Annotated in this window: 108 protein-coding genes and 2 pseudogenes (2 of these 110 cut by a window edge); 64 read left to right on the forward strand and 46 right to left on the reverse strand. The window is 53.7% G+C overall.

Going from position 1 to position 115,343, the window contains the following annotated elements; all coding sequences use genetic code 11:
- Positions 1–475, reverse strand: the beginning of a protein-coding gene (locus ACO0U8_RS16065; protein WP_421671226.1) for an MFS transporter. Its footprint begins 947 nt before the window's first position; the window shows 475 of its 1,422 coding nt (coding positions 1–475); the start codon lies at positions 473–475; its stop codon lies off the left edge, out of view.
- A 132-nt stretch (positions 476–607) separates the two neighbouring features.
- On the opposite strand from ACO0U8_RS16065, the gene ACO0U8_RS16070 reads away from it, so the two are divergent.
- From ACO0U8_RS16070 to ACO0U8_RS16080, 3 genes are all read left to right on the forward strand, one after another.
- Positions 608–1,525 carry a LysR family transcriptional regulator gene (locus tag ACO0U8_RS16070; RefSeq protein WP_421671227.1) on the forward strand — a complete coding sequence of 306 codons (918 nt, stop codon included), beginning with the start codon at positions 608–610 and terminating at the stop codon, positions 1,523–1,525.
- A gap of 327 nt (positions 1,526–1,852) precedes the next feature.
- Complete coding sequence (locus ACO0U8_RS16075) at positions 1,853–2,293, forward strand: winged helix-turn-helix domain-containing protein (RefSeq protein WP_421671228.1); 441 nt, start codon at positions 1,853–1,855, stop codon at positions 2,291–2,293.
- Positions 2,294–2,453: 160 nt separating this feature from the next.
- Entirely contained in the window at positions 2,454–3,359 is a 906-nt protein-coding gene (locus ACO0U8_RS16080) for a LysR family transcriptional regulator (RefSeq protein ID WP_421671229.1), read from the forward strand.
- A 196-nt stretch (positions 3,360–3,555) separates the two neighbouring features.
- On the opposite strand, the gene ACO0U8_RS16085 is transcribed toward ACO0U8_RS16080, so the two are convergent.
- The 4 genes and pseudogenes from ACO0U8_RS16085 to ACO0U8_RS16100 form a co-directional block, all read right to left on the reverse strand.
- Positions 3,556–3,891, reverse strand: coding sequence for a phage holin family protein (locus ACO0U8_RS16085; RefSeq protein ID WP_217203153.1), 336 nt, complete (start codon positions 3,889–3,891; stop codon positions 3,556–3,558).
- 755 nt (positions 3,892–4,646) lie between these two features.
- Positions 4,647–4,842: pseudogene (locus ACO0U8_RS16090) on the reverse strand (RHS repeat-associated core domain-containing protein); the annotation flags it as partial.
- Between the two features lie 203 nt (positions 4,843–5,045).
- Positions 5,046–6,257 (reverse strand): RHS repeat-associated core domain-containing protein, encoded by a 1,212-nt coding sequence (locus tag ACO0U8_RS16095; protein WP_421671230.1) that lies wholly within the window; start codon positions 6,255–6,257, stop codon positions 5,046–5,048.
- Between the two features lie 99 nt (positions 6,258–6,356).
- Positions 6,357–10,106 carry a hypothetical protein gene (locus tag ACO0U8_RS16100; RefSeq protein ID WP_421671231.1) on the reverse strand — a complete coding sequence of 1,250 codons (3,750 nt, stop codon included), beginning with the start codon at positions 10,104–10,106 and terminating at the stop codon, positions 6,357–6,359.
- A 350-nt stretch (positions 10,107–10,456) separates the two neighbouring features.
- Here ACO0U8_RS16100 and ACO0U8_RS16105 point away from each other — a divergent pair, with 350 nt between their 5' ends.
- The 7 genes from ACO0U8_RS16105 (at position 10,457) to ACO0U8_RS16135 (ending at position 19,054) form a co-directional block, all read left to right on the forward strand.
- A complete protein-coding gene (locus ACO0U8_RS16105) occupies positions 10,457–12,271 on the forward strand; it encodes a hypothetical protein (RefSeq protein ID WP_421671232.1) in 1,815 nt (604 codons plus the stop codon).
- A 340-nt stretch (positions 12,272–12,611) separates the two neighbouring features.
- Positions 12,612–13,766: a mandelate racemase family protein gene (locus tag ACO0U8_RS16110; RefSeq protein WP_056780159.1), complete on the forward strand. Its 1,155-nt coding sequence runs from the start codon at positions 12,612–12,614 to the stop codon at positions 13,764–13,766.
- A 51-nt stretch (positions 13,767–13,817) separates the two neighbouring features.
- Positions 13,818–15,461: an ABC transporter substrate-binding protein gene (locus ACO0U8_RS16115; protein ID WP_056779847.1), complete on the forward strand. Its 1,644-nt coding sequence runs from the start codon at positions 13,818–13,820 to the stop codon at positions 15,459–15,461.
- Between the two features lie 41 nt (positions 15,462–15,502).
- Positions 15,503–16,519 (forward strand): ABC transporter permease, encoded by a 1,017-nt coding sequence (locus ACO0U8_RS16120; RefSeq protein WP_122096808.1) that lies wholly within the window; start codon positions 15,503–15,505, stop codon positions 16,517–16,519.
- A complete protein-coding gene (locus tag ACO0U8_RS16125; protein ID WP_056779852.1) occupies positions 16,516–17,421 on the forward strand; it encodes an ABC transporter permease in 906 nt (301 codons plus the stop codon). The genes ACO0U8_RS16120 and ACO0U8_RS16125 overlap by 4 nt, the downstream gene beginning before the upstream one ends.
- Positions 17,393–18,259 (forward strand): ABC transporter ATP-binding protein, encoded by an 867-nt coding sequence (locus tag ACO0U8_RS16130; protein ID WP_122096951.1) that lies wholly within the window; start codon positions 17,393–17,395, stop codon positions 18,257–18,259. The genes ACO0U8_RS16125 and ACO0U8_RS16130 overlap by 29 nt, the downstream gene beginning before the upstream one ends.
- Before the next feature lie 24 nt (positions 18,260–18,283).
- The gene (locus ACO0U8_RS16135) at positions 18,284–19,054 is read left to right on the forward strand and encodes an ABC transporter ATP-binding protein (protein ID WP_056780164.1); all 771 of its coding nucleotides are present in this window, start codon (positions 18,284–18,286) and stop codon (positions 19,052–19,054) included.
- A 57-nt stretch (positions 19,055–19,111) separates the two neighbouring features.
- Here ACO0U8_RS16135 and ACO0U8_RS16140 read toward each other — a convergent pair whose 3' ends face one another.
- The 6 genes from ACO0U8_RS16140 to ACO0U8_RS16165 form a co-directional block, all read right to left on the reverse strand.
- The gene (locus ACO0U8_RS16140) at positions 19,112–19,591 is read right to left on the reverse strand and encodes a tellurium resistance protein TerW (protein ID WP_183849468.1); all 480 of its coding nucleotides are present in this window, start codon (positions 19,589–19,591) and stop codon (positions 19,112–19,114) included.
- Positions 19,592–19,757: 166 nt separating this feature from the next.
- Positions 19,758–20,714, reverse strand: coding sequence for an HpcH/HpaI aldolase/citrate lyase family protein (locus ACO0U8_RS16145; RefSeq protein WP_421671233.1), 957 nt, complete (start codon positions 20,712–20,714; stop codon positions 19,758–19,760).
- Positions 20,714–21,793, reverse strand: coding sequence for a cysteine protease StiP family protein (locus ACO0U8_RS16150; RefSeq protein ID WP_421671234.1), 1,080 nt, complete (start codon positions 21,791–21,793; stop codon positions 20,714–20,716). Before ACO0U8_RS16150 ends, ACO0U8_RS16145 begins: the two co-directional genes overlap by 1 nt.
- Position 21,794: 1 nt before the next feature.
- A complete protein-coding gene (locus ACO0U8_RS16155; RefSeq protein WP_056779865.1) occupies positions 21,795–22,568 on the reverse strand; it encodes a hypothetical protein in 774 nt (257 codons plus the stop codon).
- Entirely contained in the window at positions 22,561–23,703 is a 1,143-nt protein-coding gene (locus ACO0U8_RS16160; protein ID WP_390976124.1) for a phosphoribosyltransferase domain-containing protein, read from the reverse strand. Before ACO0U8_RS16160 ends, ACO0U8_RS16155 begins: the two co-directional genes overlap by 8 nt.
- Positions 23,700–24,788: an ATP-grasp domain-containing protein gene (locus tag ACO0U8_RS16165; RefSeq protein WP_056779871.1), complete on the reverse strand. Its 1,089-nt coding sequence runs from the start codon at positions 24,786–24,788 to the stop codon at positions 23,700–23,702. Before ACO0U8_RS16165 ends, ACO0U8_RS16160 begins: the two co-directional genes overlap by 4 nt.
- A 322-nt stretch (positions 24,789–25,110) precedes the next feature.
- Between ACO0U8_RS16165 and ACO0U8_RS16170 the strand changes: the two genes are divergently transcribed.
- The 9 genes from ACO0U8_RS16170 to ACO0U8_RS16210 all read left to right on the forward strand — a co-directional run bounded on the left by ACO0U8_RS16170 (position 25,111) and on the right by ACO0U8_RS16210 (position 32,078).
- Positions 25,111–25,698, forward strand: a complete 588-nt coding sequence (locus tag ACO0U8_RS16170) for a TerD family protein (RefSeq protein WP_056779874.1) — start codon at positions 25,111–25,113, stop codon at positions 25,696–25,698.
- Positions 25,698–26,870, forward strand: coding sequence for a TerD family protein (locus ACO0U8_RS16175; RefSeq protein ID WP_136375038.1), 1,173 nt, complete (start codon positions 25,698–25,700; stop codon positions 26,868–26,870). Before ACO0U8_RS16170 ends, ACO0U8_RS16175 begins: the two co-directional genes overlap by 1 nt.
- Before the next feature lie 43 nt (positions 26,871–26,913).
- On the forward strand, positions 26,914–27,369 hold the full coding sequence (locus ACO0U8_RS16180; RefSeq protein WP_056779881.1) for a tellurite resistance TerB family protein: 456 nt from the start codon (positions 26,914–26,916) through the stop codon (positions 27,367–27,369).
- Between the two features lie 28 nt (positions 27,370–27,397).
- Complete coding sequence (locus tag ACO0U8_RS16185) at positions 27,398–28,441, forward strand: TerC/Alx family metal homeostasis membrane protein (protein WP_056779884.1); 1,044 nt, start codon at positions 27,398–27,400, stop codon at positions 28,439–28,441.
- Positions 28,442–28,491: 50 nt separating this feature from the next.
- Positions 28,492–29,070: a TerD family protein gene (locus ACO0U8_RS16190; RefSeq protein ID WP_056779886.1), complete on the forward strand. Its 579-nt coding sequence runs from the start codon at positions 28,492–28,494 to the stop codon at positions 29,068–29,070.
- Positions 29,071–29,150: 80 nt separating this feature from the next.
- Positions 29,151–29,726 carry a TerD family protein gene (locus ACO0U8_RS16195; RefSeq protein ID WP_056779888.1) on the forward strand — a complete coding sequence of 192 codons (576 nt, stop codon included), beginning with the start codon at positions 29,151–29,153 and terminating at the stop codon, positions 29,724–29,726.
- Between the two features lie 107 nt (positions 29,727–29,833).
- Entirely contained in the window at positions 29,834–31,087 is a 1,254-nt protein-coding gene (locus ACO0U8_RS16200; RefSeq protein ID WP_421671235.1) for a VWA domain-containing protein, read from the forward strand.
- A gap of 162 nt (positions 31,088–31,249) precedes the next feature.
- Entirely contained in the window at positions 31,250–31,561 is a 312-nt protein-coding gene (locus tag ACO0U8_RS16205; RefSeq protein WP_390976463.1) for a DUF1778 domain-containing protein, read from the forward strand.
- Entirely contained in the window at positions 31,542–32,078 is a 537-nt protein-coding gene (locus tag ACO0U8_RS16210) for a GNAT family N-acetyltransferase (RefSeq protein WP_056779897.1), read from the forward strand. The genes ACO0U8_RS16205 and ACO0U8_RS16210 overlap by 20 nt, the downstream gene beginning before the upstream one ends.
- A gap of 205 nt (positions 32,079–32,283) precedes the next feature.
- Here the strand turns inward: ACO0U8_RS16210 and ACO0U8_RS16215 are convergent, their stop codons facing one another.
- From ACO0U8_RS16215 to ACO0U8_RS16230, 4 genes are all read right to left on the reverse strand, one after another.
- Entirely contained in the window at positions 32,284–32,955 is a 672-nt protein-coding gene (locus ACO0U8_RS16215) for an oligogalacturonate-specific porin KdgM family protein (RefSeq protein ID WP_122096802.1), read from the reverse strand.
- A 352-nt stretch (positions 32,956–33,307) separates the two neighbouring features.
- Positions 33,308–33,979 carry an HAD family hydrolase gene (locus ACO0U8_RS16220; protein WP_056779902.1) on the reverse strand — a complete coding sequence of 224 codons (672 nt, stop codon included), beginning with the start codon at positions 33,977–33,979 and terminating at the stop codon, positions 33,308–33,310.
- A 190-nt stretch (positions 33,980–34,169) separates the two neighbouring features.
- The gene (locus ACO0U8_RS16225; protein ID WP_421671236.1) at positions 34,170–36,644 is read right to left on the reverse strand and encodes a membrane-bound PQQ-dependent dehydrogenase, glucose/quinate/shikimate family; all 2,475 of its coding nucleotides are present in this window, start codon (positions 36,642–36,644) and stop codon (positions 34,170–34,172) included.
- A gap of 379 nt (positions 36,645–37,023) precedes the next feature.
- Positions 37,024–37,911 (reverse strand): LysR family transcriptional regulator, encoded by an 888-nt coding sequence (locus tag ACO0U8_RS16230; RefSeq protein WP_056779909.1) that lies wholly within the window; start codon positions 37,909–37,911, stop codon positions 37,024–37,026.
- Between the two features lie 141 nt (positions 37,912–38,052).
- Between ACO0U8_RS16230 and ACO0U8_RS16235 the strand changes: the two genes are divergently transcribed.
- From ACO0U8_RS16235 to ACO0U8_RS16315, 17 genes are all read left to right on the forward strand, one after another.
- Positions 38,053–39,618 (forward strand): ABC transporter substrate-binding protein, encoded by a 1,566-nt coding sequence (locus ACO0U8_RS16235; RefSeq protein WP_183849486.1) that lies wholly within the window; start codon positions 38,053–38,055, stop codon positions 39,616–39,618.
- A gap of 80 nt (positions 39,619–39,698) precedes the next feature.
- The gene (locus ACO0U8_RS16240) at positions 39,699–40,583 is read left to right on the forward strand and encodes a dihydrodipicolinate synthase family protein (RefSeq protein ID WP_056779914.1); all 885 of its coding nucleotides are present in this window, start codon (positions 39,699–39,701) and stop codon (positions 40,581–40,583) included.
- On the forward strand, positions 40,580–41,530 hold the full coding sequence (locus ACO0U8_RS16245; protein ID WP_056779918.1) for a nucleoside hydrolase: 951 nt from the start codon (positions 40,580–40,582) through the stop codon (positions 41,528–41,530). Before ACO0U8_RS16240 ends, ACO0U8_RS16245 begins: the two co-directional genes overlap by 4 nt.
- 4 nt (positions 41,531–41,534) lie before the next feature.
- Positions 41,535–42,497 carry a nucleoside hydrolase gene (locus ACO0U8_RS16250; protein WP_421671237.1) on the forward strand — a complete coding sequence of 321 codons (963 nt, stop codon included), beginning with the start codon at positions 41,535–41,537 and terminating at the stop codon, positions 42,495–42,497.
- Positions 42,494–43,468: an ABC transporter permease gene (locus tag ACO0U8_RS16255; RefSeq protein ID WP_421671238.1), complete on the forward strand. Its 975-nt coding sequence runs from the start codon at positions 42,494–42,496 to the stop codon at positions 43,466–43,468. The genes ACO0U8_RS16250 and ACO0U8_RS16255 overlap by 4 nt, the downstream gene beginning before the upstream one ends.
- Entirely contained in the window at positions 43,468–44,385 is a 918-nt protein-coding gene (locus ACO0U8_RS16260) for an ABC transporter permease (protein ID WP_414072226.1), read from the forward strand. Before ACO0U8_RS16255 ends, ACO0U8_RS16260 begins: the two co-directional genes overlap by 1 nt.
- Positions 44,386–44,387: 2 nt before the next feature.
- Entirely contained in the window at positions 44,388–46,190 is a 1,803-nt protein-coding gene (locus ACO0U8_RS16265; RefSeq protein ID WP_421671288.1) for an ABC transporter ATP-binding protein, read from the forward strand.
- A 277-nt stretch (positions 46,191–46,467) separates the two neighbouring features.
- Positions 46,468–47,679 carry an MFS transporter gene (locus ACO0U8_RS16270; RefSeq protein WP_390976138.1) on the forward strand — a complete coding sequence of 404 codons (1,212 nt, stop codon included), beginning with the start codon at positions 46,468–46,470 and terminating at the stop codon, positions 47,677–47,679.
- Between the two features lie 181 nt (positions 47,680–47,860).
- Positions 47,861–48,109 carry a hypothetical protein gene (locus tag ACO0U8_RS16275; RefSeq protein ID WP_056779932.1) on the forward strand — a complete coding sequence of 83 codons (249 nt, stop codon included), beginning with the start codon at positions 47,861–47,863 and terminating at the stop codon, positions 48,107–48,109.
- 356 nt (positions 48,110–48,465) lie between these two features.
- Positions 48,466–48,897 carry an OsmC family protein gene (locus ACO0U8_RS16280; protein ID WP_122096795.1) on the forward strand — a complete coding sequence of 144 codons (432 nt, stop codon included), beginning with the start codon at positions 48,466–48,468 and terminating at the stop codon, positions 48,895–48,897.
- Between the two features lie 198 nt (positions 48,898–49,095).
- Complete coding sequence (locus ACO0U8_RS16285; RefSeq protein WP_056779938.1) at positions 49,096–50,001, forward strand: LysR substrate-binding domain-containing protein; 906 nt, start codon at positions 49,096–49,098, stop codon at positions 49,999–50,001.
- A 149-nt stretch (positions 50,002–50,150) separates the two neighbouring features.
- Positions 50,151–51,614: a gamma-aminobutyraldehyde dehydrogenase gene (locus tag ACO0U8_RS16290; protein ID WP_421671239.1), complete on the forward strand. Its 1,464-nt coding sequence runs from the start codon at positions 50,151–50,153 to the stop codon at positions 51,612–51,614.
- Between the two features lie 36 nt (positions 51,615–51,650).
- Positions 51,651–52,826 carry a putative ABC transporter substrate-binding protein YdcS gene (ydcS, locus tag ACO0U8_RS16295; RefSeq protein ID WP_421671240.1) on the forward strand — a complete coding sequence of 392 codons (1,176 nt, stop codon included), beginning with the start codon at positions 51,651–51,653 and terminating at the stop codon, positions 52,824–52,826.
- 58 nt (positions 52,827–52,884) lie between these two features.
- Positions 52,885–53,907, forward strand: a complete 1,023-nt coding sequence (locus ACO0U8_RS16300; protein ID WP_421671241.1) for an ABC transporter ATP-binding protein — start codon at positions 52,885–52,887, stop codon at positions 53,905–53,907.
- 15 nt (positions 53,908–53,922) lie between these two features.
- On the forward strand, positions 53,923–54,855 hold the full coding sequence (locus ACO0U8_RS16305) for an ABC transporter permease (RefSeq protein WP_390976467.1): 933 nt from the start codon (positions 53,923–53,925) through the stop codon (positions 54,853–54,855).
- Positions 54,845–55,651, forward strand: a complete 807-nt coding sequence (locus ACO0U8_RS16310; protein WP_056779951.1) for an ABC transporter permease — start codon at positions 54,845–54,847, stop codon at positions 55,649–55,651. The genes ACO0U8_RS16305 and ACO0U8_RS16310 overlap by 11 nt, the downstream gene beginning before the upstream one ends.
- Before the next feature lie 13 nt (positions 55,652–55,664).
- Complete coding sequence (locus ACO0U8_RS16315) at positions 55,665–57,083, forward strand: gamma-aminobutyraldehyde dehydrogenase (protein ID WP_414072223.1); 1,419 nt, start codon at positions 55,665–55,667, stop codon at positions 57,081–57,083.
- A 446-nt stretch (positions 57,084–57,529) separates the two neighbouring features.
- Here ACO0U8_RS16315 and ACO0U8_RS16320 read toward each other — a convergent pair.
- Positions 57,530–57,668, reverse strand: a pseudogene (locus ACO0U8_RS16320) (DNA polymerase III subunit theta).
- A 35-nt stretch (positions 57,669–57,703) separates the two neighbouring features.
- The gene (locus tag ACO0U8_RS16325) at positions 57,704–58,072 is read right to left on the reverse strand and encodes a hypothetical protein (protein WP_122096789.1); all 369 of its coding nucleotides are present in this window, start codon (positions 58,070–58,072) and stop codon (positions 57,704–57,706) included.
- Between the two features lie 111 nt (positions 58,073–58,183).
- Here ACO0U8_RS16325 and ACO0U8_RS16330 point away from each other — a divergent pair, with 111 nt between their 5' ends.
- Positions 58,184–59,482 carry a DUF1176 domain-containing protein gene (locus ACO0U8_RS16330; RefSeq protein WP_421671242.1) on the forward strand — a complete coding sequence of 433 codons (1,299 nt, stop codon included), beginning with the start codon at positions 58,184–58,186 and terminating at the stop codon, positions 59,480–59,482.
- A gap of 63 nt (positions 59,483–59,545) precedes the next feature.
- Here the strand turns inward: ACO0U8_RS16330 and ACO0U8_RS16335 are convergent, their stop codons facing one another.
- The 3 genes from ACO0U8_RS16335 to ACO0U8_RS16345 form a co-directional block, all read right to left on the reverse strand.
- Positions 59,546–59,908 carry a hypothetical protein gene (locus ACO0U8_RS16335; protein WP_056779967.1) on the reverse strand — a complete coding sequence of 121 codons (363 nt, stop codon included), beginning with the start codon at positions 59,906–59,908 and terminating at the stop codon, positions 59,546–59,548.
- 249 nt (positions 59,909–60,157) lie between these two features.
- Entirely contained in the window at positions 60,158–60,757 is a 600-nt protein-coding gene (gene tehB / locus ACO0U8_RS16340; RefSeq protein ID WP_421671243.1) for a tellurite resistance methyltransferase TehB, read from the reverse strand.
- Between the two features lie 77 nt (positions 60,758–60,834).
- A complete protein-coding gene (locus ACO0U8_RS16345) occupies positions 60,835–61,362 on the reverse strand; it encodes a GNAT family N-acetyltransferase (RefSeq protein ID WP_183849517.1) in 528 nt (175 codons plus the stop codon).
- A 375-nt stretch (positions 61,363–61,737) separates the two neighbouring features.
- Here ACO0U8_RS16345 and ACO0U8_RS16350 point away from each other — a divergent pair, with 375 nt between their 5' ends.
- The 6 genes from ACO0U8_RS16350 (at position 61,738) to chbG (ending at position 67,015) form a co-directional block, all read left to right on the forward strand.
- On the forward strand, positions 61,738–62,061 hold the full coding sequence (locus ACO0U8_RS16350) for a PTS sugar transporter subunit IIB (protein WP_056779975.1): 324 nt from the start codon (positions 61,738–61,740) through the stop codon (positions 62,059–62,061).
- Between the two features lie 123 nt (positions 62,062–62,184).
- Positions 62,185–63,543, forward strand: coding sequence for a PTS N,N'-diacetylchitobiose transporter subunit IIC (gene chbC / locus ACO0U8_RS16355; protein WP_217203114.1), 1,359 nt, complete (start codon positions 62,185–62,187; stop codon positions 63,541–63,543).
- Positions 63,544–63,606: 63 nt separating this feature from the next.
- Positions 63,607–63,954 (forward strand): PTS N,N'-diacetylchitobiose transporter subunit IIA, encoded by a 348-nt coding sequence (chbA, locus tag ACO0U8_RS16360; protein ID WP_056779981.1) that lies wholly within the window; start codon positions 63,607–63,609, stop codon positions 63,952–63,954.
- Positions 63,955–63,968: 14 nt separating this feature from the next.
- Positions 63,969–64,805 (forward strand): transcriptional regulator ChbR, encoded by an 837-nt coding sequence (chbR, locus tag ACO0U8_RS16365; protein ID WP_056779985.1) that lies wholly within the window; start codon positions 63,969–63,971, stop codon positions 64,803–64,805.
- A gap of 63 nt (positions 64,806–64,868) precedes the next feature.
- Positions 64,869–66,212, forward strand: coding sequence for a 6-phospho-beta-glucosidase (locus tag ACO0U8_RS16370; protein WP_136376122.1), 1,344 nt, complete (start codon positions 64,869–64,871; stop codon positions 66,210–66,212).
- 44 nt (positions 66,213–66,256) lie between these two features.
- Positions 66,257–67,015 (forward strand): chitin disaccharide deacetylase, encoded by a 759-nt coding sequence (gene chbG, locus ACO0U8_RS16375; protein ID WP_421671244.1) that lies wholly within the window; start codon positions 66,257–66,259, stop codon positions 67,013–67,015.
- A gap of 73 nt (positions 67,016–67,088) precedes the next feature.
- Here the strand turns inward: chbG and ACO0U8_RS16380 are convergent, their stop codons facing one another.
- The 4 genes from ACO0U8_RS16380 to ACO0U8_RS16395 all read right to left on the reverse strand — a co-directional run bounded on the left by ACO0U8_RS16380 (position 67,089) and on the right by ACO0U8_RS16395 (position 70,631).
- Positions 67,089–67,379, reverse strand: a complete 291-nt coding sequence (locus ACO0U8_RS16380; protein WP_414072217.1) for a DUF1471 domain-containing protein — start codon at positions 67,377–67,379, stop codon at positions 67,089–67,091.
- 276 nt (positions 67,380–67,655) lie between these two features.
- A complete protein-coding gene (locus tag ACO0U8_RS16385; RefSeq protein WP_421671245.1) occupies positions 67,656–69,527 on the reverse strand; it encodes an amidohydrolase in 1,872 nt (623 codons plus the stop codon).
- A gap of 14 nt (positions 69,528–69,541) precedes the next feature.
- Positions 69,542–70,102: an antibiotic biosynthesis monooxygenase gene (locus ACO0U8_RS16390; RefSeq protein WP_421671246.1), complete on the reverse strand. Its 561-nt coding sequence runs from the start codon at positions 70,100–70,102 to the stop codon at positions 69,542–69,544.
- 112 nt (positions 70,103–70,214) lie between these two features.
- Positions 70,215–70,631 carry a winged helix-turn-helix transcriptional regulator gene (locus ACO0U8_RS16395; RefSeq protein ID WP_122096769.1) on the reverse strand — a complete coding sequence of 139 codons (417 nt, stop codon included), beginning with the start codon at positions 70,629–70,631 and terminating at the stop codon, positions 70,215–70,217.
- A 119-nt stretch (positions 70,632–70,750) separates the two neighbouring features.
- On the opposite strand from ACO0U8_RS16395, the gene ACO0U8_RS16400 reads away from it, so the two are divergent.
- The gene (locus ACO0U8_RS16400; protein WP_136375470.1) at positions 70,751–71,608 is read left to right on the forward strand and encodes an SDR family oxidoreductase; all 858 of its coding nucleotides are present in this window, start codon (positions 70,751–70,753) and stop codon (positions 71,606–71,608) included.
- 69 nt (positions 71,609–71,677) lie between these two features.
- On the opposite strand, the gene ACO0U8_RS16405 is transcribed toward ACO0U8_RS16400, so the two are convergent.
- Positions 71,678–71,935: a biofilm development regulator YmgB/AriR family protein gene (locus ACO0U8_RS16405; RefSeq protein WP_056780009.1), complete on the reverse strand. Its 258-nt coding sequence runs from the start codon at positions 71,933–71,935 to the stop codon at positions 71,678–71,680.
- Between the two features lie 953 nt (positions 71,936–72,888).
- On the opposite strand from ACO0U8_RS16405, the gene ACO0U8_RS16410 reads away from it, so the two are divergent.
- The 4 genes from ACO0U8_RS16410 (at position 72,889) to msrA (ending at position 77,802) form a co-directional block, all read left to right on the forward strand.
- The gene (locus tag ACO0U8_RS16410; protein ID WP_056780012.1) at positions 72,889–74,268 is read left to right on the forward strand and encodes a glycoside-pentoside-hexuronide (GPH):cation symporter; all 1,380 of its coding nucleotides are present in this window, start codon (positions 72,889–72,891) and stop codon (positions 74,266–74,268) included.
- Positions 74,265–76,304 (forward strand): TIM-barrel domain-containing protein, encoded by a 2,040-nt coding sequence (locus ACO0U8_RS16415; RefSeq protein WP_421671247.1) that lies wholly within the window; start codon positions 74,265–74,267, stop codon positions 76,302–76,304. Before ACO0U8_RS16410 ends, ACO0U8_RS16415 begins: the two co-directional genes overlap by 4 nt.
- Before the next feature lie 232 nt (positions 76,305–76,536).
- Positions 76,537–77,043, forward strand: coding sequence for a peptide-methionine (R)-S-oxide reductase MsrB (msrB, locus tag ACO0U8_RS16420; RefSeq protein ID WP_056780016.1), 507 nt, complete (start codon positions 76,537–76,539; stop codon positions 77,041–77,043).
- Between the two features lie 18 nt (positions 77,044–77,061).
- On the forward strand, positions 77,062–77,802 hold the full coding sequence (msrA, locus tag ACO0U8_RS16425) for a peptide-methionine (S)-S-oxide reductase MsrA (RefSeq protein ID WP_421671248.1): 741 nt from the start codon (positions 77,062–77,064) through the stop codon (positions 77,800–77,802).
- A 144-nt stretch (positions 77,803–77,946) separates the two neighbouring features.
- On the opposite strand, the gene ACO0U8_RS16430 is transcribed toward msrA, so the two are convergent.
- The 3 genes from ACO0U8_RS16430 to ACO0U8_RS16440 form a co-directional block, all read right to left on the reverse strand.
- On the reverse strand, positions 77,947–78,513 hold the full coding sequence (locus ACO0U8_RS16430) for a YfaZ family outer membrane protein (RefSeq protein ID WP_056780020.1): 567 nt from the start codon (positions 78,511–78,513) through the stop codon (positions 77,947–77,949).
- Between the two features lie 197 nt (positions 78,514–78,710).
- A complete protein-coding gene (locus ACO0U8_RS16435; RefSeq protein WP_421671249.1) occupies positions 78,711–79,202 on the reverse strand; it encodes a FidL-like protein in 492 nt (163 codons plus the stop codon).
- Entirely contained in the window at positions 79,199–79,975 is a 777-nt protein-coding gene (locus ACO0U8_RS16440; RefSeq protein WP_421671250.1) for a winged helix-turn-helix domain-containing protein, read from the reverse strand. The genes ACO0U8_RS16435 and ACO0U8_RS16440 overlap by 4 nt, the downstream gene beginning before the upstream one ends.
- 311 nt (positions 79,976–80,286) lie before the next feature.
- On the opposite strand from ACO0U8_RS16440, the gene ACO0U8_RS16445 reads away from it, so the two are divergent.
- From ACO0U8_RS16445 to ACO0U8_RS16475, 7 genes are all read left to right on the forward strand, one after another.
- A complete protein-coding gene (locus ACO0U8_RS16445; protein ID WP_421671251.1) occupies positions 80,287–81,396 on the forward strand; it encodes an HD-GYP domain-containing protein in 1,110 nt (369 codons plus the stop codon).
- 279 nt (positions 81,397–81,675) lie between these two features.
- Complete coding sequence (locus ACO0U8_RS16450; protein ID WP_421671252.1) at positions 81,676–82,323, forward strand: LuxR C-terminal-related transcriptional regulator; 648 nt, start codon at positions 81,676–81,678, stop codon at positions 82,321–82,323.
- A 693-nt stretch (positions 82,324–83,016) separates the two neighbouring features.
- Positions 83,017–83,631, forward strand: coding sequence for a fimbrial protein (locus tag ACO0U8_RS16455; RefSeq protein ID WP_421671253.1), 615 nt, complete (start codon positions 83,017–83,019; stop codon positions 83,629–83,631).
- A gap of 61 nt (positions 83,632–83,692) precedes the next feature.
- On the forward strand, positions 83,693–84,424 hold the full coding sequence (locus ACO0U8_RS16460; RefSeq protein ID WP_421671254.1) for a molecular chaperone: 732 nt from the start codon (positions 83,693–83,695) through the stop codon (positions 84,422–84,424).
- A 17-nt stretch (positions 84,425–84,441) separates the two neighbouring features.
- Positions 84,442–86,934 (forward strand): fimbria/pilus outer membrane usher protein, encoded by a 2,493-nt coding sequence (locus tag ACO0U8_RS16465; RefSeq protein WP_414072208.1) that lies wholly within the window; start codon positions 84,442–84,444, stop codon positions 86,932–86,934.
- A 116-nt stretch (positions 86,935–87,050) separates the two neighbouring features.
- Positions 87,051–87,983, forward strand: a complete 933-nt coding sequence (locus ACO0U8_RS16470; RefSeq protein WP_056780038.1) for a fimbrial protein — start codon at positions 87,051–87,053, stop codon at positions 87,981–87,983.
- A 91-nt stretch (positions 87,984–88,074) separates the two neighbouring features.
- Positions 88,075–88,680, forward strand: a complete 606-nt coding sequence (locus tag ACO0U8_RS16475; protein WP_136375461.1) for a helix-turn-helix domain-containing protein — start codon at positions 88,075–88,077, stop codon at positions 88,678–88,680.
- 164 nt (positions 88,681–88,844) lie between these two features.
- Here ACO0U8_RS16475 and ACO0U8_RS16480 read toward each other — a convergent pair whose 3' ends face one another.
- From ACO0U8_RS16480 to ACO0U8_RS16490, 3 genes are all read right to left on the reverse strand, one after another.
- Positions 88,845–89,723, reverse strand: a complete 879-nt coding sequence (locus ACO0U8_RS16480) for a PhzF family phenazine biosynthesis protein (protein WP_421671255.1) — start codon at positions 89,721–89,723, stop codon at positions 88,845–88,847.
- A 46-nt stretch (positions 89,724–89,769) separates the two neighbouring features.
- Complete coding sequence (locus ACO0U8_RS16485; protein WP_217203086.1) at positions 89,770–90,072, reverse strand: hypothetical protein; 303 nt, start codon at positions 90,070–90,072, stop codon at positions 89,770–89,772.
- Positions 90,073–90,175: 103 nt separating this feature from the next.
- Positions 90,176–90,868, reverse strand: a complete 693-nt coding sequence (locus ACO0U8_RS16490) for a DJ-1/PfpI family protein (RefSeq protein WP_072158165.1) — start codon at positions 90,866–90,868, stop codon at positions 90,176–90,178.
- A gap of 201 nt (positions 90,869–91,069) precedes the next feature.
- Here ACO0U8_RS16490 and ACO0U8_RS16495 point away from each other — a divergent pair, with 201 nt between their 5' ends.
- Positions 91,070–92,488, forward strand: coding sequence for a PLP-dependent aminotransferase family protein (locus ACO0U8_RS16495; RefSeq protein ID WP_421671256.1), 1,419 nt, complete (start codon positions 91,070–91,072; stop codon positions 92,486–92,488).
- 17 nt (positions 92,489–92,505) lie between these two features.
- On the opposite strand, the gene ACO0U8_RS16500 is transcribed toward ACO0U8_RS16495, so the two are convergent.
- The 6 genes from ACO0U8_RS16500 to ACO0U8_RS16525 all read right to left on the reverse strand — a co-directional run bounded on the left by ACO0U8_RS16500 (position 92,506) and on the right by ACO0U8_RS16525 (position 99,278).
- The gene (locus ACO0U8_RS16500) at positions 92,506–93,381 is read right to left on the reverse strand and encodes a hypothetical protein (protein WP_122096753.1); all 876 of its coding nucleotides are present in this window, start codon (positions 93,379–93,381) and stop codon (positions 92,506–92,508) included.
- Entirely contained in the window at positions 93,372–95,717 is a 2,346-nt protein-coding gene (locus ACO0U8_RS16505) for a fimbria/pilus outer membrane usher protein (protein ID WP_421671257.1), read from the reverse strand. The genes ACO0U8_RS16500 and ACO0U8_RS16505 overlap by 10 nt, the downstream gene beginning before the upstream one ends.
- 166 nt (positions 95,718–95,883) lie before the next feature.
- Complete coding sequence (locus ACO0U8_RS16510) at positions 95,884–96,465, reverse strand: fimbrial protein (RefSeq protein ID WP_183849568.1); 582 nt, start codon at positions 96,463–96,465, stop codon at positions 95,884–95,886.
- Positions 96,466–96,556: 91 nt separating this feature from the next.
- Positions 96,557–97,255 carry a molecular chaperone gene (locus ACO0U8_RS16515; RefSeq protein ID WP_421671258.1) on the reverse strand — a complete coding sequence of 233 codons (699 nt, stop codon included), beginning with the start codon at positions 97,253–97,255 and terminating at the stop codon, positions 96,557–96,559.
- A 284-nt stretch (positions 97,256–97,539) separates the two neighbouring features.
- Positions 97,540–98,433, reverse strand: a complete 894-nt coding sequence (locus ACO0U8_RS16520) for a proline iminopeptidase-family hydrolase (protein ID WP_421671259.1) — start codon at positions 98,431–98,433, stop codon at positions 97,540–97,542.
- Between the two features lie 89 nt (positions 98,434–98,522).
- Complete coding sequence (locus tag ACO0U8_RS16525) at positions 98,523–99,278, reverse strand: LuxR family transcriptional regulator (protein WP_421671260.1); 756 nt, start codon at positions 99,276–99,278, stop codon at positions 98,523–98,525.
- 315 nt (positions 99,279–99,593) lie between these two features.
- Here ACO0U8_RS16525 and ACO0U8_RS16530 point away from each other — a divergent pair, with 315 nt between their 5' ends.
- The 7 genes from ACO0U8_RS16530 (at position 99,594) to ACO0U8_RS16560 (ending at position 107,234) form a co-directional block, all read left to right on the forward strand.
- A complete protein-coding gene (locus tag ACO0U8_RS16530) occupies positions 99,594–100,532 on the forward strand; it encodes an ABC transporter permease (protein ID WP_056780070.1) in 939 nt (312 codons plus the stop codon).
- Positions 100,529–101,389, forward strand: a complete 861-nt coding sequence (locus ACO0U8_RS16535; RefSeq protein WP_122096747.1) for an ABC transporter permease — start codon at positions 100,529–100,531, stop codon at positions 101,387–101,389. The genes ACO0U8_RS16530 and ACO0U8_RS16535 overlap by 4 nt, the downstream gene beginning before the upstream one ends.
- A complete protein-coding gene (locus ACO0U8_RS16540; RefSeq protein WP_421671261.1) occupies positions 101,386–102,363 on the forward strand; it encodes an ABC transporter ATP-binding protein in 978 nt (325 codons plus the stop codon). The genes ACO0U8_RS16535 and ACO0U8_RS16540 overlap by 4 nt, the downstream gene beginning before the upstream one ends.
- The gene (locus ACO0U8_RS16545) at positions 102,347–103,375 is read left to right on the forward strand and encodes an ABC transporter ATP-binding protein (protein ID WP_421671262.1); all 1,029 of its coding nucleotides are present in this window, start codon (positions 102,347–102,349) and stop codon (positions 103,373–103,375) included. Before ACO0U8_RS16540 ends, ACO0U8_RS16545 begins: the two co-directional genes overlap by 17 nt.
- 1 nt (position 103,376) lies before the next feature.
- Positions 103,377–104,891: an ABC transporter substrate-binding protein gene (locus ACO0U8_RS16550; protein WP_421671263.1), complete on the forward strand. Its 1,515-nt coding sequence runs from the start codon at positions 103,377–103,379 to the stop codon at positions 104,889–104,891.
- 220 nt (positions 104,892–105,111) lie between these two features.
- Positions 105,112–106,608, forward strand: a complete 1,497-nt coding sequence (locus ACO0U8_RS16555) for an MFS transporter (protein ID WP_056780081.1) — start codon at positions 105,112–105,114, stop codon at positions 106,606–106,608.
- Positions 106,609–106,655: 47 nt separating this feature from the next.
- On the forward strand, positions 106,656–107,234 hold the full coding sequence (locus ACO0U8_RS16560; RefSeq protein ID WP_122096743.1) for a TetR/AcrR family transcriptional regulator: 579 nt from the start codon (positions 106,656–106,658) through the stop codon (positions 107,232–107,234).
- 61 nt (positions 107,235–107,295) lie between these two features.
- Here the strand turns inward: ACO0U8_RS16560 and ACO0U8_RS16565 are convergent, their stop codons facing one another.
- The gene (locus ACO0U8_RS16565) at positions 107,296–107,952 is read right to left on the reverse strand and encodes a GntR family transcriptional regulator (RefSeq protein WP_421671264.1); all 657 of its coding nucleotides are present in this window, start codon (positions 107,950–107,952) and stop codon (positions 107,296–107,298) included.
- 113 nt (positions 107,953–108,065) lie between these two features.
- On the opposite strand from ACO0U8_RS16565, the gene ACO0U8_RS16570 reads away from it, so the two are divergent.
- Entirely contained in the window at positions 108,066–108,542 is a 477-nt protein-coding gene (locus tag ACO0U8_RS16570; protein ID WP_421671265.1) for an OsmC family protein, read from the forward strand.
- A gap of 57 nt (positions 108,543–108,599) precedes the next feature.
- Here ACO0U8_RS16570 and ACO0U8_RS16575 read toward each other — a convergent pair whose 3' ends face one another.
- The 8 genes from ACO0U8_RS16575 to tssG form a co-directional block, all read right to left on the reverse strand.
- Complete coding sequence (locus ACO0U8_RS16575; protein WP_082465766.1) at positions 108,600–108,764, reverse strand: DUF2474 domain-containing protein; 165 nt, start codon at positions 108,762–108,764, stop codon at positions 108,600–108,602.
- Between the two features lie 11 nt (positions 108,765–108,775).
- The gene (gene cydB, locus ACO0U8_RS16580; RefSeq protein WP_421671266.1) at positions 108,776–109,783 is read right to left on the reverse strand and encodes a cytochrome d ubiquinol oxidase subunit II; all 1,008 of its coding nucleotides are present in this window, start codon (positions 109,781–109,783) and stop codon (positions 108,776–108,778) included.
- 2 nt (positions 109,784–109,785) lie between these two features.
- Positions 109,786–111,210 (reverse strand): cytochrome ubiquinol oxidase subunit I, encoded by a 1,425-nt coding sequence (locus tag ACO0U8_RS16585; RefSeq protein WP_056780090.1) that lies wholly within the window; start codon positions 111,208–111,210, stop codon positions 109,786–109,788.
- A gap of 549 nt (positions 111,211–111,759) precedes the next feature.
- Positions 111,760–112,230: a hypothetical protein gene (locus ACO0U8_RS16590; protein WP_421671267.1), complete on the reverse strand. Its 471-nt coding sequence runs from the start codon at positions 112,228–112,230 to the stop codon at positions 111,760–111,762.
- Between the two features lie 64 nt (positions 112,231–112,294).
- On the reverse strand, positions 112,295–113,677 hold the full coding sequence (locus ACO0U8_RS16595; RefSeq protein WP_421671268.1) for a VasL domain-containing protein: 1,383 nt from the start codon (positions 113,675–113,677) through the stop codon (positions 112,295–112,297).
- An 11-nt stretch (positions 113,678–113,688) separates the two neighbouring features.
- Positions 113,689–114,126, reverse strand: a complete 438-nt coding sequence (tssE, locus tag ACO0U8_RS16600; protein WP_217203067.1) for a type VI secretion system baseplate subunit TssE — start codon at positions 114,124–114,126, stop codon at positions 113,689–113,691.
- Positions 114,126–114,704: a type VI secretion system lipoprotein TssJ gene (gene tssJ / locus ACO0U8_RS16605; protein ID WP_217203066.1), complete on the reverse strand. Its 579-nt coding sequence runs from the start codon at positions 114,702–114,704 to the stop codon at positions 114,126–114,128. Before tssJ ends, tssE begins: the two co-directional genes overlap by 1 nt.
- A protein-coding gene (tssG, locus tag ACO0U8_RS16610) for a type VI secretion system baseplate subunit TssG (protein WP_217203065.1) crosses the window boundary here: on the reverse strand, positions 114,637–115,343 show its 3' portion. It continues 379 nt past the right edge of the window; the window shows 707 of its 1,086 coding nt (coding positions 380–1,086); the start codon falls outside the window, past its right edge — the gene reads right to left on this strand; the stop codon is at positions 114,637–114,639. Before tssG ends, tssJ begins: the two co-directional genes overlap by 68 nt.

The following is a 115,343-nucleotide window of genomic DNA, read 5'->3' on the forward strand; positions in this document are numbered from 1 at the left end:
CGGTACTGGTGGCGATCATCAGGGCGTTCAGCCCGAGAACCCGCCCGAGCAGGCGATTAGGAAAAACAGAGCGTAAAATCGCCGGGCCGATACTCAGCGTGGCCGCCGCGCCGATACCCTGAAGCACGCGCATGATAATCAGCATATCCAGAGAGCCGGAGAGCGCACAGCCCGCCGACGCCAGCGTAAATACGCTCAGGCCCGCGGCAAACAGCGACCGGTAACCTATGTGGCTGGCGAGTGCGGCGAAAATCGCCAGCGTCATGGACGCCGACAACAGATAACCGTTCGACACCCACACCGCCGCCCCCGCTGAGATGCCCATCTCTCTGGCAATCTGCGGCAGTGCGATATTCACCATTGAGCCGTCAAACACCGCCATGGTCGCCATGGTCATCACGGCGGCCATCGCCAGCCCGCGTTCGCGGCCTGGTAATCCTTCGTCGCCCGGTTTGTCGGAGAATAATTCCATCATGCTTGTGCTCTCAGTTATGTGTAGTCGGGTCACTATAGCCACCGGCGACAGCGTGCGGAAGACGCAGCATCTGCACTTAATACCTGCACCAAACGCCTTCTCTCCTTTTTACGGCTGCGTTAGTATGGCGGAATGAATGAACCCGATCTGAACTTACTCATTGCGCTTGATGTGCTTCTGGCTGAAGAAAGTGTAGCCGGTGCTGCCCGACGTCTGGGATTAAGTGCATCGGCGATGAGCCGCACGCTCAGCCGGTTGCGCGCCACCACCGGCGATCCGCTGCTGGTGCGCGCCGGGCGAATTATGGTACTGACACCCTACGCCCAGGAGATACGCCAGCGGGCCCAAAACGCCAGCTTTGAAGCACGCGCCTTGTTGCGACCTTCCTCCGCAGACTTCAACATCGCCAGACTTGAACGCACGTTTCTGATCCGTTCCAACGATGGTTTTGTGGTGGCGTTTGGTGCCGCGATGATTGCCGCCGCGGCGAGCGCTGCGCCTGACGTGTGTTTGCGGTTTATGCCAAAACCCGAAAAAACCTCAAGCGCGTTGCGCGAAGGGCGGGTTGATCTTGAGATTGGTGTGCCAGGCGACATGGGGCCGGAGATCCGCTTACAGACCTTGTTCCGCGACAGGTTTATGGGGGTGGTGAGAAAAGATCATCCGCTGGCGCTCAGGCAGATCAGCGCGGAAGATTATGTGTCGTTCGGGCACGTTGTGGTTTCACGCCGTAACAACACCTATGGCCCGGTGGATGACGCGCTGGCGGAAGTCGGGCTGAAACGGAAAATCGCAGCCGTCGTGCCAGGCTTTTCCGCCGCGCTGGCGATTGCACAACACTCCGACCTGGTGGCGCTTATCCCGGCGTCATTCCTGATCGCCGGACCTGACCCGCTGTATACCTTTGAGTTACCGGTGAAAACCCGCGAAATCACCATTTCCCAAATGTGGCATCCGCGTTCAGAAGTGGATCCGGCACACCGCTGGCTGCGACAGCTGGCGCTGAGTGTTTGCCGGGAGAAGGTAAAGAATGCGGGGTATTGTTCATGAAGGGCCGTGTTGATTATTTCGGCAATTAATATTAAGTCTGTAATGTATTAATGCCTTATTTATAAATATGCGATATATTTAAATTTATAATATATATGTACTTATCGTTCTTTTATTTGTATAGGTGAATATCTCTAAGTGATATGCTTATTTAGATGAAAGTGAAGATCACTTCCTGTCAGATTTAAATACCTCGTATTTAGAGTGGGCAGTTCACATGTTATATAATAATAAATAAATTTATATAGTAATGAAAACAGGTAATGTAATAGCATCGCGGATGTGGAAATTATTCACTACGCATAAATACACAAGGAGGGAAACTCAATGGCCAATTACAGGATCGATAATAAATACATATTCAATGAGTCAGCAAAAGAAATAAGAAAATTATATACCAATAAAAAACTGAAACTGACGTGTATGCGTTCACAATGCCTCGCCTATATACTCTTACATGCTAATGATGAGGTTATTACTAAGATTGAAATGTCTCAGGCGATTTGGGGGGACAGAAGTCAGTTTACCAGTGAAGCCAGTTTGACCCAGGCCTTGTATCTGATCAGGCGAGATCTTAAAACTATCGGCATCGATGATTTATTTATTACTGTGCCAAAAAAAGGTGTGGCCTTTAACAAGACGCTGATCATCGAAGATTTAGGGAACGGTTCAATGAAAATGAGTGTAGTGAAAGAAAAGCGTGTTCTTCTTTTTGTTTCTGCGTGTATTTTGATGTTAGCGGCACTTGTTGCATTTAATTTTTCCTGAATGGTCTTACCGAAGGGGTAATTTAACCTGCGGGTTTTGTAATAGTGTAAGTTATGACGCTGCTTTAAGGATTTCCGTAAAAATAGGGCATTGAATTTATGAGGATCATGATGCATTTTTTCTAATTATACTGAGGTTGATTTGTATAATGAGGTAAGAAATGGTGAGCGGTAAAACAGATGAATTTGATTATAATCTGATCAAAACAATGAACGAAGTGATTGTCTCAGGAAATTTATCCAGGGCAGCGACTAATCTGAATCTTTCGGTTTCTGCGGTAAGTTCATCGCTAAAAAAACTACGACAGCATTTTGGTGGAGAACTTTTCTATCGTACTGTCAATGGCCTTAAACCGACCCGCGCAGCGCTGGAGATAAATGATTCCTTTTCGAAGGCGATTTTCATTATTGAAAGTGCGGTAAAGAATAAAGAATTGATACAGTCCGGCTATTCGACGTTGAAGGTGATATGCCCGGATGTGCTGGAAAATTACTTTGGGGCTGACAAAAATGACAACATTGAATTCGCAGATCATGGGTATAGCGATCATGATGATGTGATTCAACATTTCTTGCATAAAAATATCGATATCCTTGCGGGAAATATTGTTCTACACCATGAAAGAGTGATCACGCAAAAACTGGCAGTATTTGACGATTTTGTCATTGTGTGCAGCGCAAGCAGTATTTTAGCCAGCCAGGATAATTTCACCCTGACACAGTATTATACGCTGCCACATGTATGTTATTGCCACAGATTGCTGGGGCCTGAGAAAGCCCCGTTTGGCGGTAAAGTGTATATTGATGCACCTTATTCCGGAAACATCAGAACAGCCTATATGTCGTCCTCTATTAGCGGGGTCATTCATGCGCTGGAACACAGCAATATGCTGGCTGTCTTGCCCCGGAAAATTGCACGTCATTTTATCCATGATCGCCAGTGCCCTCTTGTTGAATTTAATCTTCCAGACGAAGTGAAGATTATTTGCCCTCCTCTTTATGTGAACTATTTGTTCGATGAAGACAGGGGGGTGGATATCAGTGAACTCATTAAATATCCTGTCTGATGCTATCAAAGTAAACCCGATGGTTAACGTTTTTAATAGACATCATTAGCCTTGCCGAGTGCGTGATTATCTGTAACTCCTGGAATATGACATACTAGCAGGATTTCTGGTTCTTCTGATATGTCATATCTTTATTGTTCGATGAAGACTATTGTTCGATGAAGACACAAGCGTGTCATTTAATCTGTTGAGGAGGTTATTTTGACCCTGGCGGGAAGTGATCAACCCAGTCCGCAATTTTCTTTCCTAAAATATTCAGAATAGGGCCAGAGAACACACCGCCTAATCCGGCAAATACTAATACCCGGTTATCGCTGATATTTTTGTTAATCAGGATAATACTCAGCATCGCCCCGCAAAAGCATGAAACGATAATCTGCAACAAACAGTTAATAATGTCCTGCATTAAACCACGATTCACCCTTAACATGATGTACCGAACAATACCGCCCCAGCCAGACATCAGCAGAATGGCGAATATGATTTCATGGTTCATCTGCAATATATTATTAGCACCTTCAGCTACGCTCATACTGCATTTCCTTATGAGTGATGTCGGCTTTCATAAATGAAAGCCGATGCGAAAATATTACTGAATGAAATCCATGGCATCATAAGGGGCACGTTGCCATATAGGGAATGTTGTTCGGTCAAGAATGGGCAGGAACAGGGTGCTGCCGGCCAGATTAATGGCCGAACCGGCCGCCGTGATGCTGGCATTCTTGACGTCTCCTGCCCTGAGATAGTCCACTGTGTCTTTGGCAAAGCCTCTGAATTCACGAAGCGACGCCGCTGACTGGGTTCTTTCACCCGCATACACCCGTGCGAGATTATCCGAAATACTTTCCAGTGAGTGTTCACTCAGCCCGATATTGTGGTTTTGCAGGAACGTGTTCACGAATTCCACGCCCTTAGGATAAATGGAATCCTCGCTATAGTTTTTCGGGATACGTGACCCTAAAAGCTTTCTGCGCACCATGCCCGGATTTTCAGCCATCGCCGGATCAGGAAGAGGCATAATCTCCTGAGCGCCAGAGGGGAGTTGAATTTCAGGCGGTGCGATGCTTTGTGCAGAACCCGCTTCCGGCGCTGCTTCGTGCAAGAACCGCAGGGCTGAGGACTTGGTTTTCTTAAGTATACTTTCCGAAACCTGAGTGGCACTGGTACTGGCAGATTCCGCCTCCAGGGCACTCATGCTGGCTTCCTGGCGGACGACTTTAGGGACGGCGTTGAGTTCCTCTACGGAATCGAGAACCGTATTCACAGCCGTGAGTATTTTCCTGAAGAGTGCATGCCCGCTCGGATCCACGTTATTGACCGGATCCGCTTCGCAATAGACATAGGCATTGATCCCGCCTTTACCAAAGGGGCTGAGGCTGTCGGGGCAGGAAAAGCGCATTAATACCGGGCTGTAGGCGCGATAACCATTCCCTAAATGACTGCTGCCGGTCAGCGGGTCATGACGTTCACCATTAAAGCCTGGCGTAGTCTCGTGCAGATTATTCGTGCTGCCTGAAGGGCCATAATGCAAAGTCTGTCGGGCTTTTCCGTCAGTCGTTAATAACGTGCATCCGGTCGGGCTGGTGCCTGTAAGTTTTAATGACATGTCGATATTCCTTTAAAGAAAATGAACGGGCTACTCCTCCTGCCACCAGGCTGGCGTCATAGCCCAGGGGTGACGCAGGATCATTGCGCCTGCGGTGCATTTTTAAAGTGAGCTGATTTGTAGGATTTCTGATGCAGGTCGCGGTTATTCATGCCAAAAATTCCCGCCGCCTTAATCATCCCGTTTTGGCTGTCATTTTCGGCTGAACTTTCAGATGACGCCGTCTGATTAATTCCCTGTGCGTCAGTCTTTGTTTGCAACCGGGAAGGGTGGTATCCCATAGACTGAAGATAAGTGTTCCGCGCAGGCGTGCCCTGTATACCGGTCGATTTACGTACATCGGGTGTCTGAACTGAACGGGAGGCCCGGTTAGTGTTGAGCATCAGTCGTGAACCACTCACATTCATGTCCGTGAGATAAAGCGAAGGCTCCACGGCTGGCGAATAGGCGTTCTGCGCAGCCATGGCTTGTTCCAGCGCATAATGGGTAGAGACGGACATTTCCGCCGTGACGGTTTTGGCATTTTCGGCCAGTTTTCTGCCTAGTTTGGTGTAGAAAGAGGCGGCGATGCCTCCGTATTCCACACCCAGCCCTATCGCCACTTCGGCCACCGTAACCGACGATGTTTGAATTGCCGTACCTATCGCGGCATTGACAACCCCCAGCGTTGCCGCGCCCTGCAATCCTGATAATCCCGCGGTGCTTCCGGCTACGGCGACTGCGCTGGCCACTTCTGCACCTGCTCCTACGGCAGTACCCACTCCCGCGAAAGCCGCTGAGGTTGAGGCCGTCGCCGTGGCGGCTGCGAATTCTGCTGTCGTCATGGCCGCACCCGTCCCGACGGCTGCACCCGCCGCCGCACCCGCTTCAGCACCGGCCGTCAATCCCGCTGCCGCGCCTGTGATGGCAGCGCCTACGGTTTGAATGGCAGAGGCAGCAAGCGAGGAGAATAAAGACGCGAAGAAGGTGATCAGGAAAAAGTGCCCTGACGGGTCAGTGTGGTTAATGGGATCGGATCCGCAATACACATAAGGGTTGATCCCGCCTTTCCCAAAGGGGCTCAGACTGTCCGGGCAGGTAAAACGCATCAGCACAGGACTGTACGCGCGGTAGCCGTTTCCCAGATGATTCACGGCGGTGAGGGGATCATGACGCTGACCGTTAAAACCCGGCAGCTCTGCGTCTTTTTCGCTGGCCGTGCCCCAGGGTGAATAATTAAAGCGGGTGGTTTTCCCCTGCTGTAACGCGCATAAGGGCGTACCGCTGAGGAAATTACCTGTTAATTTCAACATTGTGTTCTTCCTTAATAAAATCTGTGTGGCGCACCCGTCATGTGCCGGGTGCGTGAGAAACACTCAGAAAAGCCTGCGGGAGCCCCGCTGGCCGTGCTCTTAACTGGCGAAGCCGTCTTCGCTGACTGCCGCACTGCCGCTGTTTCCCGGAATAAATCGGGTGATTTTCTGGGTTTTGCTGCATGCCTCATTGACCAGACGTTCGCCGGTATAGAACAACTGGCGGTCATCACCGGTCAGCGACTGCATGACCAGCTTATTCAGCGCATCGTAGTGGTAAGTGCTGAGCGGCTTGTTACTGGCATCACAGATGCGGGTCAGACGCCCAAGGGCGTCGTAACTGAGCATCCGGCCCGCTTCGTCCCGGGTCATGCGGCCGTTGGCGTCGTATTGCAGAACAATGTGCGCCGGATAACAGGCCGTCAGTGAATGCTTCACTTCTGTCAGTTGGGTAGGATCCTGAGAATTGGTAAAGAGGAAGGTGGCAGTATCGGTACCGCCGCCCGCAATCACCGTCACGCACCGGGTGATGTTGCTCAGTGCATCGAGGGTGAAGGTCTGTGATTTTACCGGCTGGCCATAGCCGTCAACCGTCGGCTCACTGCCACTGCATTCGTATTTAATCAACCGGTTACGGACATCATAAGTGAACGTCTCCGAGCGGATGACGGTGCTGGCGTCAGAAACCTGACGCGTCGCGATCAGATCACTGGCGGTAAAGGTTTGCACGATGCTCAGCGCACTGGCACCGGAAGGCGAAATCACCCGTTTTATTTCACGGTTAAAATCATCCCAGGTCAGCGTGGTCAGCAGACGGGTGCCGTCTTTCGCGAGTGCATTCTGCGAACTGACGCGGCCAGCGGCGTCATAAGCGATACTCACGGTCACTTGCGGATCGCTGATGGTGATCACCCGGCCATAATCGTCGTAATCCAGCGTTTGTTCGTTGCCTGCCACATCAATGTATTTGAGCGGCTGACCTTGCAGGGTCCAGGCGTAGCCTGCCGTGCGGGTCTGTTTGCCCGGCATAAAGAACGTTTCCTGCTGCAATTCACCGGTTGGCCACCAGCTCATGGTTTTGCTGCGGCCATTGGCTTCATGCGCTTCGAGCATTTTTCCCGTCTGTGTGGCGTAAATAAAGCGCTGATCGATATCGCCGCTGCTGCTTTTCACCGACGCCACGGCATCATCAAGCTCGGCAATGTAGGCATAATTGAGCTGATTTTTCATGTTGTCGCGCACGGTCGCAGGGGAGGCGCATGCCCCTGAGTAGGTGTAAGTTTGGGTGCGGCCACCGCTGACACTGGTGGTCAGACGGCCCAGGCCATCAAAGGTTTGGGTGCCCAGCAGCAGGGCATTGCCACCTTTTGGTGTGACGCTAACCGAGGTGATCAGTGTGTCGGTCGAGTTCGGATCGTAGGTTTTTGTCACCACGGTGCCATCCGGCAATGTCTGGGTGAGCATGCGGCCAAAGACGTCCCAGGTGTAATGCGTCACATTATTCTGCGGATCAACGTGTTCACGCACGCGTCCAAGCCCGTCGTGGCGCAGTTGCTGTGTGGACATCTGCACGCCAGCGGCAGTCACTTTGGTGATTTTGTCAGCCAGGTTCTGCTTGTTATACAGCGTGTTCTGAGAAGCCAGTTTCAGCGTACTGCCACGGGTGACCTGTAGCTGTTCGATTTTTTCACGGGTAATCGGGTCAAATTGTTGCTGTTGCTGCTGGCCGGAACTCAGCACTTTCATGTAGTTCTGGCCCCAGCTGTCAAACAGGACATTTTGCGCAATCAGCATTTTGGAACTGGTGTCGCCTGGGGTTTTGTAATCTGTGTCCTGCGTTTTAATCAGACGGCTGGAGGCATCATAAAGATGCTCTTTGATCTGATAGAAGGTACCGGCGCTCTTGTCTTTGTCGTTCAGCCATTCGGTAAGAACACGGCCCATGCGGTCAAAATGTTTGCGGTGCGCGTTCCCTTCATTATCGGTGTAGGTGGTGGTGATTTCGCTGGCCTGGCCGCCGCTGGTTTTCATCGCATAAGCGATTTTCAACTCATTACTAAAGCCGTTATCCGGATTGATGACGCGGCGGACGAGGCGTCCGAGTGAATCGTAGTTCAGCGCGGTTTTTACGCCTTGTGAATTGATAAATGCCCGCAATTTATTGGTGAAACGTGAATGCTCGCGCTGAGTGGTTTGCGTGGTGGCGTCATGGCCGGTAAAGGTGCGGGTGTGGATCAGTGATTCGCCGGATTTCACATAGGTGAACGCGTTTTCAGACGTCGTTTGCACCCTGTTACCCACGCGTACCCGGGCCTTTTGAATTCGGCCATAGCTGACTTTATCCGACGCGGTGGCGTGATAGCTTATCTCGCGCACCAGTTGGCTCACGCCGTCGTTCAGGCGGGTCATTTTCACCGGGACAATATGGAAAGCCGCGCTGGTGCGATCGAGGGTCGCCAGCTTGTCGAATTTGCTATAGGTCAGTTCAACCGGCGCGTCAAAGCTAGTAGGGGCGGGCGTGACCTTGCGGCTTTTCTCAAAGCGCACAAAACCGTGCGGACAGGCAGGGCAGCCGGTATCCGCCGTGGTTTGCGATTCGCCCGAAGCAGGGTAATAAACGATTTCGGTCAGCGCGCCGCCGGGATCAACCTGTCTGGTCAGATTGCCGCTGGTGTCATATTCGGTGGTGGTGGTTTCCGAATATTTTTTGGAGCCGCTGTTAATCCAGGTAATGGCCTGTTTTTTCAAACACTGCAGTTGCACGGGCTGCATGTCGAACGATTTGCCGGCGTCTTCGTAGTAGGTCATGGCGGTTTGCTTGTTGTCGTCGCCCTGTTTTTCCTCTGATAACGTCATCAGGTGGTAGTGGTTGTAGACGCGGCGGGTGGAAAGTGCGTTCGGTGAGGTGTTATCCACGACCTTTTCAGTACTTTCGTACACATAACTGCCCGGCAATGAATAGGTGTAATCGCTGTCTGCATTCCAGGCGGTGCTGCCGCCATAGCCAAGATAGTTATTGCTGCTGTAGGTATAGGTACGCACCAGATCTGGCTGGCCCATACCCGGTTGGATCGTGTAACTGACCACGGCGGGTAGCGCTTTCTGGCCGGAAGAGGCCGGGAATTTCATCAGATCCTTCTGGTACACCACCGATTTTTTCAGCCCCAGCGGCGTGGTCATGCCGGTCAGGATCTGGCTGTTAATCAGTCCTGCGGTATAAGCAAGGCTCCAGGTTAAGGTGATGTCGGCACTGGAATGGCTGAGGGCGGTGAGGAAATTATTCTGTGTGGTCAGCGTGATGTCATATTTTTCGCTGTTGTTTGGCGTGAAATGGAAAACCGTGTTGGCCAGATAGTCAACGGCGCAGTGAACGTCATTGTCCATATCCACGACTTTTGTCAGGCGTGGCGTGCCGTGTGTGCCATCCCAGGTAAGCGTAAGATAATGTCCAAAAGCACCAATGATTTTTACCGGCAAATAGAGATTCTGGCACACCAGCCCCAGCACTTCGGTAACACCACTTTTATGCACCACCTGATAACCAGAAGACGTTTTCGTCATGACAAAGGTTTTCAGTTTCATCTGGCGCACGCTTAACCTATTGCCATTTTCATTGATCACATAATGTTCACCGGTATTCAGCGTCACGCGTTTCTTCTGACTGTCATACATCGTCATGCCGGTCGTAAAACCCAGACCAAAACCGATATTGGTTTCTGATGTGGGGGAATAGCTGATGGTAAAGGGAATTTCAGGTCCGTTGCCGTTATTACCGACAATGTTTCCCAGGCTCAGGCTTGCACTGTAAAGGCCTGTGCGTGGATCCACTTCATCATTCACTGAACTCATAAAGTTCTTCGTCTGTGTATAATAATTTTCACTCATGATTCATTCCTTTTTTTCATATAACGTCATTGTAAAAACAGCTATCCGTCAGGAACTCGCCCTGTTTCTAGAAATTAAACTGCGTTGTGACTAAATGGCAGAGTAATAGTTTCGGCGTATAAATCATGTCATTGCGTCTCATTTTGTTTTTAATCCGTTTCGACAATAATTGTGAAGCGTGAAGTGATATAAAAAAATATCAGAAAGAAGGGCTTTGATACGCAATGAGTTGTTCATCCCTGCTGTTTCGCTATTGTTTTTCCCGTCGCCACTCCTATCGGTGGTGCGTCATTTAATTAATAAGGATAATGATTATGTCTGACACAGAGAGCAACAATGAGTTTAGCAACGACGTACTGGATAATAGCAACCGCGTATTGGATGGCTATGACTTGGCCAGCAGTGTGTGGGCCAACTTTGATCACTTCGAAAAACTGGAGCTTTTCTTAAAATATAACGATGAACAAAACGGGCTCATCAATTATAATCTGAAAAATAAGACACAACTGACGGTTAAAGTCAGAGCTCGTGCTGTTGATAAAAAAGGGAAAACCTTACCCCTCACGGTCGCTGATTTAAAAAGCGTTGCCTGTCTGTGTGTGTATGAATCAGACAGTAGTTTCTATCAGAATAATGGTTCGTGGAAGCTTTACCAGAAAAGCGATGGCTCTGATTACCAGCCAGTATTAACAGAGAAATTATCGAATCAAAATACCTATGATATTTACGGGGTAGGTAAAGAAACCGGCGATGCAGAATGCGATCTCTATATTGCACCTAATGGCACCGCCTTTGACCTGGTGAATATTGCCGTCCATCTGGATATCCCGGGGCACGGACGTTCGGGCACGGCGAAAGGCAAAGCCACTGGCGCTTATCCCGAGTGTTATATCTCTGTCAGAGGGATAACCAGCGTATGGGATGTCTGCGAGAGTATCTCGAGCCTCGCAATTTCCTATGCGGAAAGCACCAATTCAAAATCTACGCTGTATGCCAACGGCCGTAACCAGGCTCCGGCGAAAATTTCAGTCTCTGCGGTGGATGCCCAGGGGCATTACCTTAATCTGATGGTCAGTGATTTTATTACCGAGTATAAGAAACAGTATTCAACTCCACGCCTCGAACTGATTAACACCCACAATAATGATGATGTGCTGGTTTTTAATGGGACAAAAGGTGCGTGCTATACCTTTACCGCCAATGAATGGAATAACCCGGTTAATTATGCTTCCGGACCCCGTGTCATTGCGTCAGCGGATAACGGCATTTGTGATATACCGGTTTATATTTACAGCCATACTGCCAGCGCAGGAAAAGATATTTCTGTACGCCTGAATATTCCGGATGTTGCCTGTATCACTACCGCGCTGACCTCGACAGGGCAATGGTCATCTTATGCTTCGTCTAAAGTGACATTGACATTTTTAGCAAAAATTGATTATTCAGATGTTTCAAAACTGACGATTGTCGAGAAAGGCTGGAGTACGCTCTGTGACACCGTGCATATTACTTATCATGCCAATAACTGGGGTGGGTCAAGTCATTCGCAAAGTAATGCGGTTGTCAGGAGTAAACAGGTTTTAATTAAGCCTGATGTCGGAAATTCTGAGGTTAAACTTCTGAATGAAAAAACCGCTGTTCTTAACCGAACGCATTGTGCGCCATACAACACAAAAGAGAAAATCGGGATGTACGGTTATAGCTCAGCACATTCAGCAGATACTTATGTACAGTCACTTCTTGATTATACGCCAGAGCACGGCGGGCATATTGTTGCCTGGGCCGTGGAAGTTCCGCCTGACATGAAGAAATTCGGTTTTCTGTTTACTTCAGGGCATGATTGTCAGGATGAAACCAATTATGAGCCGTATGCATACCACTACATGCTGGATATAAACGAAAACTGCGGGAAAAGATCCTGGATCGTTTCACCGGCACGTGTCGAAGGCGTGGTCACGCTTCATGCATTGGAAGCGTCTCACAGTATCGACAATTATTGTCACCATTTGCCGGCATGGACACCCAAAATCAATCCGGTAAAAGTCACGGTCTGGGATAATTTCGGTAATACCGGTACCTTCCAAATCTCCTGGGATCAGCGCACTTATACGCCGACGATTTCCGGTTAATCAGGCACTTTATTCCTTCTTCAAATTGCCCTGGCACATTGTGTCAGGGTTTTTTATCCCTACATTCCCTCCGCCTACTTCCTGTACAGATCACACTTCTTCCTGCTTTCGTGAAAATGCTCACATTCCCCCGTGCGGATGCACAAACATACGGCAAAATTTTCGGCTTTTAGCCGTGGAAATGTGCAAAAAAAGTGGCTAACTTCAATTATGAAACGCTATTTTATTAATGTTGGATTGCGGTTTTAACGAAGTGTGAGTGCGCTCACAAAGCCGATGGAACGCGCAATTTGGAGCACCCTGACGGGTGTTAACTCTCTCAGTAATGGCAGGTATCGCTGTGAAAATACGTTCTGTTGAAGTTTCTGTTTTTACTTATCCGACTCGCCGTGTTTCCGACAGCGCGGGTCATTCGCATCCGGGTGAAGAAAGTCTGGCAAAAATGGCGATGTTAACCATCACCACCGATGAAGGCGATTGCGGGTATTCATTCGCGCCGCCGGAAGTGGTGCGTCCGCACGTCGTCAACGCCTTTTTCAGAAAAGTGCTGATCGGTCAGAACCCGTTTGACCGTGAACGCCTGTGGCAGGATCTGGTGCACTGGCAGCGCGGCAGTGCGCATCAGCTGACCGAACGGGCGCTGTCGTTTGTCGAGCAGGCGCTGTGGGACCTGATTGGCCGCAAACTGAAGATGCCGGTGCACAAACTGCTGGGCGGCTTTCGCGAGAAAGTGCCGGCGTACGGCAGCACCATGTGCGGCGATGAGCTGAAGGGCGGGTTATCGACGCCGGATGAATTCGGCCAGTTTGCTGAAAAACTGGTGGCGCGCGGTTATCAGGCCATCAAGCTGCACACCTGGATGCCGCCGGTGGCGTTTGCGCCAGACCCGAAAATGGACATCAAAGCCTGCGCCGCCGTGCGTGAAGCGGTCGGGCCGGATATCGAGCTGATGCTCGACGGTTATCACTGGTACAGCCGCAGTCAGGCGCTGACCATCGGCAAGGCGCTGGAAAAACTCAACTTCGCGTGGTTCGAAGAACCGATGGAAGAAGAGAGCATGGCGTCTTACGCGTGGCTGGCGGAAAACCTTTCTATTGATGTGATCGGGCCGGAAAGTCTCGGCGGCAAACATCACAGCCGTGCGGACTGGGTGAAAGCCGGCGCCTGCGACATTTTACGCGCCGGAGCCAACGGTGTGGGCGGCATCTCGCCGTGCATGAAAGTCGCCAGCCTGGCCGAAGCCTTCGGTATGGACTGCGAAGTGCACGGCAACGGCGCGGCCAGCCTGGCCGTGGTCGGCGCTATCCGCAACTGTCGCTGGTACGAACGCGGCCTGCTGCACCCGTTCCTTGAATATGACGAACCTGCTGCGTACCTCAACAGCATCGTTGACCCGATGGATGAACAGGGTTTTGTTCATCTTTCTGACCGCCCTGGCCTCGGAGAGGACATCAATTTTGATTACATAGAAACCCATACCGTCAGCCGAGACTGACCTGCGGGCAGAAAAAATAATAAACCTCTGACTCTACCCGGAAGGTACATCATGAACACAGGCACACCCTTCGGGGCGTGGATCCTCGCGCTCCTGCTTACGGTGAGTGGCGGGGCGGTGCAGGCGAAAACGCCGCCCGACCAGCTGCTTATCGGTATGAACATGAACAACCTGCTGACGCTCGATCCGGCCGCGATGACCGGCAACGATATCGTCGGCATTGTGGTGAATCTCTATGACCCCCTCATTGAGCTCGATCCGCAGGAACTGACGAATGTCCGCCCGGCGCTGGCGACCTCATGGGAGGTCAACGACGCCCGTAATCTGATCACATTCCATCTGCGCGAAGGCGTGACATTCCACTCGGGCAATCCGGTCACCGCAGACGATGTGGTGTGGTCGATGCGCCGGATCCTGCATCTGAATCTGGCGCAGGCATCGGTGTGGAAATCTTACGGCTTCACCAAAAAGAATGTCGATGAGATGGTGCGCACGCCGTCACCGGGTATTGTCGAAATCCAACTGCCAAAACCTAACGATCCGAAACTGGTGATTTACTCGCTGGCCGCACTCGGCAGCGTGGTGGCGTTAGACCGCAAAACCGTGCAGGCGCATGAAGTGAATGGCGACTGGGGTAACCGCTGGCTGACCACCAACGAAGCCGGTTCAGGGCCGTTCCGCCTCGACAGCTGGCAGGCAAAAGACGTGCTGAACATGAGCCGTAATCCGCAGTACTGGCGCGGTGAACCTAAATTGTCGCGCGTGGTGTTTCGTCACTTTCAGGAATCCCAGACCCTGCGTCTGATGATTGAAAAAGGCGATCTGGATATTGCCAATAATATGGCGGTGTCCGATGTGACGGCCCTGAGCCACGATCCGGCAATGACCGTCGATACGGTGAAAAAAGGCACCATTTATTACGTGGCGATGAGCATGAAAGAGCCGCATTTCGCTAACCCGAAAGTGCGCGAAGCGGTGCGCTATCTGATTGATTATCAGGGTATCGGCAAGGCGCTGATGAACGGTTATGGCATTGTGCATCAGCGTCCGATTCAGGTCGGTATGCCTGCCACGCTGCCGGACCCCGGTTATACGCTGGACATTCCGCGCGCCAAAACCCTGCTGGCAGAGGCCGGTTATCCTGACGGTTTTGATACCACGCTGCGGGTGCTGGCCGATCAGCCGTTCCTTAATATCGCGATTGCGGTGCAGTCCACGCTGATGCAGGCGGGCATTCGCGCCAAAATCGTCACCGGTACCGGCAACCAGATTTACGGTGCGATGCGTGAACGCAAATTCGACATGCTGGTCGGTCGCGGCGGCAGCGGCGTGGAACCGCATCCGCACTCCAGCCTGCGCGCACTGGTGTATAACCCGGACAACAACGATGCGGCGCGGCTGACCAATTTTCAGGGCTGGCGCACCGGTTTTTATGACAAACAGCTCAACACGGATATCGATCAGGCGCTGCTTGAGCGGGATCCGGAAAAGCAGAAACAGGATTACTTCGCCATTCAGGAACGCTACGACGCGCTGATCCCGGCGCTGGTGCCGCTCTCACAAATGGTCGATTCCATCGTGGTGCGCAAGGACGTCAAAAACTATCTGCCGCATCCTTCTGCCACCACGTTCCTGCGTGACGTCTACAAAGACGATACCGCCGACGCTCAGCCAACCGGAGGTAAAGGGTTATGACCATGCAAATTCCGGCTCCTGCTACTAAGCAAACTGCACGGATGTCATTCCCCGCCGGGCGAATTGGCAAACGTCTGGTGCAGGTAGCGGTGACGCTGTTTGGCCTGCTGCTGCTGACGTTTTTTATTGGCCGCGTCATGCCGGTGGATCCGGTGCTGGCGATTGTCGGCCCGGATGCCGACCACAGCACCTATCAGCAGGTTTACCATCAGCTCGGCTTTGATAAACCGCTGTGGACACAGTTCGGCATCTACCTTTCCGGGCTGGCGCACGGTGATTTTGGTAACGCGCTGCTGACCGGTAAACCGGTGACGCAGGACATTCTGCGGGTGTTCCCTGCCACCATGGAGCTGGCGACGCTGGCGATCATTCTCGGCGCAGGCGTCGGCATTCCGTTAGGCGTGCTGGCGGCGGCGAAGCGCAACAGCGTGGCGGATTACGTGGTGCGTATCATCAGTCTGGCCGGTTATTCCACCCCGATCTTCTGGGTAGGGATGATGGGATTGCTGGTGTTCTATGCCTGGCTCGGTTGGGTGGGCGGCGCAGGGCGTCTGGATTTCAGTCTCGACGGCCAGGTGACGCGTCACAGCGGTTTTATGCTGATCGACTCAGTGATTGCCGGAAACTGGGAAGTATTTCGCAACGCGCTTAATCACCTGATCCTGCCTGCCTCGCTGCTCGGTTTCCACTCGCTGGCGTACATCAGCCGCATGACCCGCAGCTTTATGCTGGCGCAGCTTTCACAGGAATTCATCATTACCGCCCGGGTCAAGGGGCTGAGCGAATGGGATGTGCTGTGGAACCACGCATTCCGCAACATTCTGGTTCAGCTTCTGACCGTGGTGGCACTGGCGTACGGCTCACTCCTGGAAGGCGCGGTGCTGATCGAAACGGTATTTTCCTGGCCGGGCTTCGGTTCGTATCTCACCAGCAGCCTGATGCTCGGCGACATGAACGCGGTGATGGGCTGCGTGCTGGTGGTTGGCATGATTTTTGTGGTGCTGAATCTGCTGTCTGACCTGCTGTATCAGGTCTTTGACCCGAGGACAAAAGTATGACCCTTTCCCTCGATTCTGTAACGCTCAGCGCGGGCGATGAAAAACGTCAGCGCGTGAAACGGGCGTTTGGCCGGGTAGGCCATTTTCTGTGGCAGATGGCGTGCAATCCGCTGACAGCCATTGGTGGCGCGATTGTGCTGGTGCTGATGATTGTGGCGATTTTCGCCCCGTGGATCGCCCCGTTCCACCCGCTGGTGCAGGATTTAAATAACGCGCTCAGCCCGCCGTCGGCGGCGCACTGGTTCGGCACCGACGAGTTTGGCCGCGATATTTTCAGCCGTCTGGTGTATGGCTCGCGCATCACGCTGTACATCGTTCTGCTGGTGTCGGTGACCGTTGGCCCGCTCGGGTTGCTGCTCGGTGTCACTGCCGGTTATTTCGGCGGTAAAACCGACATGGTGCTGATGCGCGTCACCGACATTTTCATCTCCTTCCCGAGTCTGGTGCTGGCGCTGGCATTTGTTGCCGCGCTCGGGCCGGGGCTGGAGCATGTGGTGATCGCCATTACGCTCACTGCCTGGCCGCCGATTGCGCGTCTGGCGCGTGCCGAAACGCTCTCATTACGCCAGGCCGATTTCATTTCAGCCGTGCGCCTGCAAGGGGCAAGTCCGGTGCGGGTGCTGTGGCGTCACATCGTGCCGCTGTGCCTGCCGTCGGTGATCATCCGAATCACCATGAATATGGCCGGGATTATCCTGACCGCCGCCGGGCTGGGCTTTCTCGGCCTCGGCGCGCAGCCGCCGGACCCGGAGTGGGGCGCGATGATTTCCAGCGGCCGTACGTACATGATGGAGTGCTGGTGGGTGGCGACCATCCCCGGTCTTGCGATCCTGATTAACAGCCTGGCGTTCAACTTTTTAGGAGATGGCCTACGTGACATCCTTGATCCCCGGAATGACTGACGCTCCGGCGTTACTCGACGTGCGCGATCTGCACGTCAGCTTTGTGAATGGTCGTCAGGTGACGCAGGCGGTGCGCGGCGTTTCTTTCCAGCTCGGGCGGGAAAAACTGGCTATCGTCGGTGAGTCGGGCTCCGGGAAATCCACCGTCGGGCGCGCTTTGCTGCAACTGCACCCCGCGAAAGCGCGGATCACCGCGGAGCGGATGCAGTTCGGTGATGTTGATTTGCTTAACGCCACGCCGAAGCAAATGCGTCAGGTGCGCGGAAAACGCATTTCGATGATTATGCAGGATCCGAAATACTCGCTGAACCCGGTGCTGTGCGTCGGCGACCAGATTGCCGAAGCATGGCGTTCGCACCACACATGTTCCTATCAGGAGGCCAAAAGCAAAGTGCTGAACATGCTCGATGTGGTGCGCATCCGTGAACCCGAACGGGTGTACGGCCTCTATCCGCACGAGATTTCCGGCGGGCAGGGGCAGCGCATCATGATCGCCATGATGCTGATTACCGACCCGGAAATGGTGATAGCCGATGAACCTACCTCAGCGCTGGATGTGTCCGTGCGTTTACAGGTGCTGGCGCTGCTCGACGATCTGGTGAAAACGCGCGGTCTGGGGCTGATATTTATCAGTCACGACATCAATCTGGTGCGCAGCTTCTGCGACCGGGTGCTGGTGATGTATGCCGGACGCGTGGTCGAATCTATTGCTGCCACCGATCTGGATAACGCGCAGCATCCTTACACGCGCGGCCTGCTCAATGCGTTGCCGGACATGGATAACCGCCGTTATCCGCTGCCTGTGATGCAACGTCAGGCCAGCTGGCTGACCGACTAAGGAGCCAATATGACAGCGAAAACCATGATTGACGTGCGTAACCTGAACCTGACGTTTGGCGAAGGGGCGAAAACCACGCAGGTGCTGACAGAGGTGAATATTGCCGTGCGCGAAGGCGAGATTTTCGGGCTGGTGGGGGAATCCGGATCGGGTAAAACCACGGTGCTGAAATGTCTGGCAGGGCTGTTTACCCACTGGAAGGGTGAACTGGAAATCGACGGCCAGCAGCTTGAACACCGGATTGGCCGTGACCGCTGCCGGCTGGTGCAGATGGTGTTTCAGGATCCCTACGGTTCGCTGCATCCGCGCCACACCATCGGCGATATTCTGGAGGAGCCGTTGCAAATCCACCGTATTGACCAGCGGGATCAGCGGATCAATACCATTCTGGAGAAAGTCGGCCTGAACCGGGCGTTTCGCAGCCGGTATCCGCATCAGCTTTCCGGCGGCCAGCGCCAGCGTGTGGCCATTGCGCGTGCGCTGATCCTCAAACCGCGCGTGCTGTTGCTCGACGAACCGACGTCTGCGCTGGATGTGTCAGTGCAGGCAGAAATTCTCAATTTGCTGTTCGATCTTCAAAAAGAGGAAGGGCTGACGTATCTGATGGTGACGCACGATTTGGGCGTTATCGCCCATCTGTGCCAGCGTGTCGCGGTGATGAAATTCGGCAGGATCCTCGAGACGCTGGAAACCGATGCACTGCTGCGCGGGGATATTCGTGATGATTACACCCGCGTGCTGGTGGATGCCAGCCGGGATTACAGCCGGGAAATGGCGGCGAAAGTGATGTTGTAAGGGCGCGTGTTCTGTCGTTCCGGTCTGAATGCCGGAACGACAGAGAAAGTCATGAGGTTATTTTTGCAGTGATTTTTCAGGCTGGCGCAGTGCGGTCATCACGTCAGCCATACAGCGGTCAACCAGCATTTCTACGGCATCACTGCGCGACGTCTCCACCAGCATCGCCAGGCGGTCGATTTTTCTCACCACCGACATGCGCAATGACAGCGACACTGTCTTTTTCTTTTCTTTATCCAGCGAGACGTGGCTGACCTGCTCTTCGGTTTTGAGATCGCCACTGGAATGTAAAGCCTGAGCCATCTGACGCAAGGTCTTTTTATCCAGCGAGCCCGCGTCGGTCATCTGATAAGAGTGCGTGGCTTTGCTGTATTTGATCTCAGCAGAATAGGTTTCGCGTAATTCCTTTAACGCCCGCGTCAATGTGGGTTCTGAACAGGCAAGCCGGGTGATGACTTTTGTCGCCGACACCGGTTGCCCGGTACCGAGCAATTGCGCCAGTCGGAAAATACGTGCTTGTCGTGTGCTGAGTTGCATGGTTAGTCGTTGCCTGTCGTCGTGTTATGGGCGATGGTGCATAGAAAATGTCAGTACACATCCTGTATCTCCTTCCCGTGGTACTTCCTTTCCTTGGCGCCTGCAGGGCCAAAAATCCTATCAGGTCTTTCCTCAACATCAGCTAAATCAATCTGTCGCAATGGTGTTAGTTCAGCTGGTTGGCCGTGAAAAATCTGACGCCGTCCTGTGTCTCTTCTTGCGCAATGCCGTAAATCTGTGCCTGTTCAAGCACGCGTGCGGCCCAGCGACGGTGAGTTGCGGGTTCACACATTGCGCCCTGGGATTTAAACACGGCCTGACTGGAGTTGAGAATCCGCAAAGCATCGGCGTGATCGGCGGATGTCACCATCAGCGCACGCTCAATTTTGGCGATCTGATTCGGATGAATGGCCGTTTTTCCCACCAGACCGTGCGCCATGTCCAGCGCCAGTTCTTTTTCCATCACGTCGTGATCGTCAATATGTTCGCAAACCGGCGACGTCAGGGCGAAATCCCGTGAGCCGAACACGGCAACCAGCATCTTGATCACGTAACCCATCGGGCTGTCGTACAGCGTCAGGTTGCGGGGACGGCGCAGCGAAATAACGTTCATCAGGTCATTGCCGCCAATACGCAGGGCGATAATGCGTGAGTGACACGGATGGGCGAGCAGTTCGACGGCGAGTTTGCGCATTTCAGTGACGTCAAAAACTTCTTCCGTTTCCAGCGTTGGCATCATGCACAGGTGAGTCTCTTTCATGATGTCCCACCATACCGGCAGAGACTCCAGCGTGAACTTCGGCAACACCAGCCCGTCAACCGGCGTGAGATCTTCCGTTGCGGTCAGGAACTTGCCCATTCCGGGATGACGCGGACGGATAAACACCAGCGGCCAGTCAGCGCCCGAACCCGCATCCTTGGCGGCTTTCAGCGCGTTCAGCACCTGCTTCAGATTTTGCAGCGCGGCGGGAACGTCGGCGTCGCTGACCGCATCTTCCAGACAGATGACGATCGAGCGCAGCCCGTCAATTTCGTTGTGCAGAATACTGCCCGCGATGTCGTTGCGGGTGGCGGGCATGTAAAGCGTGGCGCCCAGCCGGTATGGCGATAGTCTCTTTGTCATCAGTGAACCTTTTTAATAATGGTGACGGCACGGTATTGGCCGATGCGGTCACCGACTTCAGTGATGGTGATGTTTTTTTCACGGGCGAGATAGACCAGCAGGGCGACGTCCGGATCGTTCACCGAACGCACCAGAACGTGTTCCGGTACGCGACGCAAAACGGCGCGGGTGGCCTCGGCAATGCCCGGTTTAATCCGGTTAATGCTGGAAATGTCATATTCGGCGGCCAGTGAGGAAATCACCTGCTCGCTGCGTATTTTCAGATGCACATACTCCTGCGGCACCCACGGGCTGGCCGAAATGGTTGCGAGATCCAGCGAGCGGCGACACCCGGCCACGGTATCCACCAGCAGGCGACTGCACTCAAATTCGCTCAGGTGATCGCACTTTACACAGCCGTGCAATCCTTCTGAAGACCAGATCGATCGTGAAATCAGACCGGAAACCGGCGCACCCATGATGCCAAACGGGATCAGCCAGTCGTCGTCGCTGGCGGCCAGCCAGGAAACGCCGCACGGGTCGGCGAGCACCACGAGACGCGGATCCTGAGGATAGCCCGCCCGATTTTCCAGCGAACGTCGCAACTGGCCGGTGATCGCGCCTTTTCCGGTCCAGCCATCGACAAATACGATGCCTTCGGTGCCGTGTTGCGCTTCGATCCAGTCCATTGCCGTGTCGTCAATGCCACGGTCACGGATGATACTCACGCCGTAGTGGTGAGATGTTTTACCCATCTCCCGCAACGCCTGATGCAGCATCACGCCCAATGGCACACCGGCGCGCACCAGGCTGACGAGGATGACCGGCGTATCGCCGAAGCGGTCGGCCAGCGCCTTCGCCAGCATCACCACTTCTTTCGCCAGACGTTCTGCGCCTTGTTCCAGCGCACGGGCAAACAAGTCCAGATGCCAGGCGGTCGGCTCAGGTTCCTGACTCAGCATCTCGGAATAATGCTTTTCACCGGACTGGATCAGCTGCTCTTTTTGCTCGACAGGCGTCATTTCCATTTCCACCGGCTTTAACAGAAAGTGCACGTCCTCTGGCAAATATGAGCCGGAAAAAGGGATAAAAGGCTGCATGTTATTTCTCTCCGAAAATGTGCTGGCTGATGTGTTCAGCAAACTGACTCTGCTGTGGCATGCCAAACCAGTTACACAGTTTCATAAAACGGTGATCGCTCAGGCTATCGCCCAGACCGATGACCGGGAACACGCCGCGCTCCGCCCGCAATTTTTTCAGTAAGTATTGCGTGGCGAGGCCTTTTTCAACCGGCAGCGGCAGCCAGGCAATGTTGTTGCTGTTGCGATGAATATAAAAACCTTCGGCAGGGAACAGGGCTTCGATCTCTTCACCGAGGGTATAGAGTTCGTCGAGGCGGGTGCTGTCGGTGTGCTTCATCACCAGATAGATCGGGGTGTCGCCGTATTCATAATTAATACGCGCCCAGCCGTTGATCTTGCGCTCCGCCATCAGCGCCGTGATGCCCTGCTGCATGTTCAGCAGACGCTCACGAAAAGGTGCCAGGCTGTCGAGAATATGGGCTTTCCACTCTGCATCCGGTTCGCCCTGGGGCGTCAGAATGACCGCGCCGTGGGTGGCGATCGCCCAGGAGTTGAAAGGAATGGTCACGCGGCTTATCTCTTCGGTACCGCGGGCGGTGACCGGAATAAAGTCAGCGTTTTCAAGCAGCCAGTCCACCAGCATAGATTGTTCTTCGGTCATAAAGCTGCGCGCAGACATCGAGCGGTCTAAGGCCCCCGGACGGAAAGGCTCGAGGTCCAGTTCATCGACCATCTTACGGCGCGTCTGAAACAGAGTATCGTCCAGATCGGAAAGAATGACCGGCTTATTCATACACAACAACCTCAACAGTATTCGCCACGTTTTTCAGGGCATCGAGCAGGGAAGGATCAACGCTGTCGGCAGGGGTTTCAATGCACAGCAGAATGCGATCAAAATGCTGATGCGCGACGTTATACACGAAATTCGGAATGCCCAGACCGTAGTTGTCGGTGAACGCAATGGCGGATTTGATGGCGTAACCGGTAGAAATCGGTGAGCGGGTGGTGCAGCTGAATTTCACGTCAGCCCCGGTTTTCTCCAGGCGTTCCGCCAGCAGAAGAGGTTCCCAGACAAATTCCCCCGAACCTAACACCAGCACTTTTTCGCCCACGGCTGCCGTGAGGTGCTTACCCAGGTCGCGCGCCGGGATCGCCATGCCCAGACGCCCCCAGCTCTGTTTGCCGGTGATGGCGACGCTGCCGGTGGCGGTCACGTTCACCGCTGGCATTACCGGCACTGGCGCATCGGGTTTCATTTCCCAATGCCAGTCGCCCTGAACCAGCGACACGGGCGTGACCGGCAGCGGGCAATTGGCTTCAATCGCGTTACCGCTCCAGTCTGTCAGTGTGACCGTGACCACACGTTCGAGTTGTGAAAGCCCGGCATCAGCGCGCAGCGCTTCCAGCAGATTAATAAAGGTATTGCCGGTGGTCGCTTCGTCATCGATCAGCACCAGACTGCGGGCATCCCGTACGCGGTCGCGCAACACCGGGTCCGCCGGATGGTAGATCAGGTGGTCTGTGGCATGGCTGTGATTTTCTTTGAATTCACACAGCAGATCGCCCTCAACCGGATGACGTGTTGATGTCAGATACACTGAATTCGCATAGCGGCCTGACGCCTCATCATAAACCCCCGCGCCCAGTCCTACGGCCGTCTCGGCCATGCCGATAAACAGCACCGGCTCTGGCAAATCGGTGGGGATTTGCACGGCCAGCTGGCGGTAAGCGGAACGCATAACCGAAGGGGCAATCGGAATATGACGGCCGAGCACTTTGCTGACGAACAAAAACGCGCGCTTCGGATTGCGGCGTTCAGCGATATCAAATAATGCATCCAGCGAATGTGTGCCGCCGGTCGGGGTCACGGTCAGCGTACCGCCGGAAAGCTCACGGCGATAAACAGAAGTGGCGTGGGACATACTCATGCGTTTCCTTGGCCTGAAGACAGGTTGTCGAGCGAAGTGGTGTAAGGGATGACATCCGTCATAGAACGTACAACCGCAGGAGAGAAGCTCTCCGTAGCCGCGTTCATGGCCTGCGTTTCGTTGAGCAAACCCAGTTTGCGGGCGGCGAACAGGCCGGGCAGATTGACGCCGCTGTGGCGGGTATAACCGATACCGCCGGAGGGCCGCATATTAATTTCCAGCAAAACTGGCTCGCCGTGATCGTTGTTGCGGGTCTGAACATTCACCAGACCGTCGGCCTGCATGACTTCAGCGCAACGCTTGCCCAGTTCATAGGCTGCACCCGATTGTTCGAGATATTGCAGCGCACCTTCTTTGCGGCGCGCAACGGCCGCGATGACTTTACCGCGTTCCACCAGCATATCGACCGAATATTCGGGGCCGGGCAGGTAAGGCATTAACACCAGCGGCTCGAAGATTTCCTGCTGTTCCAGGGCGTGCAGATACATATCCGGACGCACTTTGCGGCTGTCAGGATGGGTGAAAGCGGCCATATGGCCCACATTGTCATCAAAACGCCAGAATCCCATGCCATAAATACCGACAACGGGTTTCACGCACAGCATGGTCGCACCGGACCAGGATTCGGCGCTGGTATTGTCAGCCAGATGCCCGCGTAATTCCTCTGCCGATTCTATGCGGATCGACGGCACAACCGGCAGTCCGTGTTGTTGCATGGCGAGGGCGAAATCCACTTTATCGTCGGCCAGTTCAAACATGGCATTGCTGACAGCGCCGGTGGTCAGCGTGACGCCCGACGCAACAATGTCTGCCCGGTGGGTTTCAAACCACTGGCAATTACGGCCAGTGTGGATGGCATTGACACCGTACTGCGCCACGGTTGCGGTGATAAAGGCCAGGCGTTCTTCATCTTCTGCCGGTTCGATGAGCGCGATGTCCGCCAGAGAAAGAATTTCATTTCTGTGATGGCGATGGGAGGCAATGACGGTGACATCTTGATTTGAAGATTTAAAAAAGTCTTTGATGCCCAAAATAATGTCGCGCTGTGACGACAGACCTTCCATTAACCAAATTACGTGACTCATCGGCGTATATATTCCAGAAATGAAGAGGGGAAAAAGAATTATTTGAGAGTCTATGCAGGGATTTTAACCATGTCAATCATAACATGATTCATATCTGGATGTTATCAATTTGTCTTTTATCATACGTTTGGCAACGTCTGTTTTCGTCAAAAAACGTAAATTATCAAAAAATAAATATTTAATATCAAAGAATTAACTTTTGTTAAGGAAATTAGTGTCAAAATGTAGCTTGTGCAACTACTTCGTCATGATATGATTTTTCAGCACATGGATTTCTGATTCGAAAAAATAATGATTTAACCTATCTCTGAAGGAATAACTAATGGTTTCATTAAGCAAGAACCAAACTGTTTCACTCAGCAAACAAACGTCTTCGTTGAATCAACTCCAATTCGGTTTGGGTTGGGATCCTTTGAAAAAGAAAAAAGGGTTCCTGGGTGGTCTTTTAGGCGGCGGCAGCGATTCAATTGATTTAGACGCGGGATGCGTTCTGTTAGACCGCACTGGCCAGACCATCGACACCATCTGGTTCCGCAAGCTGAAGTCAAGCTGTGGTTCCGTTGTCCATTTGGGTGACAACCTGACCGGTGAAGGCGATGGCGACGACGAAGTGATCACCGTTGACCTGACCCGCCTGCCTTCTCAGGTAGAGTATCTGGCCTTCACGGTGAACAGCTTCCGTGGTCAGACATTTAATGAAGTCGATAACGCATTTTGCCGCGTCGTCGATCAGTCCCGTAAGGAACTGGCCCGTTATCAGCTGACGGAGCAGGGTTCTCACACCGGTATCATTATTGCCTCATTGTCCCGTAACAACGGCGAATGGGACTTCACCGCACACGGTAAAGCTTCCACCGGCCGCACTATTGACGATATGCACGCAGATATCGTGGCAACGGTGGTGCGCTAATGACGATGACGCCGGGGGGCAACGCCTCCATTCCTTCACAGGTATTGACGGTACGCGTGCTCTCTGGCGTCGCGGTCGATGCCTCATCGTTTCGTCTCTATGCTTCAGGCAAAGTGCAGGGCGATCCTGACATGGTGTTTTACGGCCAACCCGTCAATGACGATGCGTCCGTAAAACTGAGCGGCGCAGGCACGGACACCGCCTTTACGGTGGATATCAACCGCCTGCGGCCTGAAGTGCAGAAGCTGGCCTTTACCGCCACCTGCGACGGCAATATGACGCTTTCAGGCCTGAAGCGCCTGACCATTCAGGTGGAGCAAAACGGCAATGTCCTGCTGACCGGTGACGTTGATGTCACAGGGCGTCAGGAAGCCGCGCTGATTTTGGGCGAAATTTACCGCCGCAATGCGGAGTGGAAATTCCGCTTCATTGCTCAGGGCTTTAACGGCGGTCTGAAACCGCTGGCAGAGCACTTCGGGGTAGATATTTCGGATGCTCCGGCACCTGCTCCAACGCCTGCGCCAGCACCGGCACCGACCCCTGAACCTGCTAAAATTAGCCTGAGCAAAGTGTCGCTGACCAAAGAAAAACCGACGATCAGCCTGGCGAAGCGGGATAACTTTGGCGAAATCAAAATTAACCTTAACTGGAATCAGCAAAGCAGCACCGGTTCTGGCGGCGGGATGTTCGGCGGCATGTTTAACAAATCCAAAGGTATCGATCTGGATTTGGGGGCATTTGTCGAATTGCAGGACGGCACTAAAGGCGTGATTCAGGCACTGGGGAATACCTTTGGTCGTCTGAATGCAGAACCCTATGTTCAGTTGCAAGGCGATGACCGCACCGGTCAGGTGCGTGACGGCGAGTGGCTGCACATTAATGGCCGCGAGTGGAAGAAAATCCGCGAAGTGCTGATCTACGCGTTCATCTATGAAGGCGCAGCGAGCTGGGATAAAACGGACGGAGTGGTCACGATGCACATTCCTGAGCAACCGCCGATCGAAACGCGCTTAACCGAAGGGTCGAACCGCCACAACATGTGTGCGATCGCCCGTCTGGTCAATGACAACGGTGCGATCAAGGTGGAACGTCTGAACCAGTTCTTCAGCGGTCACAAAGATATGGATAACGCGCTCGGCTGGGGCTTTCGCTGGTCTGCTGGCTCTAAGTGACAGTGATTCACCACATAATTTTAATTATCTGAGGGCAGAGAAAATGAGTTTCTTCGACAAAGTGAAAGGCGCCTTTAACAGCGGCCGTGACGAGCTGACCAAACAGGTTGGCCGTTTCAAAAACAAAAAATTCATGCAGGGCACCGTTGCTGTTTGTGCACGCATCGCCGTCTCAAGCAATGGCGTGAGCTCTGAAGAAAAGCAAAAGATGATCGGCTTCCTTCAGGCTTCTCCTGAACTGAAAGTGTTTGAAACCAAAGAAGTCATTGCGTTCTTTAATGAACTGGTGACCAGCTTCAGTTTCGACTACGAAATCGGTAAAGGCGAAACCATGAAATACATTCTGGCGCTGAAAAGCCAACCAGAAGCGGCACAACTGGCCGTTCGCGTCGGTATTGCCGTAGCAAAAAGCGACGGTGATTTCGATCAGGACGAGCAAACCGCCGTACGCGAAATTGCGCTGGCACTGGGCTTCACCCCGGCCGAATTCGGTCTTTAATTTCAACACTCTGGCTTAAGGGCTATTTATGGTATCCACGCATATCGGTTTCCCGGCTGAAACCGTCACGGTATTTGTTGTTCTGGCTATTGGGGCGATTGCTGTCGACCTGTTCATGCATCGTCATGACAAGCCGATTTCGCTGAAAAGTGCTTCGCTCTGGACGGTCTTCTGGATCGTTGTGGCGATGGCTTTTGCCGGTTTCCTCTACATTCATCACGGTTCTGAAGTGGCGAGCCTGTTTATTACCGGTTATGCGCTGGAGAAAGTCCTGTCAGTTGATAACCTGTTTGTCATGATGGCTATCTTCTCGTGGTTTGCCGTACCGGATAATCTGCGCCACCGCGTCCTCTATTGGGGCGTTATCGGGGCGATTGTTTTCCGCGGCATCTTCGTTGCCATCGGGTCGAGCCTGTTAACGCTGGGGCCTTGGGTCGAAATCGTCTTTGCGCTGGTCGTGTTGTGGACGGCAGTCATGATGCTCAAAAGCGGCGGTGATGATGACGAGATCGAAGACTATTCTCAGCACATTGCTTACCGTATGGTAAAACGCTTCTTCCCGATTTGGCCGAAACTGAAAGGACATTCCTTCCTGTTAAGCCAGAAAGAAGTGGATGCTGAACTGGCGAAACCTGAAAACAAAGACATCAAAGTGGGCCGTGTAGGTAAAGCTGCACTTTATGCCACGCCGCTGATGCTGTGTCTGGCCGTGGTGGAATTGTCCGACGTGATGTTCGCGTTTGACTCCGTGCCTGCGGTAATCGCTGTGAGCCGTGAACCGCTGATTGTTTACAGCGCCATGATGTTTGCGATCCTCGGCCTGCGTACCATGTACTTCGTGCTGGAAGCCATGAAACAGTACCTGGCACACCTTGAGAAAGCGGTTATCGTGCTGCTGTTCTTCATCGGTGTGAAACTGGGTCTGAACGCCACCGACCACCTGTGGCATCACGGTTACAATATTTCTGCTAACGCAAGTCTGTTTGTTGTTCTGGGCGTACTGGCTGTGGGTATCATCGTCAGCGTACTGTTCCCGGGCAAATCGGATGCTGAGGAAGGCAAGCAGGGCTAAGCCCTTGCCTTCCCCCTTGAAAATAAACGTTAACAATTGAGGATATAATTATGGGCGTTTCTCTCTCTAAAGGCGGCAATGTTTCTTTAAGCAAAGAAGCACCGACAATGAAAAATGTGCTGATCGGTTTGGGTTGGGATGCCCGCTCAACCGACGGCCAGGATTTCGACCTTGATGCCTCAGCATTCCTGCTGACCAGCGCCGGCAAAGTGCGCGGCGATACCGACTTCATTTTCTACAACAACCTGAAATCCACCGACGGTTCTGTGCTGCATACCGGCGACAACCGTACCGGTGAAGGCGATGGCGATGATGAAGCTCTGAAAATCAAACTGGATCAGATCCCGGCTGACGTTGATAAAATCGTCTTTGTGGTGACCATCCATGACGCCACTACGCGTCGTCAAAGCTTCGGTCAGGTGTCTGGCGCATTCATTCGTTTAGTGAATGACGACAACCAACAGGAAGTCGCGCGTTACGACCTGACAGAAGATGCGTCAACCGAAACGGCCATGCTGTTCGGTGAACTGTATCGCCATAACACCGAGTGGAAATTCCGCGCGGTGGGTCAGGGTTATGCAGGCGGCCTGAGCTCTGTCTGCGCACAGTACGGCATCAACGCATCGTAATTTCACACGATTTTTTGAAACCCGGCAGGCGACATACTGTTGCCTGCTGTAATGAACATGACTTATTACAGGAGTTTTAAATGGCAGTTTCTCTGATTAAAGGCGGCAACGTATCCTTAACTAAAGAAGCCCCAACCATGAATGTGGCTATGGTCGGCCTCGGCTGGGATGCACGCGTAACTGATGGCGCTGAGTTTGACCTCGACGCTTCTGTGTTCATGGTCGGTGATGACGGTAAAGTTATTTCCGATGCGAGCTTCATCTTCTTCAACAACAAAACCAGCACCTGTGGTTCCGTGACTCACATGGGCGACAACCGTACTGGCGAAGGTGAAGGCGATGACGAGCAGGTTAAAATCGACCTGTCTAAAATCCCCGCCGAAGTGAAAAAGCTGGTATTCGCCGTGACTATTTATGACGCAGAAGCGCGTAAACAGAACTTCGGTATGGTCAGCAACAGCTTCATGCGCGTATTCAACAACGATAACGGCACTGAAATCGCCCGTTTCGACCTGTCTGAAGATGCGTCCACCGAAACGGCAATGGTGTTCGGCGAACTTTACCGTCACAACGTTGAGTGGAAATTTAAAGCCGTCGGTCAGGGCTTCGCAGGCGGCCTGTCTGCACTGGCCTCTCAGCATGGCGTGAACATCTAAATCACGCATAATTCTGACAGCCCCGTTGGTTTCCATCGGGGCTTTTTTGTATCTGCAGGAAACGCGGCCTGAAGAGCCGGTGTTTCCCCTTAAACAGGATAGCCAAAATGGAATTGCAATCCGGACAGAACATCGCGTTAAACCAGCCTCTCCTCCGTATCACTCTTTCATACCCCGTAACAGCCGCCTTTCGCAGTGAAATCGATGCTTCAGCCTTTATGTTGTCGGCGCAAAATAAGGTCAGAGGAGATGCAGATTTCATTTTTTTCAATCAACCCTCTGCGCCAAATGGCAGCCTGAGCCTCACTTCTTCAGCTGGAAGCAGCCAGTTTTCGCTGGATCTGAGAAAGGTTGATGCCGACATCGTCAAAATTGCTCTCACACTGGTGATTGACGGCCCGGATTCTGTCTCGGGTCTGCAACGGATCCAGATGAATGCGGAAGGTGTGGCGACGTTCGACATTCCTCTCGCCGGGCGGAGTGAAAAAGCGCTTATTGTCGCCGAAGTCTATCGCCACAACGGTAACTGGAAACTCAGGGCGTCAGGGCAGGGGTTCAACGGGGGGCTGGAACCGCTGGCAGTTCATTTCGGCGTGGATGTGTCCTCGCCATCCCCGGCGCCAGCACCAGCACCGACGTCAACGACAGTCAGTCTTGAAAAACGGATACAGGAAAAAGCGCCGCGCCTTATCAGTCTGGCAAAAACCGTCACGGTCAGTCTGGCCAAACATAACCTCCAGTCAGTGAAAGCCAAAGTGGCTTTCGTGCTGGATGCCTCCGGTTCTATGACCGGCGAGTTCAAAAAAGGTAACGTGCAGGCTGTGCTGGATCGCATCGCGGTTCTCGCCGTCCAGTTTGATGATGATGGCGACATGGATATGTGGGGATTTGCCGAAAAACACCGCAAATATAAAGATGTGACACTGCATAATCTTGATGGCTATGTCGCTGATATCCAGAACTCTGCACGGCGCGGGCGGTGGGAGAATTTACCAGGATTGGGCGGTATCAATAATGAGCCACCCGTGCTTGAAGAGATTATCGATACTTTTAAGCACAGTGATTTGCCCGTGTACGTTGTTTTCATTACGGATGGTGGCATCAGTAAAACCAGAGCAATTAAAGAAGCCAATCGCCGCTCAGCGAACTACCCGATTTTCTGGAAGTTTTTGGGTCTTGGTGGCAGCGGCTATGGCATCCTCGAGCAACTGGACACCTTCACAGACCGTCGTATCGACAACACGCATTTTTTCGCGATCGACGATTTCGCCACTATGAGTGATGAACGTCTCTATGACCTGTTACTTGAAGAGTTTAAGGACTGGACCGTAGCCGCGCGAAAAGAGCGGATTATGCGGTAAATGCGGTGTCCTGAGCGCGGGGCTGTTGCACAGAAACGATATCCTCAGCCCCCGTTAAACCTCTTTATAGGATACGGCTGTGAACCGTATCCGATTGACGCGGGCAGTGGATGCGGATAGATTATCAGCATACGGCTATCAGCCGTACCATGAAAAGAGGTCATTATGTCTAAAGTCGCGACATTCCCTGCAGAGGGTCGAAACATCAAAACCGCCAGAGTTGAATTAAAAACCAGCCCGGATCTCAAAGATATGCTGCGTGAAGCCGCCGCCGCCGCAGGGCTGGATTTAAGTGCATTTATCCTAAATGCAGCCATAGAACGTGCTGAGAGCGTATTGGATAATCAGCGTCGAAGGGAACTGACAACGCAGGGTTGGCAGCAGCTCAATGAGCTTCTCGCTGAACCTGCAGCACCAACGTTGGCACTACAGGCATTAATGCGGAGAAAGAAAGATGGCAAACCTAAAGAATGAACATGATGGCCTTATGGTTTGCAGCTACCAGTCTGATATTTCCTATCCAGGTAACAAGCATTTTGACTGCGGCAATATTGTACTGAATGCATACGTTCGCAATTCACTCAAGAAAAGCGTCAGAGACGGAAACTGCGCAGCAAAAGCACTGATAGATACCCAGACAGGTGAGTTGCTTGGGGTGTGTACGTTTTCTGCATACTCTCTTGAGCGGGCGAAATTGGCCGGAGCCGTTGCGGGATCACTGCCTAATGACATCGGGGTTGTACGGCTTAATATGCTTGGCATCGCCAAAAAAGAACAAAACAAAGGTTACGGGCAGGATTTGCTCTACGAATTTTTTCAGCATATTAAAATTATTCATGAAGCCTTACCGATCAAAGGCGTTTATCTGGATGCCGATCCTGGCGCCGTCAATTTCTACACGCGATTAGGTTTTGCCGAACTTACTGCACCCCCAAATGCCTTTGGCGCAATACCCATGTTTCTGGGAATTCAGCACATCCTCGCAGCGTAATGTTAACGGTAAGAGTATCGGATATCTTTTTTGACCTTTTTGCCAGAGCCAGCCCAGGCAGATCACTGTCTTATTAGCGCTGAGTCTTTTAATCTCCTCAGCGCTTTCGCAGTTTCAATTAAAAAATATCAGTGCGGAGCTTCTCATTCTCCACGTATTTATTTTCAGGAATATACAGAAAACCCGATAAATTATTCACAACGATTTAGAACGTATAACCCAAACCTACACGAAAGCGGGTTTGTCTTTCATCACTGTTGCTTCGAACTGAAACATTCCCGACTTCAACAAAAGGGGACCATGCGCCAATAATATAAGCGGTTCTGAAATTGTATTCATAGTTGTATTTGCTGTTATTATAGAGGTCATACTTATCGGCTTTTTTATAAATACCCTCCAGCGTCCAGTCAAAGTTATTCCATTTATATCCCGCCCAGACATCCATACGATTTACCGTATCGTCTTCACGGGAGTCGGATGAGCGCCGCGTATACTCGAAACGATATCGGGCACCCAGCCACCATGATTCATTAATCGTCCAGGTTGAGCGTAAATAGGGTTTATAGGTTGAATAGCCGCTGCCTGTTTCCAGCACAAAACCGGGCTGCCAGGCGACAGGGCCACTGCTGAACTGGTAATTCACCGTATATTCGTTGCCCTGTACTTCGAGATCGTTAAACGCTTTGTTCGTGTCATCTCCTCCGGATTTTGAAATGGCTTCAACTGCAAATCCAAAGCCATTACTAAACCGGTTGGAAATATAAACACGATCGTAGTTGGCTTTACTGTCATCAAGATATTCATGACGTACATCCATATAGACGGCATGTGCATTGGTGACGGCCAGAGAGAATGAAAGTAAAAGGTATTTTTTCATGTTAAACCCATTTTTAATAATAATTAACTAAGAGGGGTGCTTAAGGCTGAACACGAAGTTATGCTTAATGAAAAGCTGTTTCAATATTTTAAATTGGTTTTTTAATAAAATTGAATATTCATCACAAGTATTCAAATTAGCGGGATTTTTGGATTACATTCAGGCGGTGATAAATATATCGGAAGTGTGAAATAAAAAGGGGTGTTCTTGATTTGGCTGCCACTTGATGAAAATTTTTGTCATTATCATCAAGGCAATGAAACAGGAATGACAAGCGGGAAAACAGACTGGCCGGAAATGAAAATATCAACGAGAAGGCGGCAGAGCTGGCACACCTTCCCGTTAACTCAGCTTACTTACTGCGCAGTTGTTTAATCCGCGCAATGGGCGGATTGCGTTTCGCCCATGAACCGTGGAAATGTCGCCAGTAAGGTTCCTGTGCGGCAGCCAGCATTTCATAGTCGCCGCGCGTGTCGCCCCAGGCGCGCAGATGGTATGAGGAAAGCGGGCCGTACTCCGCTTCGAGTCGCTCGACCTTCTGGCCGCAGCGGCAGTTGTGGCCGCTGATGCGTCCCGTCAGTACGCCGTCTTTCACTTCTAAATTCGTGCCGATCAGGCGAATGCCCAGACGCTCTGCGAAAGGTTTAAGCACCATCGCCGGTGAGGCCGAGCAAATCGTCACGATGGCACCGGAATTTACCTGAGTAGCCACCGCAATCAGACCGGAAGGGCGCATCAGACGCTTCCAGTAACGCTCACAAAATTCCTCTGCCTTCTCTTCGACCCATTTAGCCTCGACGCCGGTCATAAATGTGTGGATCAGCACTTCCTTCAGTTCATCGCGTGTCAGCCTGCGGCCCATGCATTTCAGGGTAGGCAACACCAGGCGTACCAGGCGTCGGGCGAAAACGCGTTTACCAAAGGCAAAGCGCAGGAAGGGCACGAAACTGTCGTGCTTTGTCAGCGTGCCGTCAAAATCAAACACAGACAGGGAATCGCCAACATTAATTACATCGCTAACCATCGTTCAATTGCTCCTTCGGTTGTGCCCGCCGGGATCAGGGGGACAACATCAATCATCTCTGGCATTAGTGTAATCGGTTTAGGCCTGTTGATCATTGTTGTCTGCTGCTTTGTTAAGTCGCAGACGAAAAAAAGCCCGCCGGTTTACATCGGCGGGCGGGGTCTTTTTAGCGCTGACCTGAACTTAAAATTTACTTCGCATCAGGCAATGCATAGGCAATCACGTAGTCGCCACGTTCTGCGGACTGACGTGCGCCACCGGCGCTGATGATGATGTATTGTTTACCGGTTTTCGGTGAAACATAGCTCATCGGGCCAGACTGGCTGCCAACCGGCAGACGAGATTTCCAGATCTCTTTACCGTTTGCGGTATCGAACGCACGCAGATAGAAATCCTGCGTACCGGCGAAGAACAGCAGGCCGGATTGCGTTGACAGGCTGGCGCCCAGCGTTGGCATACCCACTTCCATTGGCATGCGCATTTTGATGCCCAGCGGGCCGGTGTCTTTCACCGTACCGACCGGCACCTGCCAGACGATTTTACCGGTTTTCAGGTTAACCGCCGACATGGTACCAAACGGAGGTTTCTGGCAAGGAATGCCCAGCGGAGACAGGAAACGCTCACGCACTGCGCCGAACGGCGTACCGTCCATCGGCACCATACCCATCTCAATCCCGCTTGCGCCGGTTGGCACTTTGGCACGCGGAACCATGTAGTTCGCCAGCCCCAGACGCATATCATTCACAAACATGATGGCGTTGTTCGGATCAACCGACACGCTGCCCCAGTTCATGCCGCCCAGAGAGCCTGGGAATTGCAGGGAACGATCGAGGCCCGGAGGCGTGTACACACCTTCGTGACGCATGCCTTTAAATTCGATGCGGCACAGCAACTGGTCCATTGGCGTGGCGCCCCACATATCAGACTCTTTAAGCGTCTGGTTGCCGATGTTTGGCATCCCGACAGAGAAAGGCTGTGTTTTGGAGTAGCGTTCGCCTGGGACGTTGCCCTGCGGGACTTCGCGGTTTTCGACTTTCGCGACCGGCTCACCGGTTTCGCGGTTCAGCATGAAGATCATGCCTTGTTTGGAGGTCTGCACCAGAACTGGCGTGCTGCCACCTTTGTCGTCCGGCAAGTCATACAGCAACGGCTGAGACGGCAGGTCAAAGTCCCACAGATCATGATGTGTGGTCTGGAAGGTCCAGCGAACTTTACCGGTAGCAACGTCAACCGCGACCACTGAAGAACTGTATTTGTCGTCAAGCGCGGTACGCGTGCCGCCAAAGAAGTCTGGCGTGGCGTTACCGGTTGGCATGTAAATCAGACCCAATTTCGGATCGTATGACATGGCCGACCAGACATTCGGTGTACCACGGGTGTAAGTCTGACCTTCCGGTGGCAGTTTGGTGATGTTCGGATTACCCGGATCCCATGCCCATGCCAGTGCGCCGGTATGAACATCGAATGCACGCACGACGCCCGGAGGCTCGCCGGTGGAGAAGTTATCCGCCACGCGACCACCGACCACCACCACGTTCCCCGCAACCAGCGGAGTTGAGGTTTGCTGGTAGTAACCCGGTTTGACTTCACCCATACCGACTTTCAAATCCACCACGCCGTTGTCTCCGAAATCAGCACAAGGCTTACCGGTGTCAGCGTTGATGGCGATCAGACGCGCATCGATGGTTGGCAGGAACAGACGACGTTCGCAGGTGCCGCTGACCGTACCGCCGGTTGCAGCCGGTGAGTGAGGTGCAGAGCTGGCAGAGGAGGTGGCTTCGGCAGCCGTTGAGGTGCTGGCTGTCGCCGTTGACTCCGCGACGGGTTGTGCCGCAGGTGCCGCCGGTGCAGAAGCATTCTCGTAATAACCCAGACCACGACAACGCTGCCAGTTAGGCGCGGTGGAGTTGGAATCGTAAGACCACAGCTTTTTACCGTCGTCCACGTTCAGGGCAATCACTTTGCTGTAGGCGGTACAGACAAACAGTTTGTCGCCGATCTGCAACGGAGTGTTCTGATCTTCCGCGCCGGAGCCATTGCTCTGCGGAATATCGCCGGTGTGGGCAATCCACGCGACCTGAAGCTTGTCTACGTTGGTCTTGTTGATCTGATCCAATGCAGCGAAACGGTCACCGGCAGTCGTGTTACCCCAGCTTTCCCAGTTTTTCTGTTCAGCACCCGGAGCCACCGGTTTTACCGGTGCCTGGTCGTTTTCGGCGCTGATGATTGGCGTCGGGACGAAGGTGTTGGCGAAAGCGGCAATCAGCGCAACGGCTACCACACCTGCCAGCGAGAAGCTTGGTCCTTTACGCGCCACCAGACCCGCGCGTGCTTTCAGCAGCGGGTAGGCCAGTGCCACCAGGAAGGCCAGAACGCCGAAGGTGAACAGGCGGGAGAACAGCGGCCAGAAGGTAAAACCCGCATCCCAGACTGCCCAGATAACAGAAAGCACAAAGGCCACGGCATAAAGCCAGGCACCTGAAGGCTTACCTTTGAAAATCAAAACGGCGGAAACGATGAGCGCCAGACCCATCAGCAGGAAGTAAACGCTTCCTCCCAATGTGGCCAGATACGCGCCACCGATGCCGAGTGTCAGGCCGATGACCAGCATCAGCGCACTCAGCAGCCAGAGGAGCCAGGTCCACTTGCTATTTGTTGTTGGCATGATTTATCTCACTGCATGGTTTTAGAAAACTGTTGATGAAAAGCGGGTAACACGTGGTGAGCACCCGTTATTAAATGAACCAAATAGAACAATTTCGCGCAAATAGTAATACTTCCCATCCGGGTTGTGAATGTGTAACGAAGAGTTTGAAATTAGGTAAATTATTATAGAAGAGATTATTATTTATGCAGGGAAATTTTACGCGTTGATTTTAAACAATAAAATAAAGTGTGTTATTCATTATTTAAATGTTTATTGAGATTAATATACATTTTTCATCTAACCGATCGCACCAAGTGTCCAATCATTTAGGACCATAAAACTGAAACAGACTATTTTGAACTCGCTGGTACGAAACGGGCGAACCTGATGGGGCGTTTTACAGATAGCCTTCGATTAACGTCTTCATTTCTTTGGTGATCTGTTCTATCAGACGGCTTTTCGGAATTTGCGGCGGGAACACGGCCAGATAGGCGATGCTGATGTCCGGAGTGAAAGGTTTGATCACCAGATTGCACCTGTGGCTGCGGGCTGTGATGAAATCCACCACGCCGACACCCAGATTATTCCCCGCCATGATGCAGCAATTGTTCAGCGACGTTTCGATAGGATTGTTCATATATAAATCCTGACGGCTCATCACCTGATCCAGCTGTTCCCGCAGCGGCGTTTTACGGCCCGGAATAATGGGGCGGTACAGCGTCAGATCCTTCGCGGTCACCACATCCTGTTTTGCCAGCGGATGGCGCGGCGACATCACGGCGACGGCATTCGCCCGCGCCAGCATCTCCGCTTCCAGCCCTTTTACATCGGGTTTACCAAAAACAAAGCCGACGTCGTACTGATTGCTGGTGACCACATCCATAATGTGCGTGGTGCTTTCGATATCCAGAAACAGGGAGATATCGTCAATGGTTTCAATGAGCGGCGGCAAAATATGCTCAACGCAAAGCGCAGACAACGCCGCCACCGTGCCGATGCGCAGAACGCTGCCTTTGGAATGGCGGATTTCATCGGCAATGCGTGAAATATGTTCAAGGCCGAGATACAAACGCTCCACTTCACGGTACAGCTTAATGGCGTCGTCGCGCGGGATCAGCCCGCGTCCGTCGCGATCGAAAAGCTTCAAATCCACCGCATATTCGAAATCACGTATCAGCCTGCTGACCGCCGGCTGGGTAATGTTCATCATGTTTGCTGCTGCTGTAATGCTGCCGGTGAGGATCACTTTGTGAAAAGCTTCTACCTGTCGGGGATTAATTTTCATAATATGTCCTCATGATCCATAACATTTGTTTATGGATGTAACACAAAATACAATTTTCAATTCAGATGTCCACCCCCTAGACTCCGGTTTACGATCTGACACACATTGCCTGAAAATCTAAAATAATTAAGGGTTAAATGAATGAAGAAGTCCGTTCTGGCAGGAGTGCTTTCCTCAGCACTGGCCACGCCTTTTGTATTACACGCCTCTTTTGTACAGGCTGCCGATCTTAAAATCGGTCTTGCCGCTTCAACGACGTCAATGGATCCGCAGTTTTACGTGGGCGGTGCGAACAGCGCCATGGCGCGTAACATTTTCGACGGTCTGGTCAATCAGGACGAAAAACAACATATTACGCCTGCGCTGGCGGTCTCGTGGAAAGTCATTAACGACACCACCTGGGAATTTGCCCTGCGTCCCGGTGTGAAATTCCACGACGGCAGCGATTTCACCGCGAAAGACGTGATCGCCAGCATCAAACGTGTACCGCTGGCTTCGAAAAACAGCCCGAGCGCCTACACGCCTTACGTCAATGACATCGCTGACGTCGTTGAAGTGAACCCGCTAACGGTGAGAATTATCACCAAAGCGCCAACGCCTCTCTTACTCAACAATTTAAGCCGTGTGGCTATTTTACCGGCACGGCTTGAAAACGTTCCGTCACAAACCCTTAACGAAGGGAAAGAGGTGATCGGCACCGGACCTTTCAAATTTGTCAGCTGGACGCCGGATGACAACGTGGTATTAGCGCGTAACGACCAGTATTGGGGCGGAAAAGCGCAGTGGGACAACGTGACCCTGCGTGTGTTTAAAAACCCCAGCGCGCGCGTTGCGGCGATCCGTTCCGGCGACGTCGATGTGATTGAAAGTGTCCCGACGGCAGATGGCAGCAACCTGGCGAAACAGGCCGGTCTGCACATGGAATCCGTCGCGGGTAACCGTATTCTCTATTTACACCCGGATCAGGATCGTGACGATTCGCCGTTCGCCAAAGGCCCGGATGGCAGCAATCCGCTGAAAAAGCGTGAAGTGCGTGAGGCGATGTCGCTGGCGATAAACCGTCAGGCCATCGTGGACAGGATCATGGACGGCCAGGGTGTTCCGGCTTCGCAGCTGGTGCCAAAAGGCTACTTCGGCTACACGCCGTCGATTGGCGCACCGGAATACGATCCGGCCAAAGCCAAACAGTTGCTGGCGCAGGCCGGTTATCCGAACGGCTTTACGCTGACCTTCCATGCGTCGAACGACCGTTATCCTAACGATTCGAAAATTGCTCAGGCCCTCGGCCAGATGTTCACCCGCGTTGGCATAAAAACCGACGTGGTGACCATGCCCGGCAGCGTTTATTTCTCACGGGCTTCTAAACGCGATTTCAGCCTGATCATGGGCGGCGCGGCGATTGAAACCGGTGAAGCCTCCGGTGTGCTGGGACCGTTGCTGGAAACCTTCGGGCCGAATGGCGGGCAGGGCAATCGCGGGCGTTATTCGAACCCTGAATTTGATAAAACGCTGGCGCAGGCGCGTTCGACCCTCGACGACGCCAAACGCGAAACACTGTTACAACACGCCACAGAGATAGCGATGAAGGATCAGGGCACCATCCCGCTGCTGTTCCTCTCCTACACCTGGGCGATGAAAACACCTTATACCTACGTGGGCCGTTCCGACGGCTACACGTTGCCGTACTTTGTGCATGAGAAACAGTAAGTAAGCGCAAAGTACATACCGAACCCACGCGGGAATAGAGCGCCATCACCAGGGTTGTTCTAAGAAAAGAGAGAGAAGCTATGACTTCTTTTAGCGGTGTATTTCCCTATCTGGTTTCCCCCGTTACTGACGGTGGCCAGATAGACAAACCGGTGTTAACCGCACTGGTTGAACACCTGATTGCCAGTGGCGTGCAGGGTCTGACGCCGCTGGGCAGTACAGGTGAATTCGCCTATCTCAGTGCAGAACAGCGCACCGCAGTGGTCGAAACGGTTGTCCACGCCGCTCGAGGCCGCGTTCCGGTGATTGCCGGTGTCGCAGCCACCACCATTCAGGACGCCATAGCGCAAACCGCTCGTTATGTCGCTCTGGGTGTCGACGGTATTCTGGCTATTCTTGAAGCCTATTTCCCGGTGCCCGATCAGGGCGTCGAGGACTATTTCCGTGCCATCGCGGCTGCCGCAGGTCAACTGCCGGTCGTGCTGTACACCAATCCACAGTTTCAGCGCGCCGACCTCAGCCTGCCGGTCATTGAGCGCCTGAGTCACGTGGAGAATATCAACTATATTAAAGATGCCTCGACCAATACCGGCCGGTTGCTGTCGATCATCGAACGCACGCAGGGGCGGATGCAGGTGTTTGCTGCGTCGGCACACATCCCGGTGTGCGTGATGATGATTGGTGGCGTCGGCTGGATGGCCGGTCCGGCCTGCATCGTGCCCAAGCAAAGCCTGGCGCTGTACGAAGCGGCAAAGCAGGGCGACTGGGCGCAGGCCATGGCGTTACAGCGCCCTTTGTGGCGCATCAATGAAATCTTCGCCAAATACTCCATCGCCGGATGCATCAAAGCGGCGTTGCAGTTGCAGGGGTTCGCCGTGGGCGATCCGCTGCCGCCACAGGTTCCCCTCGATGCCGCTGCGCGTCAGGAAATCGCTGAAGTCTTACGTTCCGTAGGTGCCCTGTGAAAACGCTGCCTGTCATTATTGATTGCGATCCTGGTATCGACGACGCCATTGCGCTGCTCAGCGCGTTTGTTGCGCCACAGCTGAATATTCTCGGCATCTGCGCCGTGTGCGGTAATCAGCCTCTAGCCAATACATTGCGTAATGCGCTGCAAATCACCGAACTCGGTCAGCGTACCGACATCCCGGTGTTTGCCGGTTGCCATGAGCCGATGTTCCGCGAGCCGATCCACGGCCAGTTCCATGGCGAAAACGGTCTGGGCAACACCGCGTTTCCCGCGCCGCAAAAAACGCCCGAAAAACTTCACGCCGTTAACTTCCTGATAAACCGTTGCCAGCAGGCGATCGATGATAATCAGCCGCTGACGCTGTGCGTGCTGGGGCCGCTGACCAATCTGGCAACGGCGCTGCGCATGAAACCCGACATTGCTGCCGGTATTGGCCGGGTGGTGCTGATGGGCGGCGCGTACCGTGAAGCCGGTAACCGCACCATGACGTCTGAATTCAACATGCTGGCCGATCCCCACGCCGCGCACATTGTGTTTTCCAGCGATCTCCGCATCACGGTGCTGCCGCTCGACGCCACCCATCAGGTGATCCTTACGCCGGAACATGTGGCGAAATTCATCAAAGTCTCAGGGCGGATTTCCGCGCCGCTGGGTGAGCTGATGGCGTTCTGGGATCGCAATGACGTACGCCGTTATGGCTCGCGTGGCGGGCCACTGCACGATCCGCTGGTGATCGCTTACGTGCTGGCGCCGGAGTTGTTTGGCACCGAGAAAGCGCGGGTGTTTGTTGAGTACGACAGCGAACTTTGTCTGGGGCAAACCGTGGCCGACTGGTACGGCAAATCCGGACAGACTGCCAATGTCGATATCGTCACGCGTGTGGACACTGCAAAAGTCTTCACCCTGTTTTATGAACTGTTATCACGCTATGCCGGGAACTGATCTTATGAGCCAGCGCATCATTATTGATACCGATCCCGGCGTGGATGACGCCATTGCATTGTGGCTGGCACTGGCGTCACCGGAGCTGGACGTGCTGGGCATCACCGTGGTGGCGGGCAACGTGGCGCTGAAAGACACCGTGCGCAACGCCTGTAAAATCGTCGCGCTGTCGGGCAAAACCGACACGCCGGTCTTTGCCGGTGCGCCCGGTCCGCTGGTGCGCGAGCAGGTTTACGGTAAATACGCGCATATCGGTGCCTTCAGCGACGAGCTGGTGCCGGACAGCGAACTGCAACCGCAGAAAGAACACGCGGTGGATTTTCTGGTGCGCACCCTCAGACAGGCGGCGCAGGATAACGACCCTGTCACGGTATGCGCCATCGGGCCGATGACCAATCTGGCGCTGGCGCTGGGAATGCATCCGGACGTGGCGCGTGGCATCAGGCACATCGTCACCATGAGTTGTGCCTTTACGGCATTGGGGCACCGCGTGCCCTGGGCCGAATTCAATGTGTACGCCGATCCCCACGCGGCGGAAAAAGTGTTTAACAGCGGCGTTCCGCTGGTGGTCATGCCGCTGGATATGACCTTTCAGGCGCTGATCGGTGCGGATGACATCGAGGCCATTCGTCAGGACGGCGGCCTGCCGGGAGCCTCTGTCGCGGCACTGCTGGGCGCCTTTGACCGCAGCGATCTCAGCCGTTTTGGTCGCGAAGGTGGCCCGGTGCATGATGCGACCACCATCGCCTGGCTGCTGCAACCGGGGCTATTCTCCGGCCAGAATGCCCGCGTCGGCGTGGCGGTGTCCGGCAAGACCGCCGGTTACACCTACGCCGATTTCTGGCACAAACTGGCGACGCCGCCGAACGCAATGGTGATGCAGAACGTCGATGAATACGGCTTCTTCAGCCTGCTGCGGCGCGTCTTTTCCCGCTACGGCGCACAGCAAGACGACGCGCGCGCATGAGCCGATACCTGCTGGGACGTTTCGGACAAACGCTGCTGACGCTGTTCGTGATGTCGCTGCTGGTATTTGGTGGCGTGTATCTGGTGGGCAATCCGGTGGATCTGTTGCTCAGCACCAGTGCGACGCCGGCCGAACGCCTTGACGTGATCCAGTCTTTCGGCCTGGATAAACCGGTGTGGGAACAATACGGCCTGTTCGTGATGAACGCCCTGCACGGCGATATGGGCAACTCCTTTATTTACAACCAGCCCGCCTTACACCTGATTTTCCAGCGCATGCCCGCCACGCTCGAACTGGCGCTGGTGGCCTTCGTGCTGGCGCTGGTGATAGGTATTCCGCTTGGCGTCTATGCCGGTTTACGCCCCGAGGGCTGGCTGTCGAAAACCATCATGACCGTCTCCATTTTTGGCTTCAGCCTGCCGACGTTTTGGATCGGGCTGATGATGATTATGCTGTTCAGTGTCAAACTCGGCGTGCTGCCTGCCTCGGGGCGTGGCGAAACGCTGGACGTTTTCGGCGTCCCCGTCAGTCTTTTCACCGCCGACGGACTGGCGCATCTGATCCTTCCGGCCTTCAATCTGGCGCTGTTTAAAATCTCGCTGATTATCCGGTTGACCCGCGCCGGTGTGCTCGAATGCCTGCAACAAGATTTCATCCGGTTTGCCCGCGCCAAAGGGTTATCTGAAAGCCGCATCGTGCTGGTTCACGTTCTGAAAAATACCCTGATCCCGCTGATTACCGTGATCGGCCTTGAGCTCGGTTCGCTTATCGCCTTTGCGGTCGTCACCGAAACCATTTACGCCTGGCCGGGCATGGGCAAGCTGATCATTGATTCCATCGCCGTGCTGGATCGCCCGGTGATCCTGGCGTATCTGATGATTACCGTGGTGATGTTCAGCCTGATCAATCTGCTGGTCGACGTGCTGTATGTGCTGGTCGATCCGCGCGTGCGGCTGGGAGGAGAGGCGTGATGCCACCGGATTCCGTTCACTCCCGCACTGCCGCCACGCAGACACCGCACACGGCGTTTTACAACACGCTCACCGCGCTGCTGCGTAACAAATTCTCGCTGTGCGGCCTGATTATTCTGGGCATCGCGGTGCTGCTCTCTGTGCTGGCCCCCTGGATTTCCCCGCAAAACCCGTACGATTTATCGCAGCTCGACATCATGGATGGCCGCCTTAAGCCGGGTTCGGCCAGCCTGAGTGGCCTGGTTTACTGGCTGGGCACCGACGATCAGGGACGTGATTTATTCAGCGCCATTCTTTACGGCATGCGCACCAGCCTGCTGGTGGGCGTATGCAGCGCGGTGATTGCGCTGACCATTGGCGCAATCCTCGGCATGACCAGCGCCTGGGCGGGCGGCAAAACAGACGCGCTGATCATGCGTATCGTGGATATCCAGCTGAGTTTTCCACCGATCCTGATCGCGCTTATCCTGCTGGCCGTGCTCGGGCAGGGCGTGGATAAAATCATCCTGGCGCTGGTGGTCACGCAATGGGCGTACTACGCCCGCACGGTGCGCGGTTCGGCGCTGCTTGAACGCCGCCGCAGCTACGTGGACGCCGCGCGCAGCATGGCGTTGTCAACTCCGCGCATTCTTCTGCGCCACATTTTCCCCAACTGCCTGCCGCCGCTGATTGTGGTCGCCACCATGCGTATCGCCTACGCCATCATGCTCGAGGCCACGCTGTCGTTTCTCGGCATCGGGTTGCCGGTGACCGAACCGTCGCTGGGGTTACTGATCGCCAACGGTTTCGATTACCTGATGTCCGGCGACTACTGGATAAGCGTCTTTCCCGGCGTCACATTGCTGGTGCTGATTGTCGCAATCAACTTAGTCGGTGACGCGCTGCGTGACATCCTCAACCCCAGGAATAAGGATTGATGATGCGCGATCCGGTGTTACAGGTCGAAAAACTCAATACCGCGTTTTCTGTGGAAGGCGAATGGCTGAATGTGGTGCGTGACCTGTCGTTCACGCTTGGCGCAAAAGAAACGCTGGCGCTGGTGGGCGAATCCGGCTCCGGTAAAAGCGTCACCGCCATGTCGATCATGCAACTGCTGGACCCGAGGCACACCCGCTATTCGGGCAGCGTCCTGTTCGACGGCCAGGATTTACTGACCCTGAACCCGCGGCAGATGCAGAGCATTCGCGGCAACCGTATCGGCATGATCTTTCAGGAGCCGATGACCAGCCTGAATCCGGTGCTCAAAATTGGTGTGCAAATCACCGAAGTGCTGAAACGCCACCGTGGGATGGACGACGCCACCGCCCGCGCCGAGGCGGTTCGCCTGCTGGAAAAAGTTCGCATTCCCGCCGCCGCGTCGCGGCTGAATGAATATCCGCTGAGTTTCTCCGGCGGTATGCGCCAGCGTGTGGTGATCGCCATTGCGCTGGCGTGTAATCCACGTTTACTGATTGCCGACGAACCGACCACCGCGCTGGATGTCACCATTCAGGCGCAGATCCTGGCGCTCATCAAATCTTTGCAGGAAGAAGAGGGGATGTCGGTGCTGTTCATCACCCACGATATGGGCGTGGTGGCCGAAGTGGCCGACCGCACGCTGGTGATGCACCGGGGTGAATCCGTTGAGCAGGCGACCACGCGGGAGATTTTTCACCGTCCGCGCCATGCCTACACCCAGGCGCTGCTGGCAGCGGTGCCGCGTCTCGGCGCGATGACCGGCATTGCCCTGCCGCAGCGTTTTCCGCTGCGCGACCTGCACACCGGCGAACCGCAGCCGGTGGCAGATTCCGTCAATACGCTGCGTGACGGCCAGCCGGTGCTCGAGGTCAAAAACCTCGTGACGCGCTTTGATGTGAAATCCGGTTTTTTGCGCCGGGTTTCCTCGCGCGTTCATGCGGTTGAAGATCTCTCTTTCAGCCTGCAACCGGGTGAAACGCTGTCGCTGGTGGGGGAATCCGGCTGCGGAAAATCCACCACCGGGCGCACGATTTTACGACTGACCGAAGCGACGTCCGGGGAGGTGCTGATCTCCGGGCAGGATATCCGCCGCGCCGATCGCAGCCAGCTTGCGGATTTCCGCACTCAGGCGCAGATGATTTTTCAGGATCCTTACGAAAGCCTGAATCCGCGGATGCGTATCGGCCAGGCCATTGCCGAACCGATGGTCAGCCTCGGGCTGCACGATAATGCCGGTGCGAAAATCCGCGTGGCGCAGTTGCTGGAGCAGGTCGGCCTGCAAAGCAGCATGGCGACGCGATTCCCGCATCAGTTTTCCGGCGGCCAGCGTCAGCGGATCTGCATCGCCCGCGCGCTGGCGCTGGAACCGAAACTCATTATTGCCGACGAAGCCGTTTCTGCGCTGGACGTTTCCGTCAAAGCGCAGGTGATCAATCTGATGCTCGATCTCCAGCAGCAGCTCGGGCTGGCGTATCTGTTTATTTCCCACGATATGGCCGTGGTAGAACGCATTAGCCACCGTGTCGCCGTGATGTATCTGGGCGAAATCGTGGAAATCGGCTCCCGCGCCGATATTTTCGACAATCCGCAACATCCTTACACCCGCAAATTGCTGGCCGCCGTGCCGGTTCCTGATCCCACCGTTCACCGCAAACGCACTGTGATCCCGGATGAACTCGCCAGCCCGTTACGCCCGGCCACGTATCAGCCGCTTGCCCGCCATTATCGCGAAGTCAGCAACGGCCATTTCGTCCAAATTTCCTGATTTTCTCGCCCGTCTTTTCGCTCAACGCTTTAGCGTACCAACTTAGTTACAACATACTTCTATGTGGAGGGATTTCCTGATCGGGGGATCTGTATGTGCCCTGCAAATGTGTCAGCTCCGATCCCTCTGTAAGCCGCATGGCAGGCGGGGACTGGCTTAGTGTATTTCGCTATGGGTTATAACTTTTCGATCCTGAGCAAAAATCTTGACCGCGTGATGGTGATCACGTTTTATGGCAGCCGAACACCCGTTAATTCACCTGCTAAGGATAATAATAATGACTGAGTGCGCATCGCTGGACACCCGGCCACAGACTTCTGCTTTCCGCCGATGGCTGGCGGTATTTTCTCTCGCCTGCGGCACATTCGTGCTGGTTAACACTGAATTTCTGCCGATCGGCCTGCTTTCGCCGATCGCCCGTTCGCTGGGCGTGACCGAAGGCCATGCCGGGCTGGCGGTAATGTTGCCGGGGCTGGTTGCGGCGATTTCTGCTCCGCTGATTATGCTGTTTGCCAAACGTATGGATCGTCGCAGACTCCTGCTTCTGCTGTCTGCCACGGTGATCCTCGCCAACGGCATTGCGGTGATGGCGGACTCGTTTAACGTTTTGCTGATCGGACGCATTATTCTCGGCGTCGGTGTCGGGGGATTCTGGTCTTTTGCCATCCCCTCCGGGCGGCGTCTGGTGCCGGAAGAGCAGGGTGCGCGGGCGATTTCGCTGATCACCGCTGGCGTGGCGGTCGGTACGGTGGCCGGCGTGCCCGCCGGCGCCTTTATCGGCGATCTGTTCGGCTGGAGAATGGCGTTCACGCTTAATGCGGTCATGGCGCTGGTGATTTTTGTCCTGCAATGGATAGCGCTGCCGTCCCTTCCGGCGCAGCAGTCGATTGGGCTGCGCGCCATGCTGGGCGTGACCAAAGTGCCGGGTATCCGCTACGCGCTGATTATCGGCGTCTTTATGGCGGGCGGGCATTTCGCGGCCTATACCTATCTTGAACCCTGGCTGCGTTTTGATTTGCACCTCTCCGCCAGCAGTATTTCTCTCTTGCTGATGGGATACGGTATTGCGGGGCTTATCGGTACGCTGGCGTCGGAATTCACCGTGCGGGAATTCGGTGTGAAGCGGGCGTTTATGCTCAACATGTTGTTACTCAGCCTGTCGGTGCTGGTGCTGTCAACATTTCATGTTCCGCTGGCGCTGGCCAGTGCGCTGGTGATCCTCTGGGGCCTGGCGTTCGGCGCATTGCCGGTATGTCTGAATATCTGGACGTATCAGGCATCGCCCGCGCTGTTTGAAACCGGTTCAGCACTGCTGGTTTGTGTGTTCCAGACATCGCTGGCGCTGGGGGCATTGTTTGGCGGCGTACTGGCGGATAACGCCGGTGTCAGCAGCGCATTCCTGCTCGGTGGAGTGCTGACTTTGCTGGCGGCGATCACCATTTATCTGTCACGTCCGCAGCCGGTAAACGTGCAGGGTGGGAAGAGATAATCGCGTCAGTCATCAGGAAATCTCTCCACATAAGCACTTTCCCCTTATTCCCCACGCCCTCTGCGGTGGGGAAATTTGATATAAAATAGACAATTGGCAATTTTAATGATTTATTATTCGCCACAATTGCAGTCGCCTGCTACTTTTTTATAATCGGAGTGAAAGGACAGGAGGATGTTAAATGAAAGTGCTGAAAAACGAGACGGACTATATTACATGGATGTTCGACAACTACTTTCAGCTGTCAAAGGCAACGGTATCCCCGTTAATGAGTGATGGTGAGATTAAAGAGGTACTGACCGAATTGCACCCAGAGTCTTTCCCGTGTATTGGGTATTTAACTTTTTCTTCAACAGGTTGTAATTGCGAGGTAAATTATATTTCCCGTGACATGGTTTCCGAGTGGGCTGTGGAACTGGACATACATTAATCTGGCGAATGTTATAATCTGGCACGAATGTTAAAAGGGCCTGGACAGATCCACCGGCCCTTTTTTCTATTTGTTCTCCCCTGTCCCGAAGGCGAATTCTTCATCTGTTTTCATACACAGACCTGCCACCACAAACATAAAGTCGAATAAGAATATTCTTTAAATAAACCCTTTGTTCCCAATCTGTGTCTATTTCGGATCATGAATCCTGTGATCATATGATCCCAGGATTGCATTTAAATAAGATTTTTTGTTACTGAGTAATAAACCATCAGTGCCTGAAAAGGGCGGCATCGTTGCGGGATGAGCATCAGCGTCTATACTTAAGGTGAATGTTAAAAAAACCGGAGGAATACATGACCATTCATAAGAAAGGACAGGCGCATTGGGAAGGCGACATCAAACACGGAAAAGGTTATATCTCTTCTGAAAGCGGTGCTCTGAAAGACCAGCCTTACGGATTCAATACCCGCTTCGAGGGTAAACCGGGGACTAACCCGGAAGAATTGCTCGGCGCGGCACATTCCGCCTGTTTCTCAATGGCGCTGTCATTGATGCTCGGCGAAGCAGGGCATGTCCCTGAAAGCATTGATACCGTGGCAGATGTTTCTCTTGATAAAGTCGATGGCGGCTTCGCCATTACTAAGATCGCGCTCGACAGCACGGTCAAACTGCCCGGCATTGATAAAGACAAATTCGACGAAATTATCAAAGCGGCGAAAGCCGGTTGCCCGGTTTCCAAAGTGCTTAACGCGGAAATCACCCTGACGTACAAGCTGGAAAATTGATCGTCAAATTCTGATTCTTTTTCTCAGAACAATGAGCCATGCGAATTTTGCATGGCTTTTGTGTTTCTGATCCCAAATCTGTCATCCTTCTGTCCTGCCATTTGACAAAAAATCCCTGCCTGCCTTAACTCAATCATTCCCTTAAACCGAATGGTGCCCGATGCTGTTCGGTTTTTTAATGAGATGTTGAGGCGCCCCATGCTGACGTTACGCCAGATCCGCCATTTTATTGCCGTTGCTGAAACCGGTTCGATTTCCGCTGCGGCGCAGGCCTCCTTTGTGTCTCAGTCATCGCTGACGCAGGCCATTCAGCAGCTTGAGGTGGAAACCGAAGCGCGGCTGTTCGACCGCCATGCGAAAGGCATGACGCTGACCCATCAGGGGCACCAGTTTTTACGCCAGTCTTATCTGATCCTCGCCACTGTCGATAACGCCAAACGCAGCCTGCAAATGGGGACAGAAAGCGTCACCGGTCAGATCACGCTCGGCGTGACCAGCCTGGTGGCTGGCTATTTTCTGGTGGATTTGCTCAAGCAATTCAATGCGTATTACCCGAATGTTGAGGTCAAAGTGGTGGAGGATGAGCGTCAGTACATCGAACATCTGCTGGTGAGCGGTGAAATCGATATCGGCGTGCTGATCCTCTCCAATCTGGAAGATCGCGATGCGCTGCAAACCGAAGTGCTGACCCATTCCTCCTACCGCCTGTGGCTGCCGCCGCTGCATCCGTTGCTGGAGCGCGAAAGTATTTCGCTGGCGGATATCGCGAATGAACCGCTGATCCAGCTCAACGTCGATGAAATGGAGAAACATGCGCAGCGGCTGTGGGCACGGGCGGGGCTGAAACCCAATATCGCGATGAAAACCGCCTCCACCGAGGCGGTACGCAGCCTGGTTGCGGCCGGTCTGGGCGTTTCGGTTCAGCCGGACATGGCCTACCGCGCCTGGTCGCTGGAAGGCAATATGATTGAAGCCAGCAAACTGGAGGATTCCATCGAACCGCTGGATATCGGGCTGGCGTGGCGGCGCGGCAGCGCGAGGCCGGAGCTGGTTACGCCATTCCTGACCATTGCACGTGAAAACAGCGCCAAGCGCAGACCCTGACAAGGAGCATTCGGTTTAACCGAACGCAGACTTCAATAATTGCTATTTGTTGCCCTCAGAGAAATTACCTACTGTGAATTAGCAGGTTTGTTACTAACTAATAACATTTTTGTTAATTAAGGATGATTCTCTGAACTGAGGGCAGTGCAATGTCGGATGCAGAATTTGTTGCCAGTTTTTCTGAAAAGCATGTAATCAATGGCGACCTTCTGCACGGTGAAGGCGCGACGCAAAACATTTTCAACCCTGCGACCGGTGACGTGATTGCCGAGGTCGCCGAAACCTCTCTGGCACAAGTCGCTCTGGCGGTGAATGCCGCCAATGCCGCTTTCAGCCGCTGGTCACGCACCACGCCAGCCGAACGGGCCTCCGTGCTTTTGCGTATCGCCGACGCCATCGAAAAACAGGCGCATTCGCTGGCACAGCTCGAAGCCATCAACTGCGGTAAACCGCTGCCTCAGGCGCTGAAAGACGATTTACCTGCCGCTGTCGATGTCTTTCGCTTCTTTGCCGGGGCAGTGCGTTGCCAGCAGGGGCAACTTTCCGGCGAATATCTGCCCGGCCACACCTCGATGGTGCGCCGCGACCCGCTGGGCGTGGTGGCCTCGATTGCCCCCTGGAATTACCCGCTGATGATGTCAGCGTGGAAAATTGCTCCCGCGCTGGCGGCGGGCAACACCGTGGTGTTTAAACCCTCTGAACATACTCCGCTGACCATTTTGGCCTTGCTGCCCGCGTTGCAGGAGATCCTGCCGCCGGGTGTGCTGAACGTCATTACCGGCAGCGGTGAAGGGGTCGGTAATGCGCTGGTCAGTCATCCGCATGTCCGTCTGATTTCACTGACCGGCGACATCGTCACCGGGCAGCGCATTTTGCAGGCGGCGGTGAAAACGGTGAAACGCACTCATCTTGAGCTGGGCGGCAAAGCGCCGGTGATCGTTTGCAACGATGCCGACATTGATGACGTGGTGCAGGCGGTCAGCTGCTGGGGATATTACAACGCGGGGCAGGATTGTACTTCCGCCTGTCGCGTGTATGCACAGGCCGGGATCTACGAACGGCTGGTGGAAAAGCTGGGTGAGGCGGTATCGCAACTCTCTTTCGCCAGAAAGAATGACAGCGAAAACTTTATGGGGCCGCTTATCAGCGCACGCCAGCGCGATCGCGTGTCGAGCTTCGTCGAACGGGCGCTGAGTCAGCCGCATATCGAGCGTATCACCGGCGCGGCGTCCCATTCCGGCCCCGGCTTCTATTACCAGCCCACGCTGCTGGCGGGATGTCTGCAAAGTGATGAAATCGTCCAGCGCGAAGTGTTCGGTCCGGTGGTCAGCGTCACCCGTTTTGACACCGTTCAGCAGGTCGTGGACTGGGCGAATGAATCAGAATACGGGCTGGCGTCCTCGGTCTGGACGCAAAATATCGATCTGGCGATGCAAATTTCCTCCCATCTGCAATACGGCACCACCTGGATTAACACGCACTTTTCTTTAGTCAGCGAAATGCCCCACGGCGGATTAAAACGCTCCGGGTATGGCAATGATCTCTCGAGTTATTCGTTACAGGATTACAGCGTAGTCAGGCACATCATGGCGAAGTTCAAACCACAATTCTAATAACAGACAAATACGACGACAGGACAGGGGTATCCAATGAAAACATCTATTTTCAATAAAGAACCATCTGGCAGTAAAAAGTTATCTGCGGTTTGTTTAGGTCTGCTGAGTTTTCTTAATACGGCGGTGGCCGCAGACTTACCGACAGCGGTAGGAAAAGGCGAAGGACAATTAAATATCGTCGCCTGGCCGGGATATATTGAACGCGGCGAAAGTGACAAGAATTACGACTGGGTGACGCAGTTTGAAAAACAAACCAGCTGTAAGGTCAATGTCAAAACCGCGGCGACGTCAGATGAAATGGTCAGCCTGATGGCGAAGGGGGGCTATGACCTGGTCACCGCCTCGGGAGATGCCTCACTGCGGCTGATTTACGGTAAACGCGTTCAGCCGATCAACCCGGCGCTGATTGCCAACTGGAAGAATCTCGACCCGCGCCTGCTGAAAGGCGAATGGTTTAACGTTGCCGGAAAAGTCTATGGCACGCCTTATCAGTGGGGGCCGAACCTGCTGATGTACAACACCAAAACCTTCCCCACTGCGCCTGACAGCTGGTCAGTGATTTTCGTGCCGCAAAATTTGCCTGACGGCAAACCCAATCAGGGACGCGTGCAGGCGTACGACGGCCCGATCGCCATTGCGGATGCCGCGCTTTACCTGAAAAGCACCCAGCCTGATCTGAAAATCGACGATCCGTATCAGCTTAACGAAACCCAGTACCAGGCCGTGCTGAAATTGCTGCGCGGTCAGCATCCGCTGATCCACCGCTACTGGCACGATGCATCGGTACAGATGAGTGATTTCAAAAACGAAGGCGTGGTCGCCAGCAGCTCGTGGCCGTATCAGGCCAATGCGCTGAAAGGCGAAAAACAACCGATCGCCACCGTCTTCCCGAAAGAGGGGGTCACCGGCTGGGCGGATACCACCATGCTGGCCGCCGACGCCGAACACCCGAACTGCGCTTATCAGTGGATGAACTGGTCGCTGGAGCCGAAAGTGCAGGGCGACGTCGCGGCATGGTTTGGTTCCGTGCCGAGCGTACCGGCCGGGTGTAAAGCCAGCCCGCTGTTAGGGGCGGAAGGTTGCGAAACGAACGGCTTTAATAAATTCACCGCGATTTCATTCTGGAAAACACCTCAGTCCGAAGGCGGTAAATACGTGCCGTACAGCAAGTGGACTCAGGACTATATTGCCATCATGGGCGGCCGGTAATCCGCTGTCAGAGGTTGCGTTTAGCCCTTTTATTAAAAACCGAATCCGGGAGTCCGTTATGGCCGCCGTACAATTTATTAATGCTTCCCGATTATATGGGGAAACCAAAGCCGTCGATAATGTCTCAATTGACATTCAGGACGGTGAATTCTTTTCCATGCTCGGGCCTTCCGGCTCGGGCAAAACCACCTGCCTGCGTCTGATTGCCGGCTTTGAAACCCTGACCTCCGGCTCAGTGCGCATTCACGGCAAAGAAGCCTCGCAGCTCGCCCCCTATGAGCGGGACGTCAACACCGTGTTTCAGGATTACGCGCTGTTCCCGCACATGACCGTGCTGGAAAATGTCGCGTATGGCCTGATGGTGAAAGGCGTGGGGAAAAAGGAACGTCAAATCCGCGCGATGGAATCGCTGGAGCGGGTGGCGCTTGGCTTTACCGCGGCGCGCAAACCGGCGTTTTTGTCCGGCGGACAGCGTCAGCGCGTGGCGCTGGCCAGGGCGCTGGTGAATCAGCCGAGCGTCCTGCTGCTGGATGAACCCCTCGGCGCGCTGGATTTAAAATTACGAGAGCAGATGCAGGGTGAGTTGAAAAAGCTGCAACGCGAACTGGGCATCACCTTTATTTTTGTCACCCACGACCAGAGCGAAGCGCTGTCGATGTCTGACCGCGTGGCGGTGTTCAACAATGGCCGTATCGAACAGGTTGATACGCCGCGTGAGCTGTACCTCAATCCGCGTACCGCGTTCGTTGCGCAGTTTGTCGGTACGGCGAACGTCCTGACCGCCGATCTCTCCTTCAAAATCACCGGTGTCTCCGGCAGCCGTTCTATTCGTCCGGAACACATCCGCCTCGCGCCGCAGCCGCTGGCAGACAGCCAGGCGGTGCAGGTTAACGCCATCCTCAAAGACATCCATTTTCAGGGCGCGGCGACACGCTACGAGCTGGCACTGGAAGGCGGCGAGCGTCTGTTTGTCAGTGAGCCCAACAACCTGGCCGCCAGCGCGCAACACAACTTCCGGCAAGGTCAGCCGGTGGTGGCGAGTTGGGACAGAGATGCCATGGTCACGCTGCTTGAGGGCTAAAAGATGGATATCAGTATGACTCCTTATGAAAAGCGTGTGGGGCGTGGCCGCGCACTAGTGACTTACCTGCATCACAGGCCGGGATTTTATCTGGCGCTGCTGCTGGTGCCGCCGCTGCTGTGGTTTGGCGCGATCTATTTAGGTTCGCTGTTCGCGCTGTTGTGGCAGGGTTTCTATACCTTTGACGATTTCACCATGACCGTCTCCTCGACGCTGACGACGGCCAATATCCGCGCCCTGTTTGATCCGGTGAATGCCGACATTATTGTCCGCACGGTAACGATGGCGCTGCTGGTGTCTTTCTTCAGCGCGGTGCTGGCGTTTCCGATTGCCTATTACATGGCGCGTTATATCACCGGCAAAAAGAAAGCCTTCTTTTACATCGCCATCATGATGCCGATGTGGGCCAGTTATATCGTCAAAGCCTACGCGTGGACCCTGCTGCTCTCCAAAGGCGGCGTGCTGCAATGGTTCCTCGAACACCTCGGGCTGCAACCGCTGCTGACGGCCATGCTGAGCCTGCCGGGCATTGGCGGCAATACGCTGTCAACCTCAGGCATCGGGCGCTTCTGGGTCTTCGTCTATATCTGGCTGCCGTTTATGATCCTGCCGATTCAGGCCGCACTCGAACGTCTGCCGCCGTCGCTGATTCATGCTTCAGAAGATTTAGGCGCAAAACCCTGGCAGACGCTGCGTTACGTGATCTTCCCGCTGGCCGTACCGGGTATCGCCGCCGGTTCGATCTTTACGTTCTCGCTGACGCTGGGCGATTACATCATTCCGCAACTGGTGGGCCCGCCGGGGTATTACATCGGCAATATGGTCTACTCGCAGCAGGGTTCTATCGGCAATATGCCCATGGCCGCCGCGTTCACGCTGGTGCCTATCGTGCTGATTGCGTTGTATTTATCGATGGTCAAACGACTGGGAGCTTTCGATGCACTCTAAACGCGCACCCTGGTTACTCAAACTCTCCGCGTGGGGCGGGCTGGTGTTCCTGCACTTCCCGCTGCTGATCATCGCGGTGTATGCCTTCAACACTGAAGATGCGGCGTTCAGCTTTCCGCCGAAAGGTTTCACGCTGCACTGGTTTGCCGTCGCGGCAGGGCGTCACGACATTCTTGACGCCATCTGGCTTTCGGTGCAAATCGCCTGTTGCGCCACGCTGATTGCCATGGTACTCGGCACGCTGGCCGCCGCGGCGCTGTACCGGCGTGAATTTTATGGCAAAAACAGCATAACCCTGCTGTTTATGTTGCCGATTGCCCTGCCGGGGATCATCACCGGTCTGGCGCTGCTCAACGCTTTTCACGCGGCGCACATCGAGCCGGGCATGCTGACGATTGTCATCGGCCATGCGACGTTTTGCATGGTGATTGTTTATAACAACGTGATCGCCCGTTTTCGCCGTATCACGCACAGCCTGATCGAAGCCTCGATGGACTTAGGCGCAGACGGCTGGCAGACCTTCCGCTACATCATTTTGCCAAACCTCAGCACCGCGCTGCTGGCGGGTGGCATGCTGGCGTTCGCGCTCTCTTTCGACGAAATCATTGTCACCACGTTTACCGCCGGTCATGAACGCACGTTGCCCATCTGGCTGCTTAACCAGCTGGGCAGGCCGCGCGAAGTGCCGGTGACCAACGTGGTGGCGCTGTGCCTGATGGTGCTCACCATGATCCCGATTCTGGGCGCGTGGTATCTCACAAGAAACGGGTCAGATGTGGCCGGTGACGGCAAATAATAAGGAATAACTGATGCAAACGAACATGCTGATTAACGGTGAGCTGGTGGCCGGAGAAGGAACGTCACTGCCGGTTTTCAACCCGCATACCGGGCAGGAGATTGTCCGTCTGGCGCAGGCCAGTGAACAACAAACCCGTCAGACGGTCGATCTGGCGCACAGCGCATTTACCGACTGGGGCCAGACCACGCCGAAAACCCGTGCGGAACTGCTGCTGGCGCTGGCAGACCGCATCGAAGAAAACGCCGAAGCACTGGCCAAGCTGGAGTCGCTGAACTGCGGTAAGCCTTTTCATCTGGCGCTGAATGATGAAATTCCGGCGGTGGTAGACGTGTTCCGCTTCTTTGCCGGTGCCAGCCGTTGCCTGAGCGGATTAGCCGGCGGCGAATATCTCGCCGGGCATACTTCAATGATCCGCCGCGATCCGCTGGGCGTGGTGGCCTCCATCGCCCCCTGGAATTACCCGCTGATGATGGCCGCGTGGAAAATCGCTCCGGCGCTGGCGGCAGGCAACTGCGTGGTGATCAAACCTTCCGAAATCACCCCGCTGACCGCACTGAAACTCGGCGAACTGGCGCGGGATATCTTTCCGGCTGGCGTGCTGAACGTGCTGTTTGGCGACGGTAAAACGGTCGGCAGCGCGCTGACCCATCACGATAAAGTGCGGATGATTTCGCTGACCGGGTCTGTTTCTACCGGCGAGAAAATTGTCGCCCAGGCGACCACCGGCATCAAACGCACGCATATGGAACTCGGCGGCAAAGCGCCGGTGATCGTTTTCGATGACGCCGATATCGACCAGGTGGTGGAAGGCGTGCGCACGTTCGGGTTCTACAACGCCGGACAGGATTGCACCGCCGCCTGCCGCATCTACGCGCAAAAAGGGGTGTATGCGCAGCTGGTGAAAGCGCTGGGCGAGGCCGTTTCCACCCTCAAACTGGGCACCGATGAAAGCAGCGAAATGGGCCCGCTGGTGTCGGCGGCGCATTTAGAGCGGGTGGAAGGCTTTGTGCAGCGGGCGAAAGACGTCGCGCATATTCAGGTCATCACCGGTGGCGAACGGGTGCGCGGCGAGGGGTATTATTTCCAGCCTACGGTGCTGGCGGGTGCGCGTCAGGAAGATGAAATTGTGCAACGCGAAGTGTTCGGTCCGGTGGTCAGCGTGACCGAGTTTGATACTGAAGAGCAGGTTCTGGCCTGGGCAAATGAATCCAACTACGGGCTGGCATCTTCCGTCTGGACGCAAAACATTGGTCGCGCCCACCGCCTGAGCGCGCGTCTGCAATACGGTTGCACCTGGGTAAATACCCACTTCATGCTGGTCAGTGAAATGCCGCACGGAGGACAAAAACAATCCGGCTACGGAAAAGATATGTCGATGTACGGGCTGGAAGATTACACGGCGATCCGGCATGTGATGATAAAACACTGAGAAGGGGATAACTGGCTGTAATAGTTAACTATTCTATTCCGGCCAGTTTCTTATGGGGCATCTGCGGGGCATTGAAGTCGAGATTCTGATTGAGGATGGCGATTTGGTCGCCATTTTGTTCAGGCATCCATTTTCCATAAACGCTGAATACCATCTGCGCATTTGTGTGCCCCATCTGACTGGCAATAAAACTTGGGTTGGCTCCGGCACATATCAAATGCTCTTAGTCGGATGAACCCCGGTCACGGATGGATTGAAGAAAAACGTGTAAATATCAGTTCGATGCTTTCCATACACCCTTAGGTTCTCAACACCCTCCTTTTGCTCCCGCATGCGTGTGAATTGCATCTGGCTTTTCAGCGCATTTATTGCCGGGTGTGAATAGACCCAGGTTTCGTAGACACTTTTTTTCCTCATAACGGAGGCTTAATGAAGGAGTGTTTATGTCAGCCAAAACGTTCCCTGAGGTATTCACGCAGATGCTCAGGCTGTTCACGCTCGATGATCATCAGCGATGACCGGCTGGTTGTATCGCTCTTTGAAAGCAACGCCGCCCGCAGCTAAATCCACGTTGATTTTGTCCATTTAGTCTTTGGGCAGGTCAGCAAGATTGTATGACATTACTTTGCCTCAGAATCAGCGATGATTTGACGAATTACCATCATGTTGCCGCCGTTCGTGTTGAACATAAATCCATTTGACAATCGAGAGGCTATGGTTGCTTTCTGTACAATCTGACCACCATAAGAAATGGTCATTGTTTTGCCAATGTTCATTGTGGTGATTTCAGACAAGGGTTGAGAGCACGGCGACATAATCTCTAAATAAACACCACTATTGACCGTTTCTTCATTTTCATTATTTTGAACTTGCTTGATGCAAGAAGCTGGAATGGTGAGATGTTGACCCATTACCTCCAGATCAAAATCTTTAAGAGAGGCGGAAGACAGGGCGGGTATAAGCATTAAAGCTAATGGTGAAATACGCATTGAGATTCCTTTCAAATTTATATGCATCGATTATAGCATCAGGCTTCCGTGCCATAAGGGCTAAGATTCTTTGCGACAATAAATGGCTATGGGGTTGCTGATCCGGTCCTTATGCCGTGCTTCATATACAAACCCCTTGCCCGCGAAGAGAACGGGCAGTTTGCCTTCACCGCGTCACAGGTCAGTGGTGCGTTACAGGCGCTTCTTCATGATAAGCAGATTCAGATTGCGCAGCCGGATCAGGCTGCTGATCTCTCAGGTGAAGGGGTTAACGCCGTCTTGCTTAAAATGGATGACTTCCAGGGGCTGCTGGATACGCCAGCCGCCTTCGTGCAAAGAGCCGACGCCACATCAAAACCGGCTGACGACAGTGCTGCGCAGGACGAATTATTCGCCGCGCTGCAAAAGGAAAAAAATCAGAACAATCAGATGCCTGTCGAAACACTGATGAGTCGTTACGCCAGTCCGGAAACGCAGGTGACCCGGTTTGATATCACCTACGAGGGGGAGGAAAAGAACACACTGCCAAAGAAAAAGCCCTCAGCGGATATCACAGATGATGAATGGCAGGCATTTCAGAAATCTAACGTGGTCGTCTTTACAGAAAACCAAATGGCCAGTTATACGCTGGTGGATCTCGACGGGGATGGCAAACGGGATCTCATTATTGATGCCTATATCGGGGGCACCGGCATATTCACCTATACCGGGATATTGAAACGAGGAAAGGGCACCTTTTATTCAACCGTGAAGGCAGATCCGGATGCTTCGGTGCCCGGTTATTTGTATTCAACCAACGCACGTGGCGCAAATCAGGCAGGCTACTGGATCAGACTCAATAAGCAGATTTATCTCGCCTACCGGGTCAGCTATTTCGGCGTGGACAATATTTACCTGCTTCGCCCCTTCAGCCACAACGCCAGCGTGGCAAAAATAACGGTCACCTACCGCTATGCGCTGTCGGTCACCTCCCCGGATCCGCGGGATAAAGAAACGCCCTGGCTGACGTTATCGGATAAACAAAAAGTCAGCGTAGAGAAAAGTTTAGCCGCTTTGCAGGCGCATCCGTCGAATGCAGGCAGTTCTGCTTCGCCAGCCGTTTCGGTCTGTCCGGTGCCGCCGTCTCTGAGTCAACATGAAGCCGGGTTTTATGGCCGTTCGCCTGTGCCGGGCTATGAAGTACAGGCTATCGGCGATATTCCGGTGTGGATCGATGAGCAGTGTTATGTCGGCGGCGTGTACAGCCATTTTGGCGACTACTCACCGAAAGAGGGCGTAGACATTATGCTTTATGTGTATTCGCCGCAGCAGGATGGGGAGTTGAAAGGGGATATTTCAGTTTTCGGTAAACGGGAAGTCGTTGCGATCGAACGCGCCCGTGGTGTGGTGGAAGGGGATAACGGCAGGTAGGGAAACGAGGTGTTGATGAAGCAGGGAGTGGGCCGCTCCCTGCTGAAGCATCATCAGAGAGAGTTATTCTGCCGTGGCAGAGGCGATCTTTTTGCGGGCAATATCGATAAACAAAATGCTGGAAGCAAAAGAGATCCCCGAACCGATTATCATTGAAAGAAGATAGGAGGTGACGTAATTATATTCTTTGTCTATCAATGTAAGTTGCTCTGAAATTAAATCAATATTGTCAATGGCATATCCCCTGGCTGAATAGAGGCCAAACCATAATGCGCCGCAGACAATAAAGCAGGTGTAACAGACATAAGTGAATTTCTTGTCGATATATTCAAGGTAAAACTTAGGGTCGGAGTAAGCCATCTTAAGAAGACCTAAAAAACAGCCCAGATAAATACCGATCAACCACTTCATGACGTCCCAGTTCATACGTATCTCTGAATGTTGCCGCGCTTGGCGACGAATAATAAAAAGAAACCCTGTTCTGAACCGCGTTGGCCGTGAGAAAAACAGAGTCATTAAACGTTAATGGTATGATTTTACAGAGTATTTAAAGAATTGACGCGCGGTATTATCACACGGACGTCAACACTCTGGCAAGAATGTTCAGGCGAGAGTTCTGGCGAGGGATCACCGGGAAAATAAGGGCTGGCGACGCGTGCGCCAGCGTTACCCGTCTTACATTTTCTTCGCCAGCAAGGTGGCAAAACGAAGCTTGTAGCGGTCACCGTTTTCGTCACGTTTGTGCAATTCGCCAATATCCTCGTTGTATTTCATGATTTCCCAGCCACGATAAGCGTGGCGCAATTCATCGGGCTTAAAGGTAAACGGGAAGGGCAACGGGCAAGGATAATCCGGGCTGTCCATCGCAGCGACAATCAGGTTGTAGCCGCCGGTTTTGGTGGCCGCGTGCATGTCCTGGAGAATGTGCGGGATGCTGTCGCGTTGCAGAAACATCATGACCACGGTGGAGAAGATGAAATCGTATTCGCCGCTGAAACGGTGCGTGTTGAGATCCTGTTCGCTGATGGCGATATTGCGCAGAGATTCCGCCGCAATAATGTCATTCACTTTCGCCACGCTCATGGCGTTGTTGTCCCATCCCGTCACATCAAAGCCTTTCAGGTTGAGATACAGCGAGTTGCGCCCGCTGCCACAGCCCAGATCCAACGCTTTGCCCGGCTGAACATAACCGGCTGCATGAATGATTTCTGAATGGGTGCGGGTAAGGCCGTATTTTTCGGTGTAGTAATCTTCTGGCGCAGGTTGCTGGGTCATGCCCTGTGTTCCTTAAAGTGAGATCGATTGCCAGCGATTATCCTCCAAAATTTCCCCCGCGCCATGACTCTTAATGGTCAGCGCAACGTGCGCCGGTCGGTTTGCCGGTAAAGATAACTGCCCGTGCCGTGCACAGGGTCGCCCTCAAAACCGACTTTTTGCATCCCGATTTTTTCCAGAACGCGCTGGGAAGCCAGATGGTTTTCGCGCACGGTGGCGGAGATCCGCGGTATTCCCAGTTTCTCAAAACCCGTATTGAGCGCCACGCTGGCAAACTCGGTCGCCAGCCCTTTTCCCCACGCCGTGGTGGCGAAGCGGTAGCCGAGAAACACCCGGTGATTTTCGTAGCCTTCACGAACTCCCAGCCCGCCGAACCCGATGACCTCATCGGGTTTATGGTTCAGCGTAATCGCCCAGTGGCCGAAGCCGTGCTCCGGCCATTCGCGTAACCAGCCGCTCAGTTTTTCCTGTGCCGCCGCCCTGTCCGGCAACGGGCCGCGCGGGTTGAACAGATTGGTCTGCGGATCGCCGTAAATGGCAAAGAGGGAATACAGGTCAGCGTCTGCAACCGGACGCAGCAATAACCGCGATGTCTCAATGATCATAGTGACGTTTTTCCTCCTGTGAGATGACTTCAAGCTTAGCCGCACCGGGGCGCGTCGTCATCCGGCGCGGAAAAAATCACCCCGCCGGTCTGCGGAGAAATCTGCCGCACACTTTGGCGCGTGAGGAGCGTTCAGGGCTGCGGTGTTATTTTCCATCGTCAGTTATTTGCCCAAAATGTGAAGGGAGTCATAAGCAATGGTCAAGGAGAGACAATTTTTAACTTCTCAGAATTATCACCCGCTAAAGTGATGCCGTATACTCGACTCAAGCAGAGACAATTCGTATTACATCTTTTTTCGTTTAAATGCCCATTTGGCAGCAATGCAGGAACGCTTGTCTGGCCTGCAATCATAACTGGATATGAGGGTTTCATTATGGAAAAGAAAGTCATCTATTTGTTTTGCTCGGCAGGCATGTCCACTTCATTGCTGGTGACTAAAATGAAAGTGCAGGCCGAAAAATACGAAGTGCCGGTCATTATTGAAGCATTCCCGGAAACACTGGCCGCTGAAAAAGGGCATGCGGCGGATGTGGTACTTCTGGGGCCACAGATTGCTTATATGTTGCCTGAGATTCAAAAAGTATTACCGGGTAAACCGGTTGAAGTGATCGATTCTGTGCTCTACGGCAAAATCGATGGTTTAGGTGTTTTGAAAGCCGCCGTTGCAGCCATCAAAAAAGCCGCCGCCACTCAGTAAGCGTAAATTTTTAGCGATACCTTGTCCTTTTTTACATTGAATTACTTTAGTCAAAGAGAAATCCAGTCAAAGAGCGAATTTCATACCCTGGCCGCCGAAGGGCGGCATTAAAGGAACACGCGAATGAGTAAAGTTATTGATTCCCTGGAGAAGATACTTCTTCCTTTTGCCGTTAAAATTGGTAAGCAGCCGCATATTAATGCCATCAAAAATGGTTTTATTAAATTAATGCCGCTGACCCTTGCCGGTGCCATGTTCGTTTTAATTAATAACGTTTTCCTGAATTTTGGTGCCGGTTCTTTCTTCTATTCTTTAGGCGTGCGTTTAGACCCTTCCACGATTGAAACCCTCAGTGGTTTAAAAACCATCGGTATTAATGTCTACAACGGTACGCTGGGTATTATGTCGCTGATGGCGCCGTTCTTTATCGGCATGGCTTTAGCCGAAGAACGCAAAGTGGATTCCCTGTCAGCGGGGTTATTAGCCGTTGCCGCCTTTATGACCGTCACACCTTATAGCGTAGGTGAAGCCTATGCGGTAGGCGCGAACTGGTTAGGCGGTGCGAACATTATTTCCGGTATGTTGATCGGATTAGTGGTCGCCGAAATGTTTACGTTTATTATCCGCAGAAATTGGGTGATTACTTTACCCGCAAGCGTGCCGACCTCTGTCGCCCGCTCATTCTCTGCATTAATTCCCGGCTTTATCATTCTGTTTATTTTCGGTGTGATTTCCTGGCTGCTGGGATTATACGGCCACAACTTCCACCAGATTATTATGGATTCCATCTCCAAACCGCTGGCCTCTATGGGCAGTGTGGTGGGCTGGGCATACGTGATCTTCAACTCCCTGCTGTGGTTCTTTGGTGTCCACGGTTCTCTCGCGCTGACCGCGCTGGACAATGGCATCATGACCCCGTGGGCGCTGGAAAATATCGCGCTGTACACCGAATACGGTTCAGTGAGTGCTGCCATTGACGCAGGTAAAACGTTCCACTTCTGGGCGAAACCGATGCTCGATTCCTACATCCTGCTGGGCGGTTCCGGTGCGACGTTAGGTCTGATTATCGCCATTTTCATTGCCTCACGCCGTGCGGATCACCGCCAGGTGGCAAAACTGGCGCTGCCGTCAGGCATCTTCCAGATTAACGAGCCTATCCTGTTTGGTTTACCGATCATCATGAACCCGGTCATGTTTATTCCGTTCGTGCTGGTTCAACCCATTCTGGCAGCCATCACGCTCGCGGCTTACTCCATGGGCATTATTCCGCCGGTGACCAACCTGGCGCCCTGGACCATGCCGACCGGCCTTGGCGCTTTCTTTAACAGTAATGGCAGCATCGCGGCATTGTTAGTGGCCTTGTTTAACCTGGCGGTCGCCACGCTGGTTTACATGCCTTTCGTTATCCTGTCGAACAAAGCGCAGGAGATTATTGAAGAAGAAGAAAGCGAAGAAGATATCGCTGCCGCACTGAAATTCTAATCTGACCCGCAGAGGGCGGGCGCGTCCTTCCCTCTGCCCACTGGCTATCAAGGAGAGATTAAGATGATTGATTTAGACAGCATCGCGGATACGCAAGACGAGATGCAGGAACTCGAAGAAGTGGTCATGGGGTTAATTATTAACTCCGGACAAGCGCGCAGCCTGGCTTACGGTGCGCTGAAAAAAGCCAAAGAAGGCGATTTTGAGCAAGCCAAAGCGTTAATGGATCAGTCACGTTTATCGCTCAATGAAGCGCATCTGGTGCAGACGAAGCTGATTGAAGACGATATGGGCGAAGGCAAAATGAAAGTCAGCCTGATCCTGGTTCACGCGCAGGATCACCTGATGACCTCGATGCTGGCCCGCGAGTTAATCACGGAACTCATTGAGCTTCACGAGAAAATAAAATAACGTAGGGAGTGATAATGCAGCCACCGGTATTGAGCATGGAAATCAAGACAGCACGCGAAAATCAACTCTTCGACGGTCAGAATTTCCATATGTTCATCTACAACAAAGTAGAAAGCATTTCCGGGTTGCATGAACATGATTACTACGAATTTACGGTGGTATTGACGGGCCGGTATTACCAGAGTGTGAATGGCAAACGGGTGCTGTTAGAGCGCGGCGATTTTGTCTTCATTCCGCTGGGTTCGAATCATCAGAGCTTTTATGAATTTGGCGCGACCCGAATATTGAATGTCGGGATCAGCAAAGCTTTTTTCGAACAACACTACGCCTCATTATTACCGGCACATTTTATTGCCTCACAAGTGTACAAAATTAAAACTGAATTTCTGACTTATATTGAATCGGTGGTGGCTTCGCTCAATTTCCGCAACGGGGAATTTAATGAATTTCTGGAGATGGTGACGTTTTATATCGTGAACCGGTTACGTCACCACAGAGAATCAGAAGCCACAACGGATGCGCCAGCCTGGTTAAAGGTGGCGGTTGAGAGAATGCATGATAAAACGCAGTTCGGTGATAAAGCCTTATCGAACATGGTGGCATTATCCGGTAAGTCGCAGGAATATCTGACCCGCGCCACGCAGCGTCATTATGGAATGACGCCGATGCAGATTATCAATGAAATCCGAATTGATTTCGCGAAAAAGCAACTTGAAATCACCAATTACTCGATCACGGATATTGCCTTTGAATCCGGATATAGCAGCCCGAGTATGTTTATCAAGAACTTTAAAAAGCTGACATCATTTACACCGAATCATTACCGAAAGAAATTGTGCAGTATTAATTAACGCTCAGGTTTATTTTATATTTCTGTTTAAATTTGCAGTGCAATCACTTGCACGGGAGTCCCTATGAGCAAAAAACTGAAAGTCGTCACCATTGGTGGCGGGAGCAGCTATACCCCGGAATTACTTGAAGGCTTTATTAAACGTTACGACGAATTACCGGTTTCTGAATTATGGCTGGTGGATGTCGAGGCCGGAAAAGAGAAGCAGGATATTATTTTTGATCTCTGTGTGCGCATGGTGAAACGCGCCGGTGTGCCGATTGCGATCCACAAAACCCTCAACCGCCGTGAAGCGCTGGAAAATGCGGATTTCGTTACCACGCAATTGCGTGTCGGTCAGTTAAAGGCGCGCGAGCTTGATGAGCGTATCCCGCTGAGCCATGGGTATCTGGGGCAGGAAACTAACGGTGCAGGCGGGTTATTCAAAGGCCTGCGCACCATCCCGGTCATTTTCGACATCATCAAAGACGTTGAAGAGATTTGCCCGAACGCCTGGGTCATTAACTTCACCAACCCGGCGGGAATGGTCACGGAAGCCGTCTTCCGTCACACTCAGTTCAAGAAATTCATTGGCGTGTGCAATATTCCTGTCGGCATGAAAATGTTCATTCAGGATGTGCTGAAACTGACTCCGCAGGACGCGTTGTCTATCGATCTTTTCGGCCTGAACCATATGGTGTTTATCAAAGATGTGATTGTTAACGGTGAATCACGCTTTGCTGAACTGCTCGACGGCGTAGCCTCCGGCACGCTTACCGCCGGCTCGGTGAAAAACATCTTTGATTTACCCTTCAGTGAAGGCCTGATCCGCTCGCTCAACCTGCTGCCGTGCTCTTACCTGCTGTATTACTTCAAGCAGAAAGAGATGCTGGCGATTGAAATGGGTGAATTCTACAAAGGCGGGGCGCGCGCATCCGTGGTGCAAAAAGTTGAGAAGCAGTTGTTCGATCTCTACAAAGATCCTGAGCTGAGCGTCAAACCTAAAGAGCTGGAACTGCGGGGCGGGGCGTACTATTCCGATGCGGCCTGCGAAGTGATCAGCGCGATTTATAATGATAAGCAAACCGAGCAGTACGTCAATTTCCCGCACAACGGGCACATTGATAATATTCCGGCGGAGTGGGCAATCGAAATGACCTGCACCATCGGGCGCGACGGCGCGACACCGCATCCGCGTCTGACGCATTTCGACGATAAAGTCCTCGGGCTGATCCACACCATTAAAGGCTTTGAAATCGCGGCCAGCGAAGCGGCACTGAGCGGCAAATTTAATGATGTGCTGCTGGCACTGAACCTCAGCCCGCTGATCCATTCAGATAAAGATGCCGAAGTGCTGGCGAGAGAAATGTTGCTGGCGCATGAGGCCTTGCTGCCAAACTTTGCAGAAACGATTGCCGCACTGAAATAACCCGCCGCCTTCCCGGTGCGTAAGGCGATGCAAAAGGGAAAATCATGGATAAGTTACTCATTGTGAATGCCGATGATTTCGGACTTTGCAAGGCGCAAAACTACGGCATTATCGAGGCATGCAATAACGGCGTTGTGCGATCGACCACGGCGATGGTCACGATGGCGGCGGCGGAACATGCCGCCGTATTAAGCGCATCCCACCCGCATCTTGCCGTCGGGATGCATTTTGTCCTGACGCTTGGAAAACCGCTTTCACCGATGCCAGGTCTGGTCCGAAACGGTGAGCTGGGCAAATGGATTTGGGAAATGGCGGAGGCCGGAACGCTGCCGCTTGATGAAATCGCGCATGAACTGGAATGTCAGTTCGCGCGCTTTATCGACGTGTTTGGCAAAGCGCCGGTGCATATCGACAGCCATCATCACGTGCACATGTTCCCGCAGATTTTCCCGATAGTGGAGGCTTTTGCGAAACAGAAGGGCGTGCCGCTGCGCATTGACCGCGACGAAATCCGCAAAGCTGAGATTCCTCTGCGCGGCGCGAAGAGCACAGACGGTTTCGACAGCACGTTTTACGGAGAGGCGATTTCAGAAGCGCTGTTTCTGCAAACGCTGGACAACGCCACCCGGCGCGGCGACCGTTCCGTTGAGATCATGACGCACCCTTCGTTTATCGATAACACGCTTCTTGCCAGTAAATATTGTTACCCGAGGCTGGCAGAGCTGGATGTATTGACGTCGGCGTCGCTGAAATCCGCGATTACTCAGCGCGGGTTCCGGCTGGGATCATTTAAAGATTTATAAGCCCTGTAAAAACACAAAGGCCGCCGCGGGCATATTGCTCACGGCGGCCTTTTTGCGGGTTAATCACGCGTGATTATTTATCCGCGTCTTTATAGACAGTGGCGATGGCTTCAAAGTTTGGGCCTTTCTGCCCTGCTGCAATGATATGGTAATACTTACCCCCTTTCTCATCCGCTAACCTGGAAAGCTCTTCGTGCAATTCACTTGGAGAGCCTACCTGCCCGCCACTTTGTGACACGGTGACGTTGCCAATTTTTACCAGTTTGAAGTGAGTGACCTCTTCTTTAGAGACTTGGTCAGCTGCTAATGCACTGAATGAAAAGGCAGTGATAAGCAGAGAGGCAGCTAAAATGATTTTTTTCATTAACATCATCCTTTTTAGAGGTAAGAGTTTGCTTCACGCTGATTAAGTTTAGACCGGATTTTCACCTGTCACCAAAACATGCACGGATTTTTATGGCACAAAGCCGGGGAGGCTTATGCCCTCAGAACGGATCACAAGGATGAGTATGAAAACATCCTGCGCCCGCACCGGTATGTCTGTTTATTGCGACGAGAGAAACGACAGGCCGGGAAAAGGGGAACCGCAAAGCCCGCAATTCAAATGAACTGCGGGCTTTTTTACATCACGGACAAACGATCAGAACGAGAAACAGGAGCAGCCGAGTGCGCCCCAGAAGGCATTGTCATCGGATACCGGAACATCGGCCCCGCGGGCGAGGTCATGGCTGTGCTTATGCACACCGCATGGCCCGACGCACTGATGCATCTGCCGGATCTGCCCGACCCGTGCCGCTCCTTCTGGCGGAGCAGAACGGTAATGCCCCGGCACACGGGTGACCGGCGACCAGTCCGGCAATACCGGAATCGCCGGTGGCGAGAGCGGCGAGAAACTGCCTGCCGCGTAAACCACTTTACCATCGACCATGGTCAGTACCGATTCAATGCCTTTGATTCGCTCTTCCGCAACACTGAAGAAATCTTCCGATAAAACGGCCAGATCGGCCAGTTGCCCGGCTTTAATCTGCCCCTTTTTGCCCTGTTCGCTGGAGAACCAGGCGCTCCCCTGCGTCCACAACATCAGCGCCGTTTCGCGGTCGATTCGCGCATCGTCGTCATACATTGCCATGCCGCCGACGGTGCGGCCGGACACCAGCCAGTACAGCGCGGTCCACGGATTGTAACTGGCAACGCGGGTGGCGTCCGTCCCCAGCCCGACGGGTAATCCGGCAGAAAGCATTTTCGCCACCGGCGGCGTATGTTTTGTAGCTTCAGCGCCGTAGCGCTCTGCAAAATATTCACCCTGAAACGCCATGCGATGCTGCACCGCAATGCCGCCGCCCAGCGCTTTAACGCGTTCAATATTGCGTTCAGTAATAGTTTCCGCATGGTCGAAGAACCAGTGCAAACCGTTGAACGGAATGTCGTGGTTCACTTTTTCAAATACGTCCAGCATCCGGCTGATCGACTCGTCATAAGTGGCGTGCAGCCGGAAGGGCCAGCGGTGTTCCACCAGATGGCGCACCACGCGCTCAAGTTCAATTTCAGTCCCCGGTGGTAAGTCCGGGCGCGGTTGCAGGAAATCTTCAAAGTCTGCGGCGGAAAACACCAGCATTTCGCCCGCGCCGTTATGGCGATAAAAGTCGGTGCCCTGTCCGGGCTTCAGCATGTCGGTCCACAGTTTGAAATCTTCCAGCTCATGCTGCGGGCGCTGAGTGAACAGGTTGTAGGCGATGCGGATCGTCAGTTGTTTTTTCTGATGAAGCTCATCAATGATCTGATAATCCTCGGGATAATTCTGGAAGCCGCCGCCCGCATCAATGGCGCTGGTCAGCCCGAGGCGGTTAAGCTCGCGCATAAACTGACGTGTGGAATTCACCTGTTGCTCCAGCGGCAGTTTTGGCCCTTTTGCCAGCGTGGAATACAAAATCATGGCGTTCGGTTTGGCGATGAGCATTCCGGTCGGATTGCCATTGCTGTCGCGCTGAATTTCACCGCCCGGCGGATTGGGCGTGTCTTTGGTGTAACCCACCACCTTTAGCGCCGCGCGGTTGAGCAGGGCACGGTCATATAAATGCAGAATAAAGACCGGCGTGTCGGGCGCGGCCTGATTGATTTCATCCAGCGTCGGCATCCGCCGTTCGGCGAACTGAAATTCCGTCCAGCCGCCGACCACGCGAACCCACTGCGGGCTGGGTGTGCGCATTGCCTGATCTTTCAGCATTCGCAGCGCATCTGCCAGCGACGAAACGCCTTCCCAGCGCAGCTCCAGATTGTAATTCAGCCCTCCACGGATCAGGTGCAGGTGCGAGTCATTGAGGCCGGGGACCGCCGTGTGCCCCTGTAAGTCCACAACCTCCGTCTGCGCATCGGCAAACTGCATCACTTCATTTTCAGTACCGACGGCCAGAAATTTACCGTCTTTTATCGCCACCGCGTTTGCCCGTGGTTTTTCACGATCGACGGTGTGGAATTGTCCATTTATCAGGATCAGGGATGCGAAACTGTTCATTGGGAAAGCTCCTGTCATTGCGCGGAAGTGCGCGTCAGCCATGAATGAAAAACTCGGGTGATAACGGGCATCCACAGGAAAACCACCAGCCCGACAACGGAAGCGTCATTCAGGATATGGCCGCCTTCGGTGCCTTTGAGGTGCGGTAAAATCTGCCCCCAGAACCAGGGCACAATGTGGGTCGACGGGTAAATGACCAGCAGGGTCAGCAGATATTGTTTCCAGCGGGCAGGGGGTCGGACGTTGGCGGCGGGCGGTGTGAACCAGAATTCGGCACCGGGGCGCACTTCGGTATTGTCGTTTTGCAGTAACAGCGGGCTGACTTCTTTTACCAGCTCTTTACGCAGTTCGGAATTATGCCAGGCGTTGAGATTTTCCAGCGTATCGAAGCGCACCAGAATGGTGTAAGGATCGCCGCTGCGGCTCGGGCGGATCACATTCACGCCCAGATGCCCGTTAAAGCTGCCGGCCTGCGGCATAATTTTATTCAACCAGGCTTCATAGCGTGCTTCGCTGGCGGGTGCGATCCTGTGAGTAATGACGAGTGTTACATGTTGCTGATGGGACTGCGGCATACATCACCTCATTGAATTAAAGAATTTAACGAATCAATGAAATGATGTTAGTTGCCGGAACGGAGCAATGATAGGCGAGAATTTTGGGGTTCTTATCAAATTTTTTTGTGAATCATTCCCCGCCCACCACGCGCAGATTGCGCTGCTTCATCACGCGATGCAGATTTGATTCCAGCCAGTTAGCCAGCCCGGCAATCTGGTCTTTAACTTCGATACCCAGCGGCGTCAGCCGGTACTCCACATGCGGCGGCACCACCGGATAAGAGCGGCGGTCAATAAAGCCATCTTCTTCAAATGCCTGTAAGGTCTGGGCCAGCATCTTTTCACTGACGCCACCCACTTTGCGGCGCAGCTCGCTAAAGCGCAGCGTCTCCTCGCTCAGGGCGATCAGCACCAGTAATCCCCAGCGGCTGGTGATATGACGCAAGATCTCCCGTGACGGGCAATTAGGATCGAGTACCTCGCCACGCCGGATTTGCTCCGTGAGCGGTAATGCGTCAGCCGACTTATCGGACGATATTATTTTCATACTTACCTTTTAGTGCGTACTTACCAAAAGAAAGTATATCGCATAGGATGTTTCAACGGCGACGCATTTCGCGCCCTTCAGAACATAAATCTCGTGTCTTACACTTTTGGAGAAACAACATGATCGCAATTACCGGTGCCACCGGCCAGTTAGGCCGCCTCGTTATCGCTGCATTGTTGAAGAAAGTCCCGGCGAATCAGATTATTGCCGCCGTGCGCAGCCCGGAAAAAGCCAAAGATCTGGCGGAGCTGGGCGTGGAGTTACGTCAGGCCGATTACAGCCAGCCAGCGACGCTGGACAGCGCGTTCAAAGGTGTTGAAAAAGTGCTGCTGATTTCTTCAAGTGAAGTCGGTCAGCGTGAAGCGCAGCACGGCGCAGTGATTGATGCGGCAAAACGCGCAGGCGTAAAACTGCTGGCCTACACCAGCCTGCTGCACGCAGACAAAAGCCCGCTGGGGCTTGGCGTAGAACACCGCGCGACCGAAAAAGCCTTAAGTGAATCAGGCGTTCCCTTCGTGCTGTTGCGTAATGGCTGGTACACGGAAAACTACGCGGCGAGCATCGCCCCGGCTCTGGCGCACAATGCCTTTATTGGTGCGGTGGGTGAAGGCCGTATCTCCTCGGCAGCGCGTGAAGATTACGCCGAAGCGGCAGCAACGGTGCTGAGCCTGGATAATCAGGCGGGCAAAGTATACGAACTGGCGGGAGATGAGGCTTACACGCTGGCAGAATTTACCGCGCACATCGCGCAACTGTCCGGTAAAAAAGTGGATTACATCAACATGACGCAGGCGGATTTCGCAAAAGCGCTGACCGGTGCAGGTTTGCCGGATTGGCTGGCGGAGATGCTGGCAGATTCTGATGCAGGCGCAGCGCAGGGCGGGCTGTTTGATGATTCACATACATTGAGCAAACTGATTGGTCGCCCGACAACCCCTGCGAAAGAGGTGATTGCTGCGACGCTGAAGTCTCTCTGAGGCGTAATCGCGGTTTGTTATCATAAAGTTTACGGCCTGTTAGCATCGCTTAACAGGCCGTATTTTTATTTAAATCACATCATCCTGCGTGGACAACAAAACCAGCTCAAGCAGATTGCGGCAGGCCTGCTGATTACTGATGTTGGAATCGATTTCGATCTGGCGGATCAAACCTTCGATGATGGCTTTATTGCTTACCGGGAAGCGGCTGCACAACAGGCTGGACACCACTCTGCCCAAAATTTCCACTTCACTTAAGGTCTGGGATTCCTGCGGTTTGAAGTATTCGCTGATTTCAGTAACTGTTTGTTCTTCTTCGAGTTGCATATAGACCTCCTTAATACTTCGCATGGTAAATCATGACATGAGAAGTGTCTTTTGCGAGTGAGAAAACATAGTATTGTTTAGCAATGCTTCACAATTGGTTTCCCTGTTTCATCCCATGCCTTTTTTGCAAAAGAAAAAGGCCAGCATTAAAAAAAAGTTTTTGGAGGAGGGGAAATCCACATTCTCCTCCAAAAACCAGGCTGAATATGCCCGTAAATGACGGACTAATGATAAAGCAGGGGTGTAAAGAAGTTATACAAAGATTGCAGATTTGTACAGTTTTGGGTGAGAAATATCTTAATAACCGGTTGCTAGCAATCAAAAACAGCACGAATAGTCCTGTGTGATTAACGATCGATACATTCACAGATTGAGTTAGTTCATTTTGTAATGATCAGGTGAGTAGTGTTTTTCACCACGGGACTGAGTGAGTCTCGGTTTCTTAAATGCGGTGAGCACTTAACTCACTGCGCTGCCACACGAATGAGAACGAAATACTGCCACTGGCCGCGCTCAAAAATCACGCCGGAGGAGCGGTGGAAAACCGCGCGTCAGTGTGCGCGGGTTGTAACCCGACCGGAGGGCACCGCGCAGCGGCGGGATTTTGCGGCAATAGCGAAAGCCCCTGAAACATAGCCCGCGAGCGACAGCGCGCAGTTTAAAGACGCGAGAGATCCAAGAGAGGCCCGTCCTGGCCTCTTTTGGTCGGTTTCGGCGCAAAATGTTAAGCGATCACCGCACGTGAGAAACCGAAATCTGCCCGATCAACTGTCCATCCCCCCGCGCTGCAACAGCTTCCCCCCACGATGTTACCGGTATCACAGAAGCTAAATATCGTAAGAAATTTACAACATCTCGCAATTGTGACAGGCATTTAACCTCTCTATAACAGTTCTTCAGCCCAGCGGACGGACTGACTTTTTTGTTTAACCGGACAAAAGGCAGAACGAGTTATGAGTGGAAAATTATCCGTCAAAGAGAAAGTGAGTTACGGTCTGGGGGATATGGCGAGCCATATTGGCCTGGATAACGTCATTATATTTTTAACCTTTTACTACACCGACGTGGTGGGTTTACCGGCGGTGTTTGTCGGCACCATGTTCCTGGTGGCGCGCGTCGCGGATGCGATTGTTGACCCCGCGATGGGGCTGATTGCCGACCGCACGCAGACCCGATTTGGTAAGTTCCGCCCGTATATTCTGTGGCTGGCGCTGCCTTTTGGTGCCAGCTGCCTGCTGGTGTATGCCGTGCCGGAATCCCTGACGCTGGGCGGCAAAATGGTGTATGCCAGCGTGACCTACTGCGTGATGATGCTGATGTACACCGCCATCAATATTCCTTATTGCTCGATGGGCGCGATCATCACGCCGGATAATACCCAGCGAATCTCCCTGCAATCCTATCGCTTTTTCCTCGCCACCCTGGGCGGCGCGATGTCCACCTTCCTGATGATGCCGCTGGCGGAAATGCTGGGCGGCGGCAATAAGCTTGACGGTTATTTCGGCGCGATGGCGATCATGGCCTCGGTGGCCGTGGTGATGTTCCTGCTGTGTTTTCTCAACACCAAAGAGCGTATCAGCGCACCGCCGACGCATGAAAATTTCCTCTCCGATCTGCGCGATTTAGTGCGTAACGACCAGTGGCGCGTGGTCGCGGCGCTGATCTTCTTTAACATCTCCTTCGGCGTCGTGCGTCTCGGCGCGATGATGTATTACGTTACTTATTATCTCGGCAACGCCAGCTACTTTATGTGGCTGCTGGCCGCGCACATTATTGGTAAAAGCCTCGGCAGCCTGCTGGTCAAACCGCTGACCCGCAATCGCAGCAAACTGACGGCGTTCACGCTTTGCGCCATTGTGACCGGTATCCTGAGCGCGGCGATCTTCTTCGTTCCGGCGTGGATCTCCCTGCTGGTGGGCATGACGCTGCTGGTGTCCACCTTCTATCAGGTCACGACCACGCTGATGTGGGTGATGATGTCTGACGTGGTGGATTACGGTGAATACAAACAGGGCAAACGCATGGACGGCACCGTGTTCTCGACCTTGCTGGCGATCCTCAAAATGGGGATGGCGGTGAGCGGGGCGGTGGTCGGCTGGACGCTGGGCATGAGCGGTTACGTGCCGCATGCCGCCCAGCAAAATACCGCCGCGATGCTGTCGATTATTGCGCTGTTCTCGCTGGTGCCGGGCGTGTTGTCGATGTTCAGCGCGCTGTCGATGCGCTGGTACAAGCTCAATGACGCCACCATGAAACAGATCAACCAGTCCAAAATTTCTCAGGAACGCGAGCCTGAACGTCAGGCCATCTTGCATACACAGGAGTCCGCATGAGCGAATTAATCGCCGAAAAAAACCGCATCCTCTGGCATTTCGATCAGCAAACGCTGGTGATTGAACCCTGGGGCGAAAACAGTCTGCGCGTGCGCGCCACCTGCCGCCCGGCGCTGAATGATCATCTGTGGGCGCTGTTGCCGCCATCCACACAGCCGCAGGCTGACATCCGCCACGGCACCGAAACCCTTACGCTGCGCAACGGCAACATCACGGCAACGGTGAACATCAAAGGGCAACTGGCGTTTTATAACCAGCGCGGCGAGCTTATCCTCGAAGAGTTCTGGCGTCAGCGTTCGACCGTGGGGATCGGCGCGACGGAGAAGAGTCAGGATAAATACATCAGCGCGCTGAAGATGGATGCCCGCGAATTCAAAGCCATTCCCGGTGGCAAACATCAGCTAACCGTGCGTTTTGAATCCCGTCCGGACGAGAAAATCTACGGCATGGGGCAGTATCAGCAGAGTTGTCTGGATCTGAAAGGTTGCACGCTGGAACTTGCGCAGCGCAACTCGCAGGCCAGCGTGCCCTTTATGCTTTCAAGCCTCGGTTATGGTTTGCTGTGGAATAACCCGGCAATTGGCGAGGCGACGTTCGGAAAAAACATTACCCGCTGGGAAGCGCAGGTCACCGAGCAGATGGATTACTGGATAACCGCCGGTGATACGCCCGCTGACATCATGCACCAGTATGGCCGCGCGACCGGTACCGCACCGCACATGCCGGAATACGCCACCGGTTTCTGGCAGTGCAAACTGCGTTACCGCACCCAGCAGGAAGTGCTGGAGGTGGCGCGTGAATACAAGCGGCGCAATCTGCCGATTTCGGTGATTGTCATTGATTTCTTCCACTGGCCGAATCAGGGCACCTGGTGTTTTGATCCGGTGGACTGGCCGGATCCGAAAGCGATGGTGGCAGAGCTAAAATCCCTCGGCATCGAAACCATGGTATCGGTGTGGCCGACGGTGGACAGCCGCACCGATAACTATAAAGAGATGAAATCCAAAGGTTATCTGGTGAATACCGATCGCGGTGTGTCAGTGAATCTGGATTTCCTCGGCAACTGCACGTTCTTTGATGCCACGCATCCCGGCGCACGTCAGTTTGTCTGGGACAAAGTGAAACAAAACTATTTCGATCTGGGCATCCGCACTTTCTGGCTGGATGAAGCCGAACCGGAATACCGTGCGTATGATTTTGATAACTATCGCTATCACCTTGGCCCGGTGCTGGAAGTGGGGAATATCTATCCGCAGAAATTCGCCCAAGGTTTTTACGACGGATTGCAACAGGAAGGCGAAAACGAGATCGTCAATCTGGTGCGCTGCGCCTGGGCGGGCAGCCAGCGTTACGGCGTGCTGGCGTGGTCCGGCGACATCCACTCTTCCTTCCATGCGCTGCGCAATCAGATTGCTGCTGGCCTGAACATGGGGCTGGCGGGTATTCCGTGGTGGACGACCGACATCGGCGGTTTTCAGGGCGGCAACGTCAACGATCCGGCGTTTCAGGAGTTACTGATCCGCTGGTTCCAGTGGGGCGTGTTCTGTCCGGTGATGCGCCTGCACGGCTACCGCGAACCGCAAATTCAGCCGTCAGAACCCTGGCGTGAGGGCATCGCGCAGTGCAACAGCGGCGCACCGAATGAAGTCTGGAGCTATGGCGAAGAGAATTATGCCCTGATGAAAAGCGGGCTATTCCTGCGTGAAAAGCTGCGTCCGTACATCAGCCGCGTCATGCAACAAGCCCACGAAAACGGCGATCCGGCAATGCGCACGATGTTCTATCAGTATCCCGCTCAGCCGGAAAGCTGGGAGGTGGAAGATCAGTATCTGCTCGGTGCAGACATTCTGGTCGCGCCGATTTTGCATGCAGGCCAGCGCGAACGCGAGGTGTGGTTACCGGCGGGAGAAACCTGGGTGGCGCTTAATGGCGAACGCTATGAAGGAGGAAGGGCGGTGAGTGTCGCCGCACCGATGAGTGAGATCCCGGTATTCGTGCGGGAAGGGGCGGACCCGACTGCACTGGCTATCCTGTAAACCGGACGGTAACCGTTTCGGTTTCTCAAATGCGGTGGTCGCTCAGCGCGTAACGCCAGAGGATCACCGCAGAGAAGAAACCGAAACCTTCAACCCTTAGTACCTGAAAGCCGCGCCATGCCGCGGCCTCCTGCCCCCGACTTATCACAAAACTGTTAACTCTCCGCGAGGATTCCGTAATCCCTCGCCCTGTACTCTGGTGCCATCGACAGCAACCGCAACGGTGGCAACAATGATCAACAGACGTAATTTCTTGCTGGGCAGTGGCGCGGTATCGGCTGCTGCGGTGATGGGGCTGATCCCGTCACTGTTTTCCCGCAGTGCCGACGCGCAGGCGAAATCCGCTAAATTCGACATCATGCTGACGGATGCTCAGTGGCATCAGCGCCTGAACGACGATCAGTACCGCATTTTGCGCGAAGCCGGCACCGAGCGGCCTTATTCCAGCCCGCTGAACAACGAGCACCGGGCGGGGGAATTTGCCTGTGCGGGCTGCAATCTTCCTCTTTTCTCCTCAGCGACCAAATTTGACAGCCACACCGGCTGGCCGAGTTTCTGGAAACCCTTGCCCGACTCGGCGCTCACCAGCCGGGATACCTCGTTCGGCATGGTGCGTGATGAAGTTCATTGCCGCCGCTGTGGTGGGCATCTCGGTCATGTTTTCGACGACGGCCCGCAGCCGACCGGCCTGCGTTATTGCATGAACGGGCTGGCAATGACGTTCACCCCCAACGTTTAATCAGGCAGGAAGTTCACCATGAAGAAAATTACCGACAAAAGAGTGAAGTCGTTACGCAATTACAGCCTGATCGCCGGTCTGGTGCTGGCCTCTGCGTTTGTGTTTCAGAATAACGCCTGGTCATGGGGCGGAGCCGAGCCCGCGGTGGTGATCGCCGCCCCGGCAAAAGATGAACCGGCAGCCACGTCGCACAGCGAAACCGCGCTGTTTGCCGGCGGGTGTTTCTGGGGGATCCAGGGGGTGTTTCAGCATGTGAAAGGCGTCACCAGCGCGGTATCCGGATATGCCGGCGGGGCAGCAGGAACGGCAAATTACGAGGAAGTCAGCACCGGTGAAACCGGCCATGCCGAATCGGTGAAAGTGACATTTGACCCGACACAGGTGACCTACGGCGAGTTGCTGCATATCTTCTTTTCGGTCGGACATAACCCGACTCAGCTGAACCGTCAGGGGCCGGACACCGGCAGTCAGTACCGTTCGGCGGTGTTTACGTTAAATGCCGCGCAGGCCGCAGTAGCAAAAGCGTATATCGCACAACTCAATGCCAGCAAAAGTTTCAGCGAACCGATGGTCACAAAAATTGAAAACAACGCCCACTTTTATCCGGCGGAAGCCTATCACCAGAATTTCTTAAACGATAACCCGGACTATCCGTACATTGTGGTGAACGATCTGCCGAAAATTAAAGACCTGCAACAGGTGTTCCCGGCGAATTACCGCGAGCAGCCCGTGCTGGTGAACCCTGAAAGTAAGAATTGAGGCTACCGGAATGGCGGCTGACATGATTCAGAAAGGTGGAAGGCGGGGTTAAAGGTATTCACAGCAAGAGCAGTCATTCTTTGAAGTAAAAAATGACTGCTCGTCTGATCATGGCGTGGACGTTTTACGTATTACGCCCTTCAATCAGAAATCCAGCTCGGCACCTAAATACGCACCATCGATAATGCGTTCGTTAGGGTTACCCGCCGTGCCGTCAATACCGACATAACGATAACCGGCTTTGAGTTTCAGCGGACGGAACGGAACCCAGCTCAGGCCGCCATCGGCTTCAATGTAACTTTTGACACTGTTATTTAACGCGTCCGGTGCGACATAGCCTTCGCCGTAAAACGCCAGGCTGTCAGTGAACGGGATCGTGATGCCGCCGCCAACCGGGAACGCAACGCCTTCGTTATCAGATGTGGTGCCCTGCAAATAAACGCTTTTTGCACCCAGATTAATCATCGCCGGGCCAACAGGAATATTGAAACCTGCACCAATACCGCCAACCTGACGGCCATTTTTAGTGTCTTTAGCCCAGTTTCCGCTGAGGTATAAACCGGAGGTCTGACGGCCCATGCCGACATCCAGTTCGGTGAAATCACTGCCTGCTTTGGCACCCAGCTCAAGGGCCTGAGCCTGACCGGCTGCCGCCATCATCACCACTAAAGCACTTGCCGCGATGGCTGATTTAATTTTGTTGCTACGCATTTGTTTACCTAATTATGTAATGAGCAAGCTGCGGCTAACGCCGAAACTGCTTGCAGGTCGAAAGACATTTTGTCAGGGGGTATAAAACGTCAGACGACCTTGCCCATCAATTTATATCTGAAATGACCGCGTATATAGGTTTTTATAGGGGTAATTAATTCCCATGCATATTTTTATGCTGTATCGGTGCGTCCGCATCAGTACGCCGCGCAGACAAATTGCGGAGAATAGGTACTGCTGATCACGTATGCCTGGTCGCGAATTTTCTTCACGCCAATATCAATCGAGGCATTATCGCCGCTGTTTTCCAGCCACATCTGGTTAAAGTCGGAATCCGGGGTATTGCTAAGAGGTGACGCTGTCACTTTATCAACGGTAAAAAGATAGGTGTTTTTGTCGGTTTTTACGCCGTGACTGAGGTAAACCGTGCGGGCGAGGTAGGTCGATTTCCCTGCGGATGTGACGTCCCCCTCGTACTGAATAATGCCTTTATTTTTATCGTAAAACTGCACGCTTTCTATCACGGAGAAGATCAGCTGATCCTGGCCGATATCCATTTTAACCCTGGCAAACGCTTTGCATTTCAGTGGCTCAATCGCCTCCCGGGCGGGAAAGAACAGGAGGGCGGCGACTGACGCGAGAATGACGAAAGTGGCGAGATAGAATTTCGATTTCTTAATGACGATCATGGTCTGATCCACGAGTAATGATAGAAGTTGTCGCAGGAAAGAATTTCTTTCTTCTTACCTGTCGAACACAGCGAAAGTAAGGTTCTGGCATTATTTTTCGAAGAAGAGGAAAGCTCACTGCTGTAGATAATGATGTTTTCGTTGTTACAGGTCAGATGATTCTCTTTCATCACGTGACTCACCTGTGCAACCACCTGCGTCTCTTCGTCTGCGGGGATATCTTTCAGGTAGAGGATTTCACAGCCGATCTCAGGCCGTCTGATTTCAGTCACGCCGTTAGTGGCATCAATGTATTCCCACACCAGCGCAGCGCCCGCGCTGGCTGCCAGCAGAAATATCAGGCCGGGCAACGCTTTTCGCCACAGAGATCTCGCGGGCGGTGGTTGCCGACCTGCCGTGATTTCTGGCTCCGTCATCACGGCGTTCTTTTCTGCTGGCGCAGAAGGAAGCGCTGCGACGCTCACCGCAGTATTCAGTTTAAAGCCGACTTTTGGCAGCGTAATGATGAGTTCGTTGCATTCAAAGGTTGCCAGGCTGCGCCGCAGAATGCTGACGTACTGGTTCAGATTGCTGCCTGAAGCCTGCAATCCATACTTATCCCAGACGTTTTCCAGCAGATACTCGCGCGTCAGCTCATGCCCGCCGGAGGAGAGGAACTCTTCCAGCAAACGGGCGGCAGGTAAGGTTAACCTGATCACATCCTGGCTGGCGGGGTAGAACAGCGTGCCGTCATCGGTATTAAATTCTATCGTATTATCAATAAGATATTTCATCTGACCCTGTTTGATATCAGTAAAGCCCTGGTAAAACGTGTAAAAACAACCCCGTCTGAGATCCGGGTTGAAAAAGCTGGATCTTCCTCCGGTCATCCCTGCGGATGTTTTGACGGTGAATCATTTTGGTATAACACATCTGATTTTATTCGCTGTAAATTTGAATTTTAGCGAGATAAAAACCTATATATACGATGCTTTTATAATTAAATTGTCTGCCATGATAAATTACGTTTCCCTGTAGGTATCGTTCATTTATCCGCAGGCTTACGAGGTTGAAACCCTGACCGCTCCCTGCAGGGGAGTTTTTCTTGTACACCACCTTCACTCAGTTTCTGCTTGGCTTTTCTGCTGCACTTGACCTTCTGGATCCGGAAAAGGGCAATCGCGGTGCGCGCCGCGCCTGGATTGCGCTCAGTATTGCCCTTCATCGTCATCTTAGCCCACTGTCACAAAGACGCGTGTTTGTCGCCGCACTGTTGCGCGAAATGGGAAGAGGGCGCCATTCCCCGGTTGACTGCCACGCACTGATTAAAAATACGGCCTTGCTGGCTGACTGCGCAGATCTGATCACGGGAGATAATCCCCATCACCCGGAAAACCGTTTGCTGGATCTGGCCGACTCGCTGGATTTACTCACCTTAAACCAGTATCCGCGCGGCTATTACCCGGCGCAGGCTATCGAAACCTTGTGTGATGCTATCGGCTCACGCTACTCCCTCGATGATGCGATTGCTCTGCGTGAACTGAGCCTGGACAGTGAGTTCTGGAAAATCCATGTTTCGGTAAAACTGCCCGAAACCCTGCAAACGCTGTCGCCGCTGCCAGACCATCACCTCAATGATGACGAGTTATTAACGCTGTCCACGCTGCTGGCGCAGGTCATTGACAGCCACTGTCATCCGGGCTGTGCGCATTCTTTCTCCGTTGCCGGTTACAGCGCCACTCTGGCTGAGTTGTACGGGTTTTCGAAAAAAGGCATAACCCGTGTCCGCATTGCAGCGATGTTGCATGATTTAGGTAAACTGGCGCTGCCTGCCGCGTTGCTTGGCAAAAAGCAGCCGCTGACAGAATTCGAAATGAGGCAGATAAAAGTACACCCTCAGTTCACCTGTAAAATCCTTTCCCGTATCGACGGTATGCACGACATCATGCAGATGGCCAGCTTCCACCATGAGCGGCCAAACGGTTCCGGCTATCCTTTTCATCTGCGTTCACCGCAGCTTGATTTAGGTCCGCGTATTATTGCCGTGGCGGACAATTACGCCGCGCTGCGTGAAAACCGTTGTTACCGCTCTGCTTTGTCGCATGAACAAAGTATGAAGATCATGCAGGAAAGCGCAAATTCCGGCTGTCTGGACGCCGGTATCGTGGAGGCTCTTGCCAGCTATATTAACGCGAAGGCATTGCCGGTATTTTGATATTCCACAGTTAACGAATAACAACCGGATAATATGGCTCACCATTCAGGAGTAGATGTTATTTATTCATCAATAAATGGTTTTTATTTAATCACTTATTAACATGAAGGTGTAAATGAATCCTGTTATCTGGCACAGCGAAGGCTATTCACGTTGTCGGGCGGATATAGGCTGTTATATTCATGTTACTGTCCGGGTGTTATTTAAATGAGAAGCAATTCGCCCACAGTGTAGCCTTATGTTTTTACTGTCAGTCTTTTATACCTGAAGGTGGTCAGAATGTCGGAAGTTGCCCCATTATCTATTGCTGTCATAAACTATAATAATATCTACTTTTCAACCGGGCTGGCAGAAATCCTGAGCCGTCTGACATTAAGGGAAACCTCAGTAGTTCATATTGAGGATGGTGGACTGAATGAAGCCAGCAAAGCGGATGTGATCGTGATGAATATTTCATGTGGCAGAAATTCTATCTGTAATACCCTGCATAAAATACGAAAGCCAGACAGTATCGTTATCGGACTTGAACGTGACTCTGATGATCCGGTTACAACGACTTCTCTGTATTGTCATGCCGGGATGCAGACCCTGTCCCTTAAAAACTCTGTTGCACAATTCAGTCAGATGTTCGACAAAATCAGCAATGAAGAACAACATGAATTCACGTTTCAGTATAAGAACTGCTTTCATTGTAAACAGCTGACGCTCACACCCCAGCAATCCTATTTCAGTCATTTGTACCTTTCCGGCTGCTCGGTCAAAAAAATGGCCGGAGATTTAGGGTGTGATACCAAAACGGTGTATTCGCACAAACTCAAGATAATGAGAAACTTTAACATCAAAAGCGATCAGGAACTGTATGTCTTGCTGAGATTCAACCTCACAAGAAAATCAGACTGCCTTATCTATCCCGGTTTACACTTATAATCACCACCTTTACGTCTTTCATTATGAATGACGTTTTTTTTATTTCCTGTCAATATGTCTCGTCCGGACAAAGTCATCATTTTATTAAATAACATTCTCTTCGTACAGCCCCAGTTGCACGCCATTTCCATGGTCACAGTGAATTACCCTTCGTTCTGAAAACACCTCCATTAACAAATACCGAAAAGCACTATTCTTATGGCCTCTTGTATTTGGTTCGTTTAACAAGCGTTCCATATTAGGTGATAAGCTGACTTCGGTGAGATTATTCTTAGAAGCGGATTTTGCAGCGGGCTAAACGTTTAATTCCGGGCGATGAAGATAATCAAAAGAATAATGGGCTTTCAGGTGTCAGGAAAACAAAATAAGTCACTAAAATTAACAATAATTAAACATTGGCGGTCAGATGATGCAAATAACACAACATAATTAGCATTTTCATTTACACCGAAAAATCATCTTATCCTGAAATTAATCACCACAAATTAACAATAAGGCAGTATGTAAATCTAATTCAGTAACAAATGGCGGGGTGTTTCTCTAAATGACGGATTGTTTTTAACCCTTTCCTTAGCAAGGGAATAAAACAAGAATGTAATGGCTCGGCAGGGAGAACTTCTTATATCGCTTAATTGAATTCTTCTGCATTGCCGGGATTTACTTTAAATGGATGTTATTTTTCGAGAGATTCTTATGAATATTAAAAAACTGAGTTTGGTTGTTTCTGCTGCATTTGCTGGTGCACTGACAATGGGTTCTGCATTCGCTGCTACTACTGAATCAGTAGGAGGGGGTAAAATTACTTTCAGCGGCGCAGTCAGTGATGCGACCTGTAATGTTACCACAAATAACGGTTCAGATTTCACAGTGAACCTGGCGCCTATCGCGCTGACTGATTTAAGCAATACCGCCGGTGTCGTGACTGCAGGTTCCACACCTTTCACTATGGCTGTAAGCGGCTGTACTGGTTTTGATGCAACAAGCACAGTGGCTCAGCAATTAAAAATGAAAGTGTCAGGCGCTAATGTTTCTGATGATTCTACTTACCTGAAAAATGAAACAGGTACAGCGTCAGGCGTGGGTATTACCCTGACCACTGATGGCAGCACCGCCGTAGATTTGGCTAACTACATCTCTACAGGTTTATCAACCTCTGTCACTAATACTGATGGCACTGCTGGCACAGTATTCGACAATGGCGCAGAGGGTGATATCACTCTTTATGCAAACTACTACAACTATGGCGGCGCAAGCGCTTCTGTCGGTACCGTAGTGACCACAGCAACTTATATGTTCACCTACGAGTAATGAATACGGAGGGTGTCATGCACCCTCCTTTTTTTAATGCCAGTTTTCACCGGGGTTAGTTGTGAGGAATATCTCTCTTTTTGCTGTTTTGTTTTTTATTTGTTTCTCTTCTACAGCCAGCGTCGTGCTTAATTCCACGCGCGTTATATTTCCTTCTGAATCGAAAAGTGTCTCTGTCCAGTTGGTGAATAAAAGCAAGAATACACATCTTGTCCAATCCTGGATCGATGACGGCAGGGCGGAGGCTAAACCTGAAGAATTAAATACGCCTTTCATGATCAGCCCGCCGGTTGTGAAAATTAATGCCAATGACGGACAGACATTACGCATCAGTAAAAATACGTTGTCAGAAGCATTACCGAAAGATCGTGAAAGTCTGTTCTGGCTGAACGTTATTGACGTTCCGCCTGAACCTGAGAATGCCGCAGATAATGGAAACTATCTCCAGGTTGCTATCAGAAACCGAATTAAGCTTTTCTGGCGCCCGGCATCATTAAAAATATCAGCTGATAAAATCTCTGATCTTGTCAGCCTTAAGCGTTCAGGAAATGGCAAGTTGTGTGCTGATAACCCAACGCCTTATTACGTCACTGTTTCGCAGGTCATGAAATGGGATGGGAAAAGCCGGACCGTACAGAACAATATAAAAGGGAATCTGCTTGACGGCGCAATGACGCTTTCTCCTTTCAGCTGCCAGCCCATTAATAAGATGCCAGCGACACCAGGAAAATATCAGATGGTGCATGTGGACGATTACGGCAGCCGGGTTCCCTTTGTTGTTGAGTATAAATGATTTGTTAGGATTGGATTATGAACGGGAAGTCAGTCACCATTTCTGGAGTATTCAATAAGTCAAAACTCGTTTACGCACTTTTAGCCGCGCTATATTCCCAACAGGGGCACGCCGCTGCTTTTAACAGCAGCTTTTTAATGGGCGATATCGGCAGCGCCGACTGGAGCAGCGGCAGTAAGGTCATCTCCGCCGGTATTTACGATCTGGATGTGTCGGTTAACGGCGCATGGCGAGGGAAATTCCCCGTCAAGGTGGATGAAAAGAACAACATTTTTATGAAGCCGGACGTTTTCGGCTCTTTGCTGGTCAAGAAACCGGCGCAGATGAAGGACACAACAGAAGAATGGTTGCCCGCCAGCACCTTTTTACACGGCGGCAGCACGACATTAAATACCGGTAAAATGGAACTGAACCTGGTTATTCCTCAGGCTTTTGTGATCAGCAAAGATCAGCGCTGGGTGGCGCCAGAAATGTGGGATCCGGGCATTAACGGGGCTTACACCAGCTACAACTTCAGTTATTACAACTCACACCGCAAAGACGATGTGAGCGATGCCGATAATATTTATCTCTCAATGAGAAGCGGTCTGAATCTGGCGGGCTGGTCGTTGCTGGATAACTCGACCTTTCAGCGTAACCGCAGCAATAAAAGTGGCTACTGGACGAACAGCACCCGTTACCTCGAGCGCCCTTTGCCGGGGATGAACGCGTTGCTGAGGGTGGGGGACAGCTATACCGAATCGCCGTGGTTCGACAACATGCGTTTTCGCGGCGTGAGCCTCAGGCAAGATTTGCGCATGTACCCGGACAGTTACCGAACCTATATGCCGGTTATCCGGGGTATGGCGAACAGTAATGCTGTGGTCAAAATTTATCAGAATGGACAGATCATCCATCAGGTCAACGTGCCGGCCGGCCCGTTTTCCATTGAAGATCTGATGCCTACCGGTTCGCGAAGCGACTTTCAGGTCGATGTTGTCAACGCCGGTGGCTCGACAGAAAGTTTTATCGTGCCGTTTTCGACGGTCAGCGACATGCTGCGCCCCGGCTCCTCGGAGTGGATGCTGAATGCCGGTAAGGTGCAAATCAGTAATGTCGATTTTCACCCCGAATTTGTGCAGGGGAGTTATTCCTATGGGGTGAATAACTATCTGTCAGTGTACGGCGGGGCCACGCTGAATAATGATTACCAGTCATTATTGGCGGGCGCAGCCGTCAGCGTGCCGTATTTAGGTTCTGTGTCATCCAATATTGAGCGGGCCTCGGCAACGCTGAAAAATGGTCAGTCGTCAGACGGTCAGCGAATTAAGTTTTCGTGGAGCCGCTATTTGCCGACCAAAACCAACATCAGTATTGCCAGTTATTATTATAATTCTGCGGAATATTTATCTTTTAATGACTTCGTTTATATCAACCGGCTCATTCAACAAGATAACAGCACGTCAGGTTATAAAAGAAGTAAAAAGACCTACAGCATCAGCCTGGATCAAACCCTTGATGATGGCTGGGGGCGTATTGCGCTTGATGCTTACTGGCGTGATTACTGGAATAGCAATCAGTCCACGCGGCAGTACAGCCTGACCTACAGTAATCTCTGGCGTGATATCAGCTGGAGTATTTCCGCGCGGCGGACACATTATGAATATGATGCGGACGATTCCAGCAACCAGTATGACGAAAGTCATTATGGCAGGAGCAGAAGCCAGGATGAAAATCGCATTGATCTGTCGATTACTATCCCGCTGAAAATATTTGATACCAATGCCAGCCTGGTGACCCGCAGCGGTATGAAAGACGGCAAATATGCGAACAGCGACATCGGGCTCAACGGCTCGACGGACAACGTCGATTACAACCTGAGTATGGCCGACGATAACACCAACCGCACCTCCACTCTAAACGCCTGGGGGGCGATGCGCACCTCGGCGGTGAAACTGACCGGGAATTACAGTGAATCAAACAACTACCGTCAGGCAGGCTTTGGTGCCAGCGGCAGCGCGGTGTTATGGAGCGGCGGTTTACTGACCTCCGGATCCAGCGGAACGACGTTTGTTATTCTGGATTCGCCCGGCGTGGCTAACGCGGTGGTCAATGGTAATCCGGCGATGAAAACCAATAAAAGCGGCAAGGTACTTTATCCGTATGCGGCACCTTATCGTATGAATAATTTCCGGCTGGAAAATAATGATGCCGATGCGGAAGTGAAAGGCAATATTCGCCACGTGGCTCCCTGGGCAGGAAGTATCAGTTATGTGAAATACAATACCGATACCCGAAAGGTCTTTGTGATTGAGGCGTACAAGAGCGACGGGCAACCTTTACCTTTTGGCGCTGAATTGCTCGATAAAAAAAATGCGGCGCTGGGATATGTTTCCCAGGGCAGCCAGATGTATATCAAAGCTGACGTTTTGCCGAAGTTTATTTTTGTGAAATATACGCAAGATGAAAAACAGCAGAAATGTAAAGTTACCAACCCGTCGGAGTCGCAAAGAAATATCTGCGTACTGTAAACAGGATTAACATGAAAAAAATAATCATTATTCTTTTGTCGTTAATGGCACCTGCCGCGTGGGCGGATTGCGTGAGGGTAAATGGCGGTAGCACTCCGACATTATTTTCAGAAAGTTTGGATCTTTCATCGTTATTTACCACCACAGACACAGCGACGGAATCGCGCAGTACCTTTGCCAATATAAGTCTGAACTGTTCGACCCTCGTTGTTGGGAGTTCCAGCGTTAACTACATCAGCCCGATGGCAAATGGTTACTGGGTGGAATACATCAGCCCCGCCGGAATTTCGCGTTGGGTAAAATTTGTGGTGTCCGATTTCATCAGCAGACAGGAATACGGCCCAGGCAATCAAACCTCAACAGCCGTCAGCTATACGCTGACGGCCACCTTACTGTCCGGTGTGCCCGGCGCAGTGAACGCTAACTTCAGTCAGAGCACCACCACGGGGGTCGCGACCCTGACCCCGTTGGTACTGGAGAACACCAACTGGGGAATTTTCGTCCAGATCCCGACGGTCGATCAGGTCGCCGCGATTGTGGCATCGAAAGCCTGGACGTCAAAATATCTGGCCTACAACGAGTTGACGGTGACCTTTAATCCGCCGGAAACCACCTGTGACATGCCAGATCAAAATGTCCATTTACCGAAAGTCTCATTAAGCGACTTAAAACTGGGAATGGATACCGGTTCAACGCCGGTTCAGCTGCCGGTGACCTGTTCCAACACGCTGGTCAATGCGTCCACCCGGGGAATTTCCGCCTGGTTGTACAGCGCAGATATCGTGGACAGCAACAATCTGGTGATGAGAAACGGTTCATCGACCTCCAGTGGGATTGGCATCGCGCTGAAAAACAGTGCGGGCAGTGATATTTCATTATCGGCTGCCACCACACAAAACACCGCGACGTCCATTTTAAACATTGTCAGAGGGGGAGACAGCAGTAATGTCGTGATAGACATTAACGCCTTTTACAAAATATTTGATACCCAGACTGCTTCGGCAGGCACGGTCATCGCCACCGCCATGCTTTATTTTAATTACGAATGACATTGCTTAATTCCATTATTGTCAAAAAGAAATAGAGTCAATCCACGGGGTTAATAGCCATTAACCCCGATTATTGAATACAAGACACGCCATGAAATACCAAAGTATTGATATCAACCGGTGTTACGCCCGGGTCATCAAAGAAATAATGCCTTTTTGTCAAACAGCCACTCCTGATGAAGTTTATAAAGGTAAGCGACGGTACAATTTTAATAAAGAAGGAGAACAGCTGGTTTTTGTTATCGAAGAGGGTGATTATTTTGTCAAGCGACGACAAGACGACAAAGTCATTGAACTTATTACCTCGCCTTCGGTGATCGGATTCTTACCCGCCTTACGTGAAGATTATCCGATTTATCTCGAGCGGATCGATTATGGCAAGATAAGTTACATCACGTTAAAAAACTGTATGCGAATTATTTTCTCTCATCAGATGATGGGAGATGTGCTCTATATTTTATCCCAGCGGTTTACCAATATGATCTATTTTATTTCAGATAATAATGGCGATGCCACCAAAGAGGTATGCAATGCGATTACGCGTCTGCAAAATTTGCCCGATCATATTAAAAAGAGATTTTCTGCCCTTTCACTGATCGGGCAAACCACGCATTTATCCAAAAGTTCGATCAGCCGCGTGCTGAAAAAACTTCAGGATGATGGCGTCCTGTCGCTCGATAAAGGGCATCTTCTTTGAAGGGCTGCCATCGCAAGCCATAAAAAAACCCTTTATTGTTCAGCCATTCAGCGGCGAACAATAAAGGGTTTTTTACAGACCGGCACGTCGGGGTCAGGCGTCAGCGCGGCGGAAGGAGGGCAAAACGTCTTTCCTTGTTGTTACCTGCGCCGGGCAGCGACCCGTTATGCGCAGATTTTCCCGCTGATGCACGTCACTGCATGGCCCCCGACATAGATATGGTCCCTGGTGATGCGCAGGACCAGTTTTCCGTCGCGCCCTGTTTTCTGACCTTGTGAGGATCTGACGATGCCGTCATCCGGCAATGCGACCTGATGATGGCGCATAAACGCCGCGATGCTGCCATTACCGCTGCCGCACACCGGATCCTCATTGACTCCGCAGGAGGGAGCGAATGACCGGGCTTCAATGTGCATATCTGACGCGCCCGCGTGTAAACCGTACAGGCAGATGCCGGTGATGTTCATGGCCGCGTCATGCTGCGCCAGCCGGGCAAAGTCCGGCGTGGTGGCCAGCACCTGCGCGGCGTCGGTGGTTTTTGCCACCACCCAGCGCGCGCCGACATCGACCCGTGCCGGCGCGAGGCTGCGGTCAATGGGGCAGCCGAGGATCTCTTCCAGTTCCTGCGTTTGCGCCGGAGTCAGGGGCGTGATCACCGGCTCAGGTAACCGGAATGAAATGGACATCGGCGCGGCGTCTGGTGCGGTAACCTTCAGTTCAATCAGCCCGGCGGCGCACTCCTGAATGAGAACCCCGTCGCGTGGCGTAATGCTGCCGGATTCCAGCAAGGCATACGCCGTGCCGAGCGTCGGATGCCCGGCAAAAGGCAATTCGCTGGCGGGAGTAAATATGCGTACCCGATAATCGGCCCTGTTATCCTCAGCGGGAAGAACAAACGTCGTCTCAGAAAGATTTGTCCAGCTGGCAATAGATTGCATCTGGCTGTCGCTCAGCCCGCGGGCATCCATAATAACGGCCACCGGGTTGCCCTTATAAGGCGCGCTGGTAAAGACATCAACCTGTTTGAAATTAATCTGCTGCATAATCTTATCTCATGATGATGTAACGGAATAACCTGCCGGAAGAATATCAGTGCTGAATTTCAATCTGGTTCCAGCCTTTATTCAGCATGCAGCTTTTCACCAGAATTTCGCGTTTATCCTGATTGATATCTTCGATGGTATAGCTGGTGTCGCTTTTTTTGGTTTTCTTATCTTTGGAGGTGTATTTATCGGTCACGATATTATCCGGTGGCAGATCCCGTAATGCGTTAGCCTGACACTCTGTTTCGGCCAGCAATTCCTGCTGGTCTGTGCTGTCGGCTTTGACCCATTTATATTCCACGCAACCGGTCAGTGCAAACAGGGTGACGATAATCATTAACATCTTCATTGATTTATTTCCTGGGGTTTAAAAAAGTATGGATTAATAAAAAACACTATCCGGCATCTGTGTGCCGGAATGAAAAGAACAGCGTATGTGCGCCATCAGGCGTTTAACGCGCGCGGTAATACGACAACGCGGCATCACGGCAGGCACCGAAATGATCTTTATATAAGGCTTTCGACTGACGGGTTAATTCCTCGCCTGCACGTTCCGGCGTGCCAACGCCAAATACCGGCTGAGGATGATATTCAATCGTCAGCTCAACCAGTTTTGCCTGATGTTCGCCACGCAACGCTGCCAGTACCCTGAGCGCAGCTTCAAACCCGCCGGTGGCCGGGCCCGCAGTCAGCAATTTGCCATCCTGAACCACCGCGCCGCCCGGCACCGCTTCAGCCCCAAACAGCGGCAGGCTTTCCAGCAGATGAAAATTGGTGGTGGCTTTGCGCCCTTTGAGCAGGCCCACGGCGCCTAACAGCAGCGCGCCGCCGCAGATTGCCATCAGGTACGGGTCGTGTTGCGACTGACGGGCAATGAACGCCAGAATGTCAGGGTTGCGGTTCATGTCTGCGGGCACCGCGCCCATGACCAGCACATCCAGCGGCGGGCACTCGTCAAACGTGGTGGTGGCGGCCAGAGGCAGGCGGGGCGAGGCCTCGATCAGATCTTTATTCTTCCAGAGGATATGCAACTCAACCTCCGGCGTCATACCGAATACGGCATGAGCGCCGAGCAGATCCATGATGGCAACCCCCGGACAAACGAGGATCCCAACCTGAAGTGGCGAATGATTTTTCAGTTCCATCACAGTCTCCCGGACCATAAATAAAAGTCAGCTGTATAAAGAAAGATGCTACACCCTTCAGAAAAAGGGGTACAGATACAGTATAAGTCTGAATCAAAGGACACAATAACCGCGTTAAGCCGTGCCATTCCGCGAGGAGGTCCGGTATTAAAGCCTGTAAAAACGCGGTAAACTGTGACCATTACGTTGTGGAGATTAAGCATGTTTACCTATGAAATTTTAGCCAAAGAGGTCGCCACGGCGATCACTAATGGTCAGTTACCGCCCGGTTCCCGTATCCGTTCCATCCGGGAGTACGCCAACAGCCACAACGTCAGCGTCAATACGGTGAAAACTGCCTACCGGTTGCTGGAAGATCGCGGGCTTATCGTCGCGCGCCCGCAGGCGGGCTATTTTGTGAGTAACAACATCCCCGTGCTTTCAGCGCCAGCGGCGCTGACCCACGCACCTGAAAAGCTGTCACTGAGCGGAATCAAACGGCTGCTTTCGGTGATCCTCGATAACCACGCCAAAGAGGATTTCCTCGATCTGGCGCTGGCCTGCCCGGTCGGTGAAGCCTTTTACCCGGCCACGCGGCTGCGCAAGCTCACCTCGCAGCTGCTGCGCGCCAACAATCACAGCCTGACGTCTTACGCACTTCCTCCGGGATCCGTTCGCCTGAGATCGCAAATTGCCCGCCGTGGCGTGCATCTGGGGATGGTGCTGTCCGCCGAGGATATTCTGATCACTCACGGCACCATGGAAGCACTCAGCCTTGCTGTGCGGGCCTCGACCCGCCCCGGAGACGGCGTCGCGCTGGAAACCCCGACGTTTTATAACCTCTACCCGATGCTCGAAGATCTCGGGCGACGCGTTATTGAAATCCCCACCCATCCTCACACCGGCATGTGCCTTGATACCCTGCAAAAGCGCATTGACGACGGCGAAGTCGCTGCGGTGATCACCGTGCCCAGCGGGCAGAACCCGCTGGGTTTCACCATGCCCGAGGAGCACCGGCAGCGTCTGGCGAAAATGGCCAACACCCATCACATCCCGGTCATCGAAGACGCCATGTATGCCGAACTGCAATACGGCGAACGCGCCGTGCCCAACATCAAAGCTTTCGATGAAGAGGGCTGGGTGCTGGTTTGTGCCAGTTACACCAAGACCGTCGCGCCGGATTTCAGGATCGGCTGGCTGGAGGCCGGGCGCTTCCGCGATGTCGTCCGTCAGCTCAAATTCACCTCGACCGTAGCGGAACCCGCCCTGCTGTCTGAAACCCTGGGCATGTTTCTGGAAAACGGCAGCTATGAACTTCACCTGCGCCACCTGAAACGGCTGTACACCCGCCAGATTGACACCGTGCGCGGCATCATCGCCCGTCATTTTCCGCAGGGCACCCGCGTCAGCCGCCCGGAATGTGGCTTTATCCTCTGGCTTGAGCTGCCGGAAAACCTCGATACGTTGCTGCTGTTCCACGCCGCGCTGGATGAAAAAATACTCTGTATGCCCGGTTTGCTCTGTTCCGGCAGCAAGGCCTACAGCCATTGCCTGCGTCTCGCGGTGTGTGTTGAACTTGATGACAGCCATGTTCAGGGGCTGGCGCGGCTGGGTGAACTGGCCTGCGCTCAGGCGGGCTGACCCCCGCCACCGGTTTTTCAACGCAATTCGACTTCTGCGGTAATGCTCACCACAAACGTTCCGGCGGCGGGCTGCTCGCCGGGGTTGCGTGTCAGTTCGGCGACATAGTCCGTATCATGAAACCGGGCGTTCTGCCCGGTGGCGGGCGCGCTGAAATCGACGTATCTCCCTTCCTCATTTTTCACCCGCAGACTGATCCCCGGCAAACTGGTGGCGATGTGCTGCGCATCCGGACGTGTGCCGTTAAAACTGAAATGGATGGCGAGGTTGTCGTAATCGGCTGCATTTTTACAGCTCACCGGCAGGTGAAAACTCACCCTTGACAGCACCGGCGCAGCGCTGATGACCGCGTCCGGAAACGTGACCCGCAGGTTTTCACGGGTCACGCTGCACTGGCTGACGTTCAGGCGCAGCGCACTCAGACCCGGTGCCAGCAGCGGGGCTCCGTTCAGGCTCAGCGTAAACAGCGCCGGCAGGTCGTAATCTCCCGCCTGCACATCACCGGTTTTATACAGCCGGATGGCGAAGTTTTTGATCCCCTCGCCCGCGGGATCCAGGCGGTAAGCGCTGCCGTTATGCAGACAACCGCTGCCTTCCTGCGTACAGAAGCTGAAGCCGATGCCCGGTATACCGGTGTGATAAATGCCCCGGTTTTCATTCCACACCGGATAGCTCATCGCGACCTGAAGGGCCTGCGCAGGCAGATTTACGCGGCTGAGCGGGGCAGCGGGAAAGGTGGCCAGCAGCGAACCGTTGGCCTGAATTTGTCTGACCGGCAGCGTACCGGCTTTGAGCATTAAGGTACGGGTCGCCGATGCGCTGGCCGCGACGAAAAACAGTAACAGCAGAAGGGCCGTCAGCCGCAAAGGCCGGGCGCGAAGACTTACATGCATGAGAGTTTCCACAGGTTTGAAGGGTCGGAGGCTGTCGACGGTTGCGGGATATGGCACAGCACCTGGCCGTTGAGCAGGGCAGTCAGCGGCCAGCGCACCGCGGTGAAATCCGCCAGCAGCACGCCTGCGGCGCCGCCGGTGCCCACCGGTTTTTGGCTGGCGTCCTGCACCGTCACGCCAAACGGCAAAGTGTGCTGGTGTTTATCGACAATACGGGCGAACCGGCGATCGTGGCGGATGGCATTAAACTCCGCTTCCACCACTGCGCCGCTGGTCGGCACCACGCGTTTGATGGTGGACGGCAGATCGATTTGCCGGTCGAGAGAGTTGGGATCCAGCTCGACATCGTTCACATGGTAAGGCACCGCATAGCTGATGACGGCGTTACCCTGCCTGTCGGTATAGACGTTCTGACTGTTCTCGATTTTCAGCCCGCGGGTCTGCGGCGTATGCACCAGCACCACGGTATCCCCCAGCGGCTGGCTCAGGGTCACGCCGTGGTGATGCATAATCACGCCGCCCTGCAGGCCGAAACTGGTTTGCTGATAGCCACTTCCCTGAGACAACCCGGCGCTGATAAGCCCGCCCGAGGCGCTGTAGGTGCCTGACATATTGCTGGTTTGCGGGCTGTCCTGCCCGGACATGTTCACGTCGTAAGTGAGCTGGTCATCATCCATAAATGCCCCGTTTACCGATGCCGTTTGCTGATGCCCCCCGCGGGAATCGCTGTTGAAGTTGTATCCCGCACGGTGCTTTTGATCGCGGCCCAGCGGAATATCGAGGCTGAACGTGATGCTGTTATCGGCCACGCCTTGCAGGTCATGCTGATGCGCGAAGAACACCTGAAACTGGGATTGCCAGTAATTCAGGCTCAGGCCAAAGCGGATGCTGTGCTGTTTGTTGCCCCGCCAGGTGTGGTCTTCGGTATAGCGCAGCATCAGGGTCAGGGCGTCGAAGCTCTGATCCAGCTGAAGGTTGTACCGGTCACGATAGCGGGCATTCGCCGGGCTGTTTTTCACGGCATTGACCGCGTCTGCGGCTTCCTGATAGTGCGGGTTGTAGCTGTGTTTCCAGCTCAGGTTCAGGGTGCTGCGGGTCTGATTCAGCGAACGCACGAACAGCGTTTCCAGCTGTTTACCCTGTTCCACACCAGGGCGGGAAGCCGCCCTGGACTGACTGCGTTTAAGCAGCAAAGACAACCCGCCGAGCACCGGCATATTCGCCACCACACCGCCCGCGCTGTTCTGGTAGCGGAAGGTGTTTTGCTGCGCCATCTGCTGACCGGCCAGCAGGGTAAAAGTGTTATCCAGCCCGTAAAACGCGCTGGCCTGATAAAGGGTGGGCTGCAGGGCGGTGTCAGGCGCGCCGCCGTTGCGTAAGCGGCCGCCCGACATTTCATAGTTGAAAACGCCGGGCGGCAGCAGGGCGGCGATGGTATTAAACGCCTGCGTGAAATGCTGCACGTTGCCGTCGGTTTCAACGACGCTGATGTCCAGATCGCCGGAACTGCTGGCGCTGTGGATGTCCGTGATCAGAAACGGGCCGGGCGTCACCCGCCGCTGGTCGATGACAAATCCGTTCTGACGGATCACCACGGTGGCATTTGTGCGTGCCGTTCCGCTGATGGCGGGCATGTAAAAACGCTGATTGTCCGGGCGCATCTCCTCGCTGGAATACAGCGTCATGCCGCGCAGCGACACCGATGAAAAAATCTTGCCGTCGGTAAAAAAATCGCCGCCGCGAAACGTGCTTTTCAGCCAGCGGATATCACGGGTGAGGTAACTGGCGCTGCTTTGGTAATGGCTGCGTTCGCGGCTGTTATCGCTGAAGTACCCGTCATTGCGCAGCCGCCAGTCGCCCAGATTCAGCCCGTTGTTCAGGGTCGAACTGAGGCTGCTGTCATGACGACTTTGGCTGCCGGTATTGCGTTGCATGTTCATGTTGTAGTTGATGCGGGCGGCATTGAGGCCGCGGGTCCAGTTCTGTTCGGGGGCAATATCGTCGGAAGGCGCACTGAATCTGGCCTGCGGTACGGTCAGCGAGAGCGTTTCGCTGCCCGCGTCGTAACTGGCTTTGGCGTTATCGACAAATGCGCTGAGAGGGTGCAGACCCGGCGGGGTTCGGTCTGCGAGAATGCCCCACATGCGCAGCAACGCCAACGTAAACACCGGCTGAACCGTCCCGTCGGTTAAACGAAACGGCTGCGTGATCTGACCGGCGTCTTGCGCATTGATCAGCAGATCGACCGGATAATCACCGGCTATCACCTGGCTGCCTTTTTCAAGCACGGACGCATCAATGCCCTGCAGATTGCCCATCTTCTCCATCAGATTCATATCGAACTCCTCGCTGTGGGCGGCACATGAACAGCAGAAAAAAAGCAGGAAGCGGGTGATGAAAGGCCGGGGGCGCGTCATGGGGCAAGCCGGAACCCGGACCTTGCGGTCCGGTAATGCCTGGCGGAGATGAGGTGAAGTGCGTCAGGCATTATTTCCGCACAGTTTATTTATAGGTGAAGGTAAACGTGGCTTTAGAGGCCACGTCGCCTGCTGTCACGGTGCTGGCCTCTTTGGCGTATTTGACGATGAAATCAAGGTTATCATTGCCATTATTCAGGCGTGACGCGTAGTCAGCAGACGGAACTTCGCTGTTATCCACCTTCAGCGCTGTTGCTGAACCATTCATGGCGCTGAACAGCTCAAAGCCCAGGCCCTTCGCCCCGTCGGTATCGGTGTCAGTATTGGTGAGCAGAGTTGGAGACGAAGAGTCTGTTCCCCCTTCAATTTTCAGGCTGACGTTGTTCTGGTTAATCTGATCCGGGCAGTTCAGATAAATAGAAAAGCGTTTTTCGCCTTCATCAGTGGCTGCGCCGACGGGAAGAGTGCTGATTTTATTCAGGTTAATTTCATCTAAAGGAACCGAGTGAACCGTCTTGCTGTCGATGGTGCAGGTCGGCGCTTTCACGGAACCCGTAAACTCAATCGTGATGTCAGTGGGTGCCGCATCCTCCGCCATAGCACAATGCATCACCGGCAAAAGACCGGCGGCCAGTAATCCCGCGTAAATACGTTTATTCAAAATCATTTTATTGCCTTTATTTCTTTACATCATGGATAACGACTTCCCGTTGACGGGAAGTTTTACTCAGAGCAACGTGACAGGCGTTAAATAACCGTTATTGCAAAGAGACGTGTTGTATTTCTGACAGCCCGCCGAAATCATTAATGATGTTGTAATAGACAGTGTGAACCGTCGAACCGGCCGGGACAGAAATCGTCAATGAGGAGAAGGGCGCCACCATATTGGCTGGAAGTTCATTCTTTGAATTATTGGCTGCATCCCGCCAGACTTTATTAAACGTAATATGGTAAGGCGAAGGATTAGTGACAATCAGTTTTCCGGGTTCGGCACGCCATTTCATGGTGGTAAAACTTTCGTGCAGCTCGGGGTCAATCCCTTTCGGACGATAGAAGATCTTGATCCGGGTTTTAAACGCCACCACCAGCTGCGCACCGTCGGCCACCTGACGCTGGGGGATTTCCTTGAGATTCAACCACATCATGGTTTCCCGATCCGCAGGAAGCCCGGTGTTGTCGATTTTCTCAATGCGCAAGGTGGTGACGTTATTGGCGGTAACTTTCGACAGCGGCGGGTAAACCGTGAAGCGTCCTTCCTCCTCGCCGGATTCATTTTCAATCCACGCCTGCGCAAGAAAATCGAGGCCGGAAGGGTTACTGACTTTCACCGATTGCTGCGGGGTTGACTCCGGATAGATTACCCGCGTTTCATCCAGCATCAGTGAAGCATGGCTGATAACAGGGCAAAGAAATAACAGGAAGGGAATGAAATAATTTCGGATGCACGTAGCGTTCATTATTTTCTCTGAAACCGGATCGTTGAATGAGGTTCTGCTGACTCAGGGCACGATAATAAATACGGAGGTTCAGTGAAAATTAAACAAAACCACAACGGCAGGGTGTGACTGGCGGAAATGTTATCATCATGAAAATAACAGCGCGGGAATGTAAAGACTCTGTGCAAATAAGAAATGTGGCGTGATGAGCTAAGTAAAGTGAATGAATAAATGCACTGAGATTTGCGTTTATTCATCCACCTGACGGCAACGTGTGGCGTGGTTCTCTGTGCTGTTGACGTGAATCACGTAACCGATGCTAAAAATTTCCCCACGCACGCCATGCATGCTTCCCGTTCTTCCACGTGCGGCATATGGCTGGAGTGTTCGAAAATCACCCATTCTGCCCCTTTAATGTGGTCGGCGAAGGGCTGCACAACTTCCGGTGCGGCTTCGTCGTAACGGCCTGATATCAGCAGAACCGGCACATTAATGGCCGCGAGACGGTCGATCACTGTCCACGCTTTCATGCTGCCAATCACGTGAAACTCGGTCGGTCCGTTCATGGCGAGGTACACCGTCGGATCGGCATCCATGGCGGCGAACGTGCGTTTCACCTCTTCCGGCCACGGATCGAGGCGGCAGACGTGACGGGCATAAAACACCTGCGACGCGGCTTTGTATTCGGCACTGTCGATCGTTCCGGCCTGTTCATGGGTGAGTAAGGTCTGCTGAACGTCCGGCGGCAGTTCGCTGCGCAACCTTGCGGCGGCCTGCAACCAGAGCGCCATCGACGCAGGCGAATTAGCGATAATCAGCGCTTTCAGACCGGCAGGTTGGGTGACCGCATGTTCGGCACCGAGCATACCGCCCCACGACTGGCCGAGCAGCGCGTAATCTTTTTCGATGCACAGATGGCGCAGCAGATTGTCCAGTTCCGCCAGAAACAGCGACGGTTGCCAGAAATCTGCCGGTTTATCAGGAAGGTGGGTGGAGCGGCCATTACCGATCTGATCGTAATGGATCACCGCCCGGCCGGTTTGGGCAATATCGCGGAAGGCATCCACGTAATCGTGGGTGCAGCCCGGCCCGCCGTGCGCGATCACCAGCGGCGTGACGCCGTTGTTCAAATCGCCGCAAACGCGGTACCAGGTCTGGTATTCCTGAAACGGCGCAAAGCCTTCAGTGAGCTTGACCATGTTGTTTCCCCTGTCGGTGAATAATCCTCACAGGGTAAACATCGCGGCGGCGCTGAACAGCTAGTAAAAAAGATAGAAAACGTGAAAGCTCAGCTGTCGAGCAGGCGGTAATGCATGGCGCGAACCACCGCCTGCACGCGGTTGCTGGCCCCCAGTTTGCGGCCGGCGGTGTTGAGATGCAGCGTGACGGTGGCGATTGACCGGTTCAGCTTACGGGCAATCTCTTTGGCGGTTAATCCCTCCGCCGCCCACGCCAGACATTCACGTTCGCGTTTGCTTAACCTGACGTGCTGACAGGTCAGCACGCTGCTGTCGAACAGCGGAAACACGCACTCCTGAAAGGTCAGCGCCAGCAGGCTGAAATCGCCCAGCACGTCATGAATATCCAGCTCGTGCCCGGCGCCGGTGTGGATCCCGGTCACCGTAACAAATCCGCCGTTGGGCAGATGCAGCGGCACGGTGGCGCCACTGGGCATATTGTTATCGCACATGTAATGTGTGACCGGTTTATTGAGGTCACTCAGACGGTTTTGCAGCGAGGTGTTGTCTGGCCGCTGATAAGACCAGACGAACGGCGCGCAGCTCTCCAGCGCATAATGCTGCACCGGGTCCACCTGATAATATCCGCTCTCCAGCCACAGCCGCTGCATATCTCCCGGTACATTGCACATCTGCAACAAGGAAGGCGTGATCAGATCCCCTTCCAGCGAACGGGGAACCGGCGTGAAATCGTAAATCAGGGCATCAAATCCCAGGCGCGATGTCTGGGCGAAAAGGTGGGCAAACGCGCCTTCCACGGTACTTTCCCGCATCCCCTGCGCACCCTCTGTCACTGCGAGTTTCATGAATTCATCTCCGCCATGCTTCAACGTAAAAACGGCATTTGCCCCTCCGGCACGGTTCCTGCGTTGCCCAACCTGTGCCTGAAAAACATGCAATCGCGGTGCCAGATCACGGTGATAGCAAAACTAGTATTTTTGCTAACTACCGGTGCGGCACCACTGCGGCTAACGTAGTGCGACAGGGCAAAAGGCCATCGCAGGCGTGCCGAAAAAAGGGGAGAAACGCCGGGGTCGGCGCAGCCACACTGCACCGGGCTGGTGCAAATGTCGCCCGCCACGTCCGTTTTTGCACCGTTACACGCCATGAAGGGGACTGCCATGCACCGTTATCGTTTTCTGCTCTGGCGACCGCTGCAACTGCTGCCGGTGCTGCTGGGGATCAGCATTCTGACCTTTATTATGGTCCGCGCCATCCCCGGCGATCCGGCGAGGATCCTGCTTGGGGTGCACAGTTCGCCGGAAGCCATCGCCCGTATCCGCGCCCAGTTCGGGCTGGATTTGCCGATATGGCAGCAATACCTCTATTTCCTGCGCAATCTGCTTAACGGTGAAATGGGTAAATCGCTGATTTACCGTGTCGATACGCTCAAGCTGGTCACCACCCGTATCGAACCGACGCTGTATCTGGTGCTCGGCAGCGTGTTGCTGGCGCTGCTGATCGCGGTGCCACTGGCCGCCGCGGCGGCGAGACAGCGCGGAAAACTGGCCGATCAGGTGATCCGTTTGCTTTCCACCGTCGGCCTCGGCCTGCCCGCGTTCTGGCTGGCGATCATGATGATTTTGCTGTTCAGCCTGTCGCTGGGCTGGTTTCCGGTATCGGGGTACGGCAGTGACGCGGGTGAACGCCTCCGTCATCTGTTTTTGCCCTGCCTGACCGTCGCGCTGGCGCTGTCGGCGGTACTGACCCGCAACCTGCGCGCCAGCCTGCTGATGGAATTACAGAATGATTACGTGACGGCCGCCAGGGCGCGTGGTCAGAACGAAAACCGCATTTTCTGGCGTCACGTGATGCCCAATTCACTGGTGCCCACGGTCAACCTGCTGGCGGTGAACATCGGCTGGCTGATCGGCAGTACGGTGGTGATCGAAAGCGTATTTGCTATTCCCGGCATGGGGCAGTTGCTGGTGAAAGCCATCATCAGCCGTGACTACATGGTGGTGCAGGGCGTGGTGCTGGTGTTTGCGCTGGCGACGGTCGCCGTGAATCTGATCGCCGATCTGGTGACCGTGGCGCTGGATCCGAGGGTGACGTTATGAGCATGACAGAAAAGTTAATCACGCAGCGGCGGGTGTACTTTCCTCTGCGCTGGCTGCCGCGCCAGCAGGCGCTGCGGCTGGGCATTCTGATGTTGCTGGTGTGGATATTAGTGGCGCTGCTCAGCCCGTGGATCGCGCCATTTGACCCGGTTGCGCAGGATGCATCCGTGACGTTGTCACCGCCTTCATTCGCCCATCCGTTCGGCACGGATAACTTTGGCCGAGACATCCTTTCCCGCGTGATGTGGGGCGCGCGGGTGGATCTGCAAATTTGTCTGATTGGCGTCATTTTCCCGTTCACTTTCGGCACGCTGGCGGGGGCGTTTGCCGGGTATCTCGGCGGCGCGGTGGACACAATCTTTATGCGGGTGATCGACGTGGTGCTGGCGTTTCCGTTTCTGGTGCTGATGCTGTCGATCATCGCCATTCTCGGGCCGGGGCTGGGCAGTTTTTATATCGCGATGGCAATGGTCGGTTGGGTGTCGTATGCCCGTCTGGTGCGGTCGCAGGTGCTGACGCTGAAACACCGGGATTTCATTCTGGCGGCGCGCAGCCTCGGTTACAGCCACCCGCGCATTTTACTTTTACACCTGCTGCCCAACGCACTGACCAGTTCGCTGGTGTTCTCGATGTCCGACTGCGTGCTGGTGTTACTCAGCGGCGCGTCGGTGAGTTATCTCGGCCTTGGCGTTCAGCCGCCCGTTGCCGAATGGGGCGTAATGGTTGCCGAAGGCCAGAGTTTTATTACCACGGCGTGGTGGATAACCACATTTCCCGGCCTGGCCATTGTGGTGCTGGCGATGAGTTTCAGCCTGCTGGCCGACGGGCTGGGCGACAAACTGGGAGAGCGGCCATGACGTTATTGCAGGTGTCCGGTTTAACCATTGAAGACCGGCAGGGCGTGGCGCTGGTGGACAGGCTCTCGCTGACGCTGAACGCGGGAGACATTCTCGGGCTGGTGGGCGAAAGTGGCTCCGGAAAAACCCTGAGCTGCCGCGCCATTATGCGGTTGCTGCCTGGCGAAGGGCTGAACATCCGCGCGGGAGAAATTCGCCTGAATGGCACAGATCTGCTGACGCTGAGTGACAAACGCATGACCGCCGTTCGCGGGCGTGAAATCGGCATGATTTTCCAGAACCCGGCCAGCCATCTGAATCCGGTGATGAGCGTCGGTCAGCAAATTGCCGAAAGCCGCCGGCTGCATTTCGGGGCCAGCCGCCGCGACGCGCATTTGCAGGCGGTGGAACTGCTGCGTCAGGTCGGTATTCCTGATCCGCAGCGCCGTGCAGATAACTATCCGCATGAGTTTTCCGGCGGTATGCGCCAGCGCGCCATGATCGCCGTGGCCCTGGCCTGCGAACCCAAAATGCTGATTGCCGACGAACCGACTACCGCGCTGGACGTCACCGTGCAGATGCAGATTTTGCGGCTGCTGCGCGATCTGCGCGACAGGCTGGGCATCGCCATTATTCTGATCACCCACGATCTCGGCGTGGTGGCGCAAACCTGTGACCGCATTGCGGTGATGTATGGCGGTCGTCTGTGTGAAACCGGCGAAAAACGTCAGGTGCTGGCACAGGCGCAGCATCCGTACACGCGCGGGCTGATTGATTGCCAGCCCGCCAGCGACGGCGGCAGCGGACGAATGATCACGCTGCCCGGCCAGCCGCCGGTGGCAGCACGTTTCCCCGCGGGCTGCCGCTTTCATCCGCGCTGCGCAAGGGCATCCGCACAGTGCCGTGCCGCCCAGCCCGCCATGGTTGCGGGCAGTCACGCGACGGCCTGCCACCATCCGCTGACCCCCGGGAGGGAAAATGAATCTGCCATCTGAACTGAGTTCGCAGCCGTATCCGCTGCTGGAAGTTGAGGATCTGTCCGTAACGTTTCCGGTTCCCGGATTTGGCCTGAAAAAGCGCCACGTTCAGGCGGTGAACGGTGTGTCTTTGCACATTCATGCGGGTGAAACGCTGGGGCTGGTGGGCGAATCAGGCAGCGGCAAAAGCACGCTGGGCCGGGCGATGTTGCATCTGGAAACGGCCAGTGCCGGACGGGTGCGTTTTCGCGGGCAACTGATCACCGACGGCGTCAGGCCCGATATCGCCCGTTTGCGCCAGCAAACCGCGATGATTTTTCAGGATCCTTACGCCTCGCTGAACCCGCGCCAGACGCTGGGTGAAAGCATCAGCGAAGTGTTGCGGGTGCATCAGAAAGTCGCTAAAGCGCACATCGCGGGGCGGGTGAGTGAACTGCTGATGCGCGTGGGCCTCAGCCCGGAACACGCCGCGAAACGGCCACAGGCGCTGAGTGGCGGACAGTGTCAGCGTGCCGGTATCGCCCGCGCACTGGCGATCGAACCGCGTCTGATCGTTGCGGATGAATGCGTGGCTGCGCTGGATGTGTCGATTCAGGCGCAAATCATTAACTTACTGATGGATCTGCGCGAAAGCATGGGGCTGGCGATCTTGTTTATCGCGCACGATCTGGCGATTGTGCGCCGCCTGTGTGACCGCGTGGCGGTGATGTACCTCGGGCGCATTGTCGAAAGCGGCCCTACGCACACGGTGTTTACTGCGCCGCGCCATCCTTATACCGCTGCGCTGGTGGCGGCGATCCCTGAAATCGACCCCGACCGGCCGCTGCCGGAGCATCCGTTACAGGGAGAGCCGCCTGGCCCGGTTTCTCTCCCTGCGGGCTGTGCTTTTCATCCTCGCTGTGCCTTTGCGCTTGCCGCGTGCAGGCAAGGCGCGGCACCAGAAACCCGGCATATTGCCGATCATGCTTTCGCCTGTGTGCTTGACGGCCACAAACGCGAAGGCGTCTATCCGATGACTGAAGGAAGGTGACATGAAGCAAAAGCATTTTAACGTTGTGGCCGCCGGGGTGCTGCTGGCGTTGAGCCTGGTCAGCGAAATGGCGCAGGCGGCGGGAGTTTTAACCATCGGTCGTCGTGAAGACAGCACCACATTTGACCCGATCAAGTCCGCGCAAAACGCGGATAACTGGGTGTTCTCCAACGTGTTCGATCCGCTGGTGCGGGTCGATAACACCGGCACCAAACTGCTGCCGGGGCTGGCGGAGAGCTGGACGATTTCGCCGGACGGCAAAACCTATACGCTGAAATTGCGCGACGCGAAGTTCTCTGACGGCACGCCGGTCACCGCTTCCGATGCGGTGTTCAGCCTGACGCGTATCCGCGATGATGCCGGTTCCATGTGGAAAGATTCCTACAGCATTATTGAAAGCCTCAGCGCGCCCGACGCCCGTACGCTGGTGATCACCCTGAAAACCCCGTCGGCGGCTTTTTTATCGCAACTGGCGCTGCCGAATGCCTCGGTGATTTCTCAGCAGGCCTTCACCAAACAGGGCGCGGATGATTTTGCCGAGCATCCGGTGGGTTCCGGCGCTTTCAGTGTGAAAGAGTGGACACGGGGCGAAAAAGTCGAGCTGGTGAAAAACCCGTATTACTGGGATGCCGCCAAGGTAAAACTGGACGGCGTCGAGTGGCTGACGTTGCCGGATGATAATACCCGTATGCTCAAGGTGCAGGCCGGCGAGCTGGATGCGGCGCTGTCGATTCCGTTCTCGCGTATCGCCTCGCTGCAAAAAGACCCGAAACTGAGCGTGGAGCTGGATACCTCAACCCGCGAAGATCATCTGCTGATCAACCATGCCCACGGCGATCTGGCCAAAGTGGAAGTGCGTCAGGCGCTGGATTTCGCGATTGATAAGAAATCCATCATCGACACCGTGACCTTCGGCTACGGCAAAATCGCTAACTCCTACATTCCTGACGGCGCGCTCTATCACTACGCCGCGAACCTGCAACGCCCGTACGACCCGGAAAAAGCCAGACAACTGCTGGCAGCGGCCGGTGTGAAAAATCTGACCCTGAAATACCTGGTCAACGCCGGGGATGAAGTGGACGAGCAGATCGCGGTTCTGCTGCAACAACAGCTGGCAAAAGCGGGCATCACCGCCAGTCTGCAAAAGGTGGATCCGAGCCAGAGCTGGGACATGCTGGTGGCGGGGGATTACGACATTTCGGTGATGTACTGGACCAACGACATTCTCGATCCGGATCAGAAAACCACCTTTACGCTGGGGCATGATTCCAACAACAACTACATGACGCACTACCACAACGAAAAAGTGAAAGCGCTGGTTGCGGCTGCGCGCGTTGAAATGGATCCGAAGAAGCGTGAACAGATGTATATCGATTTGCAGAAAATGGCGAAAGCCGACGTGAACTGGATTGATCTCTATTACAGCCCGTACCGCAATGTGACCCGTAAAAATATCAAAGACTTCCATCAGAATCCGTTAGGCCGTTTCACGTTAGAGGAAACGGTGAAAGAGTGATTTTTGCCACACCAGGGAAAATAAGTAGTACTTAAAAAAGTCAGTCTGTACCCCCCTTAGCCCACTTTCGAGTGGGCTTTTTCGTGTCAGGCATCTGCCTTTGCGCACCCTGCGCAGGGTAAATCATTCATCAACGGACCGGCTGACACTGCTTGCTTTTGAGCGGGTGCTCAAGTACCTTTCGCGCTTGAGCAAGTGCTCAAAAACTTCAGAGGCTTTTATGTTTTCCCACAACCGCTGGCTGATCCTTGCCATTGTCACCAGTACACTTTTCCTGATCATCATTGATATGACGGTCTTATACACCGCACTGCCGCGCCTCACGCTGGCTTTGGGTGCATCGTCCTCGGAAAAATTATGGATAGTGAATGCCTATCCGCTGGTCGTCGCGGGGCTGTTACCCGGCGCGGGAATGCTCAGCGACCGGCTGGGCCACAAAAATCTGTTTATGTGCGGGCTGCCGGTGTTTGCGGTGGCGTCGCTGTGCGCGGCGTTTTCCACGTCCGCTGACATGCTGATCGCTTCGCGCGTTTTCCTGGCGGTGGGGGCGGCAATGATGATGCCTGCAACGCTTGCGATCGTGCGCCATGTGTTTACCGATGAGCGCGAAAGGGCGCTGGCGATCGGCATCTGGTCCGCCGTTGCCTCCGGTGCCGCTGCGCTCGGCCCGGTGATCGGCGGCGTATTGTTGGAGTATTACTGGTGGGGTTCGGTATTCCTGATTAACGTGCCGGTTGTGCTGGCCGTTTTCCCGTTCGCGCTGGCGCTGATCCCGCGTGGCAAAGGCAATAAACAACGGCCTTGTGATTTTATCGGCTCCGCACTGGTAATGGCGGGGCTGGTCGGGGTGATTTACGCGCTCAAAGAGCTGAGCCATATCAACTCTTCATGGCTGGTGATCGTCTGCGCCGCGGCCGCAGGGGTGATATTCCTCGGCTTCTTTGCCAGAAGACAGCAGCGGGCCTTGCAGCCGATGATCGACTTCTCGCTGTTCCGTAACCGGGCGTTTGCCTGTGGTGTGGGGGTTGCGATCACGTCAATGATTGCGCTGATCGGCATCGAACTGGTGCTCAGCCAGCGGTTGCAGCTGGTGCTCGGGCTGTCGCCGTTTATGGCCGCCATGTTTATTCTGCCGATCCCGGTGGCCTCTGCGCTGGCCTCACCGCTGGCGGGTATGCTGATCCCGCGAGTGGGTGTGCGCAGGATAATGGTTGGCGGTTTTGCGCTGTCGGCGCTGGGGATTGTGATGCATGCGCTGGTGTTTGATGCCGGAACCTTACTGCAACTCATCAGCCTGTTCATTCTCGGTTTTGGTTTGGGCGGTGCGGTAACGGCAGCCTCGACGTCCATCATGCTTAACGCACCGGAAGACAAAGCCGGCATGGTCGCCGCTATCGAAGATGTGTCGTGGGAAATGGGTGGCGTGCTGGGCGTGACCTTGCTGGGCGGCCTGATGACCGCAGTTTACAGCCGCAGCCTGGAACTGCCGGCAGGGCTGGTGAGCGGTGATGCCGCGTATGACAGCCTCGACGAAGCGTTGGCGCTGGCCAGCCACCTCAGCCCGGAACACGCGTCCTTAATCAGCAGCCTCGCCCGTGCTGCGTTCGACCAGGCCTTTATGGCCGTGCTGGTGTCGGCTGCCCTGCTGGTGATCGCCACCGTGATTGTGGTGAAAATCGTATTACGTAAGTCGTTGGGCGCACGTCTGCCTTCCTGATAAAATGCGGGCAAGAGCGGTTGCTCAGGGCCAGCACAGGATGGATGATGAAAGAAAATCAGGAGGCGTTAAGGGCTAAAATTCTTGACGGTGCCATCAGTCTCTTTATCGAAAAGGGGATTGAGAAAGTGACGACGCGCGAACTGACCGAGTACGTCGGCATTTCGCGCAGCCATATTTATCACTATTTTCGTGACTGGCAGACGCTGTGCATTGAAGCGTTATCAGTGGTGATGCTGGCGGAACTGAAAGAGTTCACCGCAGAAATTGCGACGCTGCATCCGCAGGAAAAACTGCATACGCTGGTGCGTAATTATCTGCCGGATACGCAGGGTGATATCTGGCAGCTTTACGGCTCGCTGTGGCAACTGGCGGCGCATAACGAGGCTTATGCCGAACTGGCGCGGCTGATGGTGCATAAGTGGCTGGAACTGCTGGCGGAAATTATCCGCGCGGGGATCGAGGCAGGGGTTTTCCGGTCGGCCAACGCAGACCGGGTCACCCGCCAGCTTTCCGCGATCATGAATGGCTATTCCGATCAGCTGATCGTCATGCCTTCTGCCGAAGCCCGTCAGGAAGCGATGGACGATATTCTGGATTTTGTGGCGCTGGTGCTGGAGAAATAACCCCATTCCCAGGCGGCTTCTTCTGGCGCAGTGGCCCGGAACATCGGCTTCGGGCAGTCACTCATTTCTGAGCCGAAATCCCCTTACTGATGAAATCTTTTAGCACTCTTCCGGCAGATTCAATATGCCGGAAGGTTTCCTGCCGCGCCGCCTCTGCATTGCCTTCCCGGCACGCATTAAGAATCGATTCATGTTCGTGCTGAAATGCCTGAGTGTCTGAAAGCAGTCTGCGCTGAAAATGTTCGTACCTTTCTATCTGATTACGTAACTCGTCGATCATCGCCAGCAGACGCTTATTTTGACACCCGCGGTACAGCAGACCGTGAAACTCACGGTTGTGCTCTCCTTGCCTGTCGGCGTCTTCGGCATTGCCGAGCAGTGTGTGCGTGAGTGCCGCTCTGGCCAGCGTTTCGGCATCCATATTCTGCACGCTGTTAAATATCGCTTCCCCCTCAAGTAAAGCCCGCAGTTCATAAATCTCAGCGATATCCTCAACAGACAGTGTTCTGACCACCGCCCCGCGGTTTCTGAAAATATCCACCATGCCTTCCTGCTCCAGCAGCCGGATAGCTTCCCGCATCGGAACACGGCTGACAGCAAACTGGCTGGCCAGATCCCTTTCTACCAGCCGCGAGCCATCAGGCAGTGAGCCATTGTTAATCATCTTCCTGAGTGATCCGGCAAGCATTTCGGCGGTGGACTGGGGTTTCAGCGTCATCATTTTCTCCTGTACATTATGGTATAATGGTATACCATTTTTGGCATTAAAGGGAGAACTATCCCTCTCCACCCCTCAGTATCCCCTTATTACTAACGACAGGAGCACCCGCTATGGCACATCGCGAGCATCATTATCAGGTCAACATTGAATGGACAGGCAACAAGGGGCGCGGAACAGAATCCTATAAGGCTTACAGCCGCGATTATGAAATTTCAGAAGGGAAGAAACAAAGCATTGCCGGTTCATCAGACCCGGCATTTCTGGGCGATGCCGCGCGCTGGAACCCTGAAGACCTGCTGGTAGCTTCGGCTTCAGCCTGCCATCAGCTCTGGTATCTGCATTTATGCGCCGAGGCGGGTATCAGTGTTGATTCTTATATCGATAAGGCTGAAGGGGTCATGACAGAAGGTGAGAAAGGGTGTTTCACGAGTATCACACTCAAACCCGACATTGCGATCCGTGCCGGGGATGATATTCAGCTCGCGAAGGAACTGCATCACCGCGCACATGAACTGTGTTTTATCGCGAATTCGCTGAACTTCCCGGTATTGTGTGAACCGGTGATTAGGTATTGTTCAGCGTCTTAACGGGCGGCAGAACGCCATGCTAAAAAAGAGTCCGGCACAGTGCCGGACTCTGTTCACTCAATGACTTCTCATTCCCGCTGCAAACATCAGCAGATGAAACGCCGTTGCCACAACAAATAGCGCCAGTACGCTGCCGCCCCAGATGACGGCCATCCAGCCGACGCGTTTCCAGAACGGGGCTTTGGTGATGACGTTGTCATCCATCTTTTGAATCAGATTCATCAGGTTACTCCTCAGTGATAACCCTGATCCGGTGTGACTTTCCCGCGGAACACGTAGTAGCTCCAGAAGGTGTACACCAGAATAATAGGGATGATGAACAGGGCGCCGACCAGAATAAAGCCCTGACTTTGCGGAGGTGAAGCCGCTTCCCAGATGGAAATGGACGGCGGAATGATGTTCGGCCAGATGCTGATACCCAGACCGGTATAGCCCAGGAACACCAGTGCGAGCGTCAGCAGGAACGGCGCGTGGTGCGCATTTTTGCTGATGGCGCGGAACATCCACGCAGAAACCAGCACCACCAGCACCGGGACCGGCAGGAACCAGTAAAGGTTAGGGCGCGAGAACCAGCGGGTGGCGATGTCGCTGTGAGAGAGCGGTGTCCACAGGCTGACCGCCGCCGTCACCAGCAGGAATACCACCAGCAGCGGTTTGGCGATCTTATGCATCGCTTCCTGCAATTCGCCTTCGGTTTTCATAATCAGCCAGGTGCAGCCAAGCAGCGCGTAAGCCACCACCAGCGCAACACCACAGAACAGCGTGAACGGCGTCAGCCAGTCCAGTGCGCCACCGGCATAAGTGCGGTTCACCACCGGGATACCGTTGATCACCGCGCCCAGCACCACGCCCTGACAGAACGTCGCCAGCACGGAACCGCCGATAAAGGATTTATCCCACACGTGGCGTTTGGCCGGGCTGGCTTTGAAACGAAATTCAAAGGCCACACCGCGGAAGATCAGGCCGAACAGCATCAGGGTCAGCGGGATGGTCAGCGCATCCAGAATCACCGAGTAGGCCAGCGGGAAGGCGCCGTACAGCGCCGCGCCGCCGAGCACCAGCCAGGTTTCGTTGCCGTCCCAGACCGGCGCAACGGTGTTCATCATCACGTCACGGTCGTGCTCTTTTTTCACCAGCGGGAACAGCAGACCGATACCCAGGTCGAAGCCGTCCATCACCACATACATCATCACGCCGAAGATGATGATCAAAAACCAGATCAGCGGTAAGTCGATACCCATTATCAAGCTCCCTTAGTGTCGTCGGTCAGTGATTCTTTGATGGCAGACAGCGGACGCGCAGGCGTGCGGTGCTGGCCCGGACCGCCGTGGTCAACGCTTTCGCCTTCATGCGCCTGCGGCCCTTTGCGGATCAGACGCATCATGTAGCCGTAACCGACACCAAACACCGAGCAGTAAATGACGATGAACAGGATCAGGCTGACGCTCATTTGCAGCACGTTATGGTTGGATACCGCGTCTTTGGTGCGCAGCAGGCCATACACCACCCACGGCTGACGCCCCATTTCCGTGGTGATCCACCCCGCCAGTAACGCCAGCAGACCGGAAGGCCCCATCAGAAAAGCAAAGCGCAGGAAGGCTTTAGAGGTATACATTTTGCCGCCGCGACGCAGGATAAGGCTCAGCACACCCAGCAAAATCATCAGCATGCCGAGGCCAGCCATGATGCGGAAGGTGTAGAAGATGACGGATGAGTTCGGGCGGTCTTCTTTCGGGAAAGATTTCAGCGCCGGGATCTGATGCGTCAGGCTGTGCGTCAGGATCAGGCTGCCCAGATACGGGATTTCAACCGCGTAGCGGGTTTCTTCACGGTTCATGTCCGGATAACCAATCAGCACCAGCGGCGTCGGTTTGTTGTCTTTATTTTCCCAGTGGCCTTCAATGGCGGCGATTTTAGCCGGCTGATATTTCAGCGTATTCAGGCCATGCGCGTCGCCCAAAAATGCCTGAATGGGCGAGACGATCAGCGCCATCCACATCGCCATCGATAACATGGTGCGGATTGCCGGGGTATCGCGACCGCGCAGTAAATGCCAGGCCGCCGCAGAACCGACGAAGAAGGCGGAAGCGAGGAACGCCGCCGTGGTCATGTGCATTAAGCGGAACGGGAACGACGGGTTGAAGATGATCTTCATCCAGCTGACCGGAACGACCAGATTGTTAACAATCTCATAGCCCTGCGGGGTCTGCATCCAGCTGTTGGAGGCGAGGATCCAGAACGTCGACATCAGCGTGCCGAGCGCCACCATGCAGGTGGAGAAGAAGTGCAGGCCGGGGCCGACGCGGTTCCAGCCGAACAGCATCACGCCGAGAAAACCTGCTTCCAGGAAGAAGGCGGTTAACACTTCGTAGGTCAGCAGCGGGCCGGTAATGCTGCCGGCAAACGAGGAGAACATGCTCCAGTTGGTACCAAACTGGTAGGCCATCACCAGGCCGGACACCACGCCCATACCGAAGTTAACGGCAAAAATCTTCGACCAGAAATGGTACAGATCGCGATAAGCCTCTTTTTTGGTTTTTAGCCACATCCCTTCGAGAACCGCCAAAAAGCTGGCCAGCCCGATGGTGATTGCGGGAAAAATGATGTGAAAAGAGACGGTGAAGGCAAACTGGATCCGGGCCAGTTCAAGCGCATCAAGACCAAACATAACAACCTCTTTTTGTGCGTCAGGTATTCCTTCCAAACACAGGCACCGGCACGGGAACCGGCGATGTCTGACATTCGCAGGTGAAGTCTTGAATGAAAGGAAAGTACAACGGGGTTTTGCGAGAGGGCGATTTAACCACAATGAACAAAGGCATTAACAGGGACGGTTTCGCAGGGAAAGTAGTCGCTGAAACACTTTAGCGGCGGTTAAAACGCCGGGGCAGAAAAACTAAATGAGAGGGAAACGGGCAGCAGGGGGGATTATCCACAAAAAGGAAGAGGGCATGTTGTTGCATTGATCTGGATCAAAAAGTTTTGATGTTTTTCAAATGTAATTTCCCTGCATCCTGTAATGGTTTGTTGTGTGCAAAATTGGTAACAAAAAAGTTAAATCAACAGGGGCCTCAGCGCATTCTGATTTTAATGCAATGTAAATTTATGTCATCGGTTTTGATGATATTGGCATCAAAAGGGGTAACGGTTGTAGCATTTCTTTACATTTGCGTGGCTGATTCAGTGAGTGCTGCAAAAAAAATGACGCCCGAAGGCGTCATGGTAGTAAACCCGCAATCATTTCGAAAAAAGCATCTTCATCGAATGTACCACCCGGCCCGGTGGGGGCGTTTGCCGGGCGCCAGGTCCAGTGGCTGACTTCGCCCGCCCGCATAAACAACCGGCATAAAACAGAGATGTGGCCTTGATCGCTGAGGCTGGTTTCCACACAGCCTGTCACGCCTTGCCCGTACAAAAAGACAGGCGTGAATTTCACCAGTTTATCTTCATATTGCAGCCGGATATCCGGAACGCTGAAGGATTTGCCTCCCATCAGAAGTTCTACCAGTGAGACATCGGTGCGTTCAACGCGGATGCCGGTGCCCGTCAGCCACTCTTCCATGTTTTCCTGAAGCAGGTTCATCCGTTCCCGGAACTCGGCAATATCTGCCTGACCTTTATTGGCAAATGAGCCGCTGCGCGGCTGACTGTCTTGCAACTTCTTTAAAAACCGCTCTTTTGCTGACATACATCCTCTGTAATTCAAAATGGCTCATCATCACATGTTTTGATACTGCAACAGCGCCCGTGCGTCAGTGAGCCCCGTTATCCTTTTTATCGGCTGCTGGCGGGGTTTGCGTCAGCAACGCATAGCGGTTCAGCAACTGCGTGAACTGGTTATCCAGCTGCATGACCAGCTGCGCAGACGCGTCCTTGTTTTGCTGTTTTGCCTCGGCAAGTTTGCGCAGCGATTCTTCGACCGGCGGTGAGCTGTTCAGCGCCTGCTGGATAGCAAACACGGAGGATTTAAGCTGTGAGACGGTCATGTATTTGCCGCGTTGTTCATCGAGGCCGTTGAGTTTGTCTGCCAGTTGCTGCAGCTGGGTGTTGGCCGAGTTCCAGCCTGTCAGGTTTTCCAGCGGGAAGGCACGAGCGTTAAGGTTATCGGTCCATTCCTGCGCCAGGCGTTTTGCCGCCGGATTGTCCGGCAACAGCACCTGTGTCTGATGTACCAGCTGCGCACCGGTATCCTGCGCCCAGACCGGCGACAGTGATGCCAGTTGGCGGGTTTGCTGCTGCGTTGCGGCAATAATCTGCGGGGCTTCGCGGCGCAGCATCTCAGCCTCGCGGTGTTTAAGCGCATTGAGTGACGGCGCGTTCAACGGTTTCGGCATCCCCTTTAAGGTCGCCATCAGTTGCTCGCTGGTGGAAGGCGAATAAAAGGCGTTGATGCCCGCCTTCACGCCGCTGCCCGCCAGCACGGTGATCACCACGCCGGCGATAAATCCTTTCCATTGGATTGGGCGCTGAGGTGCCGGTGGCGGGGAGATCACCACCTGCGGCGTAACGGGTTCAGCCTGCGCGACATACACCCAGGGCTCGGATGCCTTGTGGGACCGGTCATCAGGTGTCAGGCTCGCCGTTGCCGGAAGGACCACCGGTGCATCGGTGGTGGCATGCATGTTCTCCAGCCGCACCGCCGCGCCGTGCATGATCGTAATCAGCGAAGCAAGCTGGCTGGCATGTTTCAGTTCAAGGCGTTGCAGGGCGTCACATAATGAAGTGATCAGTTTTTCTGCCTGATAGATTTGCGGCAGATCGCCATATTCCAGCGTCATGCTGCGCAAAATCTGCTGCAGGCGCTGGCTCAGACCCGTGAGGATTTCCATACGCGCGTGAACCGGCTGCGGCCAGAGTCCGGGCCACTGACGGGAGATCAGCGCCTCGAGGATCGCCAGTCCTTCATTCAGCCCGGACAGCCCGACAAGCTGCGTTCTGGCCTGCGTATACCAGGACGCGGTTTGCAGCTCGATACCGTTTTGCTGGAACAGGTTCAGACACAGCTGTTCGACTCTCTTCCAGTTCACATCAGGGCGAGCCGGATGGGTTAATTTGCTGAGCTCTTCGCGTAAAACGGCGTAATCAGGCAGCGCACGCGGGTCGCCCCCGGTGCGCAGCTGGCGTTCAATAGACATGGTTGTTTTCCTTAACTGACGTAATTCTGCTGTTTCATGTGGCGCATCAGCACCCGGCCTTCCGGCATAAATTCTGTGCCGAAACGCACTAAGCCGAGCTCTTTCAGCTCGGCGTCGATGGCGTATTCCAGATGTCCTGGTGTGGATTGCGGCAGTAAAATGACGTGCAGTTTTTTGATGCGTGGCTCGTACTTAAGCAGCGTCTCTGACAGGACGTTCAGCAATGAATGCGCCGTACCCGGCATCCCTTGCAGGATCTTACTCATGTCCGGCAGGCCGTAATCCGGCAGATGGCTGAGGGTGCCGGCGCGACAGTTAAGAATGCGCTGCATATTATCGAGTACCGACAGGATCACCTGATTCTCTTCGCTGACATTATGCAGGTCGAGGCCACCGGCAAAGTTGCCGAGCAGCATTTCGTAGAGTGAGGGAGAGCGGGAAAGTGGCATCAGTCCTTCACCGCCTGCAGCGTCAGGTGGTTTTCACCCAATTCAATGATGCGCGCTTTATCTGGATCTAAATCCTCACGGGCGAGAATCAAACGCCAGTGATTTTTTTCCATATCAGGGTGGCGGAACAGGGCGACGACGGCGACGAATTTAGCGTCTTTTTCCATCGGCATATCTAACGATGCAGCGGTGCCGGGTTTAACCACCACATTACGGCTGGCCAGCAGTTCATCTTTTAAGGCATCGTCACCGTCAACGGCCAGTTGCTGGTATACCGTTTTTTGGAAGTTTTTATCGTCGCGCAATTGATAAATCCGCACTAATACCGGCTCTGACGCTGAGTTTGCCTCCTGGGCGTCGGTATTCAGGGCTTCACGGGCAGTAAAATCCAGATGCAGAACTTTGATCTGTTTATAGAAGAGGGATTTCGTCGCAGATACCGTTCCGTCAGTCACAGTCTGCGTCAGCCCGCAGCCGCCCAGAACTAAGGCGAATGCTGGCAGGACAATTCTATTTTTCCACGCGGTATTTAATAACACGTTGCTTTCCTTCCTGATGCAAATAAGGAGCCATTCCATGGTAGTGGCCCAATTCAACGGTAAAATATTCGGGTATATCGTCCGACGGGGGCCCATCGCCGAGCCCAAGCACGCCGGTCAGACCCAGCCTGATTGGCGAATCACCTAAAATCGGTGCAGGCAGCAGATGAGAGGGAACTGTCAGTTGTATGCGGGCCTTGTAACGCCAGCCCAAATAGACGCGCAACAGCACCATAAAATCAGCCAGTATCATGCCATCCGGCAGCCATTCGGCGGCTTCAGTGGTGTCTGAGGTATGCAGTGAAATCAGCAACTGGCTGTTGGCGTCTGTCCCTTCGTCTCCCATCACCGTGTCGCCTTCCATCCATTGCGCACCTTCATCTGCAAACGCCATTGGAGAAGTAATGCGTACCGTACGCAGGCAATGCGGCGTGACGTCAGCCCGGGTTTCAGGTGCCAGCAAGCGAACCAACGCCTGTACGCCTTCAGCCGTTCTCCCCGGCTGGCGCATGACACCCAGCAACGCCAGAAAGCGAGAGGTAGGTGTTGCAAAATGCTGCTGGGAACCGGGGATACCCATCCCGATCAACCCCAGCAAGCTTTGCGAGGTATTGTCCTTACCGCCTGCTTCGAACGTGGCCGGATAAGAGTATTTGCGCCAGATGCGATAAAACTGCG

The organism is Rahnella sp. EDr1-12 (assembly GCF_049206505.1).
In the GTDB taxonomy this organism is placed as follows: Bacteria; Pseudomonadota; Gammaproteobacteria; order Enterobacterales; family Enterobacteriaceae; genus Rahnella; species Rahnella rivi.

Coding starts and splice junctions, on each gene's coding strand:
- ACO0U8_RS16070 (WP_421671227.1), top strand. CDS start 608: ATGAATGAACCCGATCTGAACTTACTCATTGCGCTTGATGTGCTTCTG.
- ACO0U8_RS16075 (WP_421671228.1), top strand. CDS start 1,853: ATGGCCAATTACAGGATCGATAATAAATACATATTCAATGAGTCAGCA.
- ACO0U8_RS16080 (WP_421671229.1), top strand. CDS start 2,454: ATGGTGAGCGGTAAAACAGATGAATTTGATTATAATCTGATCAAAACA.
- ACO0U8_RS16085 (WP_217203153.1), bottom strand. CDS start 3,891: ATGAGCGTAGCTGAAGGTGCTAATAATATATTGCAGATGAACCATGAA.
- ACO0U8_RS16095 (WP_421671230.1), bottom strand. CDS start 6,257: ATGTTGAAATTAACAGGTAATTTCCTCAGCGGTACGCCCTTATGCGCG.
- ACO0U8_RS16100 (WP_421671231.1), bottom strand. CDS start 10,106: ATGAGTTCAGTGAATGATGAAGTGGATCCACGCACAGGCCTTTACAGT.
- ACO0U8_RS16105 (WP_421671232.1), top strand. CDS start 10,457: ATGTCTGACACAGAGAGCAACAATGAGTTTAGCAACGACGTACTGGAT.
- ACO0U8_RS16115 (WP_056779847.1), top strand. CDS start 13,818: ATGAACACAGGCACACCCTTCGGGGCGTGGATCCTCGCGCTCCTGCTT.
- ACO0U8_RS16120 (WP_122096808.1), top strand. CDS start 15,503: ATGTCATTCCCCGCCGGGCGAATTGGCAAACGTCTGGTGCAGGTAGCG.
- ACO0U8_RS16125 (WP_056779852.1), top strand. CDS start 16,516: ATGACCCTTTCCCTCGATTCTGTAACGCTCAGCGCGGGCGATGAAAAA.
- ACO0U8_RS16135 (WP_056780164.1), top strand. CDS start 18,284: ATGATTGACGTGCGTAACCTGAACCTGACGTTTGGCGAAGGGGCGAAA.
- ACO0U8_RS16140 (WP_183849468.1), bottom strand. CDS start 19,591: ATGCAACTCAGCACACGACAAGCACGTATTTTCCGACTGGCGCAATTG.
- ACO0U8_RS16145 (WP_421671233.1), bottom strand. CDS start 20,714: ATGACAAAGAGACTATCGCCATACCGGCTGGGCGCCACGCTTTACATG.
- ACO0U8_RS16150 (WP_421671234.1), bottom strand. CDS start 21,793: ATGCAGCCTTTTATCCCTTTTTCCGGCTCATATTTGCCAGAGGACGTG.
- ACO0U8_RS16155 (WP_056779865.1), bottom strand. CDS start 22,568: ATGAATAAGCCGGTCATTCTTTCCGATCTGGACGATACTCTGTTTCAG.
- ACO0U8_RS16160 (WP_390976124.1), bottom strand. CDS start 23,703: ATGAGTATGTCCCACGCCACTTCTGTTTATCGCCGTGAGCTTTCCGGC.
- ACO0U8_RS16165 (WP_056779871.1), bottom strand. CDS start 24,788: ATGAGTCACGTAATTTGGTTAATGGAAGGTCTGTCGTCACAGCGCGAC.
- ACO0U8_RS16170 (WP_056779874.1), top strand. CDS start 25,111: ATGGTTTCATTAAGCAAGAACCAAACTGTTTCACTCAGCAAACAAACG.
- ACO0U8_RS16175 (WP_136375038.1), top strand. CDS start 25,698: ATGACGATGACGCCGGGGGGCAACGCCTCCATTCCTTCACAGGTATTG.
- ACO0U8_RS16180 (WP_056779881.1), top strand. CDS start 26,914: ATGAGTTTCTTCGACAAAGTGAAAGGCGCCTTTAACAGCGGCCGTGAC.
- ACO0U8_RS16185 (WP_056779884.1), top strand. CDS start 27,398: ATGGTATCCACGCATATCGGTTTCCCGGCTGAAACCGTCACGGTATTT.
- ACO0U8_RS16190 (WP_056779886.1), top strand. CDS start 28,492: ATGGGCGTTTCTCTCTCTAAAGGCGGCAATGTTTCTTTAAGCAAAGAA.
- ACO0U8_RS16195 (WP_056779888.1), top strand. CDS start 29,151: ATGGCAGTTTCTCTGATTAAAGGCGGCAACGTATCCTTAACTAAAGAA.
- ACO0U8_RS16200 (WP_421671235.1), top strand. CDS start 29,834: ATGGAATTGCAATCCGGACAGAACATCGCGTTAAACCAGCCTCTCCTC.
- ACO0U8_RS16210 (WP_056779897.1), top strand. CDS start 31,542: ATGGCAAACCTAAAGAATGAACATGATGGCCTTATGGTTTGCAGCTAC.
- ACO0U8_RS16215 (WP_122096802.1), bottom strand. CDS start 32,955: ATGAAAAAATACCTTTTACTTTCATTCTCTCTGGCCGTCACCAATGCA.
- ACO0U8_RS16220 (WP_056779902.1), bottom strand. CDS start 33,979: ATGGTTAGCGATGTAATTAATGTTGGCGATTCCCTGTCTGTGTTTGAT.
- ACO0U8_RS16225 (WP_421671236.1), bottom strand. CDS start 36,644: ATGCCAACAACAAATAGCAAGTGGACCTGGCTCCTCTGGCTGCTGAGT.
- ACO0U8_RS16230 (WP_056779909.1), bottom strand. CDS start 37,911: ATGAAAATTAATCCCCGACAGGTAGAAGCTTTTCACAAAGTGATCCTC.
- ACO0U8_RS16235 (WP_183849486.1), top strand. CDS start 38,053: ATGAAGAAGTCCGTTCTGGCAGGAGTGCTTTCCTCAGCACTGGCCACG.
- ACO0U8_RS16240 (WP_056779914.1), top strand. CDS start 39,699: ATGACTTCTTTTAGCGGTGTATTTCCCTATCTGGTTTCCCCCGTTACT.
- ACO0U8_RS16250 (WP_421671237.1), top strand. CDS start 41,535: ATGAGCCAGCGCATCATTATTGATACCGATCCCGGCGTGGATGACGCC.
- ACO0U8_RS16255 (WP_421671238.1), top strand. CDS start 42,494: ATGAGCCGATACCTGCTGGGACGTTTCGGACAAACGCTGCTGACGCTG.
- ACO0U8_RS16260 (WP_414072226.1), top strand. CDS start 43,468: ATGCCACCGGATTCCGTTCACTCCCGCACTGCCGCCACGCAGACACCG.
- ACO0U8_RS16265 (WP_421671288.1), top strand. CDS start 44,388: ATGCGCGATCCGGTGTTACAGGTCGAAAAACTCAATACCGCGTTTTCT.
- ACO0U8_RS16270 (WP_390976138.1), top strand. CDS start 46,468: ATGACTGAGTGCGCATCGCTGGACACCCGGCCACAGACTTCTGCTTTC.
- ACO0U8_RS16275 (WP_056779932.1), top strand. CDS start 47,861: ATGAAAGTGCTGAAAAACGAGACGGACTATATTACATGGATGTTCGAC.
- ACO0U8_RS16280 (WP_122096795.1), top strand. CDS start 48,466: ATGACCATTCATAAGAAAGGACAGGCGCATTGGGAAGGCGACATCAAA.
- ACO0U8_RS16285 (WP_056779938.1), top strand. CDS start 49,096: ATGCTGACGTTACGCCAGATCCGCCATTTTATTGCCGTTGCTGAAACC.
- ACO0U8_RS16290 (WP_421671239.1), top strand. CDS start 50,151: ATGTCGGATGCAGAATTTGTTGCCAGTTTTTCTGAAAAGCATGTAATC.
- ydcS (WP_421671240.1), top strand. CDS start 51,651: ATGAAAACATCTATTTTCAATAAAGAACCATCTGGCAGTAAAAAGTTA.
- ACO0U8_RS16300 (WP_421671241.1), top strand. CDS start 52,885: ATGGCCGCCGTACAATTTATTAATGCTTCCCGATTATATGGGGAAACC.
- ACO0U8_RS16305 (WP_390976467.1), top strand. CDS start 53,923: ATGACTCCTTATGAAAAGCGTGTGGGGCGTGGCCGCGCACTAGTGACT.
- ACO0U8_RS16310 (WP_056779951.1), top strand. CDS start 54,845: ATGCACTCTAAACGCGCACCCTGGTTACTCAAACTCTCCGCGTGGGGC.
- ACO0U8_RS16315 (WP_414072223.1), top strand. CDS start 55,665: ATGCAAACGAACATGCTGATTAACGGTGAGCTGGTGGCCGGAGAAGGA.
- ACO0U8_RS16325 (WP_122096789.1), bottom strand. CDS start 58,072: ATGCGTATTTCACCATTAGCTTTAATGCTTATACCCGCCCTGTCTTCC.
- ACO0U8_RS16330 (WP_421671242.1), top strand. CDS start 58,184: ATGCCGTGCTTCATATACAAACCCCTTGCCCGCGAAGAGAACGGGCAG.
- ACO0U8_RS16335 (WP_056779967.1), bottom strand. CDS start 59,908: ATGAACTGGGACGTCATGAAGTGGTTGATCGGTATTTATCTGGGCTGT.
- tehB (WP_421671243.1), bottom strand. CDS start 60,757: ATGACCCAGCAACCTGCGCCAGAAGATTACTACACCGAAAAATACGGC.
- ACO0U8_RS16345 (WP_183849517.1), bottom strand. CDS start 61,362: ATGATCATTGAGACATCGCGGTTATTGCTGCGTCCGGTTGCAGACGCT.
- ACO0U8_RS16350 (WP_056779975.1), top strand. CDS start 61,738: ATGGAAAAGAAAGTCATCTATTTGTTTTGCTCGGCAGGCATGTCCACT.
- chbC (WP_217203114.1), top strand. CDS start 62,185: ATGAGTAAAGTTATTGATTCCCTGGAGAAGATACTTCTTCCTTTTGCC.
- chbA (WP_056779981.1), top strand. CDS start 63,607: ATGATTGATTTAGACAGCATCGCGGATACGCAAGACGAGATGCAGGAA.
- chbR (WP_056779985.1), top strand. CDS start 63,969: ATGCAGCCACCGGTATTGAGCATGGAAATCAAGACAGCACGCGAAAAT.
- ACO0U8_RS16370 (WP_136376122.1), top strand. CDS start 64,869: ATGAGCAAAAAACTGAAAGTCGTCACCATTGGTGGCGGGAGCAGCTAT.
- chbG (WP_421671244.1), top strand. CDS start 66,257: ATGGATAAGTTACTCATTGTGAATGCCGATGATTTCGGACTTTGCAAG.
- ACO0U8_RS16380 (WP_414072217.1), bottom strand. CDS start 67,379: ATGAAAAAAATCATTTTAGCTGCCTCTCTGCTTATCACTGCCTTTTCA.
- ACO0U8_RS16385 (WP_421671245.1), bottom strand. CDS start 69,527: ATGAACAGTTTCGCATCCCTGATCCTGATAAATGGACAATTCCACACC.
- ACO0U8_RS16390 (WP_421671246.1), bottom strand. CDS start 70,102: ATGCCGCAGTCCCATCAGCAACATGTAACACTCGTCATTACTCACAGG.
- ACO0U8_RS16395 (WP_122096769.1), bottom strand. CDS start 70,631: ATGAAAATAATATCGTCCGATAAGTCGGCTGACGCATTACCGCTCACG.
- ACO0U8_RS16400 (WP_136375470.1), top strand. CDS start 70,751: ATGATCGCAATTACCGGTGCCACCGGCCAGTTAGGCCGCCTCGTTATC.
- ACO0U8_RS16405 (WP_056780009.1), bottom strand. CDS start 71,935: ATGCAACTCGAAGAAGAACAAACAGTTACTGAAATCAGCGAATACTTC.
- ACO0U8_RS16410 (WP_056780012.1), top strand. CDS start 72,889: ATGAGTGGAAAATTATCCGTCAAAGAGAAAGTGAGTTACGGTCTGGGG.
- ACO0U8_RS16415 (WP_421671247.1), top strand. CDS start 74,265: ATGAGCGAATTAATCGCCGAAAAAAACCGCATCCTCTGGCATTTCGAT.
- msrB (WP_056780016.1), top strand. CDS start 76,537: ATGATCAACAGACGTAATTTCTTGCTGGGCAGTGGCGCGGTATCGGCT.
- msrA (WP_421671248.1), top strand. CDS start 77,062: ATGAAGAAAATTACCGACAAAAGAGTGAAGTCGTTACGCAATTACAGC.
- ACO0U8_RS16430 (WP_056780020.1), bottom strand. CDS start 78,513: ATGCGTAGCAACAAAATTAAATCAGCCATCGCGGCAAGTGCTTTAGTG.
- ACO0U8_RS16435 (WP_421671249.1), bottom strand. CDS start 79,202: ATGATCGTCATTAAGAAATCGAAATTCTATCTCGCCACTTTCGTCATT.
- ACO0U8_RS16440 (WP_421671250.1), bottom strand. CDS start 79,975: ATGAAATATCTTATTGATAATACGATAGAATTTAATACCGATGACGGC.
- ACO0U8_RS16450 (WP_421671252.1), top strand. CDS start 81,676: ATGTCGGAAGTTGCCCCATTATCTATTGCTGTCATAAACTATAATAAT.
- ACO0U8_RS16455 (WP_421671253.1), top strand. CDS start 83,017: ATGAATATTAAAAAACTGAGTTTGGTTGTTTCTGCTGCATTTGCTGGT.
- ACO0U8_RS16465 (WP_414072208.1), top strand. CDS start 84,442: ATGAACGGGAAGTCAGTCACCATTTCTGGAGTATTCAATAAGTCAAAA.
- ACO0U8_RS16475 (WP_136375461.1), top strand. CDS start 88,075: ATGAAATACCAAAGTATTGATATCAACCGGTGTTACGCCCGGGTCATC.
- ACO0U8_RS16480 (WP_421671255.1), bottom strand. CDS start 89,723: ATGCAGCAGATTAATTTCAAACAGGTTGATGTCTTTACCAGCGCGCCT.
- ACO0U8_RS16485 (WP_217203086.1), bottom strand. CDS start 90,072: ATGAAGATGTTAATGATTATCGTCACCCTGTTTGCACTGACCGGTTGC.
- ACO0U8_RS16490 (WP_072158165.1), bottom strand. CDS start 90,868: ATGGAACTGAAAAATCATTCGCCACTTCAGGTTGGGATCCTCGTTTGT.
- ACO0U8_RS16495 (WP_421671256.1), top strand. CDS start 91,070: ATGTTTACCTATGAAATTTTAGCCAAAGAGGTCGCCACGGCGATCACT.
- ACO0U8_RS16500 (WP_122096753.1), bottom strand. CDS start 93,381: ATGCATGTAAGTCTTCGCGCCCGGCCTTTGCGGCTGACGGCCCTTCTG.
- ACO0U8_RS16505 (WP_421671257.1), bottom strand. CDS start 95,717: ATGAATCTGATGGAGAAGATGGGCAATCTGCAGGGCATTGATGCGTCC.
- ACO0U8_RS16510 (WP_183849568.1), bottom strand. CDS start 96,465: ATGATTTTGAATAAACGTATTTACGCGGGATTACTGGCCGCCGGTCTT.
- ACO0U8_RS16515 (WP_421671258.1), bottom strand. CDS start 97,255: ATGAACGCTACGTGCATCCGAAATTATTTCATTCCCTTCCTGTTATTT.
- ACO0U8_RS16520 (WP_421671259.1), bottom strand. CDS start 98,433: ATGGTCAAGCTCACTGAAGGCTTTGCGCCGTTTCAGGAATACCAGACC.
- ACO0U8_RS16525 (WP_421671260.1), bottom strand. CDS start 99,278: ATGAAACTCGCAGTGACAGAGGGTGCGCAGGGGATGCGGGAAAGTACC.
- ACO0U8_RS16530 (WP_056780070.1), top strand. CDS start 99,594: ATGCACCGTTATCGTTTTCTGCTCTGGCGACCGCTGCAACTGCTGCCG.
- ACO0U8_RS16535 (WP_122096747.1), top strand. CDS start 100,529: ATGAGCATGACAGAAAAGTTAATCACGCAGCGGCGGGTGTACTTTCCT.
- ACO0U8_RS16540 (WP_421671261.1), top strand. CDS start 101,386: ATGACGTTATTGCAGGTGTCCGGTTTAACCATTGAAGACCGGCAGGGC.
- ACO0U8_RS16545 (WP_421671262.1), top strand. CDS start 102,347: ATGAATCTGCCATCTGAACTGAGTTCGCAGCCGTATCCGCTGCTGGAA.
- ACO0U8_RS16550 (WP_421671263.1), top strand. CDS start 103,377: ATGAAGCAAAAGCATTTTAACGTTGTGGCCGCCGGGGTGCTGCTGGCG.
- ACO0U8_RS16555 (WP_056780081.1), top strand. CDS start 105,112: ATGTTTTCCCACAACCGCTGGCTGATCCTTGCCATTGTCACCAGTACA.
- ACO0U8_RS16560 (WP_122096743.1), top strand. CDS start 106,656: ATGAAAGAAAATCAGGAGGCGTTAAGGGCTAAAATTCTTGACGGTGCC.
- ACO0U8_RS16565 (WP_421671264.1), bottom strand. CDS start 107,952: ATGACGCTGAAACCCCAGTCCACCGCCGAAATGCTTGCCGGATCACTC.
- ACO0U8_RS16570 (WP_421671265.1), top strand. CDS start 108,066: ATGGCACATCGCGAGCATCATTATCAGGTCAACATTGAATGGACAGGC.
- ACO0U8_RS16575 (WP_082465766.1), bottom strand. CDS start 108,764: ATGAATCTGATTCAAAAGATGGATGACAACGTCATCACCAAAGCCCCG.
- cydB (WP_421671266.1), bottom strand. CDS start 109,783: ATGGGTATCGACTTACCGCTGATCTGGTTTTTGATCATCATCTTCGGC.
- ACO0U8_RS16585 (WP_056780090.1), bottom strand. CDS start 111,210: ATGTTTGGTCTTGATGCGCTTGAACTGGCCCGGATCCAGTTTGCCTTC.
- ACO0U8_RS16590 (WP_421671267.1), bottom strand. CDS start 112,230: ATGTCAGCAAAAGAGCGGTTTTTAAAGAAGTTGCAAGACAGTCAGCCG.
- ACO0U8_RS16595 (WP_421671268.1), bottom strand. CDS start 113,677: ATGTCTATTGAACGCCAGCTGCGCACCGGGGGCGACCCGCGTGCGCTG.
- tssE (WP_217203067.1), bottom strand. CDS start 114,126: ATGCCACTTTCCCGCTCTCCCTCACTCTACGAAATGCTGCTCGGCAAC.
- tssJ (WP_217203066.1), bottom strand. CDS start 114,704: ATGGAATGGCTCCTTATTTGCATCAGGAAGGAAAGCAACGTGTTATTA.